This is a genomic window from Roseibium sp. AS2 (assembly GCF_038900065.1).
GTDB lineage: Bacteria > Pseudomonadota > Alphaproteobacteria > Rhizobiales > Stappiaceae > Roseibium.
Genome location: NZ_JBBMQN010000001.1, coordinates 742,741 through 858,083, shown reverse-complemented (window position 1 = coordinate 858,083; position 115,343 = coordinate 742,741). Strand labels below are relative to the sequence as shown.

Below are 115,343 nucleotides of genomic sequence, written 5' to 3'. Positions count from 1 at the left end.
GATCCTGCACCGCATTACCGGCGCAGCACTTTACTTCGGCACCATCCTGCTCGCGTGGTGGCTCATCGCAGCGGCCGCCGGCCCGTCCTACTTCGATTTTGTCAACGGCATCTACGGCTCGATCATCGGCCGGCTGATCCTGTTCGGCTTCACCTGGGCACTGGTGCATCACATGCTCGGCGGCCTGCGCCACTTCATCTGGGACATGGGCGCCGGTTTCGGCGAGCAGGCCCGCATGTGGCTCTCCAAGGCCACCATCATCGGTTCCGTTTCGTTGACGCTGATCCTTTGGGTCATCGGCTACGCGGTTCGCTAAGGAGAGCGTCATGACGGATATGCGCACCCCCCTCAACAAGGTTCGCGGCCTTGGCTCTGCCAAGGAAGGCACCGATCACTTCTGGAAACAGCGCCTGACCGCTGTCGCCAACGTGTTCCTGATCTCCTTCTTCGTGATCATGGTGATCGCGATGCAGGGATCGACCCATGCGGAACTGATCGCGACCCTCAGGAACCCGCTCGTTTCGATCGTCCTGCTTCTGGTGATCCTGTCCGGTGTCTTCCACATGAAACTCGGCATGCAGGTGATCATCGAGGACTACGTGCACGGTGACGGCATCAAGTTTCTCATGCTGATGGCGAACACCTTCTTCTGTGTCTTTATCGGTTTCGGCTGCATCTTCGCAGTTCTCAAGATTGGCTTTGGAGGCTGACCCGGATGGCCAATACCTACGAATTTGTCGACCACACCTATGACGTGGTCGTTGTCGGCGCCGGTGGCGCGGGCCTGCGCGCGACCCTCGGCATGGCCGAGCAGGGCCTCAGGACGGCCTGCATCACCAAGGTGTTCCCGACGCGCTCCCACACGGTGGCGGCACAGGGTGGCATTGCGGCATCCCTGAAGAACATGACGCCTGACTGCTGGGAATGGCACATGTACGACACGGTCAAGGGCTCCGACTGGCTCGGCGACACCGATGCCATGGAATACCTTGCCCGCGAGGCTCCGAAAGCCGTCTATGAGCTGGAACATTACGGCGTACCGTTCTCGCGCACCGAGGACGGCAGGATCTACCAGCGTCCGTTCGGCGGTCACATGCAGAACTACGGCGACGGCCCCCCCGTGCAGCGCACCTGCGCCGCCGCGGACCGGACCGGTCATGCCATCCTGCACACGCTTTATGGCCAGTCCCTGCGCCACAACGCCGAATTCTACATCGAGTATTTCGCGCTCGACCTGATCATGTCCGAGGACGGCGTCTGCCAGGGCGTGATCGCGTGGAACCTCGACGACGGCACCATCCACCGCTTCTCGGCCAAGATGGTCGTGCTCGCGACCGGCGGCTACGGCCGGTCCTTTTTCTCGGCAACCTCCGCCCACACCTGCACCGGCGACGGCGGCGGCATGGTGGCGCGCGCGGGCCTGCCGCTCCAGGACATGGAATTCGTCCAGTTTCACCCGACCGGCATCTACGGCTCGGGCTGCCTGATCACCGAAGGCGCGCGCGGCGAGGGTGGCTATCTGGTCAATTCCGAGGGGGAACGCTTCATGGAGCGCTATGCGCCCTCCGCGAAGGACCTTGCCTCCCGCGACGTTGTCTCGCGTTGCATGACCATGGAAATCCGCGAAGGCCGCGGTGTCGGCAAGAACAAGGACCACATCTTCCTGCATCTGGATCACCTCGATCCGGCGCTGCTGGCCGAGCGTCTGCCGGGCATTTCCGAAAGCGCCCGCATCTTCGCCGGTGTGGATGTCACCAAGGATCCGATCCCGGTTCTGCCCACGGTCCACTACAACATGGGCGGCATTCCGACCAACTACTGGGGTCAGGTGCTGAACGCGGACGCCAACAACCCAGACCGCATTCAGGAAGGCCTGATGGCGGTCGGCGAAGCTGGTTGCGCCTCCGTGCATGGTGCCAATCGGCTCGGCTCCAACTCCCTGATCGATCTTGTGGTCTTCGGCCGTGCCGCGGCGATAAAGGCCGCCGAGGTCGTCGACCCGAAAGCTCCTGTGCCGACGCCGAACGAAGCCTCGTGCGAGAAGATCATGCAACGCTTCGACCGCCTGCGCAACGCCGACGGGTCCACGCCGACCGCCGATCTGCGTGACAAGATGCAACACGCCATGCAGGAAGACGCCGCCGTGTTCCGCACCCAGGAAAGCCTGGAGCAGGGCTGCAAGCGCCTGACCGAAATCTGGGGCGAATTGCAGGACGTGAAGGTCTCCGACCGGTCGCTGATCTGGAATTCCGATCTGGTGGAAACGCTGGAGCTGGAAAACCTGATGGCCAACGCCATCACCACCGTCTATGGCGCGGAAGCCCGCAAGGAAAGCCGGGGCGCCCATGCCCGCGAGGACTTCAAGGACGGTCCGTTCTCCGGCCGCGATGATGTCAACTGGCGCAAGCACACGCTGTCCTGGGTCAATGAGGCCGGCGAGGTGAAACTGGACTACCGCCCGGTTGTCACCGATCCGCTGACGACGCTGGAAGAAGGCGGCATCGACCCGAAGAAGATCGCGCCCAAGGCGCGCGTCTACTAAGGAGTGGCCCCGGTGAGCCAGGCGGCAACCCTTCCGGACACAAGCAGCCCGTTCGGCACCTATCCTGCCGAACGGCTGGTCCGGGCTGCGTGGCGGCTGGCCGACCGGCACGATCTCTCGCGCGGCCTGCGCAAGCGGATCCGCGGGCTGGTCGCAAGGGTCTTCAAGGGCCCTTACGACCTGGAAGCCGAAGGCCTCAGGTTCCGGATCTATCCGGGCGAGAACTATGACGACCGCAAGATCCTGGCCAAGGGGCGCCTGCCGGAACGCGAGGAGCACCGGCTGATCGCGCCGTACCTGGGAGAGGGCAAGGTCTTCGTCGATGTCGGCGCCAATATCGGCTCCTATTCGGTGTTTGCGGCCAGGAGCGGCGCGGCCGTGCTGGCCATCGAGGCCAACCCGCAGACGGCGCGCAAGCTGAGCTTCAACGTCGAGGCCAACGAACTGGACACGGTCAGGATCGTCAATTCGGCGGTCGGCCCGCGCGAGGACACTCTGCCGCTGTGGCAGGAGCCCAGCAACTGCGGCTTTGCCACGTTCGTCAAGGACCTGACCACGGGCGAATGGGAAGGCGACTGGACGGCGACCTTCGTGAAGGTACGGCCGCTCACCGCCATCGCCGACGAGCACGGACTGACCGGGATCGATGTTCTGAAAGTGGATGTGGAAGGGTTCGAGGACCGGGTGGTGCTTCCCTTTCTCAGGCACGCGGACAGGAGCCTCTGGCCCCGCGTGATCCTTCTGGAAACAAATTGCCGGCCCTACTGGACCGAGGATTGCATTGCTGAGCTTGCAAGCCGGGGCTACGGGACGACCGGCCGGACGAATGACAACATGGTCTTCGAGCTTTCAGCCTAGGCTAAGCCACGAGACCGACCGGCCCGGACGCGATCAAGGGCCCAAACGCGGAGCAGTAACAAAATGGTTCAGCTGACGCTTCCCCGGAACTCCACGGTGACGGAAGGCAAGGTCTGGGACAAGCCCGAGGGGGCCGCCAACCTGCGCGAATACCGTATCTACCGCTGGAATCCGGACGATGGCCGCAACCCGCGGGTGGACACCTATTTTGTCGACGCGGACGATTGCGGGCCGATGGTCCTGGACGGTCTCATCTACATCAAGAACAAGGTCGACCCGACCCTGACCTTCCGCCGGTCCTGCCGGGAGGGCATCTGCGGCTCCTGCGCGATGAACATCGACGGAACCAACACGCTGGCCTGTACCAAGGGCACGGACGAGATCGCCGGCGAAGTCGTCAAGATCTATCCGCTGCCGCACATGCCGGTGGTGAAGGATCTGGTGCCGGACCTGACCCGCTTCTATGCCCAGCACCGCTCGATCGAGCCCTGGTTGAAAACCGTGTCGCCGGCCCCCGAAAAGGAGTGGCGCCAGTCCCATGAGGACCGGGTCAAGCTGGACGGCCTTTACGAGTGCATCCTGTGTGCCTGCTGTTCGACGTCCTGCCCGTCCTACTGGTGGAACGGCGATCGCTATCTCGGCCCGGCCGTGCTGCTGCAGGCCTACCGCTGGCTGATCGACAGCCGTGACGAGGCAACCGGCGAACGTCTGGACGATCTGGAAGATCCGTTCCGCCTCTACCGCTGCCACACCATCATGAACTGCTCCCAGGCCTGCCCGAAAGGCCTCAATCCGGCCAAGGCGATCGCCGAGATCAAGAAGATGATGGTCGAACGCCGGGTCTGACCGGACGCGCCGTTGAAAACGAAAAAGGCCGTCCCCCGGGGCGGCCTTTTTGTCTTTCGGCGCGAAGGTCGTCAGGGCATACCGACGCTGGAGGGTTAAGGAAGCAACCAGCAGTCACGGGTTCTGTGTGATGAAGCCCCAGTTGCCCAGGTTTGACGAAACGGCACGTGCCTGGGACGACTGAGCCTTCGGGTCTCAGATGAAGTCTTCAAGGAGGTAGGGGTTTCCATCAAGCACACCAGCCGAGACCGCCAATGCTTCCAGCTGACAGGGCTGCTTTCCGACGGGATAAAGAAAGACAACCGGCTTGCCGAGAGCATGGCCACAGGCTGCCTCCATCAGGGCGTTGGCGCCGATGTAACCTTCGATCCCCTGCTTGGCATAATTGGCGATCAGAACGATATCCGCTCTGGCGATGACATCGAAATAGTCGTTCAGAAAGTCCTTTTTCACCGCGACGGCCTCTTCCAGGGAGAGGGTCTCCCAGTTCAGCCCGGTTTCTTCCGGTGCCGGAGTTGTCACCTGAAACCCTTTCGCGCGCAGAACCTCCGCAATGTCTTCCATCTCCTTGAGTGCAGACATGGACCCGCAGACAACGACATGAAGCTGCCGGCTCACCGTCCTGTCTTCGCCAATCGCAGTCAATGAAGCCTCACGATGATTGCTGGCATTGTGGAACGAGTCGAGTTGCCCTTCGCTCCGGATGCGTCAGGTGTCGTCGTCGACACTCGCTGGTATGGGGACCCCACGATCATCGTCCCGGCAGTTTGGATTACTCACCCTTCGCCCGGCACACCAGCAGCGAGCTGTTGCACCAGCCGCGGAAACCCGGCAGGCGGCCGAGGGCTCGGGTAAGGGTTGTCTCCACCGGCTTCAGCGGGCCCCATTCGAAGGTCTTGCCGCGCAGGTGATGGAACAGCTTGCCGTGGCGGTTGGTCTCTTCGTACCAGGGGCTCAGCATCGGCAGGTACGGCAGGATCGACAGATAGCCGATCCCGATCACCGCTTCGATCGTCACCGCCTGTTCGATGATGTCCGACCATTCGCGCAAGGTCATGCGCACCTGGTGTTCCGGATAATGCAGGTGCTTCAGCTTGAGCCGGTCCAGCCGGTAGAGCTGGGGCACGACAGCCAGGACCAGGCCGCCCGGCGCGACCACCTCGCCGCACTGGCGCATCACGGATTCGATCGCCGGCCCCTTGCCGGGCAGATGTTCAAGCACATCCAGCAGCGTGATCACGTCCGGACGCCAGGGCAGTTCGTCACGGTGCTCGGTGAGGCGCGTCGCGTCCAGCACGATGTCCGGTTCGAACGCGGCTTCGTAGTCGGCGCCGCAATAATCGAATTCCAGGCCGGTATCGGCGAGATACTCCTTGGAAATCGAGGTCGAGCAGCCAATGTCGAGAATGCGGGGCTTGCGGTCGAGACCGCCCGACCATTTGCGTATTTCGCGCGACACGACATCGAATTTCACCGTGCCGTAGAGATTGCGCTGCGCATTCGCAAGCTTCTTGACCAGATATTCGGAATGTACCGCAACCTCGGGTGCCGGGTCGGTTACATCGCGTCTCTTTGCTCGATCCATAGTTTGGTGCACGCGGCTTCTCCTTCCGGGTCCAGGCGATGAATACCGGGTTCGTAGGTGTATGTTGTCAGGTCCGACATCAGCACGATCAACTCGCCGAGGATCAATTCGACGATTTCGTCGGCTACACTGCCGGATCCGGGAATGAAATTTGCCGGGTAGCCGTTGTTCACCAGGCAGATCTGGCGGTCTTTTCCGGCAGGAGCGCCGGCGAACTGAAAGGCCCGGATCGACGGATGAATATCATGAGAGGGCACGGTTTCGAGATGAGCGACATCGATCTCGATCCGGCGCGAACTTGCGCTCGCGACAATGCAGCCGTGGCGCAGCTGCCGCAGCACGTCCGCCGTGACCGAGAGCCGTCCGCTCGCGCCGACCACGAGGTCGCAGCGGTCCAGGTCGTCCGGCGTCATGGTCGCGGGAAAGCCCGCCAGGCGGGCTTCGGCGATCTTCAGCGGGTCGGGGTCGACGAGCGAGGCGATCACATCCAGCCGTCTGAGCGCCTTGGCCACACCGAAACCGATCCAGCCCGCGCCGAAAACGGTCGCGTGGCGTCCGGCAAGACTGTTGCCGAGATCCCGCATGAGCCCGTCCAGGCACCGGGCGATGGTCTCGCCGCAGCGCGCGGCTTCGAGGCGTTTCAATTCGCTGTCCGCGCAATGGAGAACCGGGACGCGCAGCCTGGTCTGATTGGCCCGCCAGACGCCCTGCTTGGTGATCTCCACGACGCCCTCGACCAGATGGAGATCGTCCGCGAAATCCTCGTGCAGCAACTCCACGACGTAGCCGCCGACTTCCTGAATGACAAGTTTCTGGCCGCTGTTGCGGCACGCAAGGAAGCACGACTTCAGAACCGTTGTCAGCACCTTGCGAAAGTCGTCTTCCGACTTGGGGCAATGCACCTTGTCGCCGTAAGCCGCCTGCCACTTGGTGCGTGTCGCGTCGCTGCCCGACGAATAGGGAATTCCGATGATCGCGTCGAAGTCCATGACGCCTTTAAGCGCATCCACCATGCGCCTGGTGTCATCGAAGAGATGGGCCACCAGCAGGTAGCGGTGCGCCTCGCTTTCGGCAAGGTCCAGCCGGCTCACCAGAGCAGGGAGAAATTCGGCACGGCGTGCATAGGCGGGCGTCGCCTGGAGAGCCATGTCAGTTAATGGATGCATTGTTATAAATCCCAAGGGCTTAGGCATTCTGGCACCGGGCAACGGCTGCGCACAAGCCCGACCCGTCAATTAAAACTGGAAAAAGGCAAGGCAATGCGGCACCGCCAGACCAGGGCCGGAACTGATGCGTTTTCCCCCGGAAATGCAGGTGCCGACAGCTCGGCCCGTCACGAATTGCTCACGGCCTTGTGCAATGGGCCGCATCTGAGTTGAATTGCAGGGGCTGCCTGATGCGCTATGTCTTGCGGCAACCGATGGAGAATTGATCATGACACACCTTCTGCCGCTCTCTCTGGCCGTGGCTGTCGCTGCCACTGTCCAGGTCTCCTCTCTCAAGGCCGAGACCGCCATTCTGGCAGGCGGCTGTTTCTGGTGTGTGGAATCGGATCTTGAAGCGCTGCCCGGTGTCCGCGAGGTCGTCTCCGGCTACGCCGGTGGAACCACCGAGAACCCCACCTACAAATCCCATGGCCGCGGCGGCCACCGGGAGGTGGTCCGGGTCGATTTCGACGAGACCAGGATCAGCTATGGCGACCTGATCGGCATTTTCCTGAGAACGGTCGACGTGACCGACGCCGGCGGCCAGTTCTGCGACCGCGGCTTTCCCTATTCGACGGCCATTTATCCACTGGATGCCGCTCAGGCGCAGCAGGCCGAGGCCGAGATCGCTAGTGCTGAAAAGTCTCTTGGCGGCAAGGTGGTCACGCCGGTCGAGCCAAGCGCCGTGTTCTGGCCCGCGGAAGACTACCACCAGGACTATTACAAGAGTTCGGCGCGCACGCTCACGCGGTTCGGCTACGTCACCCGGGCGGAGGCCTACAAGGGCTATCGCAAGGGCTGCGGCCGGGACGCCCGTGTCGAGGCGGTCTGGGGTGAGGAGGCCTACAAGGGATTGCCGAAAGCGGGGTTATAGGCACGCGCGGCACGGACAAGGGACGCAAATGTGTTCCGCATCACTGAATTGATCCGCAGGACCGGGATATCTTGCTTGTGTTTGCCGCAGGGTAACATTTGCACTACATTCTGATGGGGCTCAAGATTCATGAGGCCGGTACCATGCTGAATTTGTTTGCCAGTCGTATCCACACGGAGCCGGAATTCATTTCTGAACTGAGGGCTGTTGAGACGGAGGACCGCCTCCGGAAAACCATGGCCGGCCTGCTCGATGCCGCCGGTCTTGAGATAAACGACACCAACACACCGACGGAATTCGCCGCCGCGGCGACCGTCGCGATCATGAAACTTGTCCTCGTCACGGCCGGCCGCGACTTCGCCAAGCTGTCTTTCGAAAACAGGTTCGTGACGGGTCTGTTCGGCTTCCTCGTGGCCCACAAGCTCAGCCGCCGGACCAACGCGGACCTTGGGGTCGTTCTCGGGATTGCCGGCCTCGACCTTTTTTCCCGTGAGGAGATCGATCAGATCTACAAGCTTGGATCGTCCTACCGGCGCCTGCGCCAGCACAGGCAGATGCATGTGGCCCTGGGTGAAATCATCGAGGAGTTTCTGTCCCGTCCTGACGAGGCGGCGCTCGCCGACCTTGCCGATGTCTACCAGCTGTGCCTGCAGGCCGAAGCCTGAGGACGCCCGGGAGCTGACCTGACACGCTCCGGAACCGGTCGCCGGCCCCCGGAACGACGCCCCAGAACAACTCCGTGTATCAAACCCCCGCTTCGAAGGCCTCGACGAGTTCCATGAACGCTTCACCGTATTTGTCCAGCTTCGACTGGCCGATACCGGAGACCGCGAGCAGCGCGTCGGCGCTGACCGGCCGCGCGGCGGCGATGCCGGCCAGCGTTGCATCCGGAAACACCACATAGGGCGGCACGTTCTGGTCCCGGGCGATCTGGGTTCTGAGGCGGCGCAGACGCTCGAACAGGAGCTTGTCCTCGTGATCGAGTTCGTCTGCGATCGACGCCGTTCGCGAGGCGCGCGTCTTCTTCAGTCCGGCGGCACTGCGGTCCTTGCGCAAGGCCAGCTTTTCCTCGCCGCGCAGGATCCCCCGCGCTTTTTCGGTCAGGACCAGGGCGCCGAACTGGGCGTGGTCGACGTCGATGAACCCGGCCGCCACCAGTTGTCGCGCGATGGATTGCCAGGTCTTTAGCGGCACGTCCTGGCCGATGCCGAAGACAGACAGGCTGTCATGGCCGAAGCGGGCCGTTTTCTCGTTGCTCTTGCCGAGCAGGACATCGATGACATGGCCGGTGCCGAACCGCTGGCCGGTCCGGTAGACGGCCGACATCAGCTTCTGGGCGGCTTCCGTTCCATCCCAGGTTTCGACCGGCGACAGGCACGTGTCGCAGTTGCCGCAAGGCTCCGGATAGGTTTCGCCGAAATGGGCCAGCAGGGCCTGGCGGCGGCAACCGACGGTCTCGCAGATGCCCAGCAGTGCGTTCAGCTTGGCGTTTTCCGCCCGCTTGACCTCGTCGGGTGCATCGCCCTCGGCGATCATGCGGCGTCTTTGAACCAGATCCGCCATGCCATAGGCCATGAAGGCCTCCGAAGGCGCGCCGTCCCGTCCCGCACGTCCGGTTTCCTGATAGTAGGCCTCGACGGAGGACGGCAGGTCCAGGTGGGCGACATACCGCACGTCCGGCTTGTCGATGCCCATGCCGAAGGCCACCGTTGCCACCAGGCAAAGCCCTTCTTCAAGGAGAAACGCGTCCTGGTTGGCGGCGCGCTGTTCGGCCGGCAGGCGGGCGTGATAGGGCAGGGCCCTGATCCCCTTCGAACTCAGCCAGTCGGCAATGTCCTCGACCTTCGCCCGCGACAGGCAATAGACGATGCCGCTCTCGCCTTCGTGTTTCTTCAGGAAATCCAGAAGCTGCTGGCGCTGGTTGGTGCGTTCGACGATTTCGTAGCGGATGTTCGGCCGGTCGAAGCTGGTGGAAAAGACTTCCGCGTCCTCGAGCTGCAGCCGCGCCAGAATGTCCTTCTGGGTATGCGGATCGGCGGTGGCGGTCAGCGCGACGCGCGGCACGCCGGGATAGCGTTCCCGCAGACACGACAGCGCCAGGTATTCCGGACGGAAATCGTGACCCCACTGACTGACGCAATGGGCCTCGTCGATGGCGAATAGGGCGATTTCGAGCGTGTCGAGAAACCGCCGGAATCCCTCGTTGGCGAGGCGCTCCGGCGTCACATAGAGCAGGTCGACGGTTCCCGCGCGCACGGCGTCGAGCAGGTCCGACTGTTCTGGCTGCGAAAGTGTCGAATTCAGCGCCGCCGCGTTGACGCCGGCGGCCCGCAGCGCACCGACCTGGTCCTTCATCAGCGCGATCAGCGGAGAGACGACGATGCCGACGCCCCGGCGGCAAAGCGCCGGGATCTGGTAGCACAGCGACTTGCCGGCACCGGTTGGAAACAGCACGACGGCGTCGCCGCCGCCGACCAGCGTTTCGATGACGGCCTGCTGCTTGCCCCGGAAGCTGCTGTAGCCGAACACCTTCTCCAGCACCGCAAGCGGCTTTGGCTCCGCACGGACAAGCGGAGCGGCAGCGGGCTGAGGTGGACGGGCGTCATCCGCGGAGAACGCGGGCGAAACAGACATGACCAGACGGATCCTTTGAGTTTCCCGCACCATGTCTTATTCGGGGCACAAGGGCAATCGGCGCGGATCCGGGCCTGTGGATGACACGGCGCCGGGCCGCCCGGCCATCCTCTTGGCCCATCCTCCTGCACTGACCTGAAGATGGTCACGGCTCTCTTGAGCTCATTGGACCCTAGAATTCCGCGTCGGGATCCGTTGCCAGGGTCTCGGCGCAATGAACGCGCATGAGTTCCGTCAGTTCGCTCAGGTCGCCCGAAAGCTTCTCTGGCCGGATCGGCTTGCCGAAATGGACATTGAACCTGGCGTCTTTCTTGTTGAGCAGTTCGTTGAAAACCGTCATGTCGCGCAGTTCGGTGGAGACGTGCGCGAGGAAATAGAACAGTCCCGAGTTCCGGCCGCCCATGTGCATTGGAATGATCGGTGCCTTGTTCTTGCGGGCAAGCGCCAGGGCCGAACTCATCCAGGGCCGTTCGGTGAGCTTTCCACCGTGCCAGTGCGCGAGCCGGCCGGAGGGAAACAGCACCACCACACGCTCGTTGGTAAAGGCGGTCGAGGCCAGTTTCAGCGTCTCCTTGGACTTCTGCCGGCTCTTGAAGTCTGCCCGCCACTCCACCGGGATGATCATCTCGGCAAGGCGCGGATTGATGCGGATTGCATCCCGGTTGGCGAAGATGGCCAGATCGTCCCGCCGCGACTTGATGGCGTCGTAGAGCACGATGCCGTCGGCGATGCCTGTGGGGTGATTGGAGACAAGCACCACCGGGCCTTCGGCCGGCACCCGATCCAGACCCAGCGTGGTGACATTCAGCGTGAGCAACTCGCTCAGATGGGCGAACACATCCAGTGCTTCCATGGGCGCGATCGTGTCAGCCATGTTGACCGCGGACTTGTAGCGCAGGATCTTGTGGGCAAAGGGCTTGATGAAGGGCCACCACGGGCTGGCCATCACCAGTTTGCCCCGTTCATTGATGAGTGTGTCGACGATATGCTGGTCCGAGGGAAGCTTCTGAGGCGCCGCCTGCGGGCGCGCCGGCAGGGTGTCTGTCGTCTGATCAGTCGTCCGCACACTTCACCTCTGCCCTTGGGTAACTCGCGATACTTTCGTGCACCGTTAACGAAATCAGCCGCTTGGTGCAAATTTTCGTTGAACCTTTCTGGAGCAAGACGCCGCAGGAAGCCAGCTTACCCCCACACGGGGCTGGTGAACAGCGCGACTGTTGTCAGCAGGGAAGCTCCCCAGGCGATAGAGCGCGGCGAGGCCCGGTCGGCCCAGTAGCAGGCAACGTAAATCAGCCTGAGCAGAATGAACAAGACCGCCAGCCGGTCGACCCAGCCCGGATCGGCTCCCTGGTTCAGGGCCACGAAGACCGCGGCTGCGAAAAAGGGAAAGGCCTCGAAGCCGTTGGCCTGTGCTCCCTGGGCACGCGCGCGGAAACCGTCGCGCCAAAAGTCCGGATCCCGGGGCTTTGCGTTGTCATACGCCTTGTCGAGCTTTGCGGGAAAAGCCGAGAGCATCGGCAGGATCGCGGCGAGGAGGACGCACCAGAGGGCGATGGGCATTGAGGCTTCCTTTTTGCGTGGGGCAGGCCTGGGAAGGACTGCGGTCTTGCGCCGCCGTTCTATCAGGCCCGGCGGCGATATCCTCATGATTTTCAAAAAGGGCGCCATTTTGTCATGGGGAGGCCCGTTGCAGCAACGCGCGTGGGGGCTGCGGCGCCCCGGCCAGGGCACTCGATCAGCATGCGCGCAGGCTGCCTTCCGCGTCCGGTGTCGATATCTCCGGCCTTGCTCCCCGGCCGGTTGACATTTTTTTGATGCCGCATGCGCAGCTTCCGGAGAGGGGCATATGCCTGACGAAACTGGCGCTTTTCGCGCAGCCGTCCCGATGGAAGGCGACATCTTCCGGTCAGGGTGGCGCTGCGCCGGAACGGGCTGTTTCCCGAGGGTTTCGGGGTCTGTGGCGCTTGTTTCAGGTAGATCGCCAAGGCGGACGACGCCCTTGTCGGGCCGCCGCAGGCCGTTGCGGAACCCGTGTTGTGGGCGATTGCCCGGGCCGTCGATCGGCGGTCCGGTTGCGGCTATTTGGATTTTCGCCAAATTGTGGGCTAAGAGATGCTGCCATACTGGGACGAAGTTGAGGGACTGATTCGTCATGATGCGCGCTGGAAAATTCATATTGGTTGTCGGACTGGTTGTCCTGGCTGCGGGGTGCCAGCGGTTGTCAGGGGGGCGGAACTATGCCGCGCCGCTGCCCGCGACGCCGACCACACCGGTGGGATCCGGCACGCTGGCTCCTCTGGATCCCGGTGCGCCCGGAGGAACGGCCCTCGACGGTCCGGCAGCGCAGCCCGCCGACCTCGCGAACAATCCCGTGACAGCCCCCACCGATGCCAAGGACGTTGGCCGCACGGATCTGCTGGGCGGCTGGAAGGTCTCGTCCGGCGGCGACAACTGCATGGCATTCATGACCCTGACGACCTGGTCGGGCGGCTACCGGGCCAATACCAGAGGTTGTGCCAGCCAGGCCCTGTCGGGAATTGCCGCGTGGGACCTGAATGGCAATCAGGTGGTGCTCAAGGACGGGTCCGGCCTGATCGTGGCACAGCTTTACTCCAGCGCTTCCGGGCAGTTCAACGGGCAGACGTCGGCGGGCGCCCCCATTTCCCTCTACCGTTAACGGCCCTCCGCATTTTTGCTGGACAGTTCGCGTTATAGGTGTATATTTGCACAGCAACCGGAAAGGCTGTGTAAATGTCGAAATATGAACCATTGCGGGAACATCTGGCACGTCTCGAGGACGTTGTCTGGGCTGCCAAGCTCAATCAGGTAGAAGAGATCATTGGTTCATCTCTTCCCAAAAGCGCCCGGGAACACCGGACTTGGTGGGCGAATTCCGGCGGCAGCCTGGTTCACCAGAATGCCTGGCTCGATGCGGGTTGGCGCGTGGAGCGCACGGATCTGATGCGCGATGTCATCGTGTTTCGCCGTCTGCGCATTGGCGGGACCGCGGCAGGAATGTCGAGCCGCACCGACCGTCCGGCGAAAAACCCCCAGAAAGCAGCGGAAAAGCGGCTGTCCAAGGAGATGGCGGCACTGCGCCAGCCGGCGACCGTGACCTTGCGCTCCGAATGGACGACACTCGGGGACGTTCTGCGCACGCCCTGTTCAAACGCCGGCATCCCCCGGGGTGGCGGTGTGCTTCGCCTGGCCACCTTGAACGGTGACGGGGTCGTCACCGTGATCGTGGCCACCTTGTCCGTACACAAGGCCTATCGCAGCCTGCGCATGGCACTGAGAGGCCTGAACAACGATACCGACAGTCAGATCGGCCGTGAGCTTTATCAGACCGACGGTTTCGACTTGTCGGCGCCGACCGAATGTGACCTGGTCAAGTTCGGAAACGCATGGCTGCTCACGGACGGCAGGGGCCGCAAGGCCAACCTTGACGATCAGTCGGAATGTTATCTCGTGGCGCAACTGCTTTACCTGCAGGAAGTGCAAAGCGGCCGCAAGGCGACCCTGCTGCTGCGCTAGCAGCAACGGGTCCGGTCAATCCTCAGCGCCCTCCCGCACGGCAGCCCCGTGCTCCGTGCCTGGCACCCGCAGTTCCCCCCACCGGCTGCGGGTGTTCGGCCTTTTCCGCGATTTTATACAGCCGGTGCTATCGGTTTCCCCGGTGACTTGCTCTTTCCTGCTGATCGGGAGCCTCCAATGGTTTTCAAATGTCTGCTGATTTGTCGGGCTCGGCATAAGCGGCCGTGATGATGATCTCCACTTTGAGCTCGGCACGCGCCAGCCGCGCTTCACCACAGGCTCTGGCGGGGGCGTTTCCTTCCGGGACCCACGCATCCCAGACCGAATTCATCTCGTCGAAATCCGACATATCAGCCAGCCAGACGATGGCCTGCAGGATACCGTTGCGAGACGATCCGGCCTTTTGCAACAGCGCGTCGATCCGCGACAGGCATTCTCTGGTCTGCTCCGCGACAGACTCGCCATCGCCGACCTGACCGCAAAGGTAAGCAACGCCGTTGTGTTTTACTATTTTGCTCATGCGGGTGCCGGTTTCGAGGCGCTCGATCATTGGGAAGTTTCCTTGTCATGTTCATGCTGTCCGGCCAACGCAGCGAGTTCGCCGAGGGTGACCGGTTTAACAGGTGCGCGGACGCGGAAATAGCCGGTGTCTCGAGGCGTTCGCCCGTTGGCCTCGGCGAGCAGTTCGGTTACTGTCAGCCCGCAGGAGCGCCCCTGACAAGGACCCATTCCCGGCCGTCCAAACGCCTTGGTCTGGTTCGGGCCGCGGCAGCCCAGTTTTGCATATCTTCTTATGTCGCCGGCCGTGACCTCCTCGCAGCGGCAGACAATGGTGTCGTCCGCCGGGGTCAGGGCGTTGGCATATGGGGGATAGGCCCGGTCTACGAAGGGACGCGCAGCCAGTTCCCTCCGCAAGCCGCGGTGCAAGGGTAGCGCAACCGCGTCGCGTTCCGCTTGTGTAATTGCGCCAATCTCGCCAGCGATCGCCAGTGCAGCAATCCGGCCGGCCATGGTTGCCGCTTCGGCACCGCCGATACCGGCGCCATCGCCGGCTATGAAGATGCCCGGGAGCGGGGTGCGGCCCCATTCGTCTCTTTCGGGAATGAACGCGCGCTGCAGTTCGTTCCAATGGTGAGGAACGCCTAGAGACAGGGCTGCCTGCGTATTGGGAACGACGCCGTGATGCAGCAGTACCGTGGAGCAGTCCATTTGGTGTTGCCGTCCGCGGGCTTTGAAACGGATCGCCTCGACATGTTCGTCCCCCACGATCGCAAGCGCCGAGGCACCGGTAAAACGCTTCACTGCCGATGAGCGAAGCTCCTTCAACAGGTCAAGACCCTTTGCTAGCTGGCGCCAGCCGAGTACGGCTCCCAGGCCATGGTTAAGCAAGGCGGAAAAAATATTTGCGGTCGATCCGGTTTCCACCAGGGCCAGAGGCGGTGTGCCGGCCCGGCACATTTGCGCGGCGACGAGGTAAAGCAGCGGCCCGCAACCGGCGAGGACCGCGTTTTCGATAAGCATGCCGGATTGTTTGATAAGGATCTGTGCAGCACCCGCGGTCATTGCACCGGGCAGGGTCCAGCCGGGTATTGGCATGGGCCGTTCCAGGGCGCCAGTGGCGATCAGCAAGCACTTTGCGGTGACGACGGATGCCTCGCCCTGAACCGTGTAGGCGACACGGGCATCGCGTTCGATTTGCCAGACGACGGCGCCCGCAACATGAGTTATTTTAGGGTGCCGAAGTGAACGGACAAGGTCGAGACCCTTGCTGAAATCAGTTCCGAGGACGGCGCTGCGCGCTGTCGCGGCACGCTCCACATCGCGGTAGATCTGCCCCCCTGCACGGTTCTGCTCGTCCAGAAGCAGGACGGAAAGCCCCGCGTCGGCCGCTGTATGGGCTGCGGACATTCCAGCCGGGCCCGCGCCGACGACCACGAGATCCGTTTCAGTCATGTTCGGCCTCCGGGGCAGCAGGCCTCGAGATGCGCATGTCTTCGCACACCTCCACCATGCAGGCCTGTCGGACGATGCCGTCGATCTCCACCAGACAGTCGAAACAGGCACCCATCATGCAATAGGGATTGCGGGGTGCGCCGGACACCGGCGTGTAGCGGAAGGGCCCTGCTCCTGCCGCGAGCAGTTCCGCGGCAAGATTTTCACCCTTGCAAAGCTGAAGATCGGTTCCGGCAAAATTCACGCGTACGGTTTGTTCGCCGGATGAAAGTTTACGAATTTGCAAAGCGGTCCTCACTGAACACCTTCACGTCGGGAGCGGCTGGCGTTCCTTCCAGCCAGTGCGGGAGAAATCGTGCATGGGCCGCCGCCAGCGTGACGCCGCTGTGGCAGGTTACCAGGTACGCCCCGGGCATTTCCTTGCTCTGTTGGTAGATGGGCAGTCCGTCCGGAGAGAGGACCCGCAACGCGCCCCAACTTCTCACAAGCTGGGCCCTGCCGAGTACGGGATAGGTTTCAATGGCGGTCTGGGCGAGACCGGACAGACCCTCCAATGTGACCGTATCGTCTAATCCGACTTCTTCATTCGTCGCACCGATCTGGACTCCTCCCTCCTCGACCTGACGGGCGATCAGCGACGGCCGGTTCATGATCCTTGGCAGCTTTTCGGTAATCAGAACCTGCCCGCGCTGTGGTCGTATCGGAGCCCTGAAGCCCATCCTGGGTCCGAGCTCGGTCGCGCCGAGGCCGGCCGAAAGCACGGTTTTGGCGGCCTCGACCATGGTCCCGTCGTTGCAGGTCAGCCTGAAACTTCCGGTCCGGCTTACCGATTGTACGGTCTTGCCGGTCAGGACACGGCCGCCGAGACGGCGAACATCGTCCGCCAGCGCCTTGAGCAGCTTGAGCGGATTGGCATGACCATCCTGATGATGGAGGATCGCTCCGATCACCTTAGGACCGATTTCGGGTTCTTCCTTTCGCAATTCATTGTGTCCAAGGATCTCATACGGATAGTCGCCACCCAGTTTCGCTTTCAGCGTTTCGTACTGCCGGACAGTGTCGGCGAGCGTCTCTTCGGAAAAATGGAAGTCGTAGCCACCGTTTTGTTCGAGGCCGACCTCGTAACCGGTGTTGCCGTGAAGCTCGTCCGAAAAGGCGCGCCACGCCTTGACCGATTGCTGGGACCATTGCGCGTAGCGTGGCTGGTTCATCCCCTTGGACTGGACCCAAACCAGTCCGAAATTTCCGCGGGAAGCCCTGAAGCTTCCGTCATCGCCATCGATGACCGTCACCGATCTGCCCTTCTTGAGCAGACCCCAGGCGACGGAAAGCCCTACAACACCTCCGCCGATGATGGCGTAGTCCGATTCCATGATGTGTCTCATTCATGTGGTTGAAAGTCCGGCCGGCAAAATCTTGCCGACCGGCGGAGGCCTCCTGATTCAAGGCTATCCGCGTTCGAAAGCGGGATGCTCAGTTCCGCGCCTTGTCCAGGATGTCCTGGCCCCATTCCGCATCGATGTCGGCAAGCACCTGCGGCCAGACGTCTTTGCGGACCTTGGCGGCCATGGCGGCAAGCTGGGCATCGGTCAGTTCGACGACATTGGTCCCCAGTTCGTCGGCAAGGCGTTGTTCCCACTTGCCCTGATCTTCTTCCGCAACGACCCAGCGCTGGGCCTCGAAGTTTGCAGCCGCCAATTTCAGGGCGTCCTGCTCTTGCGCGTCGATGGAAGACAGAGACTCGTTGGAAATGATCATGAACCAGACTTCAAAATGCGTGTTGGCCGGGATGTAGGTCTTGGTCACGTCCCGGAAGGACGCGTAGTAACCCTCGGCTCCTGAACCTATGACGCCATCGACGACGCCTGTCTGAATGGCCGTGAAGGCCTCGGAGAACGGGATCGGGGAGGGAATGTACCCGAGCGCTTGTCCGGTAAGCTGGAAGCTCTTGATGCCTGGAACGCGGACCTTGATCCCGTTTGATTTCGACGGGTCTCCCGGATCGATCGGGTCGCGGTTGAGCGAAATTCCACCGAAATAGACAGGATAGGCAGCCAGCATGGTTATGTCCTGCTTGGCGTAAAGTTCGGCCATGGTCTGATGAAGGACGCCTTCCGGCCCATAGATCTTGCGCGCCTCGTCCCAGCTCGAGGCAAGGAACGGAAAGGATGCGATCTGCATCTGCCGGTCGGTACCCGTCGCGGCTGGTTGGGTGGCCATGTCGACGGCGCCAACCGAAACAGCTTCCTGGACGACGGTATAGTCGCCAAGCGCGGAAGCGGCAAAAATCTTGATGTCTATGCCGCCGTCCGTCGCGTCCTTCACGGACCTGGCGAAGTCCTTCAGTTCGACATCGATCGTGGCTCCCTGCGGACGGACATGACTCATCTTCAATTCCGTGGCCTGAGCGGCGCAGGCAAGACCGACAATGGCGACGACGGCAGTCGCTCCTGAGAGTATGTTCATGATAGTTCCCTTTCTGGTTATGCGGGTTTTGTTTTTTGTTTCATTGGACGGCTCGGTTCAGTAGCCGAACAGCCGTGGCAGGTAGAGCGAGAGGTCCGGCCAGAAGGAGGTCAGGAAGACCACCGGAACGTAGCCGAACAGGATCAGGATCATGGCGGGAGGTATGACCTGGGTGACTTTGACGTTGCCGATTCTGGCGCCGAGATAGAGGATGGACGCATAGGGCGGGGTCACGCCGCCCATGGCGGTATTCACACCCATGATCGCGGCAAACTGCACAGGGCTCACGTCCAGCGCCTGCATGAGCGGCAGGAGAAGCGGTGCGACAAGCAGGATGGCTGTGGCGTCATTGACCACCATTCCAACGAGAAACAGCAGGATATTGATCAGGATCAGCAACACGATCTTGTTCTCGGTGATGTCGAAAATCACACTGACAAGTTGTTGCGGAATGCCTTCGTAGATGAACATCCGGCCAAGGATCATCGAGAACAGGATCATCAGCATGATGGCGCCGACGGCCGTGGCCGCGTTCTTGCCGGCTGCGAGGAAGTTGTCGAGGCGCAGGCCGCGATAGATGAGGAATCCGATGGGGATCGCGTAAATCACCGCCACAGCCGCGGACTCCGTCGGTGTCATGATGCCGCCGTAGATGCCGCCGAGGATGATGACTGGCATGAGCAGAGCCGGAAAGGCGTGGATACCTCGTCTGACCACTTCACCGGTAAACTCCGCCGCAGTCGGCTTTTCGTCCAGCACAAGGTTGAACCTGCGGGCCATCCAGAGGTTCACCACTGAAAAATTGAACATGATGAGCAAACCGGGACCGAGCGTTGCCAGGAAACAGGCGGCGATCGAGGTATCTGTGACCCAGCCATAGAGGATCATCGTTGCCGAAGGTGGAATGAGGAGACCCAGGATGGATGAGTTTGAAATCAGCGCGGTGGCATAGGCGCGGGGATAGCCGCGTTTTTCCATTTCGGGAATGAGCAGCGGTCCGATCGCCGAGACACCGGTGAGGCCTGAGCCGGAGATGGCGCCGATGACCGCGCAGGTGACCGCCGCCACGACGCCGAGCCCGCCGCGCACATGGCCGACGAATGCATTCACAAATCTGAGCAGGGCGGCAGCGATGCCGCTTTCCGACATGATGGTGCCGGCCAGCACGAACAGGGGAATTGCGAGCAGGACCGGATTGCCGAGCTGCTGGAACCCCCAGAGGACCATGCCCTTCATGGTGACGTCGCCGATGAAATACATCGTCATCAGGGCGGCACCGAAGCACCAGGGAAGCGGCACTCCGAATGTCAGGGTCACGACCAGCAGAGCGATGGCAAGAAGCGCGATATCGATCATCGTGCGCCTCCGTTCATCAAGGTCCTGATGTGGCCGAGAAGATAAAGGGCCGTGTAGACCATCATCAGGAAGAGGCCGGTGACCAGAGCAACGTCGGCATAGAAGGTGGGAATGTAGAGGGTCGGACTTTCCCGCCACACGCGCCAGGCGTAGCTGGTGTAGTCCCACGCCCAGTAAAGCAGCCACAGACCGACTGCGAGACTGATGATTTCCCCGATGATGGCCAGGATCGTGTGCTGGCGTTCGGTCTTGAGAAAGATCTCCAGTACATTCGCGCGAATGTGCGTGTTTTCACGCGACGCGTTGACGGCGCCGAGAATGTAGAGCCAAAGGGTCGGAAACAGGATCGTCTCTTCCAGGCCCATCACCGGAACCTGCAGAACATAGCGTGTAATAACCTGAACAAACTGGCCAAGCGCCACACAGCAAATCAATGCTGTGAGCAGCCATTGTGCGTATTTTTCCAAAGTCGATCCCCAACCGTGTCCGGCCTCTTGACTGGCCATTGCGTGTTTGTCTCGACTTTAGAAGCCGTCAATACATAAATACAAATCGAAAATATTGCTATTTTGATAGAGTGGCTTTATGGAAAATGCATGAATCTGTCTTTCCGCCAACTCCAGACGTTTGTCGAAGTGATGCGAACCGGCTCTGTGTCGGAGGCGGGCCGGACGCTCGGCCGGACCCAACCGGCAATCAGCGCCATGATTGCGGGGCTGGAAAGGGAGATAGGTTTTCCGCTTTTCGAGCGGGAAAGACGGCGGCTGGTCGCCAGACCGGAAGCCTACTATTTCATGGAAGAAGCGGAGTTCATGCTCAAACGCATGAACCAGTCCGCCCGGATCCTGCGGGAAATCGGAAATCTTGACAGGGGCAAGCTGAAGATTGCCTGCAACCCGGCTGCGTCGAACTTTTTCCTGCCGAGGGTTGTCGGAGAATTTACGCGGGACAAGTCCAACATTGAGGTCTCGCTCATGATGCGGTCCTCGCCCGTCGTTGCTGAATGGATTGCCTCTCAGCAATACGACATCGGCTTTGCCGAAACGCCTGAGCCGCGCAGTACCATTCGGACGGAAGATTTTGCATTTGGCTGCCTTTGCGCAATGCCGGTTGGGGATCCTCTGGCCCACAAGTCCGCGATTACGCCGAATGACCTTCACGACAAGCCGATGGCTGTGCTCTTTGAGGACCACGTCAGCACCGTGCAGATTCGCAAGGCGTTTAAAGACGCTGGCGCGCGACTCAGGCAGAGATTTGAACTCAGGACCTTTCTGCCTGCGCTGCAACTGGTCTCCCAGGGGTGCTGCTACACGATCTGCGAAAGCCTGAGTGCCGCCAGTCATGCCCGGAGCTTCGGGGACAGGGGTGGGGTGATCTTCCGGCCCTTCCGGCCCAACCTCTATCTAAACATGTCGGTGATGACGCCGGCGAACCGCCCGGCCTCAAGGCTTGCGCAGGAATTCGTGACCCATCTGAGCCTGGAGACGTCCAGGCTACTCAAGAGCGTCGATGAGGGTCTTATCTGAAGTCGGAAGACGTATCTGCGGCGATGATCGCCAGGCACTTGTCCGAGAGGCTTTGCATTTCAATCAGTTGAAATGACAGGATGGGATGGATCAGACGATTTCATGACTTGCATCTGCGACGTTTTGACCTTATTCCGCCGTGCAATTGGTCTCACGCGCGACCCCATGAGTTCTCATGGAGGGAGTATCGCCTTTGAAGATGGAACTGCCGGTCAACCGCGCGATGAGCGCGCGCTACGATGCGCTGGTCGCATCCGGCGAGATATCGGAAGACCCGGTACAGCGGGCGGCCGTGCGCCAGCTCGACCTGCTCAACACCCGTCTTGCCGAAACGCGCCTGGCCTCCAAGAAAAGCTCCCTCGGCTGGCTGTTCGCCAGCAAGAAGAACCAGATCTGGTCCGCCGTGCAGGGGCTCTACATGTGGGGCGGCGTCGGGCGCGGCAAGACCATGCTCATGGACCTGTTCCATGAGGTCACGGTCATCCGCCGCAAGCGGCGGGTGCATTTCCATGAATTCATGACGGATGTCCACGAGCGCATTCACGCACACCGCCAGGCGCACAAGCGCGGCGAGGTCAAGGGCGACGACCCGATCCCCCCGGTGGCCGAACAGATCTCGGAAGAAACGCGGCTGCTGCTGTTCGACGAGTTTTCCGTCACCGACATTGCCGACGCGATGATCCTGGGCCGCCTGTTCACCCAGCTCTTCGAGAAAGGCGTGATCGTCGTGGCGACCTCGAATGTCGAGCCGTCGAAGCTCTACAAGGATGGCCTCAACCGGCAGCTCTTCCAGTCCTTCATCGACATGCTGATTTCCAGGGTGGAGATCCTGCATCTGGATTCGCCGACGGACTACCGGTTGGAGAAGCTTGCCGGCGCCCCGGTCTACATCACCCCGCTGGACGGCGCACGGACACAGATGGATACGCTTTTCGCAAAGCTGACCCATGGCATGAAACCGCATTCCGAGGAGCTCGAGAACAAGGGCCGCAAAATTCCGGTGCCCAGTGTGGCCGCCGGCGCGGCGCGGTTTTCCTTCGATGACCTGTGCATGCAGCCGCTGGGTGCGAGCGACTATCTGCGCATCGCCCATGCCTACGGAACGGTGTTTCTGGAAGACGTGCCGGTCCTGTCGAAGGCGCGGCGCAACGAGGCCAAGAGATTCATCAACCTGATCGACACGCTTTACGATAACGGCATCAAGCTGATCGTGTCGGCGGCAGCCGAGCCACAGGATCTGTATGTGGGCGAGGACGGTACGGAAGCCTTCGAATTCGACCGGACGGCGTCGCGGTTGATCGAGATGCGGTCCGAAGCGTATCTTGCGGGAGAAAGACGGAATTCGCACGCATAGGTCTGCATATCGTTAACGAGAAGTATGCAGGCGGGAAGATTAGAGACTTTTTGGCTGAGATTGCGCAATAATCTTTTGGCGAGGTTGCGCGGTCGCGGCAAACCGAGTAGTGCCATCGTCAGTCATCAGAGGATGGCATGGAGTTCCATCTTACGTAAAGGGAAACTTTCGATATGGCGCGGAACAAGATTGCCTTGATCGGCTCTGGTCAGATCGGCGGCACGCTGGCTCATCTGGCAGGTTTGAAGGAACTGGGAGACATCGTTCTCTTCGACATCGCGGAAGGCATGCCCCAGGGCAAGGCCCTCGATCTCGCTGAGTCCTCCCCGGTCGATGGCTTCGATGCCAAACTGGCCGGTGCCAACACCTATGAGGCCATCGCGGGCGCCGACGTCGTCATCGTGACCGCAGGCGTTCCCCGCAAGCCGGGCATGAGCCGCGACGATCTTCTGGAGATCAACCTGAAGGTCATGGAACAGGTCGGCGCCGGCATTGCCAAGAACGCTCCGAACGCCTTTGTCATCTGCATCACCAACCCGCTCGACGCCATGGTCTGGGCGCTGCAGAAATTCTCCGGCCTGCCGAAGAACAAGGTTGTCGGCATGGCCGGCGTTCTCGACAGCGCCCGTTTCCGCTACTTCCTGGCCGACGAGTTCAATGTGTCCGTTGAAGACGTCACCGCCTTCGTTCTGGGCGGCCACGGCGACACCATGGTGCCGCTGACCCGCTACTCCACCGTTGCCGGCATTCCGTTGCCGGACCTGATCAAGATGGGCTGGTGCACGGCCGAACGTCTTGAAGAGATCGTTCAGCGTACCCGCGACGGCGGTGCGGAGATCGTCGGTCTGCTGAAGACCGGTTCCGCTTTCTACGCACCGGCATCCTCGGCCATCGCCATGGCCGAAAGCTACCTCAAGGACAAGAAGCGCGTGATGCCCTGTGCTGCCGCCCTTGATGGCCAGTATGGCCTGAAGGACACCTATCTCGGTGTGCCGGTGGTCATCGGTGCCGACGGCGTCGAACGGGTCATCGAGATCGACCTCCAGGGTGAGGAAAAGACCAACTTCGACAAGTCGGTCTCATCGGTCGACGGCCTTATCGAGGCATGCAAGAAGATTCAGCCCGCGCTCGCCTGAGGCAGCGTTTGACCTGAAACCGTAGCGGCCGCTTCCGGTACATGCCGGAGGCGGATCGCCGATAACGGGGGAATACATGAACATTCATGAGTATCAGGCCAAAGCGGTGCTGAAGGAATTCGGCGCTCCGGTGGCCGAAGGCGTCGCCATCTTCTCGGCCGACGAAGCCGAAGCCGCGGCGAAAAAGCTTCCCGGACCGCTCTGGGTCGTCAAGTCCCAGATCCATGCGGGCGGACGCGGCAAGGGCAAGTTCAAGGAGCTTCCCGAGGACGCCAAGGGCGGTGTCCGCCTCGCGTTTTCCCTGGAAGACGTGATCGCCAACGCAAAGGACATGCTCGGCAACACGCTGGTCACCAAGCAGACCGGTCCGGCCGGCAAGGTGGTCAACCGTCTCTACATCGAAGACGGCGCCGACATCGAGCGCGAGCTTTACCTCTCCATCCTGGTCGACCGCACCGTCGGCCGTCCGGCCTTCGTCGTCTCCACCGAGGGTGGCATGGACATCGAGGCGGTGGCCGAAGAGACCCCCGACAAGATCATCACTCTGCCGATCGACCCGGAAACCGGCGTCACCGAGGCGGATGCAGGCAAGCTGTGCGACGCGCTGGAACTGACCGGCACGGCCCGCGAAGATGCCATGACCCTGTTCCCGATCCTGCACAAGGCCTTTGTCGAAAAGGACATGAGCCTTCTGGAAGTGAACCCGCTGATCGTCATGAAGGACGGCCGCGTGCGTGTCCTCGACGCCAAGGTCTCCTTCGACGGCAACGCGCTGTTCCGCCATCCGGACATCATGGACCTGCGCGACGTGACCGAAGAAGACGCCAAGGAAATCGAGGCGTCCAAGCATGATCTTGCCTATGTCGCACTCGACGGCGACATCGGCTGCATGGTCAACGGCGCGGGCCTGGCCATGGCGACCATGGACATCATCAAGCTCTACGGCGCCGAGCCGGCCAACTTCCTGGATGTTGGCGGTGGTGCTTCCAAGGAGAAGGTGACGGCCGCGTTCAAGATCATCACCTCCGATCCGAACGTGAAGGGCATCCTGGTCAACATCTTCGGCGGCATCATGCGCTGCGACGTGATCGCGGAAGGCGTGGTTGCGGCGGTCAAGGAAGTCGGCCTGCAGGTTCCCCTCGTTGTCCGCCTGGAAGGCACCAACGTGGAACTCGGCAAGAAGATCATCAACGAAAGCGGTCTCAACGTGATCGCCGCAGACGATCTCGACGACGCCGCCCAGAAAATCGTCAAAGCCGTGAAGGGGGGCGCATAATGTCCATCCTGGTCAACAAAGACACGAAAATCATCGTTCAGGGCCTGACCGGCAAGACCGGCACGTTCCATACCGAACAGGCGCTGGAATACTACGGCACCAAGATGGTTGCCGGCGTGCATCCGAAAAAGGGCGGCGAGACCTGGTCTTCCGGCCTGGAGGGCGCCGCCGAGCTGCCGATCTTCGCCTCCGTGGGTGAGGCCAAGGAAGCCACTGGTGCGGATGCCTCCGTGATCTACGTCCCGCCGGCAGGCGCGGGCGCGGCGATCATCGAGGCGATCGATGCGGAAATCCCGTTCATCGTCTGCATCACCGAAGGCATTCCGGTTGCCGACATGGTCAAGGTCAAGAGACGGCTGGAGAAATCAAGCTCCCGTCTGCTCGGGCCCAACTGCCCGGGCATCCTGACCCCTGAAGAGTGCAAGATCGGCATCATGCCGGGCTCCATCTTCAAGAAGGGCTCCGTGGGTGTTGTCTCGCGCTCCGGCACGCTGACCTATGAAGCCGTTTTCCAGACCACCAATGCAGGTCTCGGCCAGACGACGGCTGTCGGCATCGGCGGCGACCCGGTCAAGGGCACCGAGTTCATCGACGTCCTGGAAATGTTCCTGGCGGACGACGCGACCGAGTCGATCATCATGATCGGCGAGATCGGCGGCTCGGCCGAAGAGGAAGCGGCGCAGTTCATCAAGGACGAAGCCAAGAAGGGCCGTTCGAAGCCGATGGCCGGCTTCATCGCGGGCCGCACAGCTCCTCCGGGACGCACCATGGGTCATGCCGGTGCGGTGATTTCCGGCGGCAAGGGCGGCGCGGAAGACAAGATCGCGGCCATGGAAGACGCCGGCATCAAGGTGTCACCGTCTCCGGCCAAGCTCGGCGAGACGCTTCTCGAAGTCTTGAAGGGCTGATTCAACAAGATTATTTGCTGCGGGAGACGGAAACTGTTTACGTTTCCCGGTGCATGATGAAAGGATGGGTTACGGCGCGGCAGCGCGCCGTGACCATTTTTCGAGGGGCTGGCGTGTCAGGACATCCCGCGCACCGGCCATGGTAGGGAACCGGCCGCGGGTCATATTTTCGGCCCGCCTAAACAAAAAGGGCGGAGCAATCCTCCGCTAGATGAACATGGCACGGCAGGACGCGAACAACGTATTCGCACTGACGTCGTTGCTTTACGGCGCCAACGCAGCCTATATCGAAGACCTCTACGCACAGTACAAGACGGATCCGAATTCGGTTGACGCCGACTGGCGGGATTTCTTTGCGTCGTTCCACGACGAGAAGGAAGCGGTCCTGAAGGAAGCGCGCGGGGCGACGTGGAAACGCAAGGACTGGCCGATCGAGGCAAACGGCGATCTCGTCAATGCCTTTGACGGCAACTGGGGTCCGATCGAGCAGAAGCTCGGCGACAAGCTGAAGAAGAAGGCCGAGGTCAAGGGCGAGCCGGTTTCCGACGCCCAGGTGCATCAGGCGACGCGCGATTCCGTTCGCGCCCTGATGATGATCCGGGCCTACCGGATGCGCGGGCACCTGCACGCGGACCTCGATCCGCTCGGCCTTGCCGGCAAGGGCGATCACGAGGAACTGCATCCGTCTTCCTACGGCTTTTCGGAAGCCGACTGGGACCGCAAGATCTTCATCGATCACGTTCTGGGTCTGGAATACGCCACCATCCGCGAGATGCTGGACATTCTCAAGCGGACCTACTGCTCGACGCTCGGTGTCGAGTTCATGCATATTTCCGACCCGGCGGCGAAATCCTGGATCCAGGAGCGCATCGAGGGTCCGGACAAGCAGGTTGCCTTTACCTCCGAGGGCAAGAAGGCGATCCTGAACAAGCTGATCGAGTCGGAAGGCTTCGAGAAGTTTCTGGACGTGAAATACACCGGCACCAAGCGCTTCGGCCTTGATGGCGGCGAAGCGCTGATCCCGGCGCTGGAACAGATCATCAAGCGCGGCGGCCAGCTCGGCCTGAAGGACATCGTTTTCGGCATGGCCCACCGGGGCCGGCTGAACGTTCTGTCCCAGGTGATGGGCAAACCGCACCGGGCCATCTTCCACGAGTTCAAGGGCGGATCCGCCGCACCCGACGACGTGGAAGGCTCCGGCGACGTCAAGTATCACCTAGGGGCGTCTTCCGACCGGACTTTCGATGGCAACAATGTTCACCTGTCCCTGACGGCCAACCCGTCCCACCTGGAAATCGTCAACCCGGTGGTGCTCGGCAAGGCCCGCGCGAAACAGGATCAACTGGCGGCCGACAAGGACGGCAGGTTCATCGAGACGACGGAAGTCGATCGCGGGTCCGTTCTGCCGCTGCTCCTGCACGGCGATGCCGCCTTTGCCGGCCAGGGCGTGGTTGCGGAGTGTTTCGGTCTGTCCGCGCTGCGCGGCCACCGCACGGGCGGATCGGTCCACGTGATCATCAACAACCAGATCGGTTTCACCACCAATCCGCGCTTCTCGCGGTCCTCGCCCTATCCGTCGGACATGGCGAAGGTGATCGAGGCACCGATCCTGCACGTCAATGCGGACGATCCGGAAGCGGTCGTGTTCGCGGCCAAGATCGCCATCGAATACCGCCAGACGTTCCAGCGTCCCGTGGTCATCGACATGATCTGTTACCGCCGTTTCGGCCACAACGAGGGCGACGAGCCGGCGTTCACGCAGCCGATCATGTACCGCAAGATCCGCAAGCACGCGACCACCTTGCAGCTCTATTCCGACCGCCTCATCAAGGAAGGCGTGCTGAGCCAGGAAGAAGTCGACCGGATGAAGGCCGACTGGCGCAAGCATCTGGACGCGGAGTTCGACACCGGCCAGGCGTTCAAGCCGAACAAGGCGGACTGGCTCGACGGCAAATGGGCCGGCATGAAGCGGGCCTCTGACGAGGACGATCCGCGCCGGGGTGAAACCGGCCTGCCGATAGACGAACTGAAGGACATCGGCCGGGCGCTGACCCGTGTGCCCGAGGGCTTCAACATCCACCGCACGGTCGGTCGGTTCATGAAGCAGCGCGAGCGTATGATCGAGACCGGTGAAGGCATCGACTGGGCAACCGCCGAGGCCCTCGCCTTCGCGTCGCTGCTGAAGGAGGGCCATCCGATCCGCCTGTCCGGCCAGGACTGCGAGCGCGGCACGTTCTCGCAACGTCACTCCGTTCTCTATGACCAGGAAGACGAAAGCCGTTACATTCCCCTGAACCACATCTCCTCCGATCAGCATCGCTACGAGGTCATCAACTCGATGCTGTCCGAGGAAGCCGTGCTCGGGTTCGAATACGGCTACTCGCTGGCCGAACCGCGGGCCCTGACCCTGTGGGAAGCCCAGTTCGGCGATTTCGCCAATGGTGCGCAGGTTCTGTTCGACCAGTTCATCTCGTCGGGCGAACGCAAGTGGCTGCGCATGTCCGGTCTGGTCTGCCTGCTGCCGCACGGCTACGAGGGCCAGGGACCGGAGCATTCCTCCGCGCGGCTGGAGCGCTTCCTGCAAATGTGCGCGGAAGACAACATGCAGGTCGCCAACTGCTCGACCCCGGCGAACTATTTCCACATCCTGCGCCGTCAGCTCCGCCGTGACATCCGCAAGCCGTTGATCCTGATGACGCCGAAATCCCTGCTGCGTCACAAGAAGGCGGTGTCCAGACTCAGCGAACTCGGTCCCAACTCCACGTTCCACCGTGTCTTGTGGGACGACTGGGGACCCAACCTCAACGAGAAGAGCAAGCTTGTCGACGACGACAAGATGCGCCGGGTCGTGATGTGTTCGGGCAAGGTCTATTACGACCTGTTCGAGGAGCGCGAGAAGCGCGGCATCAACGATGTCTATCTGATGCGTATCGAGCAGCTCTATCCGTTCCCGAAAAAGGCGCTCATGCTGGAACTGGCCCGCTTCCCGCAGGCCGAGATGGTCTGGTGTCAGGAAGAACCCAGGAACATGGGTGGCTGGGGGTCCGTAGAGCCCTATATCGAATGGGTGCTGGAACAGATCGACGCCAAGCACCGGCGGCCGCGCTACGCCGGCCGCAATGCGATGGCCTCGACCGCGACCGGTCTGATGTCCGCGCATCTGGCGCAACTGCAGGCATTCCTTGAACAGGCTCTTGGAAGCTAGACGCAATTCGTTCAAGAGGGCCTTCGGGCCCTCTTCGCAAAATTTGGCCAGGTAATTTTAAGAGAAGGCGACCATGGCAACCGAAATTCGCGTGCCCACGCTGGGTGAATCCGTTTCCGAGGCGACGATTGCGCAGTGGTTCAAGAAACCCGGCGACGCCGTTCAACAGGACGAGCCGCTGGTGGAACTGGAAACCGACAAGGTGACCGTGGAAGTTCCCGCTCCCGCTGCCGGAACCCTGGAAAGCATCGTGGTCAAGGAAGGCGACACCGTCGAGGTCGGCGCTCTTCTCGGTCAGATCTCGGAAGGCGCGGCCGCCGCGCCCGCCGCACCCGCCGCACCGGAAAAATCGGCCGACAAGCCGGCGGCCAAGCCCGCCGCCAAAGCGGACCTTGTCGATGTGATCACCCCGAGCGCGGGCGAATCCGTCACCGAGGCCGAAGTCGGCGAATGGAGCGTCAAGGTTGGCGACACCGTCAAGGTCGACGACACGCTGGTGGAACTGGAAACCGACAAGGCCGCGCAGGAAGTGCCCGCGCCGGTCGGCGGCACCGTCGTGAAGATCACTGCCGAAACCGGCGCCACCGTCGAGCCGGGCGCCCTGCTGTGCCAGATCGATCCGTCAGGTGCCGCCGCCGCGCCGGCCGCCGAGGCCCCGGCCGCATCCGCGCCGGCACCCGCCGCAAGCACCGGCTCGTCCATGCCGCCGGCACCGTCCGCCCAGAAGATGATGGCGGAAAACAACCTGTCCGCCGATCAGGTGTCCGGCACGGGCAAACGCGACCAGGTTCTGAAGGAAGACGTTATCAACGCGCTTGCCTCCGGTGCCACGTCCGCCGCCGCACCGGCTCCGGCCGCCATTCCCCGTGGCCCAGTGGCCGCCGGCGACGAAGCCCGCGAAGAGCGCGTGCGCATGACCAAGCTGCGCCAGACCATCGCGCGCCGCCTGAAGGACGCCCAGAACACCGCCGCCATGCTGACCACCTACAACGAGGTGGACATGGGGCCGGTGATGGAGCTGCGCAAACAGTACAAGGATCTCTTCGAGAAGAAGCATGGCGTCAAGCTTGGCTTCATGGGCTTCTTCACCAAGGCGGTGACGCATGCCCTGAAAGAGGTCCCGGCAGTCAACGCCGAAATCGACGGCAGCGACATCATCTACAAGAACTTCTGCCACGTCGGCGTGGCCGTCGGCACCGACAAGGGCCTGGTGGTTCCGGTGGTGCGCGACGCCGACCAGATGTCCATCGCCGAGGTCGAGAAGGAAATCGGCAATCTCGGCCGCAAGGCCCGGGACGGCAAACTGGGCATGGCTGACATGTCCGGGGGCACCTTCACCATCTCCAATGGAGGGGTGTATGGATCGCTGATGTCGTCGCCGATCCTGAACGCACCGCAGTCCGGCATTCTGGGCATGCACAAGATCCAGGACCGTCCGATGGCTGTGAACGGCCAGGTGGTCATCCGTCCGATGATGTATCTCGCGCTCAGCTACGACCACCGGGTCATCGACGGCAAGGAAGCCGTCACCTTCCTGGTCCGTGTCAAGGAAAGCCTGGAAGATCCGCAGCGGCTGGTTCTGGATCTCTAGATCCGGAGCAGCCGGCCTCGCCCCCGTTTCTGGAGGACCGCATCATGAGTCTGGAGTTTCTGCTGACTGCCCTGATCGTGGTGCTGGTTCCGGGGACCGGGGTCGTCTACACGGTGGCCGCAGGGCTCGGCGGCGGGCGGCGGGCGTCCATCGCCGCCGCCTTCGGCTGTACCCTCGGGATCATCCTGGCGATCGTGGCCTCCGTGGTCGGTCTGGCGGCATTGATGCATACCAGTGCCCTGGTGTTCCAGGCGGTGAAATATGCCGGGGTCGCCTACCTGCTCTATCTTGCCTGGCAGATGCTGAAGGACAGCGGTCCGCTGGAGCTGAAGGCGGACGGCAGGGCGCGCAAGAGCTTTGCCGCCACCGCGCGCACGGCCTTCCTGATCAACATACTCAACCCGAAGCTGACGGTGTTCTTTCTCGCTTTCCTGCCGCAATTCGTCGATCCGGCAGCGAAGAATGCCGCACTGGAGATGGCTCTGCTCGGCGGCGTTTTCATGGCCATGACATTCGTCGTTTTCGCGATCTACGGCCTGTTCGCCGCCCTGATCGGAGAAAGGGTTCTGAAAAGCAACCGGGTCATGGTCTGGATGCGCCGGACGATCGCCGCCACCTTCGCCGGCTTCGGTCTGCGGCTGGCTCTGGCGGAGCGGTAAACCGACGGGAGGTGCAGATGGCATCACGGAACAATGCGGCTGGACTGAAATCACTCTCGTTGAGGCTTGCTGCGGTTCTCATTCTGGCCGTGTCTGCAGCACCCGTGCTGGCGGCATTTTCCGTGCCGTCTCACGCAACGACGAAAACCGCCTACCAGCCACAGATCGAAGGGGTCTATTCCGTGCTGGGCCGCAACCCCGACGGATCGCCCTATCAGGGCCAGGTCACCATCTCGGTGAAGGACGGCACGGCTTTTTTTCAGTGGCGGATCGCCGGTCAGACCTTTCACGGCCAGGGGCCGTTGACCGGGGACACGCTTGTCATCGACTGGGGCGAAACCGATCCGGTGCACTACCGGATCGAGGCCGATGGATCCCTGTTCGGAACCTGGGCCAGGGGCCGTGCCTCGGAAACCCTGCGTCCGGTCAAATAGAGTGTCATCCGTAACCCGCATGTCCGATCAAGTTCACATCGTCACCGGCGGCAGCCGCGGAATTGGGGCCAGCGTTTGCAGGAAGCTCGCGGCGCTCGGGCACACGGTCGTGGTCAACTACGCCAGCAACAGCGCGGCGGCGGAGGCACTTGTGGCCGACATTTCCCAAGCCGGCGGCAGGGCGCAGGCGGTGCAGGCCGACGTCGGCAACGAAGCCGACATTCTGGCCCTGTTCCGGGCCGCCGACGATCTGGGGGATCTCGCCGGGCTGGTCAACAACGCCGGTGTTGTCGATCTCACGCAGCGGGTCGACGAAATGTCGCTGGAACGTCTGAGCCGGATGTTTTCCATCAATGTGATCGGTTCGTTCCTGTGTGCGCGCGAGGCGGTGAAACGCATGTCCACCAGGCACGGCGGCAAGGGCGGTGCCATCGTCAATCTCGGCTCGGCCGCGTCCAAACTCGGATCGCCCGCTCAATATGTCGACTACGCGGCCTCGAAGGGCGCGATCGACACCATGACGGTGGGACTTGCGCTTGAAGTCGCCGACGAGGGCGTGCGCGTCAACGCCGTCCGCCCGGGCATCATCGACACCGAAATCCATGCTTCGGGCGGCGCGCCCGACCGTGTTGCCCAGCTCCAGTCCAGGCTGCCGATGAAACGCGCGGGCACTGCCGACGAGGTGGCCGATGCCATCGTCTGGCTGCTTTCCGATCAGTCAAGCTATACGACCGGCGCCATTCTGGATGTGTCCGGAGGCCGGGCAATTCTGCCGTAACCTGTTTTTAAACCTGAAGTGAAAGAGACAAAGGCGACCAAAATGTCCCAATATGATCTTGTCGTCATCGGAACCGGCCCGGGTGGCTATGTCTGCGCGATCAAGGCCGCGCAGCTTGGCCTGAAGACGGCCGTCGTCGAAAAACGCGCAACGCTTGGTGGCACCTGCCTCAACATCGGCTGCATTCCCTCCAAGGCGCTGCTGCATGCCTCGGAAATGTTCGAGGAAGCCGGCCACGGTTTTGAAAAAATCGGCATCAAGGTGAGCAAGCCGAAGCTCGACCTGCCGACGATGATGAAACACAAGACCGACGTGGTCGACGCCAACGTGAACGGCGTCGCCTTCCTGATGAAGAAGAACAAGATCGACGTGCACACGGGCACCGGCAAGGTTCTCGCCCAGGGCAAGGTCGAGGTGACCGGCGACGACGGCAAGGCAAGCGTGCTTGAAGCGAAGAACATCGTCATTGCTACCGGCTCCGACGTCATGCCCCTGCCGGGTGTCGAGATTGACGAGAAGCAGATTGTCTCGTCCACGGGCGGGCTTGAGCTGGACAAGGTGCCGGCCAGGATGGTCGTGGTCGGCGGCGGCGTGATCGGTCTTGAGCTCGGGTCGGTCTGGAACCGCCTCGGATCTGAGGTCACCGTGGTCGAGTTCATGGACAAGATCCTCGGACCGATGGACGGCGATGTCTCTAAGAACTTCCAGCGCATGCTGAAGAAGCAGGGCATGGCGTTCAAGCTGTCCTCCAAGGTCACCGGCGTCCAGAAGAAGGGCAAGGGCCTTTCCGTCAGTGTCGAGCCTGCCAAGGGCGGCGACACCGAGACCCTCGATGCAGACATCGTGCTGGTCGCCATCGGCCGCCGGCCCTATTCCGAAGGTCTCGGCCTCGACGCGGCCGGGGTTGCGCTGGACGAGCGTGGCCGGGTGCAGATCGACAAGCATTACAAGACCAATGTCGACGGCATCTACGCCATCGGTGATGTGGTCGCCGGGCCGATGCTCGCCCACAAGGCCGAGGATGAAGGCGTCGCCGTCGCGGAAATTCTCGCCGGTCAGGCCGGTCACGTGAACTACGATGTCATCCCGGGGGTCGTTTACACCCAGCCGGAAGTGGCGTCCGTCGGCAAGACCGAGGAAGAGCTCAATGCGGCTGGTATCGACTACAAGGCCGGCAAGTTCGCTTTCACGGCCAACGGCCGCGCGCGTGCCATGAACAAGACCGACGGGTTCGCCAAGGTGCTGGCCGATGCCAAGACCGACCGTGTCCTGGGCGTGCACATCGTCGGCTTCGCCGCCGGCGAGATGATCCATGAAGCCGCGGTGCTGATGGAGTTCGGCGGCTCTTCCGAGGACCTCGCCCGCACCTGCCACGCCCATCCGACCATGTCGGAAGCCGTCAAGGAAGCCGCCATGGGCGCCTTCGCGAAGCCGATCCATTCCTGAGGGTCACTCATGCGTCCTGCTTCGGCGGGGCGCATTGTGCCCTTGGCCGGAAACCCCGGAACCGGTCGGATGAGTCATCAGTAATGCTCTGTGGTAGTCTTCCGTGAACCAGGCCTCAATCGCAAACGATGGCGCTTCGCCGGTGACGCGGGTTCGTCTGCTCCTGGTTTCCGGGTTTCTCCTGCCGCTTGTCTGCGGTCTGGTCTTTTTCTGGCCCGACCGGACAATCCCGAATGTCGACGATCTCTTTTTCATTCCCTGGGCGATGGAATGGGCCGGGACAGGCCGCCACTGGAACAGCCTGCTCGCGGTGCAATTTCCGGGGCTTCAAAGCTATCACCTGCAACCGCGTCTCCACATGGTCCTAGCCGGCTGGTTCTTCGCGGGGGCGGGCACAGGTACAACGGCACTGGTGCTGTTCGAGTTCCTTTGTTACGGCCTGACCAGCCTGGCCTTCGTGGCGATCTGCCTCAGGCTGAACTTGCGCCTTGCCGCCATGTTCACGCCGCTGCTGTTCGCGCCTGCCTTTGTGGTCGCGGGCTTCCGGCTGGAACTGACCGGGTCTCTTCTGTTCCTGACCGGACTGCTTGTGTCCCTGCCGCTGCTCCAGAGCGAAGGCCCGGGAGACGGAAGCCGTTTCCGGACGGGCTTCGGCGTCTTCGGCAAGTTTCTGCTCGCCACTGCACCGCTGGCCGCGCCCGCCGTTTTTGCCTGGAGTCTCGGAGCCATCGCGATGATCGAGATCGCGCGTCTGGCTTCCCGGCACGCAGGCCCCGTCAGGCTTGCCGGCGAGGGACTGGCAGCCCTGGGTCTTGCCCTGCTTGTCTTTGCTGTCTCCGTCGATTTCGAATTCGCGGCGTTCTTCGAGCAATTTGCTTACCACGCAAGCCGCTCGACCGGTGGCGGGTTCAACGACGAGGCCATCTTCCGGGCCGTGCTGTTCGCGGCCGCGGCCGGGATCGTGTACCGCAAGGCCCGCGCCGCCGCGATTCTGTGTGCGAGCCTTGCCGCGGGCCAGTTTCTGGCGGCGTTCCTGCACGACAAGGCGCTGATCCGGAACCTTGCCGCATCCATGGTGTTTCTTGTCGCCGTCGATGCCGCTTTCTCGGCGCGCCGGGCCAGGGCCAAGGCAGTTCTGTTCGCGCTGCTGTTCGGGGTGCTGTCGTTCAATTTTGTCAGTTTTTATCTTCTGTCCATCCCTGCCGGCAACGCGAAGGACGTCGCCGCGGCCTATTCCCGGGATCTCGCGGCGGGCCGGCGCGTGTTCATCGACGAGATCATGGCGCATCATTATCTGGATCAGCAGACGGACGGCGCGCTTGCCTGGACCTGGGGCGGCACCTTTCCCAAGGGCCGGCCGACCCGCACCGCCGATCTGGAGGATGGCGATGTCTGGTACGTCAGCGAATACACGCTGCTCGGATATCTGAAGGGCCACCATGACACGGCGAAGACGCTCTGGCAGGATCCGCAGTACCGGCGGGTTCCGCAAATTCCCTGCGTCCTCGGCCGCCAGTCCTGCAATCTGCCGCAGGAACGCTGGACCATGATGCGTCTGGAACGGACGGCCGGAAGGGTCCTCGCCGAAAAGCTCGGCGAAGGGACCGGACCGCGTGTGCTTGAAGCCGACTGAAGTATCTTGCTCTCAGGTCCGCTTGTCTGCCGCCGGGGCTAGCGGTGCGGTCAGGCGTCTTCCGCAGAATGACCGGACTGGCACAGGCCGTGATCCCCGAACGCCTTCAGGACATTGCACTCCGTCACCGTATGGCTGCCCTTGCAACTGGTGGCAATACGCTTCAGTTCCGCTTCCAGCCTGGTGAGATGCGCGATGCGCCGGCGCACGGCCTTCAACTGGTCGGCGGCGATCCGGTCGGCCTGCCGGCAGGGCTTGTCCGGATGCTGGCCGAGTTCGATCAGGTCGCGGATGGCGGTCATGGGCAGGCCGAGTTCCCTGCAGTGCCGGATGAAACCGAGCCGTTCCAGATCCGCCGGCCGATAGCGTCTCTGGTTGCCCCTGCTGCGCATCGGCGCATTCAGCAGCCCTTCCTTCTCGTAATAGCGGATCGTCGGCACCTTCACGCCGGTGCGCTTTGACATTTCACCGATCGAAAAATCCATCACAAGCCTCTTGAACCTCTAGTCGCTAGAGGGATTACAAGGGTATCCGTGTTGAATTTTCAAGACCCGGGGAGTTTTCATGAGCGCATGTTGCGGACATTCGCAAGGCACCTTTGACGGCATGTCGAAGGATTACCGCCGCCGTCTCTGGCTGGTCATTGCCATAAATGCCGGCATGTTCGCCGTCGAAATGGTTGCCGGTCAGGCGGCCGGGTCGAAATCGCTTCAGGCGGATGCGCTCGATTTCTTCGGCGACGCGGCGACCTACGGCATTTCCCTGGCGGTGATCGGGGCGTCCGTCAGGGCCCGTTCTCTGGCGGCGCTGGCCAAGGGCGCCAGCCTGCTCCTGATGGGCATCTGGGTCGCGGGCTCGACACTTTATCAGGTCTTCGTTCTGGGTGTTCCGCAGGCGGCGGTGATGGGCACAGTCGGGTTCATGGCGCTTGCGGCCAATCTCGCCAGCGTGCTGATCCTGGTCCGCTACAAGGACGGCGATGCCAACGTGCGCTCCGTCTGGCTGTGTTCGCGCAACGATGCTGTCGGCAATGTCGCCGTAATGCTCGCGGCGCTTGGCGTCTGGGGCACGGCGGCCGCCTGGCCCGATCTGATCGTCGCCGGTCTGATGGCGTGCCTGTTTGTCAGTTCGTCTGTCCAGATCCTGTCCCAGGCGATCCGCGAATACCGGAGCGACGCCGACCGGACCGTTCCGGAGACCTGACGGACCCCGGCACGAACCGGTTTATCTGCCTGTCTCCGGCGGTCGTGCCGGTCAGGCGCATCGCAGTCGCGGGATCACTCGACCGGCTTTTCCCCGGGCGTGGGCAGAATGATCTCTTCCTTGAGAATGTCATCGCTCAGATCATTGGTGGCGATGGCGACATCCGTTTCAACCTGCGGCACGATCATGGTATCCGCTACGGTCATTTTTTCCTTGGCTTTCGCGGACTTGCCCCAGGAACAGGCATTTGCCGGGGCGATCGCGAATGCGGTCAACGCAATGGCCGCGACACTGGTGCTCAATAGACGCATGATAGTCAGACGCATGATAGTCCTCCGTCGGTGTCGCGCGTTTGAAGAAACGGCATCTGCCGCAGGGTAAGGCAAATCCGCGATCTGGCAAGAAAAAACCGAAAAAGGCCCGTGGTGAGCTGTCATTTCTTGCGGACCAGATTGTAGGTCTTCTCCCTGCGGGGCTCGGACAGGTCATTGACGATGTTGACAACATGGGTATCCAGAAGATCGCCAAACACCTTGAGCGTGAGCTGCTTGCTGCTCAGGAAGCCGATCAGCAGAACCTGAATGGCGCCGTCGGAGCGCATCTCGGCCCTGGTCCAGCCCCATTTGCAATCGCGCGGGATACAGGAGGTGAAGGCCCGGACCCGGACAAGGACCCGTTCGTTTTCGCAGCGGCTTTCCACTTCTATCCGGGAAATTTCCTTCGGGGCGGCATCTGCATTGACCCAGATACCGTCTTCGGGAAGCGGGCAATAGACGCGCTGGGCCAGGGAGGGCGTCGCCAGGAACAGAACAAAACCGGCTGCGAGCAGGATCAGACGCATGCGCATTCTCCCAAGAAACAGAACCCGGATCGGTGCGGGTCTGAACAGCAACCTAGCCGATTGGTGTCTGTCCGGCTACACCATGGTTTGAGGCAACAAGTCCTTCGTAAAGGATTCCGTTCACGCAACCAGAGACTTATACCAACCTCAACAAATAAGTACCCATCTGATGGCACTGTTCCTGTTTGCCGGCCAGGCGCGTTGCGCAGGACGGCCTGGTTGGCCGTTCAAGCAGTGCAACGCCGTCCGGCGGGCCGGAACAGGCCACCGAAGGCCGTGTCTGGAGACTGTTCCGCAGCGTCGAAGGTCTTGGACGATAACCCATATCGCCCTGCGACCTGCTTCTTGCTGAACAGTCTCCAGACACGGTCAGATGGGTTCTTATTTGTTGAGGTTGGTATTATCATGCAGTTCTTGGAAACACGGCGATTTCTTCTGCGCCTGCCGGAGGCGCGCGATTTTTCGGTTTACCGGGCATTTTACGGCGATGGCGAAGCGTCCCGTTTTTATGGCGGGCCGCTGCGCGCGGACCAGGCATGGCGCGTGCTCGCCGGCCATCTCGGCCATTGGCAGCTGCGCGGCTATGGTGTGTGGGCGATTGCGCCGAAGGGGGGCGCTGACATTATCGGCGGGTGTGGTTTTGTCTGGCCGGAGGGCTGGCCGCGCCGGGAACTGACCTGGTGGCTGATGCCGGCCGCACGCGGCACAGGTGCGGCCGTTGAAGTGTCGCAGGCGGCGATCCGGCACGCTTACGAGTGCTTTGGTTGGTCGAAGGTGGAAACCCACATGAACGACGAAAATCTCGCCGCCCGGGGGCTGGTTCGCAAATTGGGTGGCGAGCCCATTGCGCGCGAGCACTTTCCGGATGGTCTGGAGCGCACGGTCTATGGATTTCCCGGACCGCCCTAACGCCTCGGATGGGCCTTGTCATACGCGGACAGGAGATGCGCGCTGTCGATCTCGGTATAGATTTGCGTCGAGGCAAGGCTGGCATGGCCGAGCAGTTCCTGGATGGTTCTCAGATCGCCGCCGCCGGCCAGAAGATGGGTCGCGAAGGAATGGCGCAGCGCATGGGGTGTGGCGCTGTCGGGCAGGCCGAGTGCACCGCGCAACCTGGCCATGGCCAGTTGGATCATGCGCGGGTTCAACGGTCCGCCTCTGGCCCCCAGGAACAGGGGCCCCTGCGCGTCGACGGCATAGGGACAGAGCTTCAGATAAAGATCCACCGCCTGGCAGACTGCGGGCAGGATCGGGACGATCCGTTCCTTGCCGCCCTTGCCGACGATGCGCAGTGTCCTGGTGCCGGTTCGCGGCGCCATGGCGCCGGTCAGTGACAGGGCTTCCGAGATGCGCAGGCCGCATCCGTAAAGCAGCGTCAGCACGGCGGCGTTGCGGGCCTCGAGCCACGGCTCGGTTTCCATTGCCAGATCGCCGCTGGTGATGTTCAGGGCGTCTCCCGAAGAGACCGGCTTTGGCAACGACCGCGCCTGACGCGGCGGCCGTATGGCGGAGGAGGCGGCCGCATTGACTTCGCCGCGCCGTTCGAGAAACCGCAGGAACGACCGGATCCCGGCAAGGCCCCGGGCCAGCGACCGGCTCTTGACGCCCTCGCGGCGGCGATTGGCGAGAAATCCGCGGAAGTCGGCCGGACGGAGCCCGGCAATGTCGTCCAGACCGGGCGCGCCGCCCAGATGCATGGTCAGGAAACGCAGGAACTGACGCAGGTCCCGTTCATAGGCAAGCAGGGTCTTGTCCGAGAGACGCCGCTCGTCGGACAGGTGGTCGAGCCATTTGTCGACGCGCCGGTTCAGCTCCGGGCGAGCGCTCACGAGAAGAGCTTCGGTATCTTTTCTGGTGGCATTCATGGCATCAGTCTGACGCCGGATCGGCAACGGTTCCGTTAACGGGCAAACGAATTGTGCAGTTTTACGCAGGACACCACCCAGGGCATCGCGGAAAACAACGCCTGAAACCGGTGTGAACAGACCCGCATGACCCGCGGGAACCTCATTTTGTGATCTTCGTCACACTTTGGCTGCGCATGTTTGTTCGCACCCTGGGGCGTACTGTGCAGATTTCTGCACATAGCCATATTTCACGAGACCCAAAGAATCGTCGGTTCAGGCAATAAAATCAATGAGTTGATGATTTTTCGGCAAACTGGCACACCCGTTGCAATTCCCTTGGTATCGGCGCCACACACCAACGGCGCCCCGGAATTCAGGCAATATCGCATTCAGGCAACATCGCCTTCAGATGCCAGCAAGGAGTACTGAAATGTCCAACATCGCTTACATCACCGTCAAGGGCGCAACCCAGGGCGACATGACAGCCGACGCAACCACCGCCGACAGCATCGGCAACCTGTGGCAGGAAGGCCATGAGGGCCAGTCCCTCGTGTACCACTTCGAGCAGAACGCCGTTGTTCCGCGGGACCCGCAGTCCGGGTCCATCATCGCCACCCGCCGCCACATGCCGACCACCTTCATGAAGCCGGTCGACAAGGCCACGCCGCTGCTGTGGCAGGCTCTGGCCACTGGCGAAGCCCTGGAAATCGAAGTCCATTTCTGGCGCACCGCAACGACCGGCGTCCAGGAGCACTACTACACGATCAAGTTCGAGGACGCGGTTCTGGTGGAAGGCAAGACGATCCTGCCGGACGTCACCGACGACAAGAACGCCTCGCGCGGCGACACCGACAAGTGGTCCTTCACCTACCGCAAGGTGGAATGGACCCACGAAAAGGCCGGCACCAGTGCTTCCGACGACTACCGCGCTCCTGTGACCTGACTTCTGGTCACCTGATCGCCAGGACTGACTTCAAAACGAAATTGGGCCGCTTTCTGCGAAGCGGCCCATGCAGCCGGCAGGACGCCCCTCCCGCCGACTGGAACCGCCCGGCCCTGCACCGGGCGGTTCGTCCCGTTCCGGCGCGCGGATAGTTCTCGCGCGCGGATACGGACGCCGCCGGGCTTCAGAAGACTACGGGCCGCTGCTGCTCCTTGCTCCACCGCCAGTCCGGCTCGCCGAAGCAGGTGACGCCACCTTGGTCGCGCCTGCGCGGGCTGCAGGATGTCCAGTCGCGCCGACCCTCCAGAAGCTCGCAGCCGGTATCTGAAAGAGAGAAGACCGTCTTGCCCCGGTTGGCATGGTCGAGACTGCTGCCGTCGTCGAGGACCGCGGGTGTTCCGGCGTCCCGCAGGCGGAGCAGCGTTCCGAGAAACATCAGGTCGCCGTGATAGGGCAGCGGGTCGCTTTCGCTCATGAACTCCCTGAAAATCTCTCCCCAGGGACGCGGGCCGTTGCCGAGGATTTCCAGAATGATCTGCTCGGTGAAGGACAGGCCGTTCTCAACGGAGGGCAATTCCGCCAGATAACGCAGGATGGCACCGCCCAGAAACGGCAGGGGACCACTTCGGCCTGCCAGCTCGAACAGGGGCAGCGGCGTCGGCGCGCACAGGGCGGTCCAGGCTTCGCGCGCCTGTGCAAAGGCGGAAACCGGCACCGGCTGGCGCAGGTCGTACATGTGCCGGAGCGCGGCCGGCGACAATTGGCCTATCCCGATGAATTTCGATATGCCGGGAAACCTGTCGACTGAGATCAGTTCGATCTTCCTGCGGTCCGTGGCCGTCTCCTGCAACATCGCAAGCAGTCTGGCGAGCAACAGCTGGTCATAGGGGTCGTGTTCGAACCACAGGGCTATCCGGCCGTATTTGCCGGCGTCGCTGATCCGGTGCTCGGCAGTGCGCAGCCTCTCAAGGTTGCTTTCATGGGATTCGCCGGGATATTCGGACGCGATGAAACCGGCGCGGGTCTCCAGCGAGCCGCGGCCACTGGTGACGGGTCCCTGGCAGATGGGATCAGCGAACATGAGAAAATCGCCGGCGAAGCCCGCGCGGGTCAAGGCGGCCTCGATGTCGTTGCCACAGCGCACATGCAGGGTCGGCAAGTCGGCGTCGGGCGCGCGGTGACGGGCTTCGATCGCGTTGCGTGCGGCGTCGATCCGCTCGACATGGCTCTTCAGCGCCGGCCAGCTGGCAACACCCGCCTCGCGGGCGATCGTCAACTGGGCATCGGTCAGCTTGAGTGCGGCAAGATCCAGCGCACTGTACCTGGGGTGATGTTTGCGCAGGCGCGCAATCGCGGCGTCATCACCGGCGCGGACCGCGTTTTTAAGGTCCTTTGCCAGCCGTTTCTGCCGGTCGAGGTCAAGCGACAGGTCGGTGGGGCTCAAAAGGGGAAGGGTTTGCGCATCGCGCATCTGGTCGGTCATGGCGACTCCCGGGCTCGGTTGTCATCCAGCGTCCGCATCTCCGGAACGAGCGGGTGTCAATCGTGGTGAGCGCGGGGCGCGCTCTGGACGTCTGGGCGTGGACACCTTTCCGCGGACCGGAGGCCCCGCCCGGGGCCTTGTCGCACGATAATCGGCACCTCCTGAGTTCGCAACGCGAAAAAAAACGGCCCGGATTTCCGGGCCGCCTGATCGTTTTGCAGATGGGTCTTCAGAGGATGCTCTGACCGGTCTTGGCCCAGTCGGCGAGAAACGCATCGAGGCCCTTGTCGGTCAGCGGATGCTTGACGAGGCTCTTGAGCGTTGCCGGCGGCACGGTGACGACGTCCGCGCCGATGATGGCGCAATCCTTGACGTGGTTGGCGGTGCGGATGGACGCCGCCAGGATTTCCGTGTCGAAGCCGTAATTGTCATAGATGACGCGGATCTCGCGAATCAGTTCCAGCCCGTCGATGTTGATGTCGTCGAGGCGCCCGATGAAGGGGGAGATGAAGGTCGCGCCGGCCTTGGCGGCGAGCAGGGCCTGGTTGGCCGAGAAGCACAGCGTGACATTGGTCTTGGTGCCGTCTTCCGTGAGCTGCTTGCAGGCCTTGAGACCATCGAAGGTCAGGGGCAGCTTGATGACCACGTTGTCTGCAATGGCGCGCAGGACATGGGCTTCCTTCATCATGGTATCGAAATCGGTCGCTGCGACCTCGGCGGAGACATCGCCCTCGGTAATGGCGCAGATTTCTGCGATCACTTCCTTGAAGTCCCGGCCGGATTTGGCGATCAGCGACGGATTGGTGGTGACGCCGTCGAGAAGACCGGTGGAGTCCAGTTCCTTGATGTCCGCTGTGTCGGCGGTGTCGACGAAAAACTTCATGAGTGTCTACTCCCTGTGGGGTGCCCCTTATCCAGCCTGGCGCCGGTTGCCGGAAGCGCTGTCCCGGGGCAGGGGCCAAACGTTTGCATGGTCAGCCGCGCTTTCTTTACCCTAGGATGATGACAAGAAGAACCCCTGATTCTCCGGTGGACGAAATTTTTGTGGTACGTACCTCAGAGCGGCCCGCTCTTGAACGCCGCATCCGGACAGGTGAAGTCTTGCACCTGTCCGGACCGCTTTCCGCGAGGTGCAAGTTGGCTCGGACCAGGCGTTGAGGATCATAAATTCCGTGCTGTTTGACGACCCAGACCACCAGGAGACGATTGCCAGCGTGCTGGTCCCGGTCGCCGTGGCCGGTGCCTATACCTACAAGGTCCCGCCCGGAAAAACCGTCGTGCCGGGCACCATCGTCAAGGTGCCGCTCGGCCCGCGCGAGGTGATCGGCGCCGTCTGGGACATCGAACCCGACGCGGCGATCAATCCCAAGAAGCTCAAGACGATTTCGAGGGTTTATGACACCACGCCGCCGCTGGACGACGATCTGCGCCGCTTCGTAGACTGGGTGGCCGGCTGGACGCTCGGAGCGCCCGGCATGGTCCTGCGCATGGTGCTCAGGTCGGAAGAAGCGCTGGAGCCGGAGGCCCCCGTTCAGGGGGTGCGGCGCAAAGAGGGCGCCGAACCGGAGCGGATGACCCCGGCGCGCGGGCGCGTGCTGGCAACCATGGAAGACGGTTTTGCCTGGACGAAAAGCGGCCTTGCCCATGCGGCCGGGGTCTCGGCCTCGGTCATCGACGGCCTGTTGAAGCAGGACGTGCTGGAGGCGGTGCTGATGCCGGCCGCGCCGCCGCCGCCCGTGCCGCAGCTCGACTTCGCGCAGAAGCAACTGACGCCTGCCCAGCAGGCGGCCGTGGACGGGCTGATCGGGAGCTTCGACAAGGGCGGCAGTGTCGCCCTCATCGACGGTGTCACCGGGTCCGGCAAGACGGAAGTCTATTTCGAGGCGATCGCCGAGGCGCTGCGGCGCGGCCGGCAGGCCCTGGTGCTGCTGCCGGAAATCGCGCTGACCGAACAGTTTCTGCGCCGCTTCGAACAAAGGTTCGGCGTCTACCCGGCCGAGTGGCATTCGCAGATCACGGCCAAAAATCGTGTGCGCGTCTGGCGCGGCGCGGCCTCGGGCGATGTGCGTGTGGTCATCGGGGCGCGATCCTCGCTGTTTCTGCCCTTCAGGGAACTGGGTCTGATCATCGTCGACGAAGAGCATGACGCGGCCTTCAAGCAGGATGACCGGGTGCCTTACAGCGCGCGTGACATGGCGGTCGTGCGCGGGCATCTGTCCGGGTTTCCGGTTGTCCTGGCCTCGGCAACGCCGTCGGTGGAAAGCATGGTCAACGCGGATGTCGGTCGCTACAGCCTGCTGGAACTGCCCGAGCGGGCATCTGGGGCCGCCCTGCCGGACCTGAAAGCCATCGACATGCGCCAGGAAGGACCGGAGCGCGGCCGCTGGATGGCGCCGGAACTCGTGCATGCAATCAAGGACACCTTTGCCGCGGGCGACCAGTCGCTGCTGTTCTTGAACCGGCGCGGCTATGCTCCGCTGACCCTGTGCCGCACCTGCGGCCACCGGTTCCAGTGCTCCCATTGCAGCGCCTGGCTGGTGGAGCACCGGTTCCAGAAAAAGCTCGTCTGCCACCATTGCGGCCACAACGAACCTGTCCCGAAGGCCTGCCCGTCCTGTCAGAGCACCGACAGTCTGGTTGCCTGCGGACCGGGCGTTGAGCGGATCGCCGAGGAAGTTTCCGATCTCTTTCCCCAGGCCCGCGTGCTGGTCCTGTCCTCCGACATGGCCGGAGGTCCGGAGCGGCTCAAGCGGGAGATGAAGGTCGTCGAGGAGGGCGGCGCGGACATCGTCATCGGCACCCAGCTGGTCGCCAAGGGGCACAATTTTCCGAAGATGAAGCTTGTCGGTGTGATCGATGCCGACCTGGGACTGGCCCATGGCGATCCGCGCGCGGCGGAAAAGACCTTCCAGCTTCTGGCGCAGGTCACCGGCCGCGCGGGCCGCGTCACCGGAGGCGGCAAGGGCATTCTCCAGACCTACAACGCCGACCACCCGGTGATCAGGGCCCTGCTGGGCGGCGACAAGCACGCGTTCTACCGGGCCGAGATCGACGCCCGCCGCGCCGCCGGCCTGCCGCCGTTCGGCCGGCTGGCCGCCGTCATCGTCTCCGGACCGGACCGCGCGTTCGCCGAAGGCTTTGCCCGTGCGCTCGCCCGCGCCGCCCCGCCGGAGCAGGCGGTGACCCTTCTGGGGCCTGCGGAAGCCGCGCTGGCCATGGTGCGGGGCCGCTACAGGTTCCGGCTCCTGGCCATGGCGCCGAGGCAGTTCGATCTGCAGGCCTATCTGCGCGGCTGGCTGGCCGCGGGCCCGAAACCGTCCAGAGGGCTGCGCCTGCAGGTGGACATCGATCCCCAGCATTTTCTTTAGGACGATCGCGCGGATCCCGCCGCCACGCTGCGTTGATGCCGGCACGTCGACATGGCATCTTTTTACCTGTTTCCACGCAGGGAGAGATACTGATGGCGTACATTCAAGGGTTCCTCGCGCCGGTGAAGACGGCAAAGAAGGCGGAGTACAAGGACATCGCCGAACGATCCTGGGCGCTGTTCAGGGAATACGGCGCCCTGGGCTGTTGCGAGGGCTGGGGAGACGCGGTGCCGGACGGCGAGGTGACCTCCTTTCCGATGGCGGTCAAGAAGGAACCGGATGAAACGGTGGTGTTCTCGTGGATCGTCTGGCCCGACAAGGATACGGCCGATGCCTGCGCCGCATCGATGGAGAACGATCCGCGCTGGGAAGAGGCCATGCCTGCGGCCGGCGGGGTGATCAGCCTGCAGCGGATGATGTTCGGCGGCTTCGAGCCGCTCATCCGGTACTGAGCTTCCACAGACTTGCCATGCGGAAAAGAGCTCCCGCGGGACGCGTTCCGGACCGGCCTGACCGGCCCCGTGGCAAAATACCGTCTAAAGGTTTATGATGGCGCCGAGCCATTGATTGAAAAGGCTTTTTGGAGGCCGCCTGCAAAAAACACCGAGGAATCGGCAAGAACAGTCATTTGGCGAAGTTGCACACTTAGAAACCCTGTGCTAATTGAGGCGCGGCTTTGGGGGCAGCGGTTTAACCGTCATACCTTCTGACCTTGAAATCATTCATTTTTTCAATGTCTTGCGGGCGCTAGCCGCCTGGCGGGCTTGAAAAAAGTCAGAGAGCACGGACCTGGTGACTGACAACGTATCTCTCGTATCCGGCGTGGCAAAACGTTACGCCTCCGCCCTTCTCGGCCTTGCTGAGGACGAAGGCGTAACCGCTGACGTGGAACGGGATCTCACCGCTTTCGAAGGCATGATTGCCGAAAGCGACGATCTCGACCGTCTGGTAAGAAGCCCTGTATTCAGCGCGGAGGAGCAGCTCGCAGCGCTTTCCGCCCTTCTGGACAAGGCCGGTATTTCCGGTCTCGCTTCGAATTTCGTGAAGCTGGTCGCCCGTAACCGGCGCCTCTTCGTACTTCCCGACATGATCAAGTCGTTCCGCGTTCTGCTTGCCGAGCAGCGGGGCGAGGCAACTGCTGAGGTGACGTCCGCCACGGCCTTGTCCGACGAACATGTCGCTGCCCTGAAAGAAGCGCTCACCGCTTCCACGGGCAAATCCGTAAACATCGCAGCGACAGTCGATCCTGCCCTGATCGGTGGCCTTGTGGTCAAGGTCGGCTCCCGCATGATCGACACGTCTCTGCGTACCAAGCTCAATTCACTCAAGTTCGCGATGAAAGAGGTCGGCTGATGGATATTCGGGCCGCGGAAATTTCCGCAATCCTCAAGGATCAGATCAAGAGCTTTGGCCAGGAAGCCGAAGTCTCCGAGGTCGGTCAGGTGCTCTCCGTCGGTGACGGTATCGCCCGTGTTTACGGTCTGGACAAGGTCCAGGCCGGTGAGATGGTCGAGTTCCCGGGTGGGATCAAGGGCATGGCCCTGAACCTGGAAACAGACAATGTCGGTGTCGTTCTGTTCGGCTCCGACCGTGACATCAAGGAAGGCGACACCGTCAAGCGGACCGGCGCCATCGTGGAAGTTCCGGTCGGCAAGGGTCTGCTCGGTCGTGTTGTCGATCCGCTCGGCAACCCGCTCGACGGCAAGGGCCCGATCGAGGCGACCGAAAAGCGCCGCGTCGACGTCAAGGCACCGGGCATTCTGCCGCGCAAATCCGTGCACGAGCCGATGTCCACCGGATTGAAGGCCATCGATGCGCTTATCCCGGTCGGCCGCGGCCAGCGCGAGCTGGTCATCGGCGACCGTCAGACCGGCAAGACCGCGATCCTTCTGGACACCTTCCTGAACCAGAAGTCGCTGCATGCCACCGACGATGAAAACGCCAAGCTGTACTGCATCTACGTTGCGATCGGCCAGAAACGTTCCACCGTCGCCCAGTTCGTGAAGACACTGGAAGACGCCGGCGCGCTGGAATACTCCATCGTCGTCGCCGCGACCGCGTCCGACGCCGCACCGCTTCAGTACCTGGCACCGTTTGCCGGCTGTGCGATGGGCGAGTTCTTCCGCGACAACTCCATGCACGCAGTGATCGGTTATGACGATCTGACCAAGCAGGCCGTTGCCTACCGTCAGATGTCCCTGCTTCTGCGCCGCCCGCCGGGACGTGAAGCATTCCCGGGCGACGTCTTCTACCTGCACTCCCGTCTGCTGGAACGTGCCGCGAAACTGAACGAAGACAACGGCAGTGGTTCGCTCACGGCTCTTCCGGTCATCGAGACCCAGGGCAACGACGTGTCCGCGTTCATTCCGACCAACGTGATCTCGATCACCGACGGTCAGATCTTCCTGGAAACGGACCTGTTCTACCAGGGCATCCGTCCGGCTGTGAACGTCGGTCTGTCGGTGTCCCGCGTGGGCTCTTCTGCTCAGATCAAGGCGATGAAACAGGTTGCCGGCCCGATCAAGGGTGAACTTGCGCAGTACCGCGAAATGGCGGCCTTCGCCCAGTTCGGCTCGGATCTCGACGCCACCACCCAGCGGCTTCTGAACCGCGGTGCACGCCTGACCGAACTTCTGAAGCAGCCGCAGTTCTCGCCGCTGAAGACCGAAGAACAGGTTGCTGTCATTTACGCCGGCGTGAATGGCTATCTTGATACGCAGCCGGTTGATCGGGTTCGCGACTTCGAGGAAGGCCTGCTTCTGTTCCTTCGTGGCGAGCATCAGGACCTGCTCGACGCAATCTGGGAAAAGAAGGCTCTCGACGACGAATTGACGGGCAAGCTGAAAGCTGCCGTCGACGCGTTCGCCAAGAACTTCGTTTAAGACCACACGCCGGGATAAGGAGCAGGGGCGGCCATGCCGAGCCTGAAGGACTTACGAACCCGCATCGCTTCCGTGAAGGCGACGCAGAAAATCACCAAGGCCATGCAGATGGTGGCCGCGGCGAAACTGCGTCGTGCTCAGGAGGCTGCGGAGGCAGCGCGCCCCTATGCGGAACGCATGGGTGCTGTGCTGGCCAACATCGCGGTGGCTTTCGAAGGCCGTGACGACGCCCCGAAGCTGATGTCCGGCACCGGCAAGGATCAGGTACATCTCCTGCTCGTTGCCACTGCCGAACGCGGGCTGTGCGGTGGTTTCAACACCAACATTGCCAAGTTGGCCCGGATCAAGGCCCGCAGCCTGATCAAGCAGGGCAAGACGGTCAAGATCATCTGTGTCGGCAAGAAGGGCTACGACGCCCTGAAGCGGGAATTCGGCCAGTATGTGATCAAGACGGTCGATCTGCGCGACGTCAAGAATGTCGGCTTCTCCGACGCCGATCCGATCGGACGTGAAATCATCACGATGTTCGAGGATGGCGAGTTCGACGTCTGCACGCTGTTCTATTCGACCTTCAAGTCCGTAATCGCACAGGACCCGACCGAACTTCAGCTCATTCCGGCTCACTTCGAGAGCACGGAAGCGGATGCCGGAGCGGGGTCCAACGCGATCTACGAATACGAGCCGGATGAAGCCGAGATCCTTGCGGATCTGCTGCCGCGGAACATTTCCGTTCAGATTTTCCGGGCGCTTCTGGAAAATGCCGCATCCGAGCAGGGCGCACGTATGTCCGCAATGGACAACGCCACCCGCAACGCCGGCGAAATGATCGACAAGTTGACGATCAACTACAACCGCCAGCGGCAGGCGCAGATTACGACGGAACTGATTGAAATTATCTCGGGCGCGGAAGCGCTCTAGAGCATCCTGTGTCGGTAACGGCACAGACGACGATGCTCGAAAACATCAAAATCGATCAACTTTTCAGCTTTCACGTGAAGGCAGGTTGATCTAACGGGTTCGAGACGAGGATTAGGGATATGGCTGACAAAACGGTCGGACGGATCACCCAGGTCATCGGCGCCGTTGTCGACGTCAAGTTCGATGACCATCTGCCGCTGATCCTGAATGCTCTTGAAGTGGACAACCAGGGCACGCGCCTGGTGCTTGAGGTTGCTCAGCACCTTGGTGAAAACACCGTGCGCACGATCGCGATGGACTCCACCGAGGGTCTGGTGCGCGGGCAGGAAGTGGTCGACACCGACGGCCCGATCGCCGTGCCGGTCGGCGATGGCACGCTGGGCCGCATCATGAACGTGATCGGCGAGCCGGTGGACGAAGCCGGCGAGATCAAGTTCGAGGAACGCCGCGGCATCCACCAGGAAGCTCCGGAATTCATCGAGCAGTCCACCGAGGCTGAAATCCTGGTGACGGGCATCAAGGTCGTCGACCTGCTGGCGCCTTACGCTAAGGGCGGCAAGATCGGCCTGTTCGGCGGTGCCGGCGTCGGCAAGACCGTTCTCATCATGGAACTGATCAACAACGTCGCCAAGGCGCACGGCGGTTACTCCGTGTTCGCCGGCGTCGGCGAGCGGACCCGTGAAGGCAACGACCTTTACTGGGAAATGATCGACTCCGGCGTGAACAAGGAAAGCGGCGGCGAAGGCTCCAAGGCGGCCCTGGTTTACGGCCAGATGAACGAGCCTCCCGGAGCGCGTGCCCGTGTTGCCCTGACCGGTCTGACCCTCGCGGAACATTTCCGTGACAAGGGCCAGGACGTTCTGTTCTTCGTGGACAACATCTTCCGCTTTACCCAGGCCGGTTCCGAAGTGTCCGCGCTGCTCGGACGTATCCCGTCCGCTGTGGGCTACCAGCCGACGCTGGCGACCGACATGGGCGCGATGCAGGAACGCATCACCACCACCAACAAGGGCTCGATCACGTCCGTGCAGGCCGTTTACGTTCCTGCCGATGACTTGACCGATCCGGCACCGGCATCGACCTTTGCCCACCTGGACGCGACCACGGTTCTGAACCGTTCGATCGCTGAAAAAGGCATCTACCCGGCTGTGGATCCGCTGGACTCCACATCGCGCATGCTCGATGCCCGCATCATCGGTGACGAGCATTACGAGACCGCGCGTGCCGTGCAGGTGACCCTGCAGCGTTACAAGGCGCTTCAGGACATCATCGCCATCCTGGGCATGGACGAACTGTCTGAAGAAGACAAACTCTCCGTTGCCCGTGCCCGCAAGATCGAGCGCTTTCTGTCCCAGCCGTTCTTCGTGGCCGAGGTCTTCACCGGTTCCCCGGGCAAGCTGGTTGCCCTGGAAGACACCATCAAGGGCTTCAAGGGCCTGGTGGAAGGTGAATACGACCATCTGCCGGAAGCTGCTTTCTACATGGTCGGTTCGATCGAGGAAGCTATCGAGAAGGCTCAGAAGCTGGCAGCGGAAGCCGCCTAAGGTCTGGAAACGGCCGGGCGCCCCGATCGGCGCCCGGTTCCTCATGTCCGATGGCCCGTTCATCGGACTTCAAGACTGACAAGGAAGACGCCAAATGGCTGAACTTTTCCAGTTTGAGTTGGTCTCGCCTGAGCGCCAGCTGCTCTCCGAACAGGTGACCGAGGTCGTGGTGCCCGGCGCCGAAGGCGAGTTTGGCGTTCTGAAGAACCATGCCCCGTTCGTCTCCACGATCCTGCCGGGCATCCTGAAGGTCAACCGGGAAACCGGTGGCTGGGACGAGTATTTCGTTCGCGGCGGTTTCGCCGATGTTGCTGCAGGCGGATTGACCGTGCTGGCCGAGCAGGCTGTTCCTGTCTCGGAAATCAGCCGTGAGCAACTCGCCCAGGCCATCAAGGACGCGGAAGAAGACGTCGCCGACGCCAGGGATGACGATGCCCGGCAGAAGGCCGAGATGACGCTTGGCCAGTTGAAGGATGTCGTCGAGGCCCTCAACAAGGCCTGACCGGCACGATTGTGTTGTGATTGACTTTCAAGACGCGGCTCGCTGGCGGGCCGCGTTTTTTTGTGCCTGGATACCGTGCCTGGATACTGGCGACGAGGCCGGAGCTATTGCATGGAAACCTGGCAGACGGGTGCTTCGTCGAAGAACCTGTAGCCGTTCCGGCCGCTCTTCTTGACCATGTAAAGAGCGATGTCGGCGCGTTTGATCACCGAGCTCACGTCGATTGACTCACCGGTCAGTTGGGCGATGCCGACGCTGACACCGATGGTCACTTGCTTTCCGCTCAATTCGAACGGCATCTGGAGGTTCTGGACGATCCGGTCGGCGATTTCGCTGGTGAACGAAACGCCGGAACCCGAGCGGCTCAGGATGATCGCGAATTCGTCACCACCCAGACGGGCAACAAGATCCGAGGACCGTACGCAATCGCGCAGGCGCTGCGCGACCAGCTTGAGCATTTCATCTCCGGCATCGTGGCCATAGGCGTCGTTGACCGGTTTGAAATTGTCCAGGTCGAGCAGCATCAGATCGCCTTCGCACTGGAGCGCGGCAACCTTTCGAAGAGTATCCTCGAGCGTTGCATTGAAAAGAGTGCGGTTGGCCAGCCCGGTCAGCGTGTCGTGATGGGCGGCATACTCGATCTTTTCAACAGCCTGTTCCCGGGTCGTCACATCCTCATGGGTGCCGATCCAGCCACCGGCGGGCAACGGCGTTTGAATGACACTGATCACTTTGCCATTTGGATGTTTGAATTTGGATCGGACGACGTCGCCGGCCGAAAGCCGCGTCATAAGGTCCATGACGTGATCGTGGACATTGCCCTTGAATTCACCGCGGACTTTCTCGGCTTTGACAAGCTCGGTTATCGAAACGCCCGCTTGAACTTCGCCCTCGGGCTTGCTGAAAAGGTCGACATACTGCTTGTTCCACAGTGTCAGGCGGCCCTGGGCGTCGAAAACGCTCACGCCCTGACGCATGTTGGCAAGAACGGCATCCAGTTCTTCCCAGCGGTGGCGGGCTGTCCGTTCGTTTTCGGCAAGCAGTTTTTCCAGAAGCTTGCGGTCGGTTATGTCGTAGAAATTGTGGATCAGACCACCGGACGGCAAGGGTGTGCTGCGGGTTTCGATATAGACGCCGTTCGCGGTCTGCCGTTCGAAAACCTGGGCTGTGGTCAGATCGTAGAACGAATACCGTTCCTGCGCGAGCGCATCGATGTCGCCGGGGCCATAGTCCCCGCGTTTCGCATTGTGGGTGAAGAAATCGTACAGGGCGGGGCGCCCGTCGGTGAATTCTTGCGACACGTCCAGAAGCCGGCGAAACTCGTCGTTGCTTGATTCAAGCCTGAGGTCCTTGCCGTAATAGGCAATGCCGCCGGGAAAATGATCGAATATCGTCTGCAGCGTGTCCGCTTGCTGTTTCGTCTCGGTGATGTCGGTCAGGGAAACGACGACGCCAGCCTGTCCGGGCGCGTGGTCGATATCGGCAATGGATTGCGCGTTGAGGCGCAGCCAGACAGGTTCTGACTGCCCGCACCGGCTCAGCTTCACAAGGCGGTTCTTGATCTTTTCAGGTTCCCGAGCCGCGAGCATCAACGGGTTCAGATCCACGGCCGGGTCCGGGGCCGGATGTGAAAAGTCAAGGTCGAGATCCTGGACGGCCTTGCCCTTCAGATCTTTCTGATTGCCCAGCAGGGTGGCGGCTGCCGGGTTGAACGCCTGAATCCGCCCCTCCTGATCGAGCAGGAGAATTCCTTCGGTAAGGGCTTCAAGCGTGGCACGGTGCACAGCTTCGGAGAGGCGGACCGCCTGGTCGGCAAGATTGCGTTCGGTTATATCCTGGAACGCACCAACCAGCCGGGACACGGTACCGTTTTCGAGGATCGGACGTCCGACAGCCCGCACCCAGGTATGCCGGCCCTTGGCAGTGATGAAGGGGAGCTCCAGGTCCCAGCCGATACCTTCCTTGATGCCCCGATTGACGGCTGTCGTTATCTCATCCCGGTATTCTTCAGGGTAAAAGGAGAGCGCGGTTTTGACATCCGGTTGAAAACCGCTCTCGACCTCATGAATCTCACAGGTCTTGTCGGTCCAGGTCACGACATTGGTGTTCAGGTCGATTTCCCAGCCGCCGACACCCGAAACGCTCGTGACTTCCTGCAGGAGATCGTGTTTTCCGGCGGCCAGCTTCTGGTGCCGTTCCATTTCGATCAGGGTCTGCTGGTTCTGAACACTGAACCGGTGTGCCTTGATGAGACCTTCCACGGCGGTTGCAAGCCGCCGGAGCTGCTCAAGCTGTTGCCGGGTGGGAATGCGCGGTTTTGTATCTATCACACACAATGTGCCGAGCCTGTTGCGGCCGTCTATCGACAAGGGGCAGCCCGCATAAAACCGGATATGCGGCTCACCGGTGACAAGCCGGTTGTTCTTGAAACGATCATCCGTTTCCGCGTCGGGAACGACAAAGATGTCATCGCTCAAAATGGCGTGCTGACAAAAGGAAGCACTGCGCTCGGTTCCCTCGGCATCCAGGCCGTAGCGGGCCTTGAACCATTGTTCCTCCACATCGACCAGCGCGATGAGACTGATGGGGCAGTCCAGGATGCCGGCGGCGGCTTCAACAACCGCATTGTATTCGGGCAGGCGTTCGGAGTGGAGAATCTGAAGTGCGCGCAACGCTTCGATGCGTTCCCGTTCGTGTTTGCCCTGCACAATAGTCATGTAGCTGGTTTCCTCGAAGCCTTGGCCCCGGAGTAGTAGTAATTTCCCTTACAAGGTAAGGTTGGAGCTCAAAATAAAAGATTAACTTCAAGGGAAATCTGAAGTAAATTGCAACTTTTAAGAAAAGAAAAAATAAAATCGTATTATGACAGTATTTTCAATGAAAAAAGATTGTGTTTCCTGATATTTTTACTGATGAGGCATGTTCGGGGTTGAGCAGCCTAAGAATGAAAAACCACAGTCCGTCCCGGGGTAGCGAAGACCGGGCGTGCTCCCCGGCCAGATGATGGAGAGCCGCGCGCCAACAAAAAACCCGGTCGCGAGACCGGGTTTGAAGGTACGCGGCAGACCCGCGGATAACTGCATTTGTTTCAAGCAGCTTTGATTGTCAGGCTGCGCGCCGGAAGGACAGGCTCATGCCGCCACCGGACCGGTTGCGACGGCGCTCTTCCGGCGGAATGTAAACAATGGCGCTGTGCTCGGTGCAGTAGGACACGCCCGCTTCAACGCGCGTGTTGCACGGGAACACGTAGTTGCCGGAGTCGCCCTCTGCCCATTTGCAGCAGCCCGGACGCGGGAGAGACAAGTCAGCCATGATGTTTTCCTTTATTCTTTCTAACCAAGCGGCAAAAGCGCTCGAGCATCCTCCGGTAGGAGAGGATCCGAACAGCTTTTGTCAGAAATCGGATGTAATCAGCGCCCGGGACGTCATCCGTTGTCCACCCGCAAGGGTGCTCTTCAGCAAGCGCAGGCCTTACATAAGCGGCACGTCACAAAAATGCAATAGAATAGCTGGCAATTCCGGCCTGCGCACAGTGCATACCGGGTTAACACCCCGTTATCATTCCATGATTGTTGGTGTTTATTCAGCTGCCTTGCCGATCTTCAGGCAACCGGCCCCCGGCAGCTCTCAATGCTTCCGGTGTATCAAGGTCAAGTCTTGCCGCAACGCCGATTTCAACCTCCGTCACGAAACCTGGATTTTCGGCAATGACATGCCGGGCGCCGACATCGCCGCTCAGGTTCTTCAGGGCGCTGAAAAACCGGCGGTCCCAAAGGACGGGGTTGCCGCGTTTGCCGTCCGCCGTCGCCGTCGCGATCAGGCAAGACCGGCTGCCGCGATAGGCGGACACGAGTTTGCCGAGCGCATCTGCCCCGATGCCTGGCATGTCCCCCAGGAGAATGATCACGGCGTCGATATCCGCAGACAGGGCGTTCACTCCGGCGCGGATCGACCCGGACATGCCGTCGGCGAAGTCCGGATTGTGCACCAGGGTCACATCGAGATCCGCGACCCGGGCCGCGATGTCCTCCGCCAGATGACCGGTGACGACGATGGTTTGCGTCAGCCCCGCGCCGCAGGCAGCCTCGGCCGCGTGCCGGATCAGCGGTTTGCCGTCCAGCGTGGCAAGAAGCTTGTTGGGACCGCCCATGCGGGATGACTTGCCCGCGGCAAGGACAAGCGCGGCGATCTTGGGCGCGCTGCCCGAGCGCTTGGCTTCCCGCGGCTGAGGCCGGGTTCCGATTTCCATCAGCAATCCTCCCACACCCATCGCGGTTATGTCGCCGGGTGTCACCTCGAGCCCGGCCAGCAGCCGGTCGAGTACCCAGTCGAAGCCGTTTTCCTTCGGGCTGCGGGCACATCCCGGAGCGCCAAGTACGGGGACGCCCGACAACTCGGCAAGCATCAGCAGATTGCCGGGATCGACTGGCATGCCGAGATGCCGCACCGTGCCACCGGCCCGGTCGACGGCCGCGGGCAGAACGTCCTGCCGGTCGATCACGGCGGAGGCACCGAACAGGATCAGGAAATCGGCCCCCTGCCGGATCAGCTCGGTCATGGCCTCGGCAACGGCTTCGGCCTCGTGCGGCACCCGGGTCTCGCGGAACACGGAACTGCCGCTCGCGCGCAACCGCTCTTCCAGCACCCGGCGGGTCTTGTCCATCGTGGCCGTCTTCAGATGCGCAAGCCGGGTTGCGACCAGTCCGACCCGGCGCGGCTTGAAGGGCGCGATCCGCACCGCCCCCTCGAGCGCTCGCTCGGCGGCCGCGATGAGGGCGCCGGGAAGCGCGAAGGAAATGATCTTCGCGGTTGTCACCATCCGTCCGGCACCGACCTTGCTGAAATTGGCAAGGGTGGCGAATGTGATTGCCGGGTCGATGCGATTGGCGGCCGTGACGGCGTCCGCATCGACAACCAGCAGTCCGTCACAATCCGCATAAAGGTTCATGCGTCCGGTGAAGGCGTCATCATGACTGAGCCCGGGCCCCATCGCTGCCATGGCCAGCCGGCCGGCAGCCTCGTCCTCACCTGTATCGCCCGGTTCGAGCCGGGCAACCACCAGGGTGCTTACGCCCGAGGCGGCGAGATCCGCGCAGTCCTGCCCGGTCAGGACATGGCCTTTTTTCAGGACGCGTCCGGGCAGCGCCGTCTTGTGTGCGAGAATGCAGCCGGGCGCCTGGTCCATCGGACACGGGCCGAACTTCATGCGGCTGCTCCCGGCCCCTTGCGCAACGCGCCGATGACGGATCCGAGCACGGCGACAGCGATTTCCTCGGGCGACGCCGCGCCGATATCAAGGCCGATCGGGGCGTCGATCCTGCCGCAGACGGACGGATCGAGCCCGGTTTCGGCGAAGCGCTCCAGCCGCTTGCCATGGGTTTTGCGGCTGCCGAGCGCGCCGACGTAGAAACAGCCGGTCCGGAGCGCCTCGATCAGCGGATAGTCGTCGATCTTCGGATCGTGGGTGACCGCGGCGACGGCGGTAAACGTGTCGAGCGGCGTTTCCCTCAAGACGTCTTCCGGCCATTCGGCTTTCAAGGTGCCTTCCGGAAACCGCGCCTCCGTGGCGAAGGCCGTTCGCGGATCGATGACCGTCACATCAAGGCCGGCGATGGCCGCCATGGGCACGAGTGCCTGGCTGATATGAACCGCGCCGATGATGACGAGTCTCGGTGCCGGCACCGACACGTTCAGAAAGACCTCGCCGGTGCCGGTCGTGACCATGCCCGACTTGCCGGACCGGAAGCGCCGGTCGAAGTCCCCGGCCAGCGCGTCGGCACTGAAGTCGTCCGATTGGCGCACAAGCCGCTGGGCACCGCCGGGCATCTCCGTCACGACAATGGTCGCGCGCCGTCCGGTACGGGCTTCGTTCAGCTCCTTGAGCAGGGAAAGATCCATGAGGTCAGGTCCGGTCCGTTGCCAGCTTGAGGCCGAGACTGACGAGCAGGGACCCGCCCAGCCAGCGTGTCAGGTCCTGGAACCTGGAGGACCGGGTGAGCCGCTTCTTGACTTCAGCGGCGAAGAACACGGTCACCAGGTCGGCCGAGGTGAAGGCGAAATTGACGATTGTCCCCAGCAGCAGGAACTGCACCCAGATCGGCAGACCGGCGTCCGGGCTGACGAATTGCGGCAGAAAGGCAATGAAGAACACCGCGACCTTCGGGTTGAGAATTTCCACCAGAATGCTGTCGGCAAAGGCGCGGTGCGCGGATTTTCCGGGCAACTCCGGAATGGGCCCGGCTGCCACCCGTGTCCGGATCATCTGGATGCCGAGAAACACCAGGTAGCCGCCTCCCACCAGTTTCAGGGCGAAATAAAGCGTCGGCACGGCTGCGAAAATCGCCGACAGTCCGAACGCGGCTGCCAGCACGTGGACATAACAGCCCAGGTGGATGCCGGCCGCGGCCATCAGCCCGGCGCGCTGACCGCGTGATATCGTCTGTGCGGCGGTGTAAAGCAGGGCGGGGCCGGGCATGTAGGCGAACAGGACGGTCGCGGCGGCAAAGGCAAGCATGGTTTCGATTGTCATCAGAGCGGTTCCGGTTCAGATTACGGGTTCGACATAGACCCGGATCCGGCCGCCGCACGACAGGCCGACACGCCAGGCTGTCTCGTCGGCGACTCCAAACTCGAGAGTGACCGGTTTGCCGGTGTCGATGACATCGATGGCCTCGGAAACAACCGTACCTTCCACACAGCCGCCGGACACCGACCCCTCGAAATTGCCGTCCGCGTCGATGACCAGATGCGCGCCGACCGGCCGCGGTGCCGATCCCCAGGTTTCGATCACGGTCGCAAGTGCGACCTGCCGCCCCGATCCGCGCCAGTCCTCGGCGGTTTTCAGGACGTCGGCAACGGCTGGGGCGCCGGATGAAGCGCCAGTTGAGTCATCAGGTGAGGCAAGGGTGGCTGGCATGGTTTCGTCCCTGAAGTTCGGACGATCAATATAGACCTTTCTGCAGGCGATGAAAGAGACCGGAGAACAGAAACGGCGCCCGCAGTGGCAGGCGCCGTTGACAGTGTTAGCAGCTGTTGTCGCCGGGGTCTTATTCCGCGGCGATGCGCAGAGCCGGCGCGGCGCTCAGCACGGCGCCGTCGACATGGGACTCGAAGGCTTCGAAGTTGCTGACGAACATTTCCACCAGCTTGGCGGCCTGCAGGTCATAGGCATCCTTGTCGGCCCAGGTCTCGCGCGGTGTCAGCATCCGGGCGTCGACACCGGCGACGGACACCGGAACCTCGAAACCGAAATTAGCGTCGGTCCGGAAGTCCGCGTCTTTCAGGTCGCCGGAAAGAGCTGCCTGCAGCAGGGTGCGGGTGGCCTTGATCGGCATGCGTTGTCCCGTGCCGTAGGCGCCACCGGTCCATCCGGTATTGACCAGCCAGCAATCCACACTGTGACGGGCGATCAGGTCTTTCAGAAGGTTGCCGTATTCGGACGGGTGCCGTGGCAGGAACGGGGCTCCGAAACAGGTGGAGAAGGTTGCCTGGGGTTCGGTGACGCCCTTCTCGGTTCCGGCGACCTTCGCGGTGTAGCCGGACAGGAAGTGGTACATGGCCTGGGCCGGGGTCAGTCTGGCGATCGGCGGCATCACGCCAAACGCATCGGCGGTCAGCATGATGATGGTCCCGGGCACCGGCGCGCGGCCGGTGGGACTGGCGTTGGAAATGAAGTGGATCGGATACGCCGCGCGGGTGTTTTCCGTCTTCGAGCCATCGTCGAAATCGGGAACCCGGTTCTCGTCGAGCACGACATTTTCAAGAACGGTACCGAAACGCTGGGTCGTGGAATGGATCTCCGGTTCCGCTTCGGCCGACAGCTTGATGGTTTTCGCGTAGCAGCCGCCCTCGAAATTGAAGACGCCGTTTTCACTCCAGCCGTGTTCGTCATCGCCGATCAGCGTGCGGGAGGGATCGGCGGACAGGGTTGTCTTGCCTGTGCCGGAGAGGCCGAAGAAGACCGCCGTATCGCCGTCGTCACCCACATTGGCCGAGCAATGCATGGGCATGACGCCCTTGGCCGGTAGCAGGTGATTGAGCATGGTGAAAACCGATTTCTTCATTTCACCCGCATAGGACGTCCCGCCGATCAGGATGATCTTCCGGGTCAGGTCGCATGCGATGACCGTTTCGCCCCGGCAGCCGTGGCGGGCCGGATCGCCCTTGAAGCTCGGCAGGTCGACGATCGTCATGTCCGGCGCGAAACCGGCCAGATCACCGCTCTCGGGCCGCAGCAGCAGATTGCGGATGAACAGGGAATGCCATGCATACTCGGTGTAGACGCGCACCGGCAGCCGGTGTGCAGCGTCCGCGCCGCCGTAGAGATCCTGCGCGAACAGCTCCCGGCCCTCGGCATGGTCGAGGAAATCGGCCAGCAGCAAGTCGAACTGGTCACGGGACATCTGCCCGTTGTTGTCCCACCACACCGTGTCCCTTGTTTCCTCATCGAGGACGACGAACTTGTCCTTGGGCGACCGGCCGGTATGGGCACCCGTGTCTGCGACGAGGGCACCGCCTGCGGTCAGCCGGGACTCGCCGCGGGAAATCGAATATTCGTAAAGCGCAGGCTCGTTCTGGTTCCAATAGAGCGCCTTCAGGCCCTTGAAGCCGAAGATCTCGCTGCCAATAGAGGGGTTCCTGACGCCAACTTCTTGCATTTTCCCGCAGTCCTCGTGATGTGGGCTTGTCTCTTCGCCACCGGAGAAAGTTAAGAAAGACTGAATCCGGCTGTGAGGGCTGCGAACGTAGTGGAATGACTATGGGGCAGCAAGTCTGCCAAAGGGGCTATGTCCTTGTTAAATCGATTAAAAAAACCCTTTAAATTGCCAATGATTAATTTGGACGTCGAACTAAAAACCGAAACCTTCGAATTGTTCGTTATGGTGATTGAAGTGAAAGAAAATGAGTTTATTTCGCGTCGCCAGAGGGCCTGCGCCGCAGGTTGACGGTCCGGGTGCAGGGGTTACGGTGTGAGGCCGTCTTGAATTCGTCCACATCGAACCCCACCACTGAGGCCGCTGGGCAGTCTGTTGAGCCAGTATGCGGCAGCAGACCCGCCGACCGCCGGGTTTGCCTTAATTTATGCGCATTTAGCAGGCCAAAGGCTGTGTGTTACATTAATGCTGGTTAACCGATGCACACCATTCGGTGCGTTGCCGGAAATGGAAAAACAAAGCATGCCGACAATTGCTCTGGTCGATGACGACCGCAACATTCTGACTTCGGTCTCGATCGCATTGGAAGCCGAAGGGTATCGCGTCCAGACCTATACGGACGGCACATCCGCACTCGACGGTCTGCAGAGCGATCCGCCGGAATTGGCGATTTTCGACATCAAGATGCCGCGTATGGACGGCATGGAGCTGTTGCGCCGCCTGCGCCAGAACTCGGATCTGCCGGTGATATTCCTGACGTCGAAGGACGATGAGATCGACGAATTGTTCGGTCTGAAAATGGGCGCCGACGATTTCATCCGCAAACCCTTTTCGCAGCGGCTCCTCGTCGAGCGCGTCCGCGCCGTGCTGCGCCGCGCGCAGCCCAAGGATGCCTCCGCTCCGCGCGACGACGCCGACAAGCTGCTGGAACGCGGCCAGTTGCTGATGGACCAGGAACGGCATACCTGTACCTGGAACAACAAGCCGGTGACGCTGACGGTGACGGAATTCCTGATCCTGTCCGCGTTGGCGCAGCGTCCGGGCGTCGTCAAGAGCCGCAATGCCCTGATGGATGCGGCCTATGACGATCAGGTCTATGTGGACGACCGGACCATCGACAGTCACATCAAACGCCTGCGCAAGAAGTTCAAGGTGGTTGACGACGACTTCGACATGATCGAAACCCTCTATGGTGTCGGTTACCGCTTCCGGGAGGCCTGATAACGATCCGGGTGGTCTCCGGCGTACTCCGGCAGGGGGTGTGCTGGAGGAGAACCCGGGTGGCGATGTCGCCGGCCCCGATCCGGTCCTCGTCCGGGCGTGGCCCGGGGAACGCTTCAATACAGTCAGGGAAGGCTCCAAATGGCGGTTGACGGTGAGAGCGCGGAAGGAATGTCCGCCTCCGAACCTCAATCCGGTTCGGAACGTCCCCGCTTGCGTCAGCTCGGCAACAAGCGCATCCGCCGCCGCCTCCTGAACCAGTTCGCACGTATATTCGGCACTTATGTGCTGTCTTCCCTGACCCGGCGGATCATCGCCATCAATCTGGTCGGCCTGCTGGCCCTGGTGATCGGCATCCTGTATCTCAATCAGTTCCGGGCCGGTCTGATCGACGCGCGGGTGCAAAGCCTTCTGACGCAGGGCGAAATCATCGCCGGGGCGATTGCGGCCTCGGCCACCGTCGACACGGGAACGATCACTGTCGATCCGGAACGCCTGCTGCAGCTTCAGGCGGGCGAAAGCATCACACCGACCCAGGAAGATCTCGACAGCCTCGACTTTCCGATCAACCCGGAAAGGGTCGGGCCGGTCCTGCGCAGGCTGATCTCGCCGACCAAGACCCGCGCCCGGATCTATGATCCCGAGGGCATCCTGATCCTGGACAGCCGGCATCTCTACACCAGCGCCCAGATCCTGCGCTTCGACCTGCCGCCGCCGAACGCCGTGGAAGAAGGGTTCTGGGACACGGTATGGCAGTGGACCAAACGCTGGCTGCGACAGGGCGATCTGCCGGTCTATCAGGAGGTCGGCGGCGGCGACGGGCGCGCCTATCCTGAAGTGGAGGCAGCGCTTGCCGGCTCGCCGGCCAGCGTCACCCGGGTCTCCCAGCGCGGTGAGCTGATCGTGTCCGTGGCGGTCCCGATCCAACGGTTTCGCGCAGTGCTGGGATCGCTGCTGCTGTCAACGCAGGGCGGCGACATCGATGCGATCGTGCGTGCGGAGCGGATTGCGATCATCCGGGTCTTCCTGTTCGCGGCAACGGTCACGATCCTGCTGTCGATCCTGCTCGCGGGAACCATCGCCGGCCCCGTCCGGCGGCTGGCGGCAGCGGCCGACCGGGTCCGCCGGGGATCTAACTCGCGCGAGGAAATTCCGGACTTCTCCGACAGGCAGGACGAGATCGGCCATCTGGCGCGCTCGTTCCGCGAGATGACCAATGCGCTCTACAACAAGATTGACGCCATCGAGCAGTTCGCCGCCGATGTTGCCCATGAACTGAAGAACCCGCTGACCTCCCTGCGCAGCGCCGTTGAAACCCTGCCGCTGGCCAGGTCGCAGGAGTCGAAGGATCGGCTCATGGAGGTGATCCAGCACGATGTCCGCCGTCTGGACCGCCTGATCAGCGACATATCCGACGCGTCGCGGCTCGATGCCGAACTGGCCCGGATCCAGGCGGATCCCATCGATCTTGCCGAACTTCTGCGCAACATGGCGGACGCCGCGAATGAACGCTCGGCGGTGGAGGAGGCCAGCGTCAAGCTCACCGTTGCAGACGCCCAGGGAAGCAGGCCCTACAGAATGCTGGGTCACGACATCCGCCTCGGTCAGGTCGTCAGCAATTTGCTCGACAACGCCAGGTCCTTCTCGCCTGCCGACGGCATTGTCCGGGTCGACCTGAGCCGCGAGGGCCGCATGATCAAGATCACCGTCGACGACGACGGTCCCGGCATCCGGGCGGAAAATACGGAGCGCATTTTCGAGCGCTTTTACACCGACCGGCCCGATGGCGAGGGGTTCGGCAACAATTCCGGTCTCGGCCTGTCCATCTCCCGGCAGATCATTGCGGCACACGGCGGCACCATCTCCGCGGCCAACCGGCTGGAGCCTCTTGCGGACGGCGGCCACAGGATCGCCGGCGCCCGCTTCACCATTCGCCTGCCCGCCGGGCTCGGCAAGTGACCCGGCCCGCCGTCCACGCCAACTGCCTTGTTCTGGGAACCTGCGGCGTCCTGATCCGGGGCGGCGCCGGTTGCGGCAAGTCCTCGTTCTGCGACACCCTGATCGAGGCCGCGCTGGCGAAGGGCAATCTCGGACGGTTGGTCGCCGATGACTACGTCCATGTCGTGCCGGAAGACGGCCGGTTGCTGGCCAGCCCGCCGGACACTATCCTGGGAAAAATGGAGATCCGCGGGTTCGGGCTTGTCGACACGCAATATACGCCCCGCGCCCGCATAGATCTGATCGTCGACCTGCTGCCGATGGAGCGGCTCGAGCGTCTGCCGGAAGCGGCCATCGTGTCCATGTGCCTTGAAGGTGTTGACGTGCCAGCCCTGTCCTGCCCGGCAGACAGGCCCGATGTTTCGCTGCGGCTTGTTCGCTGGGCGCTTCGCGGTCTTCTCCCGGACGCCCCTGATTATATTTAGGGCACTGCCGGTGTTTTTTGCTTGCAACTGATCAAACGGTTGAAGAGAGTGCATCTGACTGATAAACGCCCGGCTCCGTCCGGATCCCGTGTGTGGATCCGAAGTTCATTGCACTCGATAATCAGGCAATCCCACGTATGATCGGACTTGTACTTGTGACCCACGGACGCCTCGCCGAAGAATTCAAGGCGGCGCTGGAACATGTTGTTGGTCCCCAGGAACAGGTCGAAACGATTTCAATCGGGCCGGATGACGACATGGAGCAGCGGCGCCAGGACATTCTGGCCGCCGTGGAAGCCGCCAATTCCGGCAAGGGCGTGGTGCTGCTGACCGACATGTTCGGCGGGACGCCCTCCAACCTGGCGATTTCGGTCATGGACAGCAAATCCGTTGAAGTGGTGGCCGGTGTCAACCTGCCCATGCTGATCAAGCTGGCCAGTGTGCGCACCGACCGCGCCCTCGCGGAAGCCGTCGACGAAGCCCGCCAGGCCGGTCAGAAATACATTTCGGTCGCCAGTCAGGTGTTGTCGGGGCAGAACTGACACAGACAATGACGACGCGGAACCTCTTGCAAAAAGACCTCAGGATAGTCAACCGCCGCGGATTGCACGCGCGCGCCTCCGCGAAACTCGTCAAGCTGGTGGAAACCTTCGCGGCCGAAGTGCATGTGTCGAAGGATGGCCAGACGGTCGGAGGCACGTCGATCATGGGACTCATGATGCTTGCGGCCAGCCCCGGGTGCTGCATCAGCGTCAGCGTCAGCGGAACGGATGCAGATGCGGCCCTGGCGGCGATATGCGAGCTGGTCGAAAGTGGCTTCGGCGAGACCGATTGATTTTCACCTGTTTCGGCGCCACCATACGGCGCGTCGATCAGAGCGTGCTGAGACGCTGAATTTTATCCTTCGACACTTGTCTTCACCGCCGGTTGGGAAACGAAATGCCGAGTCAGACTGACGACCGATTGATTGGCGCTGCGCGAACCGCCCTCGCGCATGTTCATGAAACGCTGGACCTGGACTTCGCATTCGAGCTCTGGGACGGGTCCCGGGTTCCCGCGGACGCTCCCGCCGACGGCCTGCGGCTGGCCTTGTCCGGGGCCGCGCTGACCCGGCTGCTGCGCCGTCCGAAGCTCAAGACCCTGATTGATCTCTACGCCGCCGGCGACGTCGATCCCCGTGGCGGCAGCATCTTCGATTTCGCCGCAAGGCGGCCCGCGATCAAGAGCCGGGACATCCGCAAGCGCCTGAACAAGGGTCTGCTTCTCAAATGCGCCGTGCCGCTGGTCCTCGGATGGGGGGCCGGAAAGGCGCGCCGGGGGCCCGGCGGGCTGGATGCAGGCCAGGGCGCGGACAGGGGCTCCGGCAGCCGCAAGGACGACATCGCCTTTCACTACGATGTCTCCAACGACTTCTACCGGCGGTTTCTCGATCCGGAGATGGTCTATACCTGCGCCTATTTCACCGACTGGTCGAACGATCTGGCGACGGCGCAGAAAGACAAGCTGGATATGATCTGCCGCAAGCTGCGGCTCAAGCCGGGCGACCGCCTGCTTGACATCGGCTGTGGCTGGGGCGCGCTGATCTGCCATGCAGCGGAGCATTACGGCGTCACCGCCGTGGGGGTGACACTGGCCGAGGAACAGCTCAAACTCGCCAGGGAACGCATCGCGGAACGCGGTCTCGGCGACAGGGCCTCCGTGGAACTGATCGACTATCGCGAGATGAAGGGGTCGTTCGACAAGATTTCCTCCATCGGCATGTTCGAGGCGGTCGGCCTGGACAATTTCGACAATTACTTCCAGAGCGTTCGCCGGCTGCTCCGGCCACGCGGTCTTTACCTTCATCACGCAATCACCCGGCGCGGCAAGAAGGACCTGAAGGCCTTCCGCCGCAAGAAGCCGGAATATCAGGCGCTTGTCCGCTACATCTTTCCGGGCGGCGAGGTCGACCATATCGGCTGGACGCTCACCAACCTCGAGGCCCATGGGTTCGAGGTTCACGATGTCGAGGCCTGGCGAGAGCACTACGCCCGCACCACCCGGCTCTGGGCCGAGAACCTCATGGATGTGAAGGACGCGGCGATCGCGGAAATCGGTGAACACAGGTACCGGCTGTGGCTTGCCTATCTCATCGGCGTCTCGCTCGGGTTCGAGCGGGGCTCGATCGGCATCTTCCAGACAGTCGCCAGCAAGCGCGCAAAGGGTCCTTCCGGGATGCCGCCGACGCGCGAGGATCTCTACCGGTCCTGACGGGCCCGTTCAAAATCAGTTCGCCTGTTTGATCATATAAAGAATTCTTTATATCTTTATTGCTAAGCAGCGCCGCGGGCGCTATAACGCCCGGCAATGGTCTCCGGCAGTGTCCGGAGACCGGCTTGCGGCCCTGCGATGCCGGCATCACCATGTCACAGGGCGGCTGCATTCCTATCGGGCTGGGCTCTCAACAGGCTCCAACAGCAGGACACATTCATGACCGACTACATTATCAAGGATATCGGGCTCGCGGACTGGGGTCGTACCGAAATCGAGATCGCCGAGCATGAGATGCCGGGCCTGATGGCTTGCCGTGAGGAATTCGGCACGTCCAAGCCGCTCAAGGGTGCCCGGATCGCCGGGTCGCTCCACATGACGATCCAGACCGCCGTCCTGATCGAGACGCTGACCGCGCTGGGCGCCGAAGTCCGCTGGGCCTCCTGCAACATCTACTCCACCCAGGACCAGGCTGCCGCGGCCATCGCCGCCACCGGCGTGCCGGTCTTCGCCGTCAAGGGCGAGACCCTGGAAGAGTACTGGGACTACGCGGACAAGATCTTCGACTTCGCCGATGGCGCCAACATGATCCTGGACGATGGCGGCGACGCCACACTCTACATTCTCATGGGCGCGCGGGTCGAGGCCGGCGAGACCGATCTCATCGAGAACCCGACCTCCGAGGAAGAGGAATGCCTGTTCGCGCAGATCAAGAAGCGCATGGCAGCCAACCCGGGCTGGTTCACGAAACAGAGAGACCTGATCCAGGGCGTTTCGGAAGAGACCACCACCGGTGTTCTGCGTCTTTATGAAATGCAGAAGAAGGGCGGACTGCCGTTCCCGGCAATCAACGTCAACGACAGCGTCACCAAGTCGAAGTTCGACAACCGTTACGGCTGCCGCGAAAGCCTGGTCGACGGCATCCGCCGCGGCACCGACGTCATGATGTCGGGCAAGGTCGCCGTGGTCTGCGGTTACGGCGATGTCGGCAAGGGTTCCGCGCAGTCGCTCGCCGGCGCCGGTGCGCGCGTGATCGTCACCGAAATCGATCCGATCTGTGCCCTGCAGGCGTCCATGGACGGCTTCGAGGTCAAGACCATGGAACAGGTCCTGCCGGAAGGCGACATCTATGTCACCGCCACCGGCAACAAGGACATCATCACCTTCGACCACATGCGTGGCATGAAGGACATGGCGATCGTCTGCAACATCGGCCACTTCGACAACGAGATTCAGGTTGCCGCGCTGAAGAACACCAAGTTGCGCCCGGTCAAGGACCAGGTCGACATGTACGAGTTTCCGGACGGCAAGCGCATGATCCTGCTCTCCCAGGGCCGCCTGGTGAACCTGGGCAATGCCACCGGTCATCCGAGCTTCGTGATGTCCGCGAGCTTCACCAACCAGGTTCTGGCGCAGATCGAACTCTTCTCCAAGGGCGATCAGTACAAGAACGAAGTCTACGTGCTGCCGAAGCACCTGGACGAGAAGGTTGCCCGCCTGCATCTGGAGAAGCTCGGTGTGACGTTAACCGAGCTGTCAAACGAGCAGTCTCAATATCTGGGGATTAACAAGACCGGTCCGTTCAAGCCGGAACACTACAAATACTGATTTTGTCGGGGCGGCCCACTAGATGTGGTGACCGCCCTGATTCGGTCTTGTGAACAAAAAAATACGGGACCCTAGAATTTTAAGGGTCCTGTTAACTTTTCAGTTACGGACTCTTCTGCGTGATTCTCAAAAAGGTTATGGTTTAAGCGAATCAAGGGCCAGGAGGCGGATGTCCTTGATTTGCTCCCGGAATCCGGGAGCTGCGGTCCGCATCAGCGGGCATGGCGGCGTTAAGGGGATCACAATATGCCGAAAGGCAGCAGGAACGGCGCGCGGCCACGCGCGACGTGGCGCAACTGGAGTCTGAAATCGGTTCAGCTGGGCGGCACCGCATTGGTGGGCTCGGGTCTGTTTTCAAGCTCGGCTGCCGCGGATATGCTGGCCGACACAACCGCCGCCATAAATCCCGATAGCATGATTCTTTTTGGTGCGCTCGGCGGAATGTGCACCTTCGCGGTCACCGCGGCCGTTGCCCTGGTCCGTCACCGCAAGCAGGCCGCGCAACAGACCGGCACCCTGGAACAGGAAAAGAGCGACCTGAAATTCCGGGTGGACCGCCTGGAAGCGATGCTCAACACCGACGAGCAGCGGGTCGTTGTATGGACCGGCAACGGCGCCATGCCCCAGATCTGGGGTGTCCTGCCGGAAAAATCCGGCGTGCCGCGTCCACCCGCGCAATTGCTTGCTTTCGGAAGCTGGCTGACCGCGAAAGGCGCCGTCGACCTGGAGCGGTTCCTGGACACGCTGTTCCGGACCGGAGAAGCTTTCACCACCACATTGAAAACCCGCACCGGCAGCTATGTGGAAGCGCTTGGCCGCACCACCGGCGGGGCGGTTGTCCTGCGCCTGCGCGACCTGACGGGCGAGCGGCAGATGCAGGCCGAGCTGGCTGCCCGCAACGCCAAGATCTCCGGCGAGCTGCACATGCTGCATGCACTGCTGGATGCGATGCCTGCACCGGCCTGGCAGCGGGATGCGGAAGGCAATCTGATCTGGGCGAACGGCGCCTACGCCGAGGCCGTCGAAATGCCGGATGCGACAAGCGCCGTCACACAGGGGGTGACGTTCCTGGACGCGGCGGCCCGCACGGCGATGGCCGTTCAGCGCACGGAAGACGGCTGTTTCAACGCCCGTATTCCGATCGTGGCCTCGGGCGACCGTCGGGTGTTCGAAGTGACCGATGTCAACGCGAATGTCGGCGGGGCCGGCATTGCCGTGGACATCAGCGAACTGGAACAGGCGCGCAAGGAACTCGGCCGCGCCGAGGATTTCCATGGCCGGACGCTCGACCAGCTGGCCGCGGCGGTCGCGATCTACAGCGCGGACCGCAAACTGCAGTTCTACAACGCGGCGTTCCGCCAGCTCTGGGATCTCGACCAGGCATTTCTGGAAGGTCATCCGGAGGACGGCGCCGTTCTCGATGCCTTGCGGGCTGCGCGCAAGCTCCCGGAACAGGTGGATTATCGGGTCTGGCGCAACAAGATGCTGGACAGCTACCAGTCGCTGGAAGCCCGCGAAAGCTGGTGGCATCTGCCCGACGGGCGCACGCTGCGCGTCATCGCCAACCCGCATCCGCAAGGCGGTGTGACCTATATCTATGAAAATGTCACCGAACAGCTCGATCTGGAGAGCCGTTATAATGCACTGACCCGGGTGCAGGGCGAAACCCTCGACAACCTTTCGGAAGCCGTCGCCGTGTTCGGCTCCGACGGACGACTGCGTCTGTGGAATCCGGCTTTCGGCCAGATCTGGGGTCTGGAAGAAGACCAGCTCGCCGAGTTGCCGCATGTCAACGAAGTGGTGTCGGCCTGCACGCTCAATGACCTGGAGCGGGGGGCCTGGGAGCAGCTTGTCGGCAATGTCACCGGCCTGCTCGACAACCGCACGCAGAAAGTCAGCCGGCTGGAGCGCCACAACGGCGACGTTCTGGACTATGCGACGGTGCCATTGCCGGACGGCGGCACGCTTGTCACCTTTGTGGACGTGACCGACAGCGTCAACGTGGAACGCGCCCTTCTGGAAAAGAACGAGGCCCTGGAACAGGCGGACCAGATCAAGAACGCCTTTATCCAGCACGTGTCCTACGAACTGCGCTCGCCGCTGACCAACATCATCGGTTTCGCCCAGCTCCTGGCGGACCCCAAGTTCGGCGAACTGTCGGAAAAGCAGAGCGAATACACCGATTACATCCAGTCCTCGTCGTCCGCGCTTCTGGCCATCATCAACGACATTCTGGATCTGGCCACGCTCGACGCGGGCATCATGGAACTGGACCTGGGCGAGGTCGACGTGGCCTCGACCGTGTCGGCTGCGGTCGAGGGCCTGAAGGACCGGATTGCCGAGGCGCGGATCAATCTGCGGACCCATGTGCCGGAAAACATAGGCATGATGGTCGCGGACGAAAAGCGCTTGCGTCAGGTGCTGTTCAACCTGATCGCCAACGCCGTGCGCTATTCCGAAGCCGATGGTGTGGTCGATGTCAGCTGCAGCAGGCAGGACGATCAGGTGACCTTCATCGTCAAGGATCACGGCTACGGCATTCCGGCGGAAATCCTCACCCAGGTGTTCAACCGGTTCGTCGGCCACGACACCGGTGCCCGGCGTCAGGGGGCCGGCCTTGGACTTGCGATCGTGAAGAGCTTCGTGGAACTGCACGGCGGCACTGTCGATATCCAGTCCGCGGAAGGCAAGGGCACAACGGTCGCCTGTGCCTTCCCGGCGCGGCCCGAACTGGCGGAACACGCCGCGGCCGAATAGGGTGCCATTTCACTCTCTCCCTTGTCCTTGAGGCCCTCGATGGCAGATCATGACCTGAGCCTCCTCGAGGCGGTTTTCCTGGCCGTGGAAATAGCCGACGAGGCCGGAACGCGCGAACTCGCCAACGACATCGCGATGATCCTGAAGACCGGTGACACGATCTGCCTGTCGGGCGATCTGGGTGCCGGCAAGTCGGCTTTCTCCCGCGCCCTCGTTCGTGCGCTCGCCGGCGACCCGGAGTTGGAAGTGCCCAGTCCGACCTTCACGCTGGTGCAGACCTACGGGCTTGACCGGTTCGATCTGTCCCATTTCGATCTCTATCGTCTGGAAGAGCCGGAAGAGATCGAGGAGCTCGGACTGGAGGATCTGCTCGAAACAGGAGCGGCCCTGATCGAATGGCCGGAGAAGGCGCAGGACCTGTTGCCGGCAAACGCGCTCTGGATCCGGATCACGCAGCCGCCGGGGGAGACGGACCGGCGGGTCTTCCACTTGTCCTCGAACCTGCCCGACTGGCAGCAGCGCATCGGCGGCACACTGAAGACCAGGACTTTCCTGCGCGCAAGCGGCCACGGTGGAGCGCAGCGCCGGTTTCTCGCGGGCGATGCTTCCTTGCGCACCTTCGAGACCGTGCACGATGGCGCGCGAGCGGACGTGTTGATGCGCTGGCCGTTCCAGGGGGACGCGGTCGCCGCCAACGTCCGGGCCTATATGGAGAAGGTTCATCTGGCGCGGGACTGCCGCGCGGTTGTGGCGGTCGGCTCCGAGCTGCGCAGGCACGGCTTCCTGGCTCCGGAAATCCTGGCGGCGGATCTCGATCAGGGATTTGTCCTGTCGCAGGATCTGGGCCGCGAGACGATTGTCCGGGACGGCAGGCCGGTGCCCGAACGCTATCACGCGGCGGTCGAGGTTCTTGCCGCGATGCATGCGCAGACCTGGCCCGACACCGTCGGGCTGGCCGACGGCAGCGTTTATGCACTGCCCGCCTATTCGCAGGACGCGCTGATCACCGAGGCGGCTCTTTTTCTCGAGTGGTATGTTCCCGAGCGCTCTCCTCTGAAGGCGGATGCGCGCGCGGGCACCGAATTCGAAGCGCTCTGGCGCAAGGTGCTGAACCGGCTGCCGGATGCGCAGACAGGCTGGGTGCTGCGTGACTTTCATTCGCCCAACCTGCTTTGGCAGGACGGTGGGAAAGGGATCGGCCGCATCGGTCTGATCGATTTTCAGGACACGGTGCGCGGACCGGTCGCCTACGATGTTGCATCGCTCCTTCTGGACGCCCGCACGGACATCGGCGCGGCTCTGGAAAAGGAGCTCTTCGATGCCTATGTGACGGCCAGGGAAGCGGTGTCGCCGGATTTCGACAGGAACGTGTTTTCGGATGCCTATGCGGTCATGGCCGCGCAGCGAATTTCGAAGATCCTCGGGATTTTCGTCAGGCTGGCAGAACGTGACGGCAAGCCGGCATATTTGAACCACCTGCCGCGCATGCTAGCCTATCTTGGCCGGGTGCTTGACAGACCGGTCCTGTCGGACTTGAAAGACTGGTACGCCCGCTATCTGCCCTGACACGCCCCGAAAACGTCCAGCCCGGCCGGATGCCACCAATTGAGACACCCAATGACACAATCCCGGTTCCGCCCTTCCAAGGCCATGATCCTGGCCGCCGGCCTCGGCAAGCGCATGCGTCCACTGACGGCCACCACCCCGAAACCGCTGATCGAGGTCAACGGCCAGGCGCTGATCGATCATGGCATGGATCGCCTGAAGGCGGCCGGGGTGAAATCCTGCGTCGTCAATGTGCATTACCTGGCCGATCTGGTGGAAGTTCATGTCCGTCGCCGCACGGACATGGAGACCGTCGTGTCCGATGAACGCGCCCGGTTGCTGGAGACCGGCGGCGGCATCAAAAAGGCATTGCCTCTGCTTGGCGACGAGCCGTTTTTCCAGCTCAATGCCGATACGTGTTACTGGATCGAGGGTGTCAAGCCGAACCTTGAACACATGATCGATGCCTGGGACGAAAGCCGCATGGACGCGCTGCTCCTGATCGCGGAAACCGTCAAGTCCGTCGGATATTATGGACGCGGTGATTTCGACATGGCCCGCGACGGCGCCCTGACGCGCCGGCCGGAAAAGGCGGTCACCCCGTTTGCCTATGCGGGGGCCGCCATCCTGCATCCGCGCCTGTTCGTCGGCGCCCCGGACGGACCGTTCTCCATGAACACTCTGTTTGACAGGGCGATCGAAAACGGCCGTCTGTTCGGTGTTCAGATGGAGGGTCTCTGGCTTCATATCGGCACCCCTGAAGCCATCGCCGCCGCCGAGTATGCCGTCCGCGAAAGCGCGGCCTGAGAATGACGGACAGTGCGCGGCTGTGGTCCGTTCCGCCTTCGGTTCCGTTTCTGAAAACACTGGTCGACACGCTGGTCGACGGCACGCTGGTTCCCGGGTTCCGACCGCTGGATGACCCGCTCCTGCTGGCCGGTGTGACGCTGTATCTGCCGACCCGCCGGGCCGCCCGCCTGTTGCCGGAGCTGTTCCAGAACCGCTTCGAAGGCCGGCCCGTTCTGCTGCCGGCAATCCGGCCGGTCGGCGACACGGACGAGGACATGCAGAGCCTGACCGGCGAGGCGGACCTGGAACCGCTGCCGGCCGCAATGCCGCTTCTGGAGCGCCATCTGGCGATGACCCGGCTGGTCAAGGCCTGGAAGGGCACGCTGCGGCGGGAAGTGCTCAGCCTGCGCTCGGACGAACCTCTGGGCCTGCCGGCCTCCACCGCCGATGCCGCCTGGCTGGCCGGCGATCTGCTGACGCTGATGGATGAGGTCGAGACCGAGGAAGCCGACTGGTCCGGTCTTGCCGGACTGGTGCCGGAGGACCACGCCCGCTACTGGCAGATCACCCTCGATTTTCTGCAGATCGTGCGTGACGCATGGCCGGCGCATCTTCGTGAACTCGGCCAGATGGACCCGAAGGCGCGCAGGTCGGCGTTGATCCGGCGCGAAGCGCAACGTCTGAGACGGGCGCCCCTGCGCGGACCCGTCATCGTGGCCGGGGTGACCGGATCGGTGCCCGCAACCGCCGAACTCCTCAAGGTGGTTGCCGGTCTCCCGGGCGGGGCGATCGTGCTTCCCGGTCTCGACCGGTTCATGGACGACCGGTCCTGGACGGTCCTCGGCCAGCGCGGCGAAGCGGCCTCGCGGCGGCCCACAGCAATCAGATCCGGTGCGGACACGCTGCCCTCCCATCCGCAATACTCGCTGAAACAGCTTCTTGAAAGGCTCGGTGCGGCGCGCTCGGATGTCCGCCAGCTTGGTCCGGATCCGGACCCGGCGCTGCTGCTGCGCGAGGAGCTCGTTTCCGAGGCCTTGCGGCCCGCCGAGACCTCCGATGGCTGGACCGGCTTTCTGGCCGGACGCCCGGAAGCGGACCAGGCCGCGGCACTTGAAAAGGTCGCCATCCTGACAGCGCGGAACGAGGCGGACGAAGCGTTGAGCGTCGCCATTGCCCTACGCGAGGCAATCGAGCAGGACAAGACGGCCGCCCTGGTTTCGCCGGACCGGATGCTGACCCGCAGGGTGGCGGCGGAGCTCGCGCGCTGGAATATACAGGTCGACGACAGCGCAGGGCGCCCGCTCGACCAGACGGCACCGGCTATCCTGGCGATCCTGGCGGCGAAACTGGCGCTGAACGGCTGCGATCCGATTGACCTGCTGGCCCTCTTGAAACATCCCCTGACCAGGCTCGGCATGCCGGTCAAGGATGTGCGCGCGGCGGCCCGGGCACTGGAACGCGGCGTCGTGCGCGGTCCGCGCGCGCGGCCAGGCACAACGGGTCTCAAACTGGCGGTGCAGGCCAGCCGCGACGATGCGGGCAAGGCCCACACGCCGCGCTGGAAGAAAATCCACGAGGCGGACTGGGATGTTGTCGCCGGTCTCGTGGACCGGCTCGCTGCCGCACTGGCGCCGCTGGAAGAGCTCGTGGCGGTCGGCGCGCCGGTGGATGTGATCGAACTGGCCAGACGTCATGTCGAGGTGATCGAGGCGGTGGCCGTGGACGAGGCCGGCTCTGTTGCCGAGCTTTTTGCGGCGGAAGCCGGCGAGGCTCTGGCGCAGTTCCTGACGGGTCTTCTGGAGGCCGGTTCGAGCGGGTTGGAGATCCCGCCGGGCGAATGGCCCTCGGTGCTGCCTGCCCTGATGTCCGGGCAGGCGGTGCGCCGGAGGCTGCCGGGCGACACGCGGGTGCAGATCCTTGGCCCGATGGAGGCCCGTCTGCAATCCTTTGACATCATGATCCTCGGCGGTCTCAACGAGGGGGTCTGGCCGCAGCGCACCCGTAACGACCCCTGGCTGAACCGGCCCATGAAACGCGACATGGGACTGGAGCCTCCCGAACGCCGGCTGGGAGCCGCTGCGCATGATTTCGCCCAGGGTCTCGGGGCCGGGCGGGTGCTTCTGTCGCGGACCGCGCGCGCCGACGGCGCGCCGACCGTCGCCTCGCGCTGGCTGCAGCGCCTGACCACCCTGGCAGGTCCCGGTCTGACCGGTGAAATGGAAAGACGGGGCGCGGGCTATTCGGCGCTTGCCGCGTTGCTGGATCGTCCCGATGGTCCGGTCAGGCCCGCGCGACGGCCCGAGCCGAAGCCTCCCCTGGAGGCGCGCCCGAGGTCGCTGTCGATCACCGAGATCGAGCGCCTGATCCGCGATCCCTACGCGATTTTCGCAAGACATGTGCTCGAGTTGCAGCCGGTTGATCCGATCGGCGGCGAGCCGGGAGCCGCCGACAAGGGCAATCTGGTTCACGACGCGCTTGCCGAGTTCCTGATGACCTGGACCGGGCCGTTCGACGACAGCGCCGTGGAGGCACTGGTCGGGATCGGCGAGGTCCTGTTCGAGCCGCTTGATGCCTTCCCGGCAATCCGTGCCCTCTGGTGGCCGCGGTTCCAGAAAGTTGCCGCCGGGTTCGTGGCCTTCGAGGCCGTCCGTTCGAAGTCCGTTACTCAGCGCTTCCTGGAGATCGGCGGAGGCGTTGATCTCAATCTGCCCGGGTTCGACTTCCGCCTGCGCGGACGGGCCGACCGGATCGACCTTCTGGACAGCGGCGGACTTTCGGTGATCGACTACAAGACCGGCCAGGTGCCCTCACAGAAACAGATCGATGCGCTGCTGTCGCCGCAATTGCCGCTGGAAGCCGCGATGATCAAACGGTTCGGTTTCAAGGACGTGCCCGCCGATGCTGCCATATCGGACCTGCTTTACCTCCAGCTCAAGGGAGGCTCGGATCCGGTGATCGAGGCGCCGCGCAATCCCAAGGATATTCCGCTCGAAGGTCTCATCGAGGATGCCTGGGCGCGGCTGGAACAACTGATCGCACATTACGCCAGCGTGGAAACCGGGTATCTCTCCCGCGCCCGCGTCATGCGCGAACGGCAGATGCAGGGTGACTACGATCATCTTGCACGCACCCAGGAATGGGCGTTGTCCGGGGAGGAACCCGCATGAGCGGATTTCAGATCCCCGAGCTGACACGCGAACGCCAGGACCTTGCGTCCCGGCCACAGGCTTCCGCCTGGGTGAGCGCCAATGCGGGCTCGGGCAAGACCTTCGTGCTGTCGCGCCGGGTTGTGCGTCTGCTGCTCGACGGCACCGATCCGGGGCGCATCCTCGCGCTGACCTTTACCAAGGCGGCCGCTGCGGAAATGGCGACACGCGTCTTCCGGATCCTCGGCGACTGGGTCACCCGGGACGATGCCTCGCTTGCAGCCGAACTGCAGGACATCGAGGGCCGCCGGCCGGACGCGAAGCGGCTGGCGCTGGCGCGGCGCCTGTTCGCCCGTGCACTGGAAACGCCGGGCGGGCTGAAGATCCAGACCATCCACGGTTTCTGCGAAGCGTTGCTGCATCAGTTTCCGCTGGAAGCGAATGTCGCCGGGCATTTCGCCGTTCTGGATGACCGTGTCGCGGCGGAACTGATGGCGGACTCGCGCGCCACGGTGCTGCATGCGGCTGAAACCGATCCGGACGGCGCCTTCGGCAAAGCGCTTGCCTCCGTCATGGACCTGATGAGCGACGGCGGTGCCCAGAAGGCGCTCGACGAACTCATCCAGAGCCGCGACGCTTTCCGCCGCTGGACCGTTGATACCGATGGGCTCGATGCCGCCCTGGACGAACTGGCCGGGCTTCTCGGCGTCCGGCCCGCAGACCGGCTCGCGGATTTCGACCTGCGCTTTCGGGCCGAAACACCGCTCGACCTGAACGCCTGCCGTGCCTATGCCGAAGCTCTGAACACCGGAACGAAAACCGACCAGGCCCGCGCGGATGCGCTGATCACGGCCGCGAAGCTGACGGATCCGGCGATGTTTCGCGAGGCCTGGCAGGCGATCTTCCTGACGGCGAAGCTGGAACCACGAAAGTCGCTGGCCACCAAGAAGGTCGCCGAAGCCTTCCCGCAGATGGTCGAGGCGCTGGAGGCGGAGCAGCTCCGCCTGCTCGACCTTCTGGAACAGCGCTGCAGGATCGTCACCTTTGAAGGCACGGCGGCGCTGTTGCGCCTGGCGGATGCGGTGATCGGGCACTATGAGCGCGCCAAGACCGCCCGCGGCTACCTTGATTTCGAGGACCTGGTGGTCAAGACCGCGACCCTCCTCAAGAAATCCGATGCGGCCCGGTGGGTGCAATACAAGCTTGACCAGGGTCTCGACCATATTCTGGTCGACGAGGCCCAGGACACCAGCCCGCGTCAGTGGGACGTCGTGACCGCGCTTGCCGACGAGTTTTTCGCAGGGGAGGGCGCTCATGAGCGCGTGCGCACCCTGTTCGCGGTGGGCGACGAAAAACAGTCGATCTATTCCTTTCAGGGCGCGGTGCCCGCCTATTTCGATGCCATGCGCCGGGCGTTCTCCGGACAGGCGGATTCCGCCGGACGTGAATTCCATTCCGTCAACCTGCAGCTCTCCTTCCGGTCCACGCCGGATGTGCTCGGGGCGGTCGACAAGGTGTTCCATGACGAAACTGCCCACAAGGGCCTCTCCCAGGATCTGAAGGCGCCCGTGCACGAAGCCATCCGCCGGGATCCGGGGATTGTCGACCTGTGGCCGCTGGAAGCCGAAGCCGACATCGAGGAACCCGACGACTGGCGGCAGCCCGTCGATCATGTCGGCTCGGGAAGCCCCATGCTGAAGCTGGCGAAACGCATCGCTGTCGAAATCGGCAACTGGATGCGCGATGGAACCGCGGATCCGGGCGACGTGATGGTTCTGGTGCGCAAGCGCGGTCCCTTCGTCGAGGCACTGAACCGTGAACTGAAGGAACTCGACATCCCGGCTGCCGGCAGCGACCGCCTTGTTCTGACGGATCACATCGCGGTCCAGGATCTGGCGGCGCTCGGCCGTTTCCTGCTGCTGCCGGAGGATGATCTGTCCCTGGCCAGCGTCCTGAAGAGCCCGCTGTTCGGCTTGAAAGATGAGGACCTGCTCGAGATTGCCCGCGAGACGCCGGACAGGATCCGGCCCGGCACGCTCTGGCAGATGCTGGTCAGGCGCAGCGAGACGTCCGAAAAATGGCGCGCGGTCCGGGCGACGCTGGAGGACTGGCGGTCACGCGCCGACTTCGTGCCGCCCTACGAATTCTACGCCAGGCTTCTCGGCGCGGACGGCGGCCGCCGGAGCTTCCGGGAAAGGCTCGGCGTCGAAGTTGATGACGTGCTGGACGAATTCCTGGCCCTGACGATTGCCTATGAGCAGGCAGGCACGCCCGGCCTGGAAGGGTTCCTGGCCTGGATGGCGGCCGCGCCGACGGAGATCAAGCGAGAACTGACCAACACCAAGGGCATGGTCCGGATCATGACCGTGCATGGCTCGAAGGGACTGGAGGCCAGGATCGTGATCCTGGTCGACCCGGGGGCGCCGCCGGTCAGCGCGATCCACGATCCCGCATTTCTGCCCCATGCAAGGCTCGCCAACAGCTTGCTGCCGCCCGCCCTCGTCTGGTTGCCGCCCAAGGCCAGCCGCATGGCCTGGCATGAGGAGACCGTCGACACCTTGCGCGCGGCTCAGGAGGAAGAATATCGCCGGCTGCTCTATGTCGCGCTGACCCGCGCGGAGGACAGGCTGGTCGTTTGCGGCTGGCAGCCCAAACGCGGCGCCCATGAAAACTGCTGGTATGCGCTGGTCTCGCGCGCGCTGAAGCCCGAAGCGCGGGAAATGACCGGTCCCGACGATAGCGTGTCCGGCTGGCGCTGGCAGATGAAGACAGGCGGTGCCGGAGACGGTTCGCCGCAGCCAGCAGCCTCCGGCGGCGAAGCGCAGACCGCTGCCCCGAACTTGCCCGCCTGGCTCCAGATGCCGGTACGTCCGCTGGCCAGGAAAAAACGCCTGCAGCCTTCCCGCGCATTTGAAGCGATGGAGGAAAAACAGGGTATCGAGCCGGTGCCTGCCGTATCGCGTCTTCATGCCGGCCGGGAGGCCGCCTCCTGGCCGCTTGAGCGCGGGCGGTTGGTTCACCGGCTGCTCGAACTGTTGCCGGATCTCGCCGCCGAAGACAGAAGGGCGGCAGCGGATGCCTTTCTCCGGCAGGCGCTGAAGCCGGAATTCGAGAACCGCCACGCCGGTCTTCTGGCAGAAATTGCCGCCATCCTGGAGGCACCGGATTTTGGGCCGCTGTTTTCGGCCCATGCCCGCGCCGAAGTTCCGCTCGTGGGAACGATTCGGTCAGGCGACGGCACCGAGGTCGAGGTCTCCGGCCAGATCGACCGCCTGCTGGTGGAGGAAAACAGGGTTGTGATTGTGGACTACAAGACCAATCTCAATCCGCCGGACACGCCCGCGTCTGTCCCGCTCGAGTACCGGGCACAGCTTTGTGTCTACAGGGAAATGCTGAAGCAGATTTATCCCGGCAGGGACATTTTCGCCTGTCTCCTCTGGACGGCGGCCCCTTCTCTGATGGAAATCCCGGCAGAGATGCTCGACCGGACGTTCGCCGGTCTGCGTCCAGACGGCACAGCCGCTTGACGGCGCGCCTCCGGCTTCCTACTTTCGTGCCAACTGACGCGTCTGCATCGGGCAGGCGCGCGCTCAAAATCACGAGATCCTGACATGGCAACCACGCAAGTCACCGATGCTTCCTTTGAATCCGAAGTTCTTGAATCCGACGCCCCTGTGGTCGTGGATTTCTGGGCCGAATGGTGCGGCCCCTGCAAGATGATCGCGCCGGCGCTTGAGGAAATCTCCGAGGAGATGGGCAGCAAGGTGAAGATCACCAAGCTCAACATCGACGAGAATCAGGACATGGCCATGAAATATGGCGTCCGTTCCATTCCGATGCTCATCCTGTTCAAGGGTGGCGAGCCGATGGCGACCCAGATCGGAGCCGCGCCGAAAGGCAAGCTTTCCGACTGGATCAAGAGCGCCATCTGATCACACCCTTTCCTGCGGCCGGCCGGCGGCAGCCAGATGAGCTCAGCCGGCGGGCAGCTTGAATGCTGTCCGCCGATGCGCTTTGAAAATCCGGCCGACCGGTCGTATAAGCATCCGGAAACAGCCTGGAGCCAAACGGAACATTCATGAGTGAAGACAACAAAACCCCGGAAGATCAGCCGGCGGATGTAACGCCGGAAACCGAAGCTGCAGCCGACACTGCCGGCGAGGCAGGCGCGGATCCGGTCGAAGCTCTGCAAGCGGAGAACGCCGAGTTGAAGGATCGCTCCCTGAGGGCGATCGCGGAAATGGAAAATCTGCGCCGGCGCACCGAAAAGGAAATCAAGGACGCGCGCCAGTACGCCGTCTCGAGCTTCGCGCGCGACATGCTGACGGTGTCCGACAATCTGCGCCGGGCACTGGAAGCCTTGCCGGAAGACGATCGCAAGAACGCCGATGCCGGCATCGCTTCGCTGATCGAAGGCGTGGAGATGATCGAACGCGATTTCCTCAATCAGATGGAAAAGAACGGCGTCCGGAAACTGGACCCCGAAGGTCAGAAGTTCGATCCGAATTTCCATCAGGCGATGTTCGAGGTGCCGAACACCGAAGTCCCGAACAACACCGTGGTTCAGGTGGTTCAGGCCGGCTATGTCATCGGTGACCGCGTGCTGCGCCCGGCCATGGTCGGCGTCTCCAAGGGCGGTCCGAAGGACGGTGCGCAAGCGGCATCCGCTTCGGGACAGACCGTCGACAAGAGCGCCTGACAGCGACCCGGTCAGGCCGAATTCAAGATGCCGCTTCCGCCTGTGCGGGAGCGGCTTTTCTGTTTGCAGAAGGCTGCAAGGGCACCAGATGACCTCTGTTCCCGCGGACCGCTCAGGCTGCCGAGTTGCTGTTCCTTAAGGCAGGTGGAATCGTGTTTTGGCCCGCAACAGCTTGCCATAAGACCTGAACGGGACACGACAGACCCTTTCAAGGACGCTCTGGAACGCGGCCACTGGAGACGACATGCTGCTGCAGATACTGGATTATCTCGGAGTTGCCGTATTCGCCGTCACCGGCGGCATCGTCGCCTCGCGCAAGCAACTGGACTTCATTGGCCTGATGTTCTTCGCGACGCTGACCGGCATCGGCGGCGGAACCTTGCGGGATCTGCTTCTCGGTGTGCCCGTCTTCTGGGTCGAGAACGAAGCCTATGTGCTCGTCTGTCTGGTCGTCAGCGTTCTCGTCTGGTTCTTCGCCTCCTGGATCGAGAAGGTCGGCAAACCTTTGCGCTGGGCCGACGCGCTCGGTCTTGCGGCTTATTCGGTCATGGGCGCGGCCAAGGCCCTGTCTGTCGGTGACACCATCCTGGTCGCGATCATGATGGGCGTCACGACGGCCACTTTCGGCGGTGTGCTCAGGGACACGATCGCACGAGAACCGAGCGCCATTGTCAAACCCGAGATCTATGTCAGCGCGGCCTTTGCCGGGGCGGGCAGCTTTGTCGCTCTGGCGCAGCTTGGTTTCAGCCCGGTGGCTTGCGCGATTATTGCCGCCGCGCTGGCGCTTTTGCTGCGCGGCGGCGCCATTCTGCACGGCTGGACCCTGCCCGGCCATCAGGGCAAGGCCGGCACCTGAAGCCTGAAGCCTGAAACCGGACGCTGGCCTACGGGTGTCAATGGGCCATCAGACGGGTCAAAATCGGCACTTTCTGGTATAAGATGACCGGTGGCTTCATGGGCGAGGTTGGAGAACCAGATGGCAGAACATGGCATTTTCTACTGGAACGAGCTGATGACGCGGGACACCGGGAAGGCCCGGGACTTCTACGGCAAGTCCCTCGGATGGACCTTCACCGAGGTGCCCATGGACGAGGGGGTGACCTATGTCCTGGCCAATCTTGGCGACAAGCCGGTGGGCGGCATCTTCCCGATGACCGGGCCGGAATACGACGGCGTGCCGGAGCACTGGATGGCCTATGTGTCGGTCGACGATATCGATGAACGCCTGGAACTTGCCAGGGCGCATGGCGGCGAAATCATCCGCCCGCCGTTCGATGTTCCCGGCATTGGCCGTATCGCCATTTTGAAAGACTCCGGCGGTGCGGTTCAGGGGTGGATGACGCCTTCCGAACCCGCCGGCTGAAACGAAAGGCCGGTCCCGCTGGAACCGGCCCTGAATTTTTGCGACATCGCGGAACGGCCGTGTGCGCCGCCGAAACCAGGTTATGTCCTAGTAGACAAGCCCGGTCGTGGCCGACACGCAGTACATCAGCGCGATTGCGATTGCTGGTAGGCTTGCCGAATAGGCAAGGGTCGTCAGCATGATTTGCTCCTCTTGAGATACGACAGTTTTCGAAGACGGCTCCTGGTGCCACGCCCGGTTTCCCGGGCTGTCCCTTGAGGCGCACGTCCCCGTTGATACCCCCTGCTGTCCGCAAATATGGGGCCTTCCGCCGGACGTTCCAGAGGTCAGGTTTTCAAGAAAATGTGTGCAGCGAGTGCGTGGTCCGCGAGACCGGTGCCCGAGCCGGGCAGAAACAGCGTTCTCTGGCCGTAATACCGGCGTCCGGCCTTGCTTCCGCGGGTGAGTTCCTTCATGTCCGCGGCCCATTCGAGCCCAGTCAGGGGCGGTGCGGCAAGATCCGATGTGAACAGCCGGGCTTCCTGCAAAAGAAGTTCCGGCAGGGGCGCCAACGGGTCGAGCACGTCGATGTGGCAACCTGCCGGCGGGTCGAGCGCGGCCAGGGCATCCAGGTGGCCCGCCTGATGGTCAAGCCCCGCGATACAGACCATGTCGGCACCGTCCAGCGCCGTCCGGATGTCGCCGGTCTCGCCGACATGCACGTCCCTGAGCGCGGCAAGTCCGCCGATCCGGGAGCGCGTCCCCTGAGAGGTTCCCGCAAGCAGGACCGAGGACAGGTTTCTGACTTCGGCATAGGCGGAGACCAGCCGGGGCAGGCGCGGATCGTCGCCGATCACCAGCAGCCTGGACGTGTCTTCCCGCGACAGGTAACCGGCCGCGAGCGCGTGCAGGGCGGAGGTGCGCCATGCATTCAGGCGCATGCCGTCCAGAAGTGCGACCGGCTGGCCGCCGGATCCTGAAAACAGAAGATAGAGACTGGAGGCCAGGCCGGGCTGTTCCGGGAGGTCGAGCGACAGGGCGCAACCGACATAGCCGCGCGATACGTCGCCCTGGGCGGCAAAGTCTGTCCAGGCCGGCTGCAGCGAGAGCGTGCCCGTCAGGTGATCGGGCCGGTCGATCGGTATGGGGCTGGTCCGAGGCGCGATGGTATTGGATCTGTAGGCGTGGCGCAGGGTTTCCAGGACGGCCCTGTCTTCCAGACAGGCATCGATTTCACCGCTGGCGATAATCCGCATGCCTGGATATCACCCGCCTGTCAGGCAGCCGAGCGGGTGTCTGGCCCCGCCAGGCCCTTGACGCCGCTGGCCGGCTGTGCGGGCGCCTGCATGTCGCGGAGCTGATCGGCTTCCTTGTGCCACTTGTCGGCTTCCCGGCGTTTGACGCGGGCTTCCTTGCGCCAGCGGCCCTGTTTTGCCCAGGCTCCCAGGCCGCCGACGACGACGCCGACACAGAGGCTGGCGAACATCACCCAGAACAACGGAATGTCCGGAATGGTCAGGCGCGGGTCCTGTGGATCGAACGGGTTCAGGGACAGGGACACCGTGTGCCGGTTGGTAACCGCCAGGGCAATAACGACAACCGCGATCACAAACAAGATCACGTTCTTGATGAAACGGGTCACAGCTTTCTCCCGGACTTTTCAAAATCACGGTTCGATTCTAGATGGGATCGTGACACCGGCGCAATCAGTCGTCGCCGTGATCCACACCATCGTTCAACCGGATGCGCATCTCCTTGCCGGTCTTGAAGAACGGCACGAATTTCTCGTCCACTTCCACCTTCTGTCCGGTTCGCGGATTGCGGCCGATACGGGCGGGGCGGTTCTTGACGGAGAACGCGCCGAAGCCGCGAAGCTCCACGCGGTCGCCGCGCATCAGGGCCTCGGTGATCTCGTCCAATATGGCGTTGACGATGTTCTCAACGTCCCGCTGATAGAGATGCGGATTTTGTTCGGCTATGTGCTGAACAAGCTCAGATTTGATCATGAAGGCCCCCTCGCTTAACGATTGCTGTCCGCCGCGTCAGAAGCCTGCCAAACGGATACGAGCCCGTCAAGCGTAAGGCCTCGCGGAATCAGCCCCTTAGCGTTATTAATAGGCTGCAGAAGGGCGGATCCGACTCCATTTCCGAATTCTCGCGAAATGCGCGAGGAGAAAGGAAGCTCTTCCAGGTTCTCCTTGGTCGTCCATGTGACGACCGGAAGGTCCTTTGCCACGCCCTTCTCGCTGACCAGCCAGTCGATGGCGATTTTCTCGCCGCCAATGGCATCGATCAGCTTTTCCGAAAGCGCGTCGTGACCGGTCAGGATGCGGCCGTCGGCGAGTTCCTTCGCCTTGGGCAGGTCCAGTTCACGCCGCTCCGCCACCAGTCCGACAAACCAGTCGTAGGAGGCCATGACCAGGGTTTCGAGCATCGCTCGCGCCTCGGGACTGGTCTGCGAATAGAAGTCCGGCTCGGCCTTCAGCGGCGCACTTTTGACCGCATCCATTTTCACGCCGATGGTTTCCATCAGCTTCTGGATGTTGCCGAACTGGAACAGGACACCGATCGAGCCCGTGATGGTGTTGTACCTGGCGACTATGTGGTCCGCGGCCAGCGCGACCATGTAGCCGGCGGATGTGCCCACGGTACGGATTTCCGCGACGACCGGTTTCTTTTCGGCAAGGCCCCGCAGGGCTTCATAGAGTGCTTCGCCGCCGGTGGTGCTTCCGCCGGGAGAATTGATCGAGATGACGACGCCCTTGACAGCATCGGACTTGCTGATCTTCTCGATCATCTTCAGGGTCTTGCGGTCTTCCAGGATGACGCCTTCGATCGGAATGCGCGCAATATGGGCGGACCGCTTGGACAGTCCCGCGACGCCCGATACGTAAAGAAGGCCGCCGATCAGCGCCAGGGCGACGATGGCGAAGGTCGCGATCCGCCAGAAGGTCACCTTGCGCCTCAGCCGCCTTCTGTCCACCAGCGCGTCAACATCTACTGACATGAATTCCGTATCTCCGGTCGAGAGCGTTTGAAAACCAGCAACCTAAATAGGGTGACCGCCACAAGAAATGCAATCGCCTTCTGAGATTTGCATCAGATTGCGGCGATTTGAGTCTCATGCGTTTTTTTTCATGGACCGGTTCTTGACCTAGTCGCCGAGAGGCTGCGGACCGGTGCGTCCGTGGAATGCGGTCAGGGAGGCGCGAATGCGTCTCAGGTTTTCGCTTGTCGTCGCCGAACGCGTCTGGGCCACGTTCATGGCTATGGCATCGACGATGATCAGATTCGCGTAGCGCGAAGCGGTCGGTTTGTAGATGTCGGGGTCCTCGGGCAGATCAACCAGGATGGCGATCTTGGAAATCTTCGCCAGTCGGGACGCCTTGGGCGCGATCGCGATGGTGGTCGCGCCGTAGCCGCCGGCGATCTCGGCGGCGCTGACCAGTTCGTCCGCTTCGCCGCTGGCCGAGACGCACAGCAGTACGTCGTCCGGGCCGAGCGTCGCGGCCCGCATCTGCAAAAGGTAGCTGTCCTCAAGCGCAAAGGAGGGAATGCCCAGCCGGAAGAACCGGTTGGCCGCTTCCCCCGCGACCATCGACGACCCGCCGCCAATTCCCGCTGTCAGGAGCTGACGGCATGACGCTATCTCGGTTACGGCCCTTTGAAGGTCTTGCGGATCGACCTGCCGGCGCATGACATTGGCGGTCGCGTAAAGCGCACCCAAGACCCGGTCGATGGCGGTGTCGCTGGCGACCTGCTCGCTGGAAGGCGGCGGCGAGATATATTGAAGACTGACAGCAAGGTTCTGCGCCAGGCGCAATTTGAATTCGCGAAACCCGTCGCATCCGAGCGTTCTGCAGAAGCGGACCACCGTCGGCGTGCTGACACCGCAGGCCTTCGCCAGGGCGGCGATGGTCATGTCCGAGATTTCGGACAGGTGAGATTGCACATAATCCGCCACCTTGCGCTCGCGCGCCGAAAAGCCGGTGTGGTCCCGGAGGGCCGAAATGAGGTCGACCGCAGCATGGCCGCTGGAGCGGTCGCCGGACGGGGGTCTTATTTTAGCCTGCACATATGTCTCCATGGTTGCCAAATTTGTAATTTGATTACAGAAAAGCGTCAACGCGGGGCTGAATATAGACTGATTTTCATCAAAAATGTAATTAAGAAACAAAATAGGCTTGACTGAACGCTGAAATTCCTCTGAAAATGTAACTAAGATACATTTTAGAGGGAAGCCACATGCGTGCGTGGGCTGTTCATACCAGCGCGAAGCTGAATACGGCTGCGGAAGCCGTCATAGCCGTGCTGATGGCATTGCTGGTTCTCGATGTCTGGCTGGGGGTTGTCGACCGGTATTACTTTCACTGGCAATTGCCGTGGCCCGAGATTGTCGCCCGCTACTTGATGATCTGGGCGGCACTGCTGGCGGTCTCCTCCGGCATTGCCCGGCGCGACCATATCGGCCTGACGGCCGTGATCATGCGTGTGCCCGTCCCATTGCGCCGGGCGGTCCTGATCGCTGTGGATCTGTGTGTCCTGGCTCTGTTTCTATACGTCTTCTGGTACGGGCTCGGCTTCGCCGCGAGCGGCGCGAGTCGTCAGGCAATGATTTTCGGCGTCAGCCTTCAACCCTTTTACGCCGCGATACCGGCAGCCGCCGCGCTCGCGTCGGTCCAGACGGTTCTTGCCATGATCCGGGATGCGGGCACACATCTTGATGCACCGCCGTTCGCGGAGACCTCAGCATGATTGTCGCCGCTGTCTTCATAGGGTTCGTCCTTCTCGGCATGCCCATCGGTTTCGCCATCGGCGCAGCCGGGGTGATCGGGCTGATCGACATGGGCGGCGATCAGTTCCTTGCGATCGGACCCAGCCGCATCTTCAACGGCCTGAACATCTTTCCCTTCCTGGCGATGCCGTTCTTCATCCTGGCCGGTGAGATCATGAACCACACCGGCATCACCGACCGCCTGGTGCGTCTCGCGCAGGTCCTTGTCGGCCATTTCCGGGGAGGCCTGGCGCACACCAACATGCTGGCCTCCGTCTTCTTCGCGGGGCTGACCGGCTCGGCAACGGCGGATGCCGCCGCCTTCGGGCGCACGCTGGTGCCCGCCATGGTCAAGGAAGGCTATCGCCGCGACTATGCCTGCGCGGTGACCGCGGCCGGCTCGATCATCGGCCCGACCATTCCGCCGTCCGGCCTGATGGTTGTCTACGGATCGCTGATGGGGGTCTCTATCGGCGGCCTGTTCGCCGCCGGTATTCTGCCGGGCCTCGTCATCTGCATCGTGTGCATGGCTGTCATCGCGCTTGGGGCGACCCGCAACAGTCTGCCCAAGGCCGAGCGCCGGGCGAACCTGAAGGAGATCCGGCAGGTTCTGGTGTCCTCCCTCACCGCACTGCTGATGCCGGTCATCATCTTGGGCGGAATTCTGGGCGGTGTGGTCACGCCGACGGAAGCGGCTTCGGTTGCCGTGGCCTATGCCCTGTTCATCGGCGCGTTCGTCTACCGCTCACTGACGATGGCGGCGCTTTACAAAATGCTCGTGAGCACCGCGCGGATCACGGGCGTGATCTTCGTGATCATCGCCTTTGCCGGCATTCTCGGCTGGTGGATGAGCTTCGAGCGCGTGCCTCAGTTGCTGGCGGAGACCATTCTGGGGCTCTCCGACAACCGCTACCTCGTGATCGCGATCATCATCGGCTTTCTGCTCGTTGTCGGCATGGTGATGGATATCACCGCCATCCTGATCATCCTGGCGCCGGTGCTGGTCCCGCTCACCGCCCAGGTGGGCCTGGAGCCGATCCACGCGGGCATCATCTTCGTTCTGGCGCTCAACATCTCCCTGATGACGCCGCCCGTCGGCGCGTGCCTGTTCGTTCTTTCATCGGTTACCGGAGAGAAACTGGAACGGATCGCCATCAAGCTGTGGCCGTTTCTGGTCGCGGAATTGGCGGTCCTGTTCCTGTTTGCTTTCTGGGAAAGCGCGGCGCTGTTTCTGCCGCGCGCCTTCGGGTTCGCCCAATAAAAAACCAAAACAACCTGACAGAGGAAGTGGAGAAGAAAATGAAATCAATCGCAAAGGGACTGGCTATCGGTCTTGCCGCAACGCTCATGGCTGGAAGCGCGCTCGCCGACGGAAAGGTGCTGAAATTCGGTCACGACAACAAGACCGACCCGTTCGAGAATCCGGCTCATGCCTGCACGGCCGTCTTCTCCAACATCGTCGCGGCCGACACCAACGGCGCGGTCGAGGTGGAGGTCTTCGGTTCGAACCAGCTCGGCTCGGCCGCCGAACATGTTCAGCACGTGCGCGACGGTGTGCTGCAGGCCACGCTGACCTCGACCGGCGCACTGGCGAGCTACTACCCGCGCGTCGATGTTCTGAACCTTCCCTTTGCCTTTGCCGACAACGCGGCGACCTATGAGGTCTTCGACGGCGACTTCGGCAAGGAACTCGCAGCCGACATCGAGGCGACACTCGGCGATGTCGTCGTTCTCGGCTTTCCGGATACGGGCGGGTTCTTCGCGGTCACAAATTCCAGGCAGCCCATTGCGTCGCTTGAGGATTTCGACGGCATCCGCATCCGCACCATGACGCTGCCTTCGCACCAGACCATCATGCAGGCGCTGGGTGCCCAGGCCTATCCGCTGTCCTGGGGTGAGGTCTATTCCGGACTGCAGACCGGCGTCATCGATGGCCAGATGAATCCGGTGCCGATCATTTCCTTCGCGAAGTTTTCGGAAGTGCAGAAATACCTCACGCTGACAAACCACCTGTTCTCGCCCTACACGTTGATGGTCAACCGGGATTTCTTTGAAGGCCTGAGCGAGGATCAGCAGAAAACCCTGCGCTATGCGGCTGAATCCTGCACGACTGCGAGCCGTGGCCTGTCGCGCATCATCGAGGCCTCCGACCGCGGTCTGGCCGGCCTGATGGACAAGATGGAAGTGACCGCGCTCAGCGCCGACCAGCGTGCTGCTATGGCGGCCGCCGCGCAACCGGCATTCGAAGCGCACGTGGCGGAAAATCTCGACGCCAGGGCGAACGAACTGCTGAAGTCCTTCAAGGCCGAGGTTCAGAAGGCAAATGACAGCGCTTACCTGAACTGACAGTTTACCCGCCAGAGCGGCAAGGAGAGCGACCGGAAGACCTTTCGCTCTCCTTGGATCAAGAGCCCCGCGGGAAACCGCGGGGCTTGTGCATTCGGAGCGTGCCGTCCAACGGCGGCTTGCCGTATCAGCCGATCGCGGTCAGCTGGATCTCGAAGGTCAGCGCCTTGCCCGCCAGCGGATGGTTGGCGTCCAGCACGACTTCGTCTTCCGCAATCTCGGCCACGACGACGGTCATCATCTGGCCGTTGTCGGTCTGCGCCTGCAACTGAAGGCCGACCTCCAGCGGAACGTTGTCGGGAATGTTGGACCGGGGCACGGCCTGCCGCGCGTCCGGATTGTGGGCGCCATAGGCGTTTTCGGCTTCGATCCGGACGGTTTTCTCGTCACCGACCTTCATGCCGGGAATGGCTTCGTCGAGACCGGGAATGATCTGCCCGGACCCGATGGTGAATTCCAGGGGGTCCCGTCCTTCCGAACTGTCGAAGACAGAGCCGTCGTCCAGCGTGCCCTTGTAATGAAGACGAACCGTGTCGCCGCTCTTGGCTTCGGTCATGGTGCGTATCGCAATTCTGTCTGGGGGTGTGGGTGTTGAGGCCGCGTGCATTGGCGGGTGCTCGTCGTGCCGACAAGCCTAAACAAGCAGCACAAAATGTAAAGACCTTGCCCTGTCAGCGGATACTTGCAGCTCCCGGCCATATTCCCTAGCGGAAATGGTCATCGGGCAGTCACAATTTTCACAACCGGTAAGGTATAGTATGAATTTCATTCAACCGGCCTCTGGGGGAGCGGATCATGGCTTTGGAAAAGGAATATCTGGCGCGCCTTGAGGCAAAGGTCCAGCAACTCACCGCGAACAACGGCATGTCGCTTGCTGCGGTGAAACGCAGGATGACGGATCCGATGGCACCGGGCATCGATCCCGAGGCTCCCGGATTTCCGCGTGCAGCCGGCGGCCAGACCGAAGCCGCCTCGCTCGAGGCCGTCATTCGCTGGTCCCGCCCGGTCCTCTGGATCCGGGAAGACGCAATCGCCACGGACTATTCCATCGCGGCCAATCACGAAATGGACCCGGATCTGCTGGAGGAGATGAAAACCCACCAGGCCGGTATCACGGCGATCATTCCCTCTGTCGGCCGGATCGAGCTTTTCAACAACATGCATTACGAGTGGGCCGGCACGGGCTGGATCATCGATTTTGACGGCGAGACCGATATTGTCGTCACCAACGCCCATGTCGCCGAGGTCTTCGCGCACAGGGGCGGGGACGGCTTCGTGTTCCGCCCCGGCATTCCCGATTTCCAGATCCCGCAGCGGGCCATGATCGACTTCAGGGAGGAAATCGGCAGCGCGCACCCGCGGGAGTTTCCGATCACCGAAGTGATCTGGATCTCGCCGGATCAGCGTCGGGACGTGGCGTTTCTGCGTGTCAGACGGCAGGCGGGGGCCGACCGTATTTCGCCTCCGGTTCCTCTCGCGCAAGGTCTCGACCAGACCAGTCTGCTGGCGGTTCTGGGGTATCCCGGCAAGGACGATCGCGTCGAATACGCGGAGAACCTGTCCCGGGTGTTCGGCGAGAGTTTCGGGATCAAGCGGCTGGCGCTCGGGCGGCTGACAGGCGACAGCGGCCAGGTGATCACCCATGACTGCTCGACATTGCCCGGCAACTCGGGCGCACTCGTCTGGGACTGCCAGTCGAAAGCCGCCGTCGGCCTGCATTTTGCCGGCACCGCGTTTTCCAACAATTTCGCGGTCCCGGTCCGGTCCTTGCGCGAACTCGTCCGCCTCCGGCCCTGGCAGGGGACTGCCATGAGCCCCTGGATCCGGGGAGACGAGGCAACGGGCAATCCCACCCAAGGCGCGATCCAGCCGCAACCGGCCGGCCAGAGCCCGGCCCGGGTCATGCCCGACGGTTCGGTCAATCTGACCGTGCCGCTCAGCATCCGGCTCAGCCTGGGCGGCGGCAGCGCCTCGATTTCGGCGCCGCTTGCGGATGATGCAGGCAATGTCTCCCGAAAGACCGACCGGGCCAGCGCCGATGCCGTGGTCGATGCCGTGCGTGCGATCGCCCTGGCCTCGCCCAACGGCGCTGCCGTGCTGGAGGTCAGTGCCGAATTCCTGTTCATCGACGACGACCTGAGCGACGACACCGGTGTCGTGGTCGCCGTGGCACCCGGGGCCGCTCTCGCCAGCGCCGCCTATGGTCTGGAGGACAGCTTCTCCGGGGTTCCGGTGGTCATCGAATTCGCCGATCCGCAGGTCATCGCGGAAGAGATGTTCGGATACCGGGTGGAAACCGAAGCCTTTCGCGGGCGCCGTGCCGGGTATTCCCGCGATCTGCAGGACCAGCGCTTCGACCTGTCCCCGGTGACGGACAAGATCAAGATGCGCCTGTGCGTCAGTCCCGAGGCCGGCTGGCCGGTCCTGCGCGAATTCCTCGAGATCGACAAATACGAGCAGCTGACCATCGGCATGTACCACGTCACGGCACCGCATGTGGTCGACGCCCTGAAGGCGATTGCCGGGCGGTCGCGGCCGACGCCGCGGATCACCCTGACCCTCGACCGGCAAAGGGGCGACAAGCCGGTCAATCCGGACGACATCAGCGACGGCACCAAAAAGGACGACATTCCCGAACGCGACACGATCAGGGATCTGGAAGACGCGCTCGGCAAGCGGTTTCTCTATGCCAAGGCGGCGCTGGGCAGCGGCGGCCTGTTCGCGACCGCCTATCACATCAAGGTGGCGGTCTGGACCGACCGGCTGCCGGGCAACAAGAAAGAGGACAAGATCTTCTGGCTGTCCAGCGGCAACTGGCAGTCCTCGAACCAGCAACCTCTGGACATAGCCGTCGACGAGATCCCGGGCCTCGGCTTCGAGACCGTTGCCGACTATAACCGCGAGTATCACGCGGTGGTCGAGCATGAGGGGCTCGCCGGGACGTTTCGCGCGCATCTCGAGCAGGACCAGATCGACAACGCGCTTGCGAGCAGCCTTGAATCCGGCCGCCGGCTTCTGGACGACGAGATCCTGGTGCCCGTCGAGATGCTGGAGCGCTCACGCCGGCCCTCGGCCTTCAGGCCGTTCCCGCCACTTGACCTCCATGAGGACATGACCGTTCATCCGCTGCTGACGCCCGACAATTATCCCGAAGAGGTGCTCGATCTCGTCAACGCGGCGACCACCCGTCTGTGGATCTGCAACCAGTCCTTCAACCTCTGGAAAAACCTGGATGACACGCCGGATCATTTCCTGGCCATCGCCAGGGCGATCCGGGAACGTCAGCGGGCCGGGGTCGATGTGCGCATCCTGTTCCGCAACATCTTCGGCAGCGAGAGGAAGACCATGCGCCGGCTCAAGGCCTTCGGCATCCGGACCGACCGGGATCACATGCGGTTCTTCCCGAAGAACCACACCAAGGGCATGGTCGTCGACGATCACACGGTGATGCTCGGCTCGCAGAATCTGACCGGCGGTGGCACCGGCCCCAACAGGGATGCCAGCCTGATTGTCCGCAATGCCCGGGCGAATGCCTATTTCGCCGACATCTTCCTGCATGACTGGACCCAGTATGGCGATCACCGTCCCGCGCCGGACAGGGAAAGTGTCCGTCCGCTCCGGATCTCCCGTGCCGGCGCCAGGGTCGAGGCGCCGCAAGGCTATGTCGCCCTGTCGCTCGGCGAATTCCTGGGGGAGGGCTGATCCATGGCAAAGTCGGGAAAATCCGGCCCGGACCGCAAGGTCCGGAGCTACATGGAAGAGACCAACGGCGGCGGCTCGCCGGAACCGGTCGAGGGTTTCAACTTCTACCGGGCGGCCACCGCCGGCTTCCGGCAGGATGTGTTCGGGCCGCAGCTTCTTCGGGACCGGCCCGATGGCGGCTTCTTCTCCGACGGCGGCCGTTTCGGCACGCCGCCCGTGCCGCAGCAGGAAAAGGTCATCGGCTTCGACAGCCGCCAGCGCATCGCCGACACGGCCATGACGCCCTGGCGCTGCATCTGTCATCTGGAGGTCCAGTACGACCGGGGTCCGGTCGGCTTCGGCACCGGCTTTCTGGCGGGCGCGGACCTTGTTGTCACCGCTGCCCATGTGCTGGTCGACCGCAGCCTTTACGGCTGGGAGCAGCCGCCGCGCCTGGCCGAACGCGTCCGGATCACGCCGGGCCGCGACGCGACACTTGCCCCTTACGGCACCCGTGTGTGCGACGTGCCTTCGCGGGGCAAGAACCACATGGTTCCGGACCTGTGGAAGAAGATCGCCCGATCGACCGCCGAAGCTGCCGATTTTCAGCGCCAGGCACAGGGCCAGGATTATGCCGGCCTGCGCATCGACACCCGGGAAATCGGTGAGCGCCTCGGCTATTTCGGCCTGCGCGATTTCGCGGCCACCTTCGACGCGGCCGACAACGAGCGTCTTTTCGTCAACACGGCCGGCTATCCGCATTCCCCCGACAAACCCTATGGCACGCTCTGGTACAACGCCGGGCGCACCGCGGGACTGAGCAAGGATGGCGCGTTCATCGACTACATGGTCGACACGGAAGGCGGACAGAGCGGCAGCCCGGTCTATTTCTACGACAAGTCCGCGCGCCAGCGCCATGTCATCGCCATTCACACCACGGGCGACTTCGTCAATCGGGGCGTCCTGATCCAGGGCGGCGTCTATGACGAGATTGTCTCCTGGCGGGGACACGACTGACGGCCACTGACACCGTCTTTCCAGGTAGGCTTGTGCATACCTGAAGCCCTCAACGGTCCTTTGGCGCGGGGCGCAGGGGCGCGCGGCTGAGATCGTTGACCGCGTCGGTCGCTTTCTTCAACAGCCGTAGGAAATCCTCGGTCTCCGCTTCATCCAGTCCGCTCAACATGACCGTCTGCGCATGTTCGACCGCTGGGGTCAGCCTTTCCAGCGCGGCCCGCCCCGTCTCGGTCATGTGCAAAACCCTGGCGCGCCTGTCGCTCGCGCTGATCTCGCGCGACAGGAACCCCTTGGTCACCAGGCGGTCCACCACACCGGCGATGGTGGTGCGGTCATAGGCGATCAGGCCGGCGAGCGTGGCCTGATCGATGCCGGGATGGGTTCCGACACGGGACAGGGCCGCGAACTGGACAGGGGTGATATCGAAACCGGCCGCCTCGACCTCTGAATGAAACACGGCCACCGCGATCTGTTGCAGTCGGCGGATCAGATGACCCGGAAAATCGTTGAGGTCTTTCACGCCAGTCTCCAGATGCAGATTAATTGACAGCATACTGATAATCAGTATGCTTATTAAATAGCAGGATTCGATGCTTCTTGTAGCATCGTTCCAACCTGGGCCAAACGGGCGCCCCGAACCGGAGCGGCATCAGAGGATCTTCCGAGGCACGGGTCTTCAGCAAGGGCGGAGGTGACGGTCGATGCAGTTTCATCTGAACGGGTTCAGGACCGGAGATCCGGACATTGCCGACCCGACCAGGGACGAGGCCGCTCTGGCCGATTCTGACCGGTTGCCGGAAGAGGTCGATGTCCTGATTGTCGGCTGCGGGCCGGCCGGATTGACGCTGGCGGCGCAACTGGCGGCGTTTCCCGATATCAGAACCCGGATCGTCGACCAGAAACCCGGCCCGCTGCAGCTTGGCCAGGCCGATGGCATTGCCTGCCGCACCATGGAAATGTTTAACGCCTTCGGGTTCGCGGAAAAGGTCGCCAGGGAAGCCTACTGGGTCAACGAGACCACGTTCTGGAAACCGGACCCGGCCGGACCGGAAAAGATCGCCCGCAGCGGTCGGGTGCAGGATGTCGAGGACGGCCTGTCCGAGTTCCCGCATGTGATCCTCAATCAGGCGCGTGTCCACGACTTCTACCTCGAAATCATGAAAAACGCGCTGAACCGGCTGGAGCCGAATTACAGCCGCCGTGTCACCGCGCTGGAGATCGACGTGGCGGCGCGCGAGGACGGCCATCCGGTCACGGTTCACCTGGAACGCACCGGCCCGGACCGCGAAGGCGAGGGCGAGATCGTGCGCGCGAAATACGTGGTCGGTTGCGATGGCGCGCGCAGCATGGTGCGCAAATGCCTTGGCCGCGACCTGAAGGGCGAGGCCGCCAACCAGGCCTGGGGCGTCATGGACGTGCTGGCGGTCACCGATTTCCCGGACATCCGCTACAAGGCGCTGGTGCAATCCGCCGTCGAGGGCAGCATCCTGATCATTCCGCGCGAAGGCGGTTATCTGGTGCGGATCTATGTGGAACTCGACAAGCTCAGGCCGGACGAACGCGTCGCCGGCCGCAACATCGGCGTCGACCACCTGATCCAGGCCGCGCGCAGGATCCTGCATCCTTTCACGTTCGACGTGAAGGAAGTCGCCTGGTGGTCGGTCTACGAAATCGGCCAGCGGCTCTGCGACCGGTTCGACGACGTGCCGGAGGCGGAGCTGGAAGGGGAGGAGACCGGTCCCCGTCTGCCCCATGTCTTCATCGCCGGGGATGCCTGTCACACCCACAGTCCGAAAGCCGGGCAGGGCATGAATGTGTCGATGCAGGACACGTTCAACCTGGGCTGGAAACTGGCGCATGTGCTGACGGGATTGAGTGGACCGGAACTGCTGCACAGCTATTCGGCGGAACGCCAGGATATCGCGCGCAACCTGATCGATTTCGATCGCGACTGGGCCAGGATGCTGAGCGCGCCGGTGAAGTCGGCGGAAACCCCCGACGGCGTGGAGCCGGAAGAAGTCCGGAAATATTTCGTCCGGCACGGCCGTTACACCGCCGGCACCGCGTCGCGCTACCGTTCGTCGGTCTTGACGGGAACCGGCACACACCAGCATCTGGCCACGGGATGTCTGCTCGGCATGCGCTTTCATTCAGCACCTGTGGTTCGCCTTGCCGACGCCAGGCGGATGCATCTGGGCCACACGATCACGGCGGACGGCCGCTGGCGTGTCTTCGCCTTTGCCGGGAACAGCATGTCACCGCATGCGGCCCTCGCCGACCTCTGCGAGTTTCTTCAGACCGCCCCCGGCTCGCCGATCCTGCGGCACACGCCGCCGGGCAGGGACGTGGACGCCGTTATCGACGTTCGGGCGATCTTCCAGCAGTCCCACCGGGATCTCGGCATCGAGAAAATGCCTGCGTTCCTGCTCCCGGCAAAGGGACGCTACGGGCTCGTGGACTATGAAAAGATCTTCTGCGCGGACCAGCCAGAGGGCGCCGACATTTTCGACCTGCGCGGAATTGACCGCGCCAACGGTTGCCTGGTGATCGTCCGGCCCGACCAGTACGTCGCCGAACTCCTGCCCCTGACCGCCCACAGCGATCTCGCGGCCTTTTTCGACAGGGTCTTGTTGCGGCAGACGTAACGGACCGCCAGCCCCTCCGGCATCCTTCCGGAAACACGGCCGCGCGGAGCTGCCAGGTTGTGCGGGAAAACGGCGTGACGATGTCCGGATGGAGGGCGTGGTTCTCCAGGTCCTGTCAGATGAGTGAAAATCAACACTCTCCGGTTCCTGCGAATTAGGGCGAGCCATGGTCAGGTCGCAGACGCAGACCTTGCGTCACACAGCAGCCCGCTCGGACAGCGAGATACGCAGCCCCGGTATCCGGACCGACAGGTCTGCCGCAAGCCTTTTGAAGGCTGCCGGTTCGATGCGACCTGGCGTTTCAAAGGAAATCGTCGTTCCCTTGCGGTCTGTTGGTCCGATCCTGAAGGGAGCGCTCTGGGCGACTCCGTACCGGTAAACCTGCGACCAGGCCTCACCGCGACGCCTGCTGACGAAGGTCAGGGAGGGGCAGGCAAAATTGGCAAGAGCAGGTCCGAGCGAGCCGCGGTCGCGCCAGATCATGTCCAACAAGGTACGTTCCGTGTCCGGATCCGAAGGCAGGCACGGATAGCAGCTCGTCAAGGCCCGTTCCGCGTGTGACATCGTGTCTCCGCTATCCGGATGAAGCCTCATTCCCCGGCCGGTGTCCGAAATCGTCGCTCCAGTCGTGTTGAGTTCGACGCGAATGCCCAGGTTCGGAGAGAAACTGTGTTCCACCACGCTGAGCGCCAGAAATTCGGCACAGATGTCGTTTGGGGTCAGCTTTTTCGACAACAGGCGCAGGTCTTCGCCTTCCAAGAATGCCTCCGTCTCGCGAATGAGGCTCTCCGGCGGATAAAAGCGACTGTCTCCCGCATTGAACTCGCCGGAGTTCAGGTCTGTGCGGAGACCTGTCGCCGCCCTGCATCGCCGGGAGAGAGAACCGTCTTCCAATAGGATCTCATATAGTGTTTTCGATAGCACTTGAAAACGATCTTCAGCGCTTCGGTCTCCTCTTTTTCAAGCTCGGGGTGAAAAATATCGAACAACAGCACGAGACGTTTGTCTGCCGAGTCGTTCCACACTTCGTGCTCGTATGTGTCGTCGAAGATCAGAAGGCCGCCAGGGTCCCAGGTCCGGGTTTCGTCTCCGACGCGGATCCGGCATTCGTCGCTGGAAGCGAGCGTGAGGTGACATCGCAGATGCCCGTTCGTGAAACCGGTATGGGGAAGAATGTGCGTGCCGCCCTCGATCGCAGAAAAATAAGTCATCCCGGCAGTCGTTGCCCCCGGAACAGCGCTCAGTGCCTTCCAGGTTGCCGGAAAGGCGGCGGCCCCCTGTTCGTCCTTCCGGCCCATGCAGGTCAGATAGAGAACGGACCAGTTCCCCCCGTCCGTGAACTGATTTTGAATCTGTCCGGTTCTGACGCCACCGGCCATCGCCAATTCGGCAACCATGTCCGGAAGGGCTTCCGTCACCTTGCGAGACCAGTCGAACTCCTCCGGCGACCACCAGGCCTTGGCCGTCAGCCCGGGAAAGAAGAGCGTCGGATCCCGGGGGGCGGCGTATCTTGAAATCTCGTTGCGTCCCGTAATCTCGAGACCGGAGACGATCCGTTCGAGGGCGCCGTCGGGGATCCCCTCGCTCTTGCGCCAGACGTTCAGGGTGTCCAGGGTTCCGCCAATCCAGTCTGTCATTGTGCGTCCGTTCTGTTTCCCGGGGTGTGGTTGGCGGCCGGAGAAGCGGTGTTGCCGCCTAGCCAGCCGACAAGATCTCCCAGTCGCGACAACCGGTCCTCTGGCGCCTCTTCCCGGTCTTCTGCGATGGACGCGAAACCCGTGAGTGAACAGCGCTCTGCGGTGCCGGCGGCTTTGTCCACCCGATTGATGCAATGGGGGGTGCCGGCCTTCACCAACACGAGGCGGTTCGGACGTGGCATGATTGCGGCGGGCGCCGCGCGGGAGCGCGCGACCGCTGATGCGATCCGCTTGAAGGGATCAGCCTCCCGGTCGTTCAGAAAGGCGGCGTCGGGCCCGCTGTCGAGCAGGAGAAGTTCGCCTCCCCAGGAGGGGTCCCACCGGTCGTGCAGGTAGAGAATGAACTCGCCACTTCTGCCGCGCCCGGCATCATTGTGCCAGCCCAGCCGGCTGCCCACCGGGTACTTCCAGAACGCAAAACTCAGTATCGACCAGGCCTCGGACGGCAATCCGTAGATCCCCTGGGTTTCGCAGACCCGTTGCGCGATCATCTGAAAGGCATCCCGCGGCTCGGTGATTGCGAGGGCCTGTGCCGCACTGAGCACCGAGCCATCCGACCGGTAGGCCGAGCCGTCGACCGCCTGATCGACAACACTGTCCTTCAACGTGTAAGACGCGGCAAGCATCCGCTCTTGCAAGGCGAAAAACTGGTCAGGCGGAAGGAAATCATCGATGACCAGAAAATGGTCGCCGGTGATCGCCGACTTCTCGTCGCCGGTCGAGCTCTTCCGGGAACCTTCCGGCCCCAGCAGGCGCGCGACCGCCTTCGCAACGTCGGAGGGTGTCGCCAGTCCGGTCATCATAAGCTCGTCATCGAAGGTAACGCCAAGCTGGCTTTCCAGACTGGTCATGAGCGCCATCCAGGCCAGGGAACTGACACCGAGGCTGGAAAAACGAGCCTCGTGCAGGGACGGCGTCGATGCGAATTCTGCGAAGGAGGGGCGACCCGCGACGACCTCTCCCGGCTGATCCTGAAGAAAGAGGGTCTGAGCGATCAGCCCGAGGCACAAGTCGGAAACTGCCGGCGAGGCGCTCTTGGGGATCCGGATGTCGCACGCGTTCATGCCATGCCTCCTCTTATCGAACTGATCAGCTTGTTCCTGTCCAGCTTGCCCAATGTGTTTCGCGGCAGCCGGTCGAACAGGAAGATGCTGCAAGCGCCGTGCTGTCTTGATGCATTGGCAAGGGCGTGTGCCACCGCCTCCCGACGCAGACCTTGCCCGGCCACGGCGGCACAAAGCACTTCCAGGTTTCTGTGATCCTCTGACAGAACCAGAAAGGCGACGTCGTCGACCTCGGGCAGGCGGAACAGCGCCGCCTTGTAGGGTTCGGTCTCGACGAACCGGCTGTTGAGCCGCAACGGGCCGCTGATGCGTCCGAGACAGCGGAAGGTTCCGTCCGGTTCGCAGTCGATCAGGTCTCCGGTGCGCCAGACCCTGTCGCATCCGGGCGGGTCTCCGACGTATCCAAGGACAGGCGCGCGCGTCTCGATCACCAACTCACCGCGTTGACCGAGGGCGGGAGCGCGCACTTCGACCGCCTCGATCGGTTTTCCGATCCCATCTGAGCCGAGGAAGGTACCTCCGGTTTCGGTGGATCCATAGCCAAGCACCGGCTGTGCGCCGAAGCGTGCGCGCAAGGCATCCAGGAGGATCGGCGAGGCGCTGCCCGCACCCACCAGAACGGTCGCAAGCCGGCCGTCACCCGAAGGCTTCGAAGTGGCAACGAGGCCCGCAAGGGCGGGCGTCACGGCGAGATGGCTGATTGTGCCTTCGTCCAATTCGCGGGCGAGCCGGGACGGCAGACTGACGAGATCCAGCATGAGACGGCATCCGGCGAGAGCGGCGCTAATTGCGACACCCCAGCCGAACGAATGGGCCAGCGGTACGGGAATGCGGACGCAACTGCTGAAGTCCAGTCCGAGACCGCCGATATAGCCGGCGGTTTCGTCGTAAACGCTTTCGATACTGCGCCGGGCAATCTTCGGTACGTTGGTGCTGCCCGAAGTCAGCTGCAGCACTGCGGTCCGGTCCAGCCCGCGGCGATCCGGAACACCGGTTCCCGCCATGACCGTCAGATCGGACGATACGATGAGATCCGCGAAAGGAACGTGCGTGTCCGGCGGCAGGGGGAAGGGAATGGCATCGATAGACCAGAGGGCCACCGCACCGGCCAGAATATCGGGTCCGCGCAGCCCGGCAAGAGCCACCACATCGTTGGGGCGCACACCCGCTTCCTCGAAGCTCGTTCGCAGGTCGGCCGCCGAGGGGGCAAAATCCGAAAAATTGGACTGGGGATTTGCCTCCGCCGAAACGTTTATTCGCCGCGCCAGATCCGGGCGGCTGGCGCGCTCCCGCGCGCGTTCGCCGGACTGGTCCGGAAAGGGGGAGCTGGTACCGGAACGGGGGAGAAAAACCGATCCGCGCACGTTCAGCCCTGCGATGCGTGCGACTTTTCTCGCGTGATCGGCGGTGACAACAAACCGGTCCCTGCCGTAGATCAGATAGTCTTTTTGCCTTTCGGACGACGAGAAATTCACCGTCAGGACGTTGGCTCCGGCATTCAGGCCGGAGGTCTGGCCACCGCCCGCGGCGCGTTCGAAAGCGCTCACCGAGGGGATCAGCAGCGACGGATAGAGAATGCGAAGGCAGGCAACGATATTGAGCGAGAGCTCAAGGTCCCCGGCTGCGACCTGGGCCATGGGTGTGTCGCGCGCCGGTATGAACGGACTGATGCTGCACATGTCGGCATCATAGCGGTCAACCAGCAGAAGATCGTCGACGATGCTGTCGAGGGTCTGTCCGGGAAGTCCGGAAATCAGCCCGGTTCCGATTTTGAAACCCGTGTCCTTGAGCGCGCCCAGACAGGCGAGCCGGTCATCAAGAGCCTCGTGGCGCAAGGATCGGTGCAAGTGAGGATCACTGGTTTCATGCTTCAGGATATAGCTGACGGCGCCAAGCTTCTTGAGCCGCCTGTACCGCTCGGTGGTCAGGCAGCCGAGGTTGAGCAGCACTTCGACAGAGCCGTCGAACATCCGGATGATTTCCGGTATCGCCTCCTCGATCTGTGGCAGGATGCCGGTGGTTTCGCCACCTTGCAGGAGGATGATGTCGATCCCGCTGTCCCGGATCGTCCGTGCGGCGTCGACGATCTGGTCGGCCGACAGGAAATAGTGGTCGTTCCGGGAGGTGTTGGCCCGCCGCATCGGGCAGTAGTCGCAGTTGACCCTGCAGACGTTGGTGACTTCGATGACGCCGCGCAAAATGCAACTGTCGCCGATCCCCGTCAGGCGTGCCGCACGGGCAGCCTCGAAAAGGCCGCGCTGTTCGTCACCGCGCGACCGGAGCATGGTCTTCAATTCCGCCCGTGTCAGCATGCGCTTGCTCCTTGTCCGGTTGGGCAGGGCACGTCGAGCGTCAGCGCCTGTTCGCAAAACAGAGCCGGGTCGCTGGTTTTCTGGAACGATCGGACGAGATCGTGAAGATTAGGCGTAAACTGGCGCCGGTGCGCGACACCATTGAGGAGCACGGTCACCGGGCCCGGATCGACCAGCTCTTGGTGAAGATGCAACCGAACCCGTTTGGCTCCGGTGACACTGAGTTCAATCGTGTTCCTTGAGGGGACCCACGTGGCCGCGCATGCCGCCGTTCCGAAGGAAATGTCGAGAAGTTCGAGCCAGTGGCAGCGGCCATGGTCGGCATCGACGGCGGTATGCGCCACCCGGTTCGGCCACCGCGCCCGCCGCTTGCCGGTCATCCATGCGCCAACACGTTCAAGTCTGGCAATTTGCGTCCTCAAGCCGAGGCTGGACAAGGCGTGATCCGCTTCAGCGACTTCGAGATATGCGCAATCGGCGTGTCCCTCGTTGCGCAGCGCAGTCACCAGATCGCGGGTCAATCGTACCGGGAAATGATCATCGCGGGCGCCGTGGACCAGGAAAAGCGGCAGCGTGAGCAGATTGGGCAGGAGCGCATCGGCAATCCTGTCCGGACCGTAGAGGTGCCAGGCCGAGACCGCGCCGCAGACGGAGACCACCCCGGCAAAGGCATGGCTTCGGCGCATGGCGAGGCCCAAGGCTGCGACCGCGCCCATGGAGTATCCGAGCAGGAACATGCGGTCGGAGTCGACCGGCAGTTCCGCGCGGGCCCAGTCGAGGGCGAGCATCGGAAAGTCATCGCTCGCGGTGGTCCAGCGGGGGTGCCGGAATTGCCTTCCGAAAAGCCCGGCGAGGTCAAGATTGCTGTCTCCAGCGGCCGATACGCCGGCATCCGGACACAACAGTGTCACGTAGCCGAATTCGGCGAGCTCCCGAAGATCGGACTGCAACTGATCGCCGCTGCTACCCGCGCCATGCAGGCAGACGGCGACGCCGGGCGGATGGCCGGGCCGCGGGCGCGGCCGGCAGACCAACATCCGGGTTGAACACCCTTTGGGTCCGCGCAGCTCGAGCGTTGCCGTTTCGCCCGGCGGGATGGCCGCCCCGGCGTGTCGGCCCGCCCCGGTCGCACCCGATGTGGCCAGCATGAGTCCGGCCTGGCCGACGTTGCAATTGTGGCCTTTCAATTCCGCCACTGCCTCGTCAACCGGGAGGTTGCGGCAGAGATCCCTGACGGCGAAGCATGTCGGCTCATCCAGCATGTGCCGCCTCCGCGATGTCTTTTGTCTGAGCTCCCGCTCCGCCGTCCAGCGAAAGACCTGCTTGTCGGTCAAAGCGATGCAGTCCGAGACGCACGGGTGTGCGGCTCAGGCGCTGCGCGCCGGTGGAGGTCAGTGCGAACATCGCAAAAAGGTCCGACGCCGGAAGGGGCAGTTCGATCGCCTGAGCTCCAAGCGAATGGCCGAGCGCTGCGAGGCCACCGGTCAGGTCCGGCAGTTGTCCGATGGACGTGCAGGGCGCGCCGCCCAGGACCAGCAGGTCTCGATCGAGCACCCAGTTGACGTGCGGTTCCGGGCTTTCGGTTCCGGTGAGCAGATCGGCGACAAGAGGCGGGCCGCTGCAGGCGACTTCGACACGGCCGGAGCACGCCTCAGGCAGCGTCCCCGGCGCGTCGGAGGAGGGCGGCAGCGGCAGCAGAAACCGGTGCAGAATTGGCCCGCTTTGTGAGACGCGAAGCCGTGCCGCGATCGCCCGCTCGGGTTTGCCTGATTCGATCCAGACGGCGATCCCCCGGTATCCTGCTGTCCGCGCGTAGTTGCGCAGGAGCAGTGCAAGTCGCAGCCCGGCCGGTGTGCCGAGGAAATCGTCGAGGACATAAAGGCCCTTGAACAGCAGAAAATCGCCCCAACGCATACTCCGGTGCAGCGCCACGGGGCGAAGATCGCAAAAGAGCGCCGCCCAGACATAGTCGCGTGGCCGCTGCAGCTCTGACAGCAGTTCCGCTACCGTGAAACGCGACAGACCAGTCGCGGCAGCCAGGTCTGCATCTTCCGGTCCAAGGACACGAAATGTCAGCGCGGGATCGGCTGCGGACACGGACATCTCAGGCGGGTTCCCGGCTCAGTGCGACATGAGAGAAGCCATCGGACGTTTCGCCCCGGAGCGCTGTCGCCGGTATCTTCCTCATCCGGCGCGCAGCGGCGCGGCCCGCCAGCAGGTTGACCATCACGGACGGGGTCAGGAAGCGGGAGTCGAGATCCTGGATCAGCCACTGAACGATCTGCTCCTCGATCGGGTAAAACGTCGGCGCGAGCAGGTCAGGCTCGGTCAGCCCGGTCAGGGCAGACAGCGCTGTCTGCGGCAGGATCCGGTATCCCACATGCATCGACAGTTCACCCGCCCGCAGATTTTCGTTGATGAAACGGGCGGTGTTTCGCACGGTTTCGCGCGTTTCCCCCGGGCCGCCGAAAACGATATTGACCATTGGAGTCAAACCGTGCGCCCGGCAGCGCTTCAGGAATTTTTCCACGGAGGCGAGATCGAAGTTCTTTCCCAGGTTGCGCATCATGCCAGCGTCGAGGCTGTCCGGGGAGATCACCACCGTTTCCAGGCCGCTTTTCGCCAGGAGACCGGCGAATGCGTCGTCGAAAGGCTTGGGAGAGAAATAAGCGGACCATGTAAGGTCCGGGAAGTCCGATCCGCCCAAAAGACAGGCAATATCCTTCGCCGCGCGCTGGGAATTGAAGATGCTGTCTGTGAAGAAGATACGCCGGAAGCCGGCCCCGTGAATGGCGTCAATTTCCGCTGCCATGAGGGCGAGTGGCTTGTAGTCGCCGGAGTTGTTTCCGGTGATGTGGGCATAGGGGCAGTAGATGCATTTCTGGAAACATGTCCTGCGCATCGTCTCCACGCCGATCATTGCATTCCGGGTGTTCGCGTAGGCTCGCATCAATGCCGGCGGATGGGTGAGGACGCGCTCGACAAAGCCGTCGTAACGCCGGCCTTGAAGGATACTTCCGGAGCCGAGGAATGCCCCGGGGTCTGCAGCCACCTCCAGCATGATCGTTTCGGCCGGTCCGGATATACCGAGATCGACACCCAGGAGGTCCACAAGGGACTTGGCAAACAGGCTGAAACCGGGGCCCCCGGCAACCAGAAGCGGCCTGGAACCGCCGGTCTGTTTCGGATCCAGAGCTGCGTGAACCCGTTCGGCGAAACGCGCGTATTCCAGAACATGTCCGTCACAGGACAGGTCGATCGGATCGATGTTACGGATCGCGAAGGCGACGATGTCGTAGGCGTCGTTGAGCCAGCTGAAGTCGTCGAGCGCTTGTGGAGACTCGACAAAATCCATCAGACGCACGAAATGACCGGCGAAGCGCAGAGCGTCCTCGACGCACCGCGCCCCGATGGGGAAAATTGGCTCATTCCCCGGCATGGGGAGACTGGCCAGATTGATGATCAGGACGCGTGCCACGGAACCTTGTCCGGCTGTCGGCGATCGAGCCGTCATCCTTGCCCTTAAGGTGTCGGCACCTGTCTGAAGGTATAGGTGGACCTGACAGGTGTCGTCGAACCGTCGCAGGAAGGCGAAACCGACTTTGCGAGGAAATCCGGGTCGAGAACGTCGAACAATTTGTCGCAAATCTTGTCGAAGCGCTCGGGCTCGTATGCGATCAAGAGCTCGACAGCCTCTTTTTCCAGTTTGATACCGGCCTTTTCGAGGGTTGTCCGTGGGTCCTTCGACAGGGCCTCGGTGAATCCCTTGTCGCCTGTCACTCGTTCGACCAGTTCTTCCATGGAGCGGGCCGCACTTTCGGCATAGAGTTTCTTGGCTTCCGCGCTGATGTCCTGTGCTCTTCCCTGCTGTTCCATATCAAAGCTCCCAAGAGAAAAATCAAAGGTCGAAGACCATGAGTTAAATCACAGGTAGAAAGGCTGTCACTGGCACGTGATGGAGTCAATAGAAAAAGTATATATCATTATAAATTACAACCATTGATAACTATAATGGTTGTATCTTTCATAATACCCAGGGGAAGTTGTCGGACAAAAAGGAAAATTTCCGCCTCACCCTTGGGAAGCTGCAAGGAAAAAGTGGGTGAGCTTGGCTCAAAGAGATTTTCTACCCTCATTTTATCCGGGTTGCAGCCAATTGATCCTTGCTCGGGTTGTTTGAATCAAAAAGCCCGGCATCGCTGCCGGGCTTTCGAAGGTTTGTGTCTCATCCGGTACCGCCATTCAACGGGACGGCCGGTGGGTCAGCGTCCGGGCAGCGGGATCCATTCGGCGGTGGAGACATCCGCGTGCTGGAACTGCGGCATCTTCTCGCCAAGCTCGGCCATGTTCTTCACGTCCTGCTCGTTCAGGAAGTCCTGGGTGATCAGTGTCGGCGGAACGACGACCTGCTTGCCGGGATTCTCGCCTGCAAGCATCAGGGCGAGTGTGCGCACGCTGACTTCGCCGACAACGGCCGGGTTGGTCGCGACGGTTGCGGCCCAGGCACTGTCCGGTTCGCGCATGGCGGAGATATCCGCGGTCGAGACATCGGCGGAGTAGATCTTGATGTCCTGGCTGAGACCTGCTTCATCGACGGCGATCTTCACGCCCTTGGCGAATTCGTCGTAAGGGGCGAAGACGACGGAAATCGTCGGGTTGGCCTGCAGCACCGAGCGCGCCTGGTTGGCGACGGAATTGGCGATCGGATTGTCGAGCGTGCCGAACATGGCCGCTTCCTTGATGCCGACATTGGCTTCCTTGACTTCCTTCCAGGCGACGTCGCGCCGGTCGAGCGGGGCAATGCCCGGTACATAGACATAACCTGCGGTGAAACTGTCGCCATTGTCCTTGATGGCCTGTTCCAGGGCCAGCTTGCCGAGAAGGTAATCGGACTGCTCGACCTGCGGAATGGCGTCGTTTTCGACATTCACGTCAAAGGCGACGACCTTGATCCCGGCCTCGACCGCGCGCTGGGCCGCCGGTTTCATGGATTCCGTCAATCCGTGCTGGATGATGATGCCGTCAACGCCGAGGGCAATTGCCTGATCGACCATGTCGGCCTGAAGGGCGGCATCCTGCCGGCTGTCCAGCACACGCAGGTCCACGCCAAGGGCTTCGGCCTGCTTTTCGACGCCTGAAAGATACGACTGGAAGAAGTCGCCGGTGGACAGGTAGCGCACCAGCGCGATCTTCACATCCTCGGGCTTGTCGAACGGTGCCGGCATGTCGGCGGCAAGCGCAACGCCACTGCCCGACAGTCCCAGCCCGGCGGCAACCGCGAGCTTCATGAATTCACGTCTCAACATTGTGTATCCTCCCATTTTTTGAACGGGCGCCTTTTCCGGCGTCACGCTGTTCTCCTGCCGCCGCGCCGCGAGGACAGGTAGAACGTAAAGACAAGGGCGGCGACAAGCACGGCGCCCTTGACGAAGTCCTGCATGTAATAAGGGGCGTTCATCATGGTCAGCCCCTGGAGAAGAATGCCGACAAAAAGGGCGCCCGCCGCCGTCCCGAACGCGTTCGGACGGGCCGCGCCTAGAACCGCGAAGCCGATCAGGGCGGCGGCGACACTGTCGAGCAGAAGGTTGTTGCCCGACGCGATGTCGCCGCGGCCGAGCCGTGCGGCGAGCAGGATGCCGCCGACCGAGGCGAGCATGCCGGAGATCATGTAGGCGACGATCTTGTAGCGGTGCACATTGGTGCCGACCAGACCGGCGGCGCGCTCGTTGGAGCCGATGGCATACATCAGCCGGCCGTGGCGCGTGTAGCCGAGAAACAGCCAGATGATCAGGGCGATCAGCAGGAAGAGAACCACGGGAACCGGCAGCAGCCGGTCCAGAAACAGATCGAACCGGTGCCGGCCGAGCCAGAGGAAGGCAGCGGAAAAGGTGCCTTCGGCAACCGACCCGTCCGACAGATTCATGCCGGTCGCGATGGAATTGCCCTGGGTCGGGATGCGCTGCAGGCCGATCAGCAGGAACATCATGCCGAGCGTCGCCAGAAGATCGGGCACGCGCATCTTCACGATCAGAAGCCCGTTGATCAGCCCGACAAGGGCCCCCATGGCAAGACACACGACGACGGCCACGAACGCCGACTGTTCCAGGATCACCATGGTATAGGCGGACAGCATCAGCGCGGAGGTCGCGACCGAGCCGATCGACAGGTCGAAACCGCCGACGACCAGCGTGCAGGTCACGCCAAGGGCCAGAATGCCGGTGATGGCCACCGACTGGAAAATGAACACCGCCGACCGGGCGCTGGCAAAACCGCTGGCATAGATGCTGAAGAAGACCGCAAGTCCGCACAACAGCACGATGAAACCGTAGCGGATGGCCAGCTCGAGTGCGGTCCTGGAGGTGTCGTTTGATGTCATGCCATTGCCTGGTTCTGAGTTTGGGACGGAGAAGGCAGAGTGTCCGGAGCCGGCGCCCGGACGGGGCCGGAGACAGCCGTGACCAGCTTGTTCAGGTCCACGTCCCTGTTGACGTATTCACCGGCGATCATGGCCTCGTTGAGGACGATGATCCGGTCCGCGATTTCGAGGGCCTCGTCGATTTCGGCGACAAAGACAAGCGTCGTCCGGCCGGCGGCTGTCTGGCGGATATAGTGTCCGATGTCCCGCCGGGCGCCGATATCCACACCCTGAAACGGCTCGTCGAGCAGGAGCACCCGCGAGGCCTTCAGCAGCCAGCGGCCGATCATGACTTTCTGCTGATTGCCGCCCGAGAGTGTGCCTATGCCGTCCCGGTCGCTCTGACACTTGACGCCGATCCTGTCGATCATGCCGCTGCAGGCCTGCCGCTGGGCGCGCTCGCTCAGGAACGAGAACCGGCTGAAAGCCTTCAGGAAGGGCAGTGTCATGTTGTCGGCGATGTCGAAATCCGCGATCACCGCGTTCACGCTGCGGTCTTTTGGCGACATGAACACGCCGCTGGCGACGGCTTCTGTGGCACTTGTCGGGCGGTAGGCCTTTCCGTCGAGAAACAGAACGCCGCCCGCCGGTTCGGCAAGGCCGAATAGAACCTCGGCGAGTTCGGTGGTGCCGCTGCCCAGAAGTCCGGTGAACGCGATGACCTCGCCTTCCCCGGCCGTGAAGTTGATTGGCGGGCTGTCCTCGAACAACCGCAGCTCTCTGGCTTGAAGAACGGCTTCGCCGCCCTTGACCGGATCGATATCCACTTCGGTCATCTGGTGGCCGAGCATGGCATTGACCGCACCGACATAATCGAGCGGCTCCGTGTCGAAGAGGCCCGAAACGGCACCGTCGCGCATGGAGACGATCCGGTCCGCCACCCGGCGGATGTCGGACATGCGGTGGGAAATGTACAATATCGCGACGCCGTCGGCCCTGAGCCTGTCGATCAGGGCGAACAGCCTCTCCGCCTCGGACGCGGACAGGGACGAAGTCGGTTCGTCCAGGATCAGGAGCTTCGGTGATCTTGCGAGTGCCCGGGCGATCGCGATCATCTGACGGTCGGCGACGTCGAGATCCGCGACACGGGTGCGCACGTCCATCGTCAGACCCATGCTCTCGGCGACCGCGCGGGCCTGACGGCGCAGTTTGCGGTCGTTGACGAACAGGCCGACACCCGGCTCGGTCAGGCGGTCGAGGGTCAGGTTGGTCGCAACGTCGAGATCGGGAATGACACCGTCGTCGATGGACTGGTGCACGGTGACGACACCCTTGGAAATGGCATCGGCCGCATCCACCGGCGCATAGGGGGCGCCGTCCAGCTCGAGCCTGCCCGAATCCGCGAAATGGTAGCCGCACAGGATCTTGACCAGCGTCGATTTGCCGGCGCCGTTCGCGCCCATCAGGGCCGTGACCTCACCGGCGCGCAGGTCCAGGTCGATCCCGCGCAGCACGTGATTGTGTCCGAAGGATTTCTCCAGACCGGTCAATTTGCAGGTGATGTCTTTCACCTTTCCTCCCAATTTTTGACGAGCTCCTCTCTCGCTGCAATCGTTACAGCACGGTGAATAGCCTTTTGTCAACTGAGTTGACTTTTGAATAATCTTGACCTTTATTCGAGAAAAATCGGGAGGAAAGTGCAGCAAGATGAACACACCGGATCTCTATCGCCCCCTAACCCCTGAAGAGCTTGGCGGCCGTCTGTCGGCAGTGCCCGTCGTTGCCGCACGCGTCGGCGAGGACCCGGCGCGATGGACGGTGAAAGAGGTCGGCGACGGCAACCTGAACCTGGTTTTCATCGTGGAAGGGCCAGTGGGCACGGTGATCGTCAAGCAGGCGCTGCCCTATGTGCGCCTGGTGGGGGACAGCTGGCCGCTGCCGCTCTATCGCGCCTATTACGAGAACCATGCGTTGGTCCGGCAGGCGGAACGTGATCCGGGCTCCGTCCCTGAGGTCTATCATTTTGACGAGGCCCAGGCGCTGATCGTGATGGAGTTCCTTTCGCCCCACAAGATCCTGCGGCGCAAGCTGATCGACGGCGAGAAGGTCGCAGGTCTCGGCGGTTTTCTGGGACGCTTCTGTGCCCGCACGGCGTTCCGCGGTTCGGAGCTTTCCCTGAAGAGCGCCGACAAGAAAAAGGATGTCGGCCTGTTTTCCGGCAATGTCGAGATCCCGGCCATCACCGAAGCGCTGGTGTTCACCGATCCCTATTACGACGCCAAGATGAACCACCACACGCCGGGCCTCGATCCGGTGGTGGCGGACCTGCGCGCGAACCCGCATCTGAAGGCGCGGGCGCAGCGCATGCTGATGAAGTTCGCCTCCAACGCCGAGACGATGCTTCACGGCGACCTGCACAGTGGCTCGATCATGTCGACGGATGCCGAGAGCAAGGTCATCGATCCGGAATTCGTTCAATACGGTCCCATCGGCTTCGATGTCGGCATGCTTGTCGCCAATTTCCTGATGGCCTATTTCAGCCAGCCGGCGCATCGCGAGGCATCGGCTCTCCTGTCCTATCAGGACTGGATCCTCACGGTCATCGAGGAGGTTCTCACCGCCTTCGAAGCCGAATTCAGGACACTCTGGTCCGCTGAGCGCACCGGAATGCTGTATCCGGCTGCCCTGTTCGAGGATCAGGGGCAGTCGTCGGTGGAGGCTTGCAGCGAGCTGCTGGCGGAAATCCGCTCCGATGCCCTCGGATTTTGCGGTATCGAGATGCATCGGCGCACGCTTTCACTGGCCCACAACGCGGATTTCGAGGACATAGGCGACGAAACTCTCAAGCGCCGCCTCGAAACGCGCAATCTCCTGATGGGGGCCGAACTGCTTCTGCGGGCCGAGGAGATCGGCACGAACGGGATGCTTCTCGATCTGGCCCGCCAATTCAACGCAAAGGATGTTCCATGAAGGTCAACGGCACCCATTACCGCTCCCTCTGGTGGGATGACAGCAAGGCCGCCCTGCAGATCATCGATCAACGCTGGCTGCCGCATGAATTCCGGATCGAGCAGGTCGATACACTGGAAAAATTCGCCGACGCGATCGTGGAAATGCGCGTGCGTGGCGCGCCGCTGATCGGTGCGACCGCCGCCTACGGCATGGCCCTGGCTGCCCGGCTCGACCCGTCCGACGCGCATCTTGACCGGGCCTGGGACACGCTCGACCGGACGCGCCCGACGGCGATCAACCTGCGCTGGGCACTCAACCGCTGCAGAACGCTGCTGAAGGGGCTGCCTGAAGGCGCGCGCGCCGACGCCGCCCTGAAACTCGCTCACGAGATTTCCGACGAGGATGTCGAAATCAATCGGCAGATCGGTCTCAACGGCCTGGAGATCATCCGCGGGATCGCCGCGGCCAAGAAGGATGGCGAACCTGTGCGTTTGCTGACCCATTGCAACGCCGGCTGGATCGCGACAGTCGACTGGGGCACGGCAACCAGCCCGATGTATCATGCCCATGATGCCGGCGTGCCGATCCATGTCTGGGTGGACGAGACCCGTCCGCGGAACCAGGGGGCGCTGACCTCGTGGGAACTCGGCAGCCACGGCATTGCGCACACCTACATCACCGACAATGCCGGTGGCCATCTGATGCAGCACGGCCTTGTCGACATGGTCATCGTCGGAACCGACCGCACCACCCGCCGGGGCGACGTCTGCAACAAGATCGGCACCTACCTGAAGGCGCTGGCGGCAAAGGCGAACGACGTGCCTTTCTATGTGGCATTGCCGTCGCCGACCATCGACTGGACGGTCGACAACGGCGTCGTCGAAATCCCGATCGAGGAACGCAATGAACGGGAAGTCACGCATATCCAGGGGCTTACAGAGCAGGGCTCCATCGGCCAGGTCCAGGTGACACCGCCCGGGACCCCCGGCGGCAACCCGGCCTTCGACGTGACGCCGAACCACCTCGTGACAGGCCTGATCACCGAACGTGGCGTCTGCGAGGCGAGCGCGGAAGGGCTTGCGGGCCTGTTTCCGGATCTTGCCAATCTCGAAAAGAGCGCATGACGCCGGGTCCGGGCAAATCCCGGTCGGGTGACGCAAAAACCGTCGCCCGCGCCCGGTCCCAGGACGAGGCGATCATCGAGGTGACCTGGTGCTACTACCAGGAAGGCATGAACCAGAACGAGATTGCCGAACGGCTCGGCATCTCGCGCGCGACCGTGGTCAATTACCTGTCCGAGGCGCGGCGGCGGGACTATGTCCGCATCACGCTCGATCATGACATCTTCCGTGACCAGGAACTGGCCCGCAAACTGGTGGACCGGTTCGCTCTGCGCGATGCCGTCGTCGTGCCGTCCTCGCCTGACGGCGCGGACCAGTCGCTCGACCGGGTGACCCGGGTGGTGTCGGACTGGCTTCCCAGCCTGCTGGAGCCGGGCGATCGCCTCGGGGTGGCCTGGGGCGAGACCGTCTACCGGGTCGCGGAAGCCGCACCCCGTGTCCCCATGGAAGGGCTGACCGTCGTGCAGCTTGTCGGGTCGCGGCCCGCCGCGCTCGGTTTTGCGGCGGAAACCTGCTCGGCCACGCTGGCGCGCCGCTACGGCGCCCATTGCATCAATCTTCACGTCCCGCTTCTCCTGTCGGACAAACAGCTTGTCGACCGTCTCAAGCAGGAACCGGTGATCCGGGAACAGCTCGACGCGGTCGCCGACTGCAACAAGACCCTGTTTGCATGCGGCACCTGTACCGCCGACAGCCACGTCGTCCATGCAGGGCTGCTCGACCGGTCCGACGTGGACGCCTGCGCCGGCAAGGGCGCCGTTGGCGTCATCTGCGGCCGGCTGATCGATCACAAGGGCGCGGGCGTCAGGCGGGACATCGAGGACCGCATGATCGCCGTGACCCTGGACCAGATGAAAAACAAGGACATGGGACTTCTGGTCGGATCCGGCCCCGCCCGGGCAAGGCCCATGCTGGCCGCCATCCGGGGCGGCTACGCCACCCATGTCGCCACCTGCTCGCAAACCGCCGCCGAAATGCTGGAGCTCGCCTGAAATCATGCCGAATACACTCTATCAGGACACGCCGGACCTCAGGCAGGCGATCATAGACGCCTGCCGGGACATGAACTGCAGGGGGATCAATCAGGGCACCTCGGGCAACATTTCGGCCCGGGCCGGCGACCGGATGATCATCACACCCTCAGGTGTTGCCTATGACCGGATGACGCCGGACATGCTGGTGTCCCTGCCGCTAGACGGCAAGGGTGCGCCGGAAGGACCGTTGCCGCCGTCGACGGAATGGCAGTTCCATCTGGCGTTGCTGCGGGCAAAGCCGGAGATGAACGCCATCGTTCACGCCCATCCGGTGCATTGCACGGCGCTGTCCATCAACCGAGAGGAAATACCGGCCTGCCACTACATGATCGCGCTGTTCGGAGGCAACACCGTGCCACTGGCCGGTTACGCCCTGTTCGGCAGCGAGGAACTCGCGGACAACGTGGTCGCCGCCATGCGCGACCGCCATGGCTGCCTGATGGCGAACCACGGCGCCGTGGTAGCCGGCGAGACGCTCGACAAGGGCCTCTGGCGCCTGGAGGAACTGGAAGTGCTCGCCCGCGCCTATATCCTCAGCCGCAGCATCGGCACGCCGCATATTCTCTCCGACAGCGAAATCGACAGCGTCCTGGGCGCGGTTGCCAATTACGGCCTGAAGACGGCCTGAGCGGGAACGCAAAACCAGCGCAGGGCAAGGAGGCATGGGCCGTGTGCCCTCCAAGGGCCGGCCTGTGAGGGCCCCGGGAGGATGGCGGAAAAGACGGAATACCGCTCCGCTCGGCATCCTTTCGGAACCACGTCCCGGCCACCCCCGCAGCGCCTTCCCCCCTCTCCCCCGGGCCTTCCCCTTCTCCCCCAGGGTCCTTCCGGAACCATGCCCCGGCCACCCCCCGCAGCGCCTTCCCCGACTTGATCGGGGATCCATCCCACCTCGCCACCCGGTAGCAGGCTTGATCCGGCCACCGCGCGGCAACTGCCATGAACAATCCGACCGCTCTGCGAACGAATGGACCCCCGGTCGCGCTGCGCTTGCCGGGGGAGTCGCCTAGGGGCGAGGCGGGAGCATACTGCGGCTGTGTGATGCGTCCGGGACTTGCAGTCGTGAAGGAGGTGCTCAGGCTCGCGGTGCTCTTAACAGGATTGCCGACCCAAACAACCGCGTCGGATCGATACCGTGCCCCCGCCACACCCTGCAGCGCCTTCCCCGACTTGATCGGGGACCCATCCCACGTTGCCACCCGGCAGCACGCTTGATTGAACCCATCGCGCGGCAACCGCCATGAACAATCCGACCGCTCTGCGAACGATTGGACCCCCGGTCGCGCTGCGCTTGCCAGGGGAGTCGCCAAGGGGCAGGGCGGGAGTGTGCTGCGGCTGTGTGATGCGTCCGGGACTTGCAGTCGTGAAGGAGGTGCTCAGGCTCGCGGTGCGCTTAACAGGATTGCCGACCCAAACAACCGCGTCGGATCGATACCGTGCCCCCGCCACACCCTGCAGCGCCTTCCCCGACTTGATCGGGGACCCATCCCACGTTGCCACCCGGCAGCACGCTTGATTGAACCCACCGCGCGGCAACCGCCATGAACAATCCGACCGCTCTGCGAACGAATGGACCCCCGGTCGCGCTGCGCTTGCCGGGGGAGTCGCCAAGGGGCAGGGCGGGAGTGTGCTGCGGCTGTGTGATGCGTCCGGGACTTGCAGTCGTGAAGGAGGTGCTCAGGCTCGCGGTGCTCTTAACAGGATTGCCGACCCAAACAACCGCGTCGGATCGGTACCGTGCCCCCGCTACACCCCGCAGTGCCTTCCCCGACTTGATCGGGGATCCATCCCACGTTGCCACCCGGCAGCACACTTGATTGAACCCACCGCGCGGCAACCGCCATGAACAGTCCGACTGCTCTGCGAACGATTGGCCCCCCCGGTCGCGTTGCGCTTGCCGGGGGAGTCGCCAAGGGGTGGGGCGGTAGTGTGCAGCGTCAGGGAGGGCAATCGTGAAGGAGGTGCTCGGTCTGTCGAGGGACACAACGGGCTGGACCCTGCCGAAATGCAAAAAGCCCGGCATCGCTGCCGGGCTTTCGCGTTTTTCGATCTGATGACGCTCAGATTGATCAGTCGTCGGACTGCTGCTTCAGAGCCGCACCGAGGATGTCGCCGAGGGACGCGCCGCTGTCGGAGGAACCGTACTGTGCGACGGCTTCCTTCTCTTCGGCGATTTCCAGAGCCTTGATCGACACGGTGACCCGGCGGGTCTTCTTGTCGAACTGGGTGATGCGGGCATCGAACTTGTCGCCGACGGAGTATCTTTCCGGACGCTGTTCTTCGCGGTCACGACTGATGTCCGTGCGGCGGAGGAACGCTGTCAGGTCGCTGTCAGCGATCTTGACGTCCAGACCGGCATCCTTGACTTCGATGACTTCACAGGTAACGACGGAGTTCTTGCGAAGTTCACCGGCAGCGCCGGAGTCCATCGGGTCGCCGGAGAGCTGCTTGATGCCAAGCGAGATGCGCTCCTTGTCGACATCGACGTCCAGAACGACGGCCTTGACCATGTCGCCCTTCTTGAACTCTTCGATGACTTGCTCGCCCGGACGGTTCCAGTCGAGATCGGACAGGTGAACCA

102 protein-coding genes (2 of these 102 only partly in view) are annotated in these 115,343 nt (G+C 62.6%); 57 read left to right on the top strand and 45 right to left on the bottom strand.

Annotation, left to right across the window (positions count from 1 at the left end):
* From sdhC to WNZ15_RS03910, 5 genes are all read left to right on the top strand, one after another.
* Positions 1-316 carry the 3' portion of a succinate dehydrogenase, cytochrome b556 subunit gene (gene sdhC, locus WNZ15_RS03930; RefSeq protein WP_342891623.1) on the top strand. 83 nt of this gene lie to the left of the window's left edge, so only the last 316 of its 399 coding nucleotides appear in the window; the start codon falls outside the window, past its left edge; its stop codon occupies positions 314-316.
* A gap of 10 nt (positions 317-326) precedes the next feature.
* Positions 327-710: a succinate dehydrogenase, hydrophobic membrane anchor protein gene (sdhD, locus tag WNZ15_RS03925; protein ID WP_342891622.1), complete on the top strand. Its 384-nt coding sequence runs from the start codon at positions 327-329 to the stop codon at positions 708-710.
* Positions 711-715: 5 nt separating this feature from the next.
* Positions 716-2,542, top strand: a complete 1,827-nt coding sequence (sdhA, locus tag WNZ15_RS03920) for a succinate dehydrogenase flavoprotein subunit (protein ID WP_342891621.1) — start codon at positions 716-718, stop codon at positions 2,540-2,542.
* A gap of 12 nt (positions 2,543-2,554) precedes the next feature.
* A complete protein-coding gene (locus WNZ15_RS03915; RefSeq protein ID WP_342891620.1) occupies positions 2,555-3,400 on the top strand; it encodes an FkbM family methyltransferase in 846 nt (281 codons plus the stop codon).
* Positions 3,401-3,463: 63 nt separating this feature from the next.
* A complete protein-coding gene (locus tag WNZ15_RS03910; protein WP_342891619.1) occupies positions 3,464-4,246 on the top strand; it encodes a succinate dehydrogenase iron-sulfur subunit in 783 nt (260 codons plus the stop codon).
* A 195-nt stretch (positions 4,247-4,441) separates the two neighbouring features.
* Here the strand turns inward: WNZ15_RS03910 and WNZ15_RS03905 are convergent, their stop codons facing one another.
* The 3 genes from WNZ15_RS03905 to WNZ15_RS03895 all read right to left on the bottom strand — a co-directional run bounded on the left by WNZ15_RS03905 (position 4,442) and on the right by WNZ15_RS03895 (position 6,997).
* Positions 4,442-4,891 (bottom strand): hypothetical protein, encoded by a 450-nt coding sequence (locus WNZ15_RS03905; protein ID WP_342891618.1) that lies wholly within the window; start codon positions 4,889-4,891, stop codon positions 4,442-4,444.
* Positions 4,892-5,018: 127 nt separating this feature from the next.
* Positions 5,019-5,831: a methyltransferase domain-containing protein gene (locus WNZ15_RS03900; protein WP_342891617.1), complete on the bottom strand. Its 813-nt coding sequence runs from the start codon at positions 5,829-5,831 to the stop codon at positions 5,019-5,021.
* A complete protein-coding gene (locus WNZ15_RS03895; protein WP_342891616.1) occupies positions 5,804-6,997 on the bottom strand; it encodes an S-adenosylhomocysteine hydrolase in 1,194 nt (397 codons plus the stop codon). The genes WNZ15_RS03900 and WNZ15_RS03895 overlap by 28 nt, the downstream gene beginning before the upstream one ends.
* A gap of 268 nt (positions 6,998-7,265) precedes the next feature.
* Here WNZ15_RS03895 and msrA point away from each other — a divergent pair, with 268 nt between their 5' ends.
* Positions 7,266-7,910, top strand: coding sequence for a peptide-methionine (S)-S-oxide reductase MsrA (gene msrA, locus WNZ15_RS03890; RefSeq protein WP_342891615.1), 645 nt, complete (start codon positions 7,266-7,268; stop codon positions 7,908-7,910).
* 143 nt (positions 7,911-8,053) lie between these two features.
* The gene (locus tag WNZ15_RS03885; RefSeq protein ID WP_342891614.1) at positions 8,054-8,575 is read left to right on the top strand and encodes a hypothetical protein; all 522 of its coding nucleotides are present in this window, start codon (positions 8,054-8,056) and stop codon (positions 8,573-8,575) included.
* Between the two features lie 79 nt (positions 8,576-8,654).
* Here WNZ15_RS03885 and recQ read toward each other — a convergent pair whose 3' ends face one another.
* From recQ to WNZ15_RS03870, 3 genes are all read right to left on the bottom strand, one after another.
* Positions 8,655-10,544, bottom strand: a complete 1,890-nt coding sequence (recQ, locus tag WNZ15_RS03880; RefSeq protein WP_342891613.1) for a DNA helicase RecQ — start codon at positions 10,542-10,544, stop codon at positions 8,655-8,657.
* A 172-nt stretch (positions 10,545-10,716) separates the two neighbouring features.
* Entirely contained in the window at positions 10,717-11,610 is an 894-nt protein-coding gene (locus tag WNZ15_RS03875) for a 1-acyl-sn-glycerol-3-phosphate acyltransferase (RefSeq protein WP_342891612.1), read from the bottom strand.
* Between the two features lie 116 nt (positions 11,611-11,726).
* Positions 11,727-12,104 carry an MAPEG family protein gene (locus tag WNZ15_RS03870; protein WP_342891611.1) on the bottom strand — a complete coding sequence of 126 codons (378 nt, stop codon included), beginning with the start codon at positions 12,102-12,104 and terminating at the stop codon, positions 11,727-11,729.
* Positions 12,105-12,696: 592 nt separating this feature from the next.
* Between WNZ15_RS03870 and WNZ15_RS03865 the strand changes: the two genes are divergently transcribed.
* A complete protein-coding gene (locus WNZ15_RS03865) occupies positions 12,697-13,221 on the top strand; it encodes an AprI/Inh family metalloprotease inhibitor (RefSeq protein WP_342891610.1) in 525 nt (174 codons plus the stop codon).
* A gap of 74 nt (positions 13,222-13,295) precedes the next feature.
* Positions 13,296-14,078 (top strand): hypothetical protein, encoded by a 783-nt coding sequence (locus WNZ15_RS03860; protein WP_342891609.1) that lies wholly within the window; start codon positions 13,296-13,298, stop codon positions 14,076-14,078.
* Positions 14,079-14,262: 184 nt separating this feature from the next.
* On the opposite strand, the gene WNZ15_RS03855 is transcribed toward WNZ15_RS03860, so the two are convergent.
* From WNZ15_RS03855 to WNZ15_RS03825, 7 genes are all read right to left on the bottom strand, one after another.
* Positions 14,263-14,628: a RidA family protein gene (locus WNZ15_RS03855; protein ID WP_342891608.1), complete on the bottom strand. Its 366-nt coding sequence runs from the start codon at positions 14,626-14,628 to the stop codon at positions 14,263-14,265.
* Positions 14,625-16,031, bottom strand: a complete 1,407-nt coding sequence (locus WNZ15_RS03850; RefSeq protein WP_342891607.1) for an FAD/NAD(P)-binding oxidoreductase — start codon at positions 16,029-16,031, stop codon at positions 14,625-14,627. Before WNZ15_RS03850 ends, WNZ15_RS03855 begins: the two co-directional genes overlap by 4 nt.
* Positions 16,024-16,275: a 2Fe-2S iron-sulfur cluster-binding protein gene (locus tag WNZ15_RS03845; RefSeq protein ID WP_342891606.1), complete on the bottom strand. Its 252-nt coding sequence runs from the start codon at positions 16,273-16,275 to the stop codon at positions 16,024-16,026. The genes WNZ15_RS03850 and WNZ15_RS03845 overlap by 8 nt, the downstream gene beginning before the upstream one ends.
* Before the next feature lie 28 nt (positions 16,276-16,303).
* A complete protein-coding gene (locus tag WNZ15_RS03840; protein WP_342891605.1) occupies positions 16,304-17,404 on the bottom strand; it encodes an FAD-dependent oxidoreductase in 1,101 nt (366 codons plus the stop codon).
* A 100-nt stretch (positions 17,405-17,504) separates the two neighbouring features.
* A complete protein-coding gene (gene dctP, locus WNZ15_RS03835) occupies positions 17,505-18,497 on the bottom strand; it encodes a TRAP transporter substrate-binding protein DctP (RefSeq protein ID WP_342891604.1) in 993 nt (330 codons plus the stop codon).
* A gap of 57 nt (positions 18,498-18,554) precedes the next feature.
* The gene (locus WNZ15_RS03830; RefSeq protein WP_342891603.1) at positions 18,555-19,853 is read right to left on the bottom strand and encodes a TRAP transporter large permease; all 1,299 of its coding nucleotides are present in this window, start codon (positions 19,851-19,853) and stop codon (positions 18,555-18,557) included.
* On the bottom strand, positions 19,850-20,359 hold the full coding sequence (locus WNZ15_RS03825) for a TRAP transporter small permease subunit (protein WP_342891602.1): 510 nt from the start codon (positions 20,357-20,359) through the stop codon (positions 19,850-19,852). The genes WNZ15_RS03830 and WNZ15_RS03825 overlap by 4 nt, the downstream gene beginning before the upstream one ends.
* A gap of 90 nt (positions 20,360-20,449) precedes the next feature.
* On the opposite strand from WNZ15_RS03825, the gene WNZ15_RS03820 reads away from it, so the two are divergent.
* From WNZ15_RS03820 to WNZ15_RS03765, 12 genes are all read left to right on the top strand, one after another.
* Positions 20,450-21,379 (top strand): LysR substrate-binding domain-containing protein, encoded by a 930-nt coding sequence (locus WNZ15_RS03820; RefSeq protein WP_342891601.1) that lies wholly within the window; start codon positions 20,450-20,452, stop codon positions 21,377-21,379.
* Positions 21,380-21,578: 199 nt separating this feature from the next.
* Positions 21,579-22,733: a cell division protein ZapE gene (zapE, locus tag WNZ15_RS03815; protein ID WP_342891853.1), complete on the top strand. Its 1,155-nt coding sequence runs from the start codon at positions 21,579-21,581 to the stop codon at positions 22,731-22,733.
* A gap of 173 nt (positions 22,734-22,906) precedes the next feature.
* On the top strand, positions 22,907-23,869 hold the full coding sequence (gene mdh, locus WNZ15_RS03810) for a malate dehydrogenase (RefSeq protein WP_342891600.1): 963 nt from the start codon (positions 22,907-22,909) through the stop codon (positions 23,867-23,869).
* Between the two features lie 76 nt (positions 23,870-23,945).
* A complete protein-coding gene (sucC, locus tag WNZ15_RS03805) occupies positions 23,946-25,145 on the top strand; it encodes an ADP-forming succinate--CoA ligase subunit beta (protein ID WP_342891599.1) in 1,200 nt (399 codons plus the stop codon).
* A complete protein-coding gene (gene sucD / locus WNZ15_RS03800; RefSeq protein ID WP_342891598.1) occupies positions 25,145-26,053 on the top strand; it encodes a succinate--CoA ligase subunit alpha in 909 nt (302 codons plus the stop codon). Before sucC ends, sucD begins: the two co-directional genes overlap by 1 nt.
* Before the next feature lie 217 nt (positions 26,054-26,270).
* Positions 26,271-29,258, top strand: coding sequence for a 2-oxoglutarate dehydrogenase E1 component (locus tag WNZ15_RS03795; RefSeq protein WP_342891852.1), 2,988 nt, complete (start codon positions 26,271-26,273; stop codon positions 29,256-29,258).
* A 73-nt stretch (positions 29,259-29,331) separates the two neighbouring features.
* Positions 29,332-30,849 carry a 2-oxoglutarate dehydrogenase complex dihydrolipoyllysine-residue succinyltransferase gene (gene odhB, locus WNZ15_RS03790; protein WP_342891597.1) on the top strand — a complete coding sequence of 506 codons (1,518 nt, stop codon included), beginning with the start codon at positions 29,332-29,334 and terminating at the stop codon, positions 30,847-30,849.
* A 44-nt stretch (positions 30,850-30,893) separates the two neighbouring features.
* Positions 30,894-31,508: a LysE family translocator gene (locus WNZ15_RS03785; protein WP_342891596.1), complete on the top strand. Its 615-nt coding sequence runs from the start codon at positions 30,894-30,896 to the stop codon at positions 31,506-31,508.
* Positions 31,509-31,525: 17 nt separating this feature from the next.
* On the top strand, positions 31,526-31,942 hold the full coding sequence (locus WNZ15_RS03780; protein ID WP_342891595.1) for a hypothetical protein: 417 nt from the start codon (positions 31,526-31,528) through the stop codon (positions 31,940-31,942).
* Between the two features lie 19 nt (positions 31,943-31,961).
* Positions 31,962-32,720 (top strand): SDR family oxidoreductase, encoded by a 759-nt coding sequence (locus WNZ15_RS03775; protein ID WP_342891594.1) that lies wholly within the window; start codon positions 31,962-31,964, stop codon positions 32,718-32,720.
* 42 nt (positions 32,721-32,762) lie between these two features.
* The gene (gene lpdA / locus WNZ15_RS03770; RefSeq protein WP_342891593.1) at positions 32,763-34,166 is read left to right on the top strand and encodes a dihydrolipoyl dehydrogenase; all 1,404 of its coding nucleotides are present in this window, start codon (positions 32,763-32,765) and stop codon (positions 34,164-34,166) included.
* Positions 34,167-34,269: 103 nt separating this feature from the next.
* Positions 34,270-35,799, top strand: coding sequence for a hypothetical protein (locus WNZ15_RS03765; RefSeq protein ID WP_342891592.1), 1,530 nt, complete (start codon positions 34,270-34,272; stop codon positions 35,797-35,799).
* 50 nt (positions 35,800-35,849) lie between these two features.
* Here the strand turns inward: WNZ15_RS03765 and WNZ15_RS03760 are convergent, their stop codons facing one another.
* The gene (locus WNZ15_RS03760; protein WP_342891591.1) at positions 35,850-36,284 is read right to left on the bottom strand and encodes a helix-turn-helix domain-containing protein; all 435 of its coding nucleotides are present in this window, start codon (positions 36,282-36,284) and stop codon (positions 35,850-35,852) included.
* Positions 36,285-36,363: 79 nt separating this feature from the next.
* Between WNZ15_RS03760 and WNZ15_RS03755 the strand changes: the two genes are divergently transcribed.
* Entirely contained in the window at positions 36,364-37,002 is a 639-nt protein-coding gene (locus WNZ15_RS03755; protein WP_342891590.1) for a cation transporter, read from the top strand.
* Between the two features lie 74 nt (positions 37,003-37,076).
* Here the strand turns inward: WNZ15_RS03755 and WNZ15_RS03750 are convergent, their stop codons facing one another.
* Together WNZ15_RS03750 and WNZ15_RS03745 are read right to left on the bottom strand one after the other, a co-directional pair.
* The gene (locus WNZ15_RS03750) at positions 37,077-37,328 is read right to left on the bottom strand and encodes a hypothetical protein (RefSeq protein ID WP_342891589.1); all 252 of its coding nucleotides are present in this window, start codon (positions 37,326-37,328) and stop codon (positions 37,077-37,079) included.
* Between the two features lie 107 nt (positions 37,329-37,435).
* Complete coding sequence (locus WNZ15_RS03745; protein ID WP_342891588.1) at positions 37,436-37,843, bottom strand: serine/threonine protein kinase; 408 nt, start codon at positions 37,841-37,843, stop codon at positions 37,436-37,438.
* Positions 37,844-38,188: 345 nt separating this feature from the next.
* On the opposite strand from WNZ15_RS03745, the gene WNZ15_RS03740 reads away from it, so the two are divergent.
* Positions 38,189-38,752 (top strand): GNAT family N-acetyltransferase, encoded by a 564-nt coding sequence (locus tag WNZ15_RS03740; RefSeq protein WP_342891587.1) that lies wholly within the window; start codon positions 38,189-38,191, stop codon positions 38,750-38,752.
* Here WNZ15_RS03740 and WNZ15_RS03735 read toward each other — a convergent pair.
* Positions 38,749-39,708 carry a tyrosine recombinase XerC gene (locus WNZ15_RS03735; RefSeq protein WP_342891586.1) on the bottom strand — a complete coding sequence of 320 codons (960 nt, stop codon included), beginning with the start codon at positions 39,706-39,708 and terminating at the stop codon, positions 38,749-38,751. The two genes, WNZ15_RS03740 and WNZ15_RS03735, sit on opposite strands and share 4 nt — an antisense overlap.
* A 412-nt stretch (positions 39,709-40,120) precedes the next feature.
* Between WNZ15_RS03735 and WNZ15_RS03730 the strand changes: the two genes are divergently transcribed.
* Complete coding sequence (locus WNZ15_RS03730; RefSeq protein ID WP_342891585.1) at positions 40,121-40,633, top strand: Hcp family type VI secretion system effector; 513 nt, start codon at positions 40,121-40,123, stop codon at positions 40,631-40,633.
* Between the two features lie 184 nt (positions 40,634-40,817).
* On the opposite strand, the gene WNZ15_RS03725 is transcribed toward WNZ15_RS03730, so the two are convergent.
* A complete protein-coding gene (locus tag WNZ15_RS03725) occupies positions 40,818-42,116 on the bottom strand; it encodes a DUF1835 domain-containing protein (protein WP_342891584.1) in 1,299 nt (432 codons plus the stop codon).
* A gap of 229 nt (positions 42,117-42,345) precedes the next feature.
* Positions 42,346-42,999: a fructose-6-phosphate aldolase gene (gene fsa / locus WNZ15_RS03720; protein WP_342891583.1), complete on the bottom strand. Its 654-nt coding sequence runs from the start codon at positions 42,997-42,999 to the stop codon at positions 42,346-42,348.
* A 289-nt stretch (positions 43,000-43,288) separates the two neighbouring features.
* Between fsa and WNZ15_RS03715 the strand changes: the two genes are divergently transcribed.
* The 7 genes from WNZ15_RS03715 (at position 43,289) to WNZ15_RS03685 (ending at position 51,330) form a co-directional block, all read left to right on the top strand.
* Positions 43,289-45,484, top strand: a complete 2,196-nt coding sequence (locus WNZ15_RS03715; RefSeq protein ID WP_342891582.1) for a primosomal protein N' — start codon at positions 43,289-43,291, stop codon at positions 45,482-45,484.
* 92 nt (positions 45,485-45,576) lie between these two features.
* On the top strand, positions 45,577-45,936 hold the full coding sequence (locus WNZ15_RS03710) for a DUF1428 domain-containing protein (RefSeq protein ID WP_342891581.1): 360 nt from the start codon (positions 45,577-45,579) through the stop codon (positions 45,934-45,936).
* A gap of 340 nt (positions 45,937-46,276) precedes the next feature.
* The gene (locus WNZ15_RS03705) at positions 46,277-46,837 is read left to right on the top strand and encodes a F0F1 ATP synthase subunit delta (protein ID WP_342891580.1); all 561 of its coding nucleotides are present in this window, start codon (positions 46,277-46,279) and stop codon (positions 46,835-46,837) included.
* On the top strand, positions 46,837-48,366 hold the full coding sequence (gene atpA, locus WNZ15_RS03700) for a F0F1 ATP synthase subunit alpha (RefSeq protein WP_342891579.1): 1,530 nt from the start codon (positions 46,837-46,839) through the stop codon (positions 48,364-48,366). Before WNZ15_RS03705 ends, atpA begins: the two co-directional genes overlap by 1 nt.
* A 33-nt stretch (positions 48,367-48,399) precedes the next feature.
* Positions 48,400-49,284, top strand: coding sequence for a F0F1 ATP synthase subunit gamma (locus tag WNZ15_RS03695; protein ID WP_342891578.1), 885 nt, complete (start codon positions 48,400-48,402; stop codon positions 49,282-49,284).
* Between the two features lie 110 nt (positions 49,285-49,394).
* Positions 49,395-50,828, top strand: a complete 1,434-nt coding sequence (atpD, locus tag WNZ15_RS03690) for a F0F1 ATP synthase subunit beta (protein WP_342891851.1) — start codon at positions 49,395-49,397, stop codon at positions 50,826-50,828.
* Between the two features lie 94 nt (positions 50,829-50,922).
* Positions 50,923-51,330: a F0F1 ATP synthase subunit epsilon gene (locus WNZ15_RS03685; RefSeq protein WP_342891577.1), complete on the top strand. Its 408-nt coding sequence runs from the start codon at positions 50,923-50,925 to the stop codon at positions 51,328-51,330.
* A 104-nt stretch (positions 51,331-51,434) separates the two neighbouring features.
* On the opposite strand, the gene WNZ15_RS03680 is transcribed toward WNZ15_RS03685, so the two are convergent.
* The 7 genes from WNZ15_RS03680 to WNZ15_RS03650 form a co-directional block, all read right to left on the bottom strand.
* Positions 51,435-54,047 (bottom strand): PAS-domain containing protein, encoded by a 2,613-nt coding sequence (locus WNZ15_RS03680; RefSeq protein ID WP_342891576.1) that lies wholly within the window; start codon positions 54,045-54,047, stop codon positions 51,435-51,437.
* A gap of 388 nt (positions 54,048-54,435) precedes the next feature.
* Complete coding sequence (locus WNZ15_RS03675; protein ID WP_342891575.1) at positions 54,436-54,642, bottom strand: hypothetical protein; 207 nt, start codon at positions 54,640-54,642, stop codon at positions 54,436-54,438.
* Between the two features lie 271 nt (positions 54,643-54,913).
* Positions 54,914-56,536, bottom strand: coding sequence for a molybdopterin-binding/glycosyltransferase family 2 protein (locus WNZ15_RS03670; RefSeq protein ID WP_342891574.1), 1,623 nt, complete (start codon positions 56,534-56,536; stop codon positions 54,914-54,916).
* Positions 56,533-57,228: an XdhC family protein gene (locus WNZ15_RS03665; RefSeq protein ID WP_342891573.1), complete on the bottom strand. Its 696-nt coding sequence runs from the start codon at positions 57,226-57,228 to the stop codon at positions 56,533-56,535. The genes WNZ15_RS03670 and WNZ15_RS03665 overlap by 4 nt, the downstream gene beginning before the upstream one ends.
* 4 nt (positions 57,229-57,232) lie before the next feature.
* Complete coding sequence (locus WNZ15_RS03660; RefSeq protein WP_342891850.1) at positions 57,233-57,862, bottom strand: LysE family translocator; 630 nt, start codon at positions 57,860-57,862, stop codon at positions 57,233-57,235.
* Between the two features lie 12 nt (positions 57,863-57,874).
* Positions 57,875-58,246 (bottom strand): XdhC family protein, encoded by a 372-nt coding sequence (locus WNZ15_RS03655; protein ID WP_342891572.1) that lies wholly within the window; start codon positions 58,244-58,246, stop codon positions 57,875-57,877.
* Positions 58,247-58,376: 130 nt separating this feature from the next.
* Entirely contained in the window at positions 58,377-59,987 is a 1,611-nt protein-coding gene (locus WNZ15_RS03650) for a phosphoenolpyruvate carboxykinase (RefSeq protein ID WP_342891571.1), read from the bottom strand.
* Positions 59,988-60,506: 519 nt separating this feature from the next.
* Here WNZ15_RS03650 and WNZ15_RS03645 point away from each other — a divergent pair.
* The 16 genes from WNZ15_RS03645 (at position 60,507) to WNZ15_RS03570 (ending at position 81,785) form a co-directional block, all read left to right on the top strand.
* Positions 60,507-61,205, top strand: a complete 699-nt coding sequence (locus WNZ15_RS03645; protein ID WP_342891570.1) for a response regulator transcription factor — start codon at positions 60,507-60,509, stop codon at positions 61,203-61,205.
* A gap of 141 nt (positions 61,206-61,346) precedes the next feature.
* Positions 61,347-63,164, top strand: a complete 1,818-nt coding sequence (locus WNZ15_RS03640; RefSeq protein ID WP_342891569.1) for a sensor histidine kinase — start codon at positions 61,347-61,349, stop codon at positions 63,162-63,164.
* The gene (locus WNZ15_RS03635) at positions 63,161-63,628 is read left to right on the top strand and encodes an HPr kinase/phosphatase C-terminal domain-containing protein (RefSeq protein ID WP_342891568.1); all 468 of its coding nucleotides are present in this window, start codon (positions 63,161-63,163) and stop codon (positions 63,626-63,628) included. Before WNZ15_RS03640 ends, WNZ15_RS03635 begins: the two co-directional genes overlap by 4 nt.
* 137 nt (positions 63,629-63,765) lie before the next feature.
* Positions 63,766-64,170 carry a PTS sugar transporter subunit IIA gene (locus WNZ15_RS03630; RefSeq protein WP_342891567.1) on the top strand — a complete coding sequence of 135 codons (405 nt, stop codon included), beginning with the start codon at positions 63,766-63,768 and terminating at the stop codon, positions 64,168-64,170.
* A gap of 8 nt (positions 64,171-64,178) precedes the next feature.
* Positions 64,179-64,463 (top strand): HPr family phosphocarrier protein, encoded by a 285-nt coding sequence (locus WNZ15_RS03625; RefSeq protein ID WP_342891566.1) that lies wholly within the window; start codon positions 64,179-64,181, stop codon positions 64,461-64,463.
* A 104-nt stretch (positions 64,464-64,567) separates the two neighbouring features.
* Positions 64,568-65,878, top strand: coding sequence for a class I SAM-dependent methyltransferase (locus tag WNZ15_RS03620; RefSeq protein ID WP_342891565.1), 1,311 nt, complete (start codon positions 64,568-64,570; stop codon positions 65,876-65,878).
* A 219-nt stretch (positions 65,879-66,097) separates the two neighbouring features.
* Positions 66,098-67,486, top strand: coding sequence for an adenosylhomocysteinase (gene ahcY, locus WNZ15_RS03615; RefSeq protein ID WP_342891564.1), 1,389 nt, complete (start codon positions 66,098-66,100; stop codon positions 67,484-67,486).
* Between the two features lie 246 nt (positions 67,487-67,732).
* Positions 67,733-70,243 (top strand): PAS-domain containing protein, encoded by a 2,511-nt coding sequence (locus WNZ15_RS03610; RefSeq protein WP_342891563.1) that lies wholly within the window; start codon positions 67,733-67,735, stop codon positions 70,241-70,243.
* 39 nt (positions 70,244-70,282) lie between these two features.
* Complete coding sequence (gene tsaE, locus WNZ15_RS03605) at positions 70,283-71,809, top strand: tRNA (adenosine(37)-N6)-threonylcarbamoyltransferase complex ATPase subunit type 1 TsaE (protein WP_342891562.1); 1,527 nt, start codon at positions 70,283-70,285, stop codon at positions 71,807-71,809.
* Between the two features lie 51 nt (positions 71,810-71,860).
* Complete coding sequence (locus WNZ15_RS03600) at positions 71,861-72,595, top strand: nucleotidyltransferase family protein (RefSeq protein WP_342891561.1); 735 nt, start codon at positions 71,861-71,863, stop codon at positions 72,593-72,595.
* A 2-nt stretch (positions 72,596-72,597) separates the two neighbouring features.
* Positions 72,598-75,744 carry a double-strand break repair protein AddB gene (addB, locus tag WNZ15_RS03595; RefSeq protein ID WP_342891560.1) on the top strand — a complete coding sequence of 1,049 codons (3,147 nt, stop codon included), beginning with the start codon at positions 72,598-72,600 and terminating at the stop codon, positions 75,742-75,744.
* On the top strand, positions 75,741-79,250 hold the full coding sequence (addA, locus tag WNZ15_RS03590) for a double-strand break repair helicase AddA (RefSeq protein ID WP_342891559.1): 3,510 nt from the start codon (positions 75,741-75,743) through the stop codon (positions 79,248-79,250). The genes addB and addA overlap by 4 nt, the downstream gene beginning before the upstream one ends.
* An 84-nt stretch (positions 79,251-79,334) precedes the next feature.
* On the top strand, positions 79,335-79,655 hold the full coding sequence (gene trxA, locus WNZ15_RS03585; RefSeq protein ID WP_342891558.1) for a thioredoxin: 321 nt from the start codon (positions 79,335-79,337) through the stop codon (positions 79,653-79,655).
* A gap of 146 nt (positions 79,656-79,801) precedes the next feature.
* Positions 79,802-80,422, top strand: a complete 621-nt coding sequence (grpE, locus tag WNZ15_RS03580) for a nucleotide exchange factor GrpE (RefSeq protein WP_342891557.1) — start codon at positions 79,802-79,804, stop codon at positions 80,420-80,422.
* 244 nt (positions 80,423-80,666) lie between these two features.
* On the top strand, positions 80,667-81,278 hold the full coding sequence (locus WNZ15_RS03575) for a trimeric intracellular cation channel family protein (RefSeq protein ID WP_342891556.1): 612 nt from the start codon (positions 80,667-80,669) through the stop codon (positions 81,276-81,278).
* Between the two features lie 120 nt (positions 81,279-81,398).
* Complete coding sequence (locus WNZ15_RS03570; RefSeq protein WP_342891555.1) at positions 81,399-81,785, top strand: VOC family protein; 387 nt, start codon at positions 81,399-81,401, stop codon at positions 81,783-81,785.
* Between the two features lie 326 nt (positions 81,786-82,111).
* On the opposite strand, the gene WNZ15_RS03565 is transcribed toward WNZ15_RS03570, so the two are convergent.
* From WNZ15_RS03565 to WNZ15_RS03545, 5 genes are all read right to left on the bottom strand, one after another.
* Positions 82,112-83,020 (bottom strand): ornithine cyclodeaminase, encoded by a 909-nt coding sequence (locus WNZ15_RS03565; protein ID WP_342891554.1) that lies wholly within the window; start codon positions 83,018-83,020, stop codon positions 82,112-82,114.
* 20 nt (positions 83,021-83,040) lie between these two features.
* Complete coding sequence (locus tag WNZ15_RS03560) at positions 83,041-83,406, bottom strand: lipopolysaccharide assembly protein LapA domain-containing protein (RefSeq protein ID WP_342891553.1); 366 nt, start codon at positions 83,404-83,406, stop codon at positions 83,041-83,043.
* Positions 83,407-83,470: 64 nt separating this feature from the next.
* Positions 83,471-83,770 carry an integration host factor subunit beta gene (gene ihfB, locus WNZ15_RS03555; RefSeq protein WP_269584269.1) on the bottom strand — a complete coding sequence of 100 codons (300 nt, stop codon included), beginning with the start codon at positions 83,768-83,770 and terminating at the stop codon, positions 83,471-83,473.
* A 14-nt stretch (positions 83,771-83,784) separates the two neighbouring features.
* Positions 83,785-84,771, bottom strand: a complete 987-nt coding sequence (sppA, locus tag WNZ15_RS03550) for a signal peptide peptidase SppA (RefSeq protein ID WP_342891552.1) — start codon at positions 84,769-84,771, stop codon at positions 83,785-83,787.
* Between the two features lie 147 nt (positions 84,772-84,918).
* Positions 84,919-85,839: a MurR/RpiR family transcriptional regulator gene (locus tag WNZ15_RS03545; protein ID WP_342891551.1), complete on the bottom strand. Its 921-nt coding sequence runs from the start codon at positions 85,837-85,839 to the stop codon at positions 84,919-84,921.
* A gap of 170 nt (positions 85,840-86,009) precedes the next feature.
* Here WNZ15_RS03545 and WNZ15_RS03540 point away from each other — a divergent pair, with 170 nt between their 5' ends.
* The 3 genes from WNZ15_RS03540 to WNZ15_RS03530 are packed head-to-tail and all read left to right on the top strand — an operon-like array spanning position 86,010 to position 88,884.
* Positions 86,010-86,519: a TRAP transporter small permease subunit gene (locus tag WNZ15_RS03540; RefSeq protein WP_342891550.1), complete on the top strand. Its 510-nt coding sequence runs from the start codon at positions 86,010-86,012 to the stop codon at positions 86,517-86,519.
* Complete coding sequence (locus tag WNZ15_RS03535; protein ID WP_342891549.1) at positions 86,516-87,799, top strand: TRAP transporter large permease; 1,284 nt, start codon at positions 86,516-86,518, stop codon at positions 87,797-87,799. The genes WNZ15_RS03540 and WNZ15_RS03535 overlap by 4 nt, the downstream gene beginning before the upstream one ends.
* Before the next feature lie 38 nt (positions 87,800-87,837).
* Entirely contained in the window at positions 87,838-88,884 is a 1,047-nt protein-coding gene (locus WNZ15_RS03530) for a DctP family TRAP transporter solute-binding subunit (RefSeq protein WP_342891548.1), read from the top strand.
* Between the two features lie 127 nt (positions 88,885-89,011).
* Here WNZ15_RS03530 and WNZ15_RS03525 read toward each other — a convergent pair whose 3' ends face one another.
* On the bottom strand, positions 89,012-89,440 hold the full coding sequence (locus WNZ15_RS03525; RefSeq protein WP_342891547.1) for a peptidylprolyl isomerase: 429 nt from the start codon (positions 89,438-89,440) through the stop codon (positions 89,012-89,014).
* Positions 89,441-89,679: 239 nt separating this feature from the next.
* Here WNZ15_RS03525 and WNZ15_RS03520 point away from each other — a divergent pair, with 239 nt between their 5' ends.
* Both WNZ15_RS03520 and WNZ15_RS03515 read left to right on the top strand, forming a co-directional pair.
* Complete coding sequence (locus WNZ15_RS03520; protein WP_342891546.1) at positions 89,680-92,586, top strand: phospholipase D-like domain-containing protein; 2,907 nt, start codon at positions 89,680-89,682, stop codon at positions 92,584-92,586.
* 3 nt (positions 92,587-92,589) lie between these two features.
* Positions 92,590-93,582: a trypsin-like peptidase domain-containing protein gene (locus tag WNZ15_RS03515; RefSeq protein WP_342891545.1), complete on the top strand. Its 993-nt coding sequence runs from the start codon at positions 92,590-92,592 to the stop codon at positions 93,580-93,582.
* A 49-nt stretch (positions 93,583-93,631) separates the two neighbouring features.
* On the opposite strand, the gene WNZ15_RS03510 is transcribed toward WNZ15_RS03515, so the two are convergent.
* Positions 93,632-94,102, bottom strand: coding sequence for a MarR family transcriptional regulator (locus tag WNZ15_RS03510; protein ID WP_342891544.1), 471 nt, complete (start codon positions 94,100-94,102; stop codon positions 93,632-93,634).
* A gap of 181 nt (positions 94,103-94,283) precedes the next feature.
* Here WNZ15_RS03510 and WNZ15_RS03505 point away from each other — a divergent pair, with 181 nt between their 5' ends.
* Positions 94,284-96,227 carry an FAD-binding monooxygenase gene (locus WNZ15_RS03505; protein ID WP_342891543.1) on the top strand — a complete coding sequence of 648 codons (1,944 nt, stop codon included), beginning with the start codon at positions 94,284-94,286 and terminating at the stop codon, positions 96,225-96,227.
* Between the two features lie 195 nt (positions 96,228-96,422).
* Here WNZ15_RS03505 and WNZ15_RS03500 read toward each other — a convergent pair whose 3' ends face one another.
* The 11 genes from WNZ15_RS03500 to WNZ15_RS03450 all read right to left on the bottom strand — a co-directional run bounded on the left by WNZ15_RS03500 (position 96,423) and on the right by WNZ15_RS03450 (position 109,226).
* Entirely contained in the window at positions 96,423-96,986 is a 564-nt protein-coding gene (locus WNZ15_RS03500; protein WP_342891542.1) for a hypothetical protein, read from the bottom strand.
* 74 nt (positions 96,987-97,060) lie between these two features.
* The gene (locus tag WNZ15_RS03495) at positions 97,061-97,864 is read right to left on the bottom strand and encodes an aspartyl/asparaginyl beta-hydroxylase domain-containing protein (protein WP_342891541.1); all 804 of its coding nucleotides are present in this window, start codon (positions 97,862-97,864) and stop codon (positions 97,061-97,063) included.
* Positions 97,861-98,988 carry a 2OG-Fe(II) oxygenase gene (locus tag WNZ15_RS03490; protein ID WP_342891540.1) on the bottom strand — a complete coding sequence of 376 codons (1,128 nt, stop codon included), beginning with the start codon at positions 98,986-98,988 and terminating at the stop codon, positions 97,861-97,863. Before WNZ15_RS03490 ends, WNZ15_RS03495 begins: the two co-directional genes overlap by 4 nt.
* Positions 98,985-101,300 (bottom strand): radical SAM protein, encoded by a 2,316-nt coding sequence (locus WNZ15_RS03485; RefSeq protein ID WP_342891539.1) that lies wholly within the window; start codon positions 101,298-101,300, stop codon positions 98,985-98,987. Before WNZ15_RS03485 ends, WNZ15_RS03490 begins: the two co-directional genes overlap by 4 nt.
* Positions 101,294-102,562: an alpha/beta hydrolase gene (locus tag WNZ15_RS03480; RefSeq protein WP_342891538.1), complete on the bottom strand. Its 1,269-nt coding sequence runs from the start codon at positions 102,560-102,562 to the stop codon at positions 101,294-101,296. Before WNZ15_RS03480 ends, WNZ15_RS03485 begins: the two co-directional genes overlap by 7 nt.
* Complete coding sequence (locus WNZ15_RS03475; protein ID WP_342891537.1) at positions 102,552-103,403, bottom strand: hypothetical protein; 852 nt, start codon at positions 103,401-103,403, stop codon at positions 102,552-102,554. The genes WNZ15_RS03480 and WNZ15_RS03475 overlap by 11 nt, the downstream gene beginning before the upstream one ends.
* 1 nt (position 103,404) lies before the next feature.
* A complete protein-coding gene (locus tag WNZ15_RS03470) occupies positions 103,405-104,778 on the bottom strand; it encodes a radical SAM protein (protein ID WP_342891536.1) in 1,374 nt (457 codons plus the stop codon).
* Positions 104,779-104,822: 44 nt separating this feature from the next.
* Positions 104,823-105,176: a hypothetical protein gene (locus WNZ15_RS03465; protein WP_342891535.1), complete on the bottom strand. Its 354-nt coding sequence runs from the start codon at positions 105,174-105,176 to the stop codon at positions 104,823-104,825.
* 386 nt (positions 105,177-105,562) lie between these two features.
* The gene (locus WNZ15_RS03460) at positions 105,563-106,588 is read right to left on the bottom strand and encodes a substrate-binding domain-containing protein (RefSeq protein WP_342891849.1); all 1,026 of its coding nucleotides are present in this window, start codon (positions 106,586-106,588) and stop codon (positions 105,563-105,565) included.
* Positions 106,589-106,647: 59 nt separating this feature from the next.
* Positions 106,648-107,676 carry an ABC transporter permease gene (locus WNZ15_RS03455; protein ID WP_342891534.1) on the bottom strand — a complete coding sequence of 343 codons (1,029 nt, stop codon included), beginning with the start codon at positions 107,674-107,676 and terminating at the stop codon, positions 106,648-106,650.
* Positions 107,673-109,226 carry a sugar ABC transporter ATP-binding protein gene (locus WNZ15_RS03450; protein WP_342891533.1) on the bottom strand — a complete coding sequence of 518 codons (1,554 nt, stop codon included), beginning with the start codon at positions 109,224-109,226 and terminating at the stop codon, positions 107,673-107,675. The genes WNZ15_RS03455 and WNZ15_RS03450 overlap by 4 nt, the downstream gene beginning before the upstream one ends.
* A 136-nt stretch (positions 109,227-109,362) precedes the next feature.
* Here WNZ15_RS03450 and mtnK point away from each other — a divergent pair, with 136 nt between their 5' ends.
* From mtnK to WNZ15_RS03430, 4 genes are read left to right on the top strand one after another with little or no spacing between them, the layout of a single operon-like run.
* Positions 109,363-110,625 (top strand): S-methyl-5-thioribose kinase, encoded by a 1,263-nt coding sequence (gene mtnK, locus WNZ15_RS03445; RefSeq protein WP_342891532.1) that lies wholly within the window; start codon positions 109,363-109,365, stop codon positions 110,623-110,625.
* A complete protein-coding gene (mtnA, locus tag WNZ15_RS03440) occupies positions 110,622-111,731 on the top strand; it encodes an S-methyl-5-thioribose-1-phosphate isomerase (RefSeq protein ID WP_342891531.1) in 1,110 nt (369 codons plus the stop codon). The genes mtnK and mtnA overlap by 4 nt, the downstream gene beginning before the upstream one ends.
* Positions 111,728-112,720: a sugar-binding transcriptional regulator gene (locus WNZ15_RS03435; RefSeq protein WP_342891530.1), complete on the top strand. Its 993-nt coding sequence runs from the start codon at positions 111,728-111,730 to the stop codon at positions 112,718-112,720. The genes mtnA and WNZ15_RS03435 overlap by 4 nt, the downstream gene beginning before the upstream one ends.
* A 4-nt stretch (positions 112,721-112,724) precedes the next feature.
* Positions 112,725-113,390, top strand: coding sequence for a class II aldolase/adducin family protein (locus WNZ15_RS03430; protein ID WP_342891529.1), 666 nt, complete (start codon positions 112,725-112,727; stop codon positions 113,388-113,390).
* Between the two features lie 1,441 nt (positions 113,391-114,831).
* Here WNZ15_RS03430 and rpsA read toward each other — a convergent pair.
* Positions 114,832-115,343, bottom strand: the 3' end of a protein-coding gene (rpsA, locus tag WNZ15_RS03425; protein ID WP_342891848.1) for a 30S ribosomal protein S1. Its footprint extends 1,249 nt past the window's final position; only the last 512 of its 1,761 coding nucleotides appear in the window; its start codon lies beyond the right edge, outside the window; the stop codon is at positions 114,832-114,834.

What these genes read in the sequence shown, in the direction of transcription:
- sucC (WP_342891599.1), top strand. Translation starts at nt 23,946, where the DNA reads ATGAACATTCATGAGTATCAGGCCAAAGCGGTGCTGAAGGAATTCGGC.
- WNZ15_RS03480 (WP_342891538.1), bottom strand. Translation starts at nt 102,562, where the DNA reads ATGCTGGATGAGCCGACATGCTTCGCCGTCAGGGATCTCTGCCGCAAC.
- WNZ15_RS03750 (WP_342891589.1), bottom strand. Translation starts at nt 37,328, where the DNA reads ATGCGTCTGACTATCATGCGTCTATTGAGCACCAGTGTCGCGGCCATT.
- atpA (WP_342891579.1), top strand. Translation starts at nt 46,837, where the DNA reads ATGGATATTCGGGCCGCGGAAATTTCCGCAATCCTCAAGGATCAGATC.
- lpdA (WP_342891593.1), top strand. Translation starts at nt 32,763, where the DNA reads ATGTCCCAATATGATCTTGTCGTCATCGGAACCGGCCCGGGTGGCTAT.
- WNZ15_RS03685 (WP_342891577.1), top strand. Translation starts at nt 50,923, where the DNA reads ATGGCTGAACTTTTCCAGTTTGAGTTGGTCTCGCCTGAGCGCCAGCTG.
- addB (WP_342891560.1), top strand. Translation starts at nt 72,598, where the DNA reads ATGACGGACAGTGCGCGGCTGTGGTCCGTTCCGCCTTCGGTTCCGTTT.
- WNZ15_RS03675 (WP_342891575.1), bottom strand. Translation starts at nt 54,642, where the DNA reads ATGGCTGACTTGTCTCTCCCGCGTCCGGGCTGCTGCAAATGGGCAGAG.
- mdh (WP_342891600.1), top strand. Translation starts at nt 22,907, where the DNA reads ATGGCGCGGAACAAGATTGCCTTGATCGGCTCTGGTCAGATCGGCGGC.
- WNZ15_RS03620 (WP_342891565.1), top strand. Translation starts at nt 64,568, where the DNA reads ATGCCGAGTCAGACTGACGACCGATTGATTGGCGCTGCGCGAACCGCC.
- WNZ15_RS03495 (WP_342891541.1), bottom strand. Translation starts at nt 97,864, where the DNA reads ATGACAGACTGGATTGGCGGAACCCTGGACACCCTGAACGTCTGGCGC.
- WNZ15_RS03745 (WP_342891588.1), bottom strand. Translation starts at nt 37,843, where the DNA reads ATGCGTCTGATCCTGCTCGCAGCCGGTTTTGTTCTGTTCCTGGCGACG.
- WNZ15_RS03665 (WP_342891573.1), bottom strand. Translation starts at nt 57,228, where the DNA reads ATGGATCTTTCCCTGCTCAAGGAGCTGAACGAAGCCCGTACCGGACGG.
- WNZ15_RS03785 (WP_342891596.1), top strand. Translation starts at nt 30,894, where the DNA reads ATGAGTCTGGAGTTTCTGCTGACTGCCCTGATCGTGGTGCTGGTTCCG.
- WNZ15_RS03870 (WP_342891611.1), bottom strand. Translation starts at nt 12,104, where the DNA reads ATGCCCATCGCCCTCTGGTGCGTCCTCCTCGCCGCGATCCTGCCGATG.
- WNZ15_RS03610 (WP_342891563.1), top strand. Translation starts at nt 67,733, where the DNA reads ATGCCGAAAGGCAGCAGGAACGGCGCGCGGCCACGCGCGACGTGGCGC.
- WNZ15_RS03795 (WP_342891852.1), top strand. Translation starts at nt 26,271, where the DNA reads ATGGCACGGCAGGACGCGAACAACGTATTCGCACTGACGTCGTTGCTT.
- WNZ15_RS03600 (WP_342891561.1), top strand. Translation starts at nt 71,861, where the DNA reads ATGACACAATCCCGGTTCCGCCCTTCCAAGGCCATGATCCTGGCCGCC.
- WNZ15_RS03525 (WP_342891547.1), bottom strand. Translation starts at nt 89,440, where the DNA reads ATGACCGAAGCCAAGAGCGGCGACACGGTTCGTCTTCATTACAAGGGC.
- WNZ15_RS03775 (WP_342891594.1), top strand. Translation starts at nt 31,962, where the DNA reads ATGTCCGATCAAGTTCACATCGTCACCGGCGGCAGCCGCGGAATTGGG.
- WNZ15_RS03780 (WP_342891595.1), top strand. Translation starts at nt 31,526, where the DNA reads ATGGCATCACGGAACAATGCGGCTGGACTGAAATCACTCTCGTTGAGG.
- WNZ15_RS03575 (WP_342891556.1), top strand. Translation starts at nt 80,667, where the DNA reads ATGCTGCTGCAGATACTGGATTATCTCGGAGTTGCCGTATTCGCCGTC.
- WNZ15_RS03855 (WP_342891608.1), bottom strand. Translation starts at nt 14,628, where the DNA reads ATGATCGAGCGCCTCGAAACCGGCACCCGCATGAGCAAAATAGTAAAA.
- WNZ15_RS03730 (WP_342891585.1), top strand. Translation starts at nt 40,121, where the DNA reads ATGTCCAACATCGCTTACATCACCGTCAAGGGCGCAACCCAGGGCGAC.
- WNZ15_RS03850 (WP_342891607.1), bottom strand. Translation starts at nt 16,031, where the DNA reads ATGACTGAAACGGATCTCGTGGTCGTCGGCGCGGGCCCGGCTGGAATG.
- WNZ15_RS03515 (WP_342891545.1), top strand. Translation starts at nt 92,590, where the DNA reads ATGGCAAAGTCGGGAAAATCCGGCCCGGACCGCAAGGTCCGGAGCTAC.
- WNZ15_RS03695 (WP_342891578.1), top strand. Translation starts at nt 48,400, where the DNA reads ATGCCGAGCCTGAAGGACTTACGAACCCGCATCGCTTCCGTGAAGGCG.
- sdhA (WP_342891621.1), top strand. Translation starts at nt 716, where the DNA reads ATGGCCAATACCTACGAATTTGTCGACCACACCTATGACGTGGTCGTT.
- WNZ15_RS03840 (WP_342891605.1), bottom strand. Translation starts at nt 17,404, where the DNA reads ATGGAATCGGACTACGCCATCATCGGCGGAGGTGTTGTAGGGCTTTCC.
- sucD (WP_342891598.1), top strand. Translation starts at nt 25,145, where the DNA reads ATGTCCATCCTGGTCAACAAAGACACGAAAATCATCGTTCAGGGCCTG.
- WNZ15_RS03535 (WP_342891549.1), top strand. Translation starts at nt 86,516, where the DNA reads ATGATTGTCGCCGCTGTCTTCATAGGGTTCGTCCTTCTCGGCATGCCC.
- WNZ15_RS03570 (WP_342891555.1), top strand. Translation starts at nt 81,399, where the DNA reads ATGGCAGAACATGGCATTTTCTACTGGAACGAGCTGATGACGCGGGAC.
- WNZ15_RS03475 (WP_342891537.1), bottom strand. Translation starts at nt 103,403, where the DNA reads ATGTCCGTGTCCGCAGCCGATCCCGCGCTGACATTTCGTGTCCTTGGA.
- WNZ15_RS03540 (WP_342891550.1), top strand. Translation starts at nt 86,010, where the DNA reads ATGCGTGCGTGGGCTGTTCATACCAGCGCGAAGCTGAATACGGCTGCG.
- tsaE (WP_342891562.1), top strand. Translation starts at nt 70,283, where the DNA reads ATGGCAGATCATGACCTGAGCCTCCTCGAGGCGGTTTTCCTGGCCGTG.
- WNZ15_RS03710 (WP_342891581.1), top strand. Translation starts at nt 45,577, where the DNA reads ATGGCGTACATTCAAGGGTTCCTCGCGCCGGTGAAGACGGCAAAGAAG.
- dctP (WP_342891604.1), bottom strand. Translation starts at nt 18,497, where the DNA reads ATGAACATACTCTCAGGAGCGACTGCCGTCGTCGCCATTGTCGGTCTT.
- WNZ15_RS03430 (WP_342891529.1), top strand. Translation starts at nt 112,725, where the DNA reads ATGCCGAATACACTCTATCAGGACACGCCGGACCTCAGGCAGGCGATC.
- WNZ15_RS03900 (WP_342891617.1), bottom strand. Translation starts at nt 5,831, where the DNA reads ATGGATCGAGCAAAGAGACGCGATGTAACCGACCCGGCACCCGAGGTT.
- sdhD (WP_342891622.1), top strand. Translation starts at nt 327, where the DNA reads ATGACGGATATGCGCACCCCCCTCAACAAGGTTCGCGGCCTTGGCTCT.
- zapE (WP_342891853.1), top strand. Translation starts at nt 21,579, where the DNA reads ATGGAACTGCCGGTCAACCGCGCGATGAGCGCGCGCTACGATGCGCTG.
- WNZ15_RS03625 (WP_342891566.1), top strand. Translation starts at nt 64,179, where the DNA reads ATGACGACGCGGAACCTCTTGCAAAAAGACCTCAGGATAGTCAACCGC.
- WNZ15_RS03455 (WP_342891534.1), bottom strand. Translation starts at nt 107,676, where the DNA reads ATGACATCAAACGACACCTCCAGGACCGCACTCGAGCTGGCCATCCGC.
- WNZ15_RS03825 (WP_342891602.1), bottom strand. Translation starts at nt 20,359, where the DNA reads ATGGCCAGTCAAGAGGCCGGACACGGTTGGGGATCGACTTTGGAAAAA.
- WNZ15_RS03860 (WP_342891609.1), top strand. Translation starts at nt 13,296, where the DNA reads ATGTCGAAATATGAACCATTGCGGGAACATCTGGCACGTCTCGAGGAC.
- odhB (WP_342891597.1), top strand. Translation starts at nt 29,332, where the DNA reads ATGGCAACCGAAATTCGCGTGCCCACGCTGGGTGAATCCGTTTCCGAG.
- WNZ15_RS03630 (WP_342891567.1), top strand. Translation starts at nt 63,766, where the DNA reads ATGATCGGACTTGTACTTGTGACCCACGGACGCCTCGCCGAAGAATTC.
- addA (WP_342891559.1), top strand. Translation starts at nt 75,741, where the DNA reads ATGAGCGGATTTCAGATCCCCGAGCTGACACGCGAACGCCAGGACCTT.
- WNZ15_RS03460 (WP_342891849.1), bottom strand. Translation starts at nt 106,588, where the DNA reads ATGAAGCTCGCGGTTGCCGCCGGGCTGGGACTGTCGGGCAGTGGCGTT.
- mtnK (WP_342891532.1), top strand. Translation starts at nt 109,363, where the DNA reads ATGAACACACCGGATCTCTATCGCCCCCTAACCCCTGAAGAGCTTGGC.
- WNZ15_RS03760 (WP_342891591.1), bottom strand. Translation starts at nt 36,284, where the DNA reads ATGGATTTTTCGATCGGTGAAATGTCAAAGCGCACCGGCGTGAAGGTG.
- ihfB (WP_269584269.1), bottom strand. Translation starts at nt 83,770, where the DNA reads ATGATCAAATCTGAGCTTGTTCAGCACATAGCCGAACAAAATCCGCAT.
- sppA (WP_342891552.1), bottom strand. Translation starts at nt 84,771, where the DNA reads ATGTCAGTAGATGTTGACGCGCTGGTGGACAGAAGGCGGCTGAGGCGC.
- WNZ15_RS03655 (WP_342891572.1), bottom strand. Translation starts at nt 58,246, where the DNA reads ATGCCAGCCACCCTTGCCTCACCTGATGACTCAACTGGCGCTTCATCC.
- WNZ15_RS03485 (WP_342891539.1), bottom strand. Translation starts at nt 101,300, where the DNA reads ATGCTGACACGGGCGGAATTGAAGACCATGCTCCGGTCGCGCGGTGAC.
- WNZ15_RS03645 (WP_342891570.1), top strand. Translation starts at nt 60,507, where the DNA reads ATGCCGACAATTGCTCTGGTCGATGACGACCGCAACATTCTGACTTCG.
- WNZ15_RS03885 (WP_342891614.1), top strand. Translation starts at nt 8,054, where the DNA reads ATGCTGAATTTGTTTGCCAGTCGTATCCACACGGAGCCGGAATTCATT.
- ahcY (WP_342891564.1), top strand. Translation starts at nt 66,098, where the DNA reads ATGACCGACTACATTATCAAGGATATCGGGCTCGCGGACTGGGGTCGT.
- grpE (WP_342891557.1), top strand. Translation starts at nt 79,802, where the DNA reads ATGAGTGAAGACAACAAAACCCCGGAAGATCAGCCGGCGGATGTAACG.
- fsa (WP_342891583.1), bottom strand. Translation starts at nt 42,999, where the DNA reads ATGAAGTTTTTCGTCGACACCGCCGACACAGCGGACATCAAGGAACTG.
- WNZ15_RS03640 (WP_342891569.1), top strand. Translation starts at nt 61,347, where the DNA reads ATGGCGGTTGACGGTGAGAGCGCGGAAGGAATGTCCGCCTCCGAACCT.
- WNZ15_RS03680 (WP_342891576.1), bottom strand. Translation starts at nt 54,047, where the DNA reads ATGACTATTGTGCAGGGCAAACACGAACGGGAACGCATCGAAGCGTTG.
- WNZ15_RS03520 (WP_342891546.1), top strand. Translation starts at nt 89,680, where the DNA reads ATGGCTTTGGAAAAGGAATATCTGGCGCGCCTTGAGGCAAAGGTCCAG.
- WNZ15_RS03530 (WP_342891548.1), top strand. Translation starts at nt 87,838, where the DNA reads ATGAAATCAATCGCAAAGGGACTGGCTATCGGTCTTGCCGCAACGCTC.
- WNZ15_RS03895 (WP_342891616.1), bottom strand. Translation starts at nt 6,997, where the DNA reads ATGCATCCATTAACTGACATGGCTCTCCAGGCGACGCCCGCCTATGCA.
- WNZ15_RS03735 (WP_342891586.1), bottom strand. Translation starts at nt 39,708, where the DNA reads ATGAATGCCACCAGAAAAGATACCGAAGCTCTTCTCGTGAGCGCTCGC.
- WNZ15_RS03465 (WP_342891535.1), bottom strand. Translation starts at nt 105,176, where the DNA reads ATGGAACAGCAGGGAAGAGCACAGGACATCAGCGCGGAAGCCAAGAAA.
- recQ (WP_342891613.1), bottom strand. Translation starts at nt 10,544, where the DNA reads ATGTCTGTTTCGCCCGCGTTCTCCGCGGATGACGCCCGTCCACCTCAG.
- WNZ15_RS03755 (WP_342891590.1), top strand. Translation starts at nt 36,364, where the DNA reads ATGAGCGCATGTTGCGGACATTCGCAAGGCACCTTTGACGGCATGTCG.
- mtnA (WP_342891531.1), top strand. Translation starts at nt 110,622, where the DNA reads ATGAAGGTCAACGGCACCCATTACCGCTCCCTCTGGTGGGATGACAGC.
- msrA (WP_342891615.1), top strand. Translation starts at nt 7,266, where the DNA reads ATGACACACCTTCTGCCGCTCTCTCTGGCCGTGGCTGTCGCTGCCACT.
- WNZ15_RS03910 (WP_342891619.1), top strand. Translation starts at nt 3,464, where the DNA reads ATGGTTCAGCTGACGCTTCCCCGGAACTCCACGGTGACGGAAGGCAAG.
- trxA (WP_342891558.1), top strand. Translation starts at nt 79,335, where the DNA reads ATGGCAACCACGCAAGTCACCGATGCTTCCTTTGAATCCGAAGTTCTT.
- WNZ15_RS03565 (WP_342891554.1), bottom strand. Translation starts at nt 83,020, where the DNA reads ATGCGGATTATCGCCAGCGGTGAAATCGATGCCTGTCTGGAAGACAGG.
- WNZ15_RS03830 (WP_342891603.1), bottom strand. Translation starts at nt 19,853, where the DNA reads ATGATCGATATCGCGCTTCTTGCCATCGCTCTGCTGGTCGTGACCCTG.
- WNZ15_RS03725 (WP_342891584.1), bottom strand. Translation starts at nt 42,116, where the DNA reads ATGACCGACCAGATGCGCGATGCGCAAACCCTTCCCCTTTTGAGCCCC.
- WNZ15_RS03650 (WP_342891571.1), bottom strand. Translation starts at nt 59,987, where the DNA reads ATGCAAGAAGTTGGCGTCAGGAACCCCTCTATTGGCAGCGAGATCTTC.
- WNZ15_RS03865 (WP_342891610.1), top strand. Translation starts at nt 12,697, where the DNA reads ATGATGCGCGCTGGAAAATTCATATTGGTTGTCGGACTGGTTGTCCTG.
- WNZ15_RS03670 (WP_342891574.1), bottom strand. Translation starts at nt 56,536, where the DNA reads ATGAAGTTCGGCCCGTGTCCGATGGACCAGGCGCCCGGCTGCATTCTC.
- WNZ15_RS03505 (WP_342891543.1), top strand. Translation starts at nt 94,284, where the DNA reads ATGCAGTTTCATCTGAACGGGTTCAGGACCGGAGATCCGGACATTGCC.
- WNZ15_RS03820 (WP_342891601.1), top strand. Translation starts at nt 20,450, where the DNA reads ATGAATCTGTCTTTCCGCCAACTCCAGACGTTTGTCGAAGTGATGCGA.
- WNZ15_RS03435 (WP_342891530.1), top strand. Translation starts at nt 111,728, where the DNA reads ATGACGCCGGGTCCGGGCAAATCCCGGTCGGGTGACGCAAAAACCGTC.
- WNZ15_RS03490 (WP_342891540.1), bottom strand. Translation starts at nt 98,988, where the DNA reads ATGAACGCGTGCGACATCCGGATCCCCAAGAGCGCCTCGCCGGCAGTT.